This is a genomic window from Desertibaculum subflavum (genome assembly GCA_003576705.1).
Lineage (GTDB): Bacteria > Pseudomonadota > Alphaproteobacteria > Ferrovibrionales > Ferrovibrionaceae > Desertibaculum > Desertibaculum subflavum.
The window spans coordinates 1-110698 of sequence record QOZS01000002.1; the positions used below are offsets into that span (position 1 = coordinate 1).

The following is a 110698-nucleotide window of genomic DNA, read 5'->3' on the forward strand; positions in this document are numbered from 1 at the left end:
TGCCCACGATGTTTCGCCCGATCGAGAAGCCGTCCGGCACGAAGGTGCCGGTCCGGTTTTCATCGTTCAGCATGTCGAGACGCGTCGCATAGGTGACGAACTCGGCCGACAGAGCGCTCTCGCCTTCGACGTTGAACACATTCCAATACGCGGCCTTCGCGGCCGTGCCCGACATCAGGACCAGTGCCAAGGTCAGCGGCAAAGTTCGGCTGCTGCGACGCCGCAATCCCCCTCGGGCTCTGTGCGCCGGATCCCGGAGATGTCTCCGCATGCTCCCACTCCCCCGCAAACAGACACAGACGAATTCATACAAGCAAGCATTACGCCAGATTTTTCTAGCGGGCCGAAGCAACAGGTTACCGCAATGCACCAAACCAAATTGTCAGTGAGATTTACACAAACGGGAATATCGATCTTCCCCGATTGCAGCGGTCTAAGGTCGGAGAAACTGGCCGGCGCTACCCAATTACATCCGCACGCCGAGCATCGGACGGTGCAGGAAACTCGCCCCGCATTTGACGCGGGCGGCCACCGGCCGGCCAGGGCAAAGTTCCCCCTGCACTCTAGAGGCGGTATCTCCGCTTCATTTCCGCCGCGACCTGCTTCTCAGGCAGCGACCTGCCGCCGGCGAACTGGATCTCGGCGACCTTGCCGCCCTTGCGGATGCGACGCACCGCCTCGCCGTGATTGGCATAGCCATTGGCGAGCGTGATGAGGGCGCGGTCGCGGCCGGTCACCGTCAACTCGGTCGCGTCCATGAACGGGTTGAAGAAACCGGGCCCGGCGACCAGCACCTTGTCGCCCATCGGCACCAGATCGGCGGCGCCCCACAGGCTCCACCACCGCCCGGCCCAGCTCCGCACCTTCGCGCTCGGTGCGCCGTGGCGCTTGAAGGTGCGCAGGATGTTGACGATCCCGTCGCCCCATTGATGCGCGAGACCGTCGGCCGCATTGGTCAGCACCGAGATCGAGAGCCCCTGCGCCGGCAACATCGAGGTGCGGGTGATATAGCCCTGGAAGCCGCCGCCATGGCCGAACCATTCCCAGTCGCCGACCCGACCATGGGTGATGCCGAGGCCGTAATAGCGTTCGAGCTCGGAATGCGGCGTGCGCCACTGCTTGCGGATCATCTCGCGCCGGCTCGCCGCCGAGATGACGCTGCCCTTCGCCGCAGGATCGAGCTGCGCATAGAAGCTCGCGAGATCGTGCGCGGTGGAGATGAAGCCGGTCGCGGCGGCGAGCGCGTTGGTCGGATTCTCGCCCGGGATCACGGCGCGGCGCCCGAGCAGGATCTTGCCGGAATGCCCGCGCGCGAACGGCACACGCCGTGACACAGGCCAATCCGGCACCGTCTCCGTAAGGCCCGAAGGCACCACGATCTCACGCTGGATCCACTTCGCGTAAGCCTCGCCGGTCACCGCCTCGATGACGAAGCCGATCAGGCCGTAGCCGTGATTCGAGTACTTGAACCTTGTGTTGGCATCGAGCACCGGCCTCTGGGCCAGCTCGGCGCGCAGCTCCCTGGCGTTCAGGAAGCCGCGCCGGTCCACCCACTGCCCGCTGTCATGCCCGTCGCGGATGAGGCCGGCGGAATGCGAGAGCAGCTGTGACAAGGTCGCCTTGGCGACCGCCGGATGCAGCCCTTTCACATGGCGCCCGACCGCATCGTCGAGACCGAGCCTGCCGGCCTCGCGCAGCTTCATGATGCCGGCGGCGGTGAAGCTCTTGGAATGCGAGGCGACGCGGAAGCGGTGCCGCGGCGTCAACTTGATCCCCTTGCCGAGATCGGCGGCGCCATAGGCCGCCTCGAAGACGATCCGGCCGCGCTCGGCGATGGCGACCACGCAGCCCGGCTGCTCCATCGCCCGCATCTGAAATTCCAGCCATTGCGGCACGTAATCGAGCGCCGCTCCCAGCCACCTCTCCACGGCCACTACTCCCGCTTGAGAAACGCGGCCCGCAAGGTGTCACGCTCCGCGGCGAAATCAAAGTCACCTCTCCGCTCCCTTCAGGGAGGGGAGAGGTCGGCGCGAAGCGCCGGGTGAGGTGAGGGCCGCGCCGCCCGCGCCGCGCTCTCTTCGGAGAGCGCAACCTCCCCACCTCTCCTTCCCTCTCCCCCCGCTTCGCGGACGGAGAGGCGGTGATCTGATCGGTGGCGTTAGAGATGTGTCTGGAGCCTATCCGCGCAGCTCCGCCTTCACCGCGCCGAGAATCTCGTCGCTCGTCTTCTCGTCGCCGACCGCGCGGGCGAGGATCAGCCCGCCGACCATCGCGGCATAGGTGGCGATGGCGCGGCTCCGCGCCGCGCGCCCGCCGCGCTTCGGCACGAAGCGGGCGAGAAAATCCTCAAGGCCGGCCGCGAAGATCCGCTGCATCGCCCGGTCTTCCCGCGCGAGTTCGCCACCGAGCGCGGCGACCGGGCAGCCGGTCGCGCGGTCCTGCACATGCCGGCGGCTGAGATAGCGGTCGATATAGGTGCCGGCATCGCCGACCCGGTCGAAGGCCTCCGCCGCGCGCGCCAAAGTCGTCGCCAGCACTTCGGCGCAGAGCGCCTCCTTGGAGGCGAAATGCGTGTAGAAGGCACCGTGCGTCAGGCCGGCCTCGCGCGTGATTTCGGCCACGCCCGCGCCGGCGAAACCCTTGTCGCGGAACAGCCGCCCTGCCGCCTCCAGCAGCGCCGCGCGGTGCTGCGCCGCCACGTCCTTGGAAACCTTCATCGCTCAAGCCCCGAAGTGCGCTTGACTCTATTCATGATGGATATCATAAATTCAATCGTGACGATCATCATGAAAAATCGGAGCGCCGCATGGCCCGCACGATCGATTTCTATTTCTCCTTCGTCAGTCCCTATAGCTACCTCGCCAACAGCCAGCTCCCGGCCATCGCGGCCAAGGCCGGCGCGACCATCGCCTATCGCCCGTTCCGCATCCTGGAGCTGATGCAGATGGTCGGAAACCGGCCGACCACGATCGAGTGCAAGGCCAAGGGCCGTTACTCCGGCAATGATCTCGCCCGCTGGTCGCGCCGCTACGGCGTGCCGGTGGTGCGCAACCCGCAGACCGCGAAGATCGACTGGGCCGAACTCGCCCGCGGCGCCCTGCTCGCCGCCGACCAGGGCAAAGCGCGGACCTATGTCGACGCCGTCTTCGCCGGCATGTGGGTCAGGCAGACCGACTTCACCAACCGTGCCGCCTATGCGGCGTTGCTGGATGAGGCCGGCTTCGACGGTGCGCGCTTCGTCGCGCAGCTCGGCGAGGGCGACCTCGCCTCCCGCCTCGATAAGGCGACGCAGGACGCGGCCGAGCGCGGCGTGTTCGGCGCGCCGACCTTCTTCGCCGGCGACGAGATGTTCTTCGGCAACGACCGCCTCGATTTCCTCGCCGAAACCCTCAAGGCCGCAGCTTAAGGAGACAGCGCATGACCCAACCCGTCGCCCTGATCACCGGGGTCGGCCCCGGCACCGGCTCGGCCCTCACCCGCCGTTTCGCTGCCGGCGGCTACCGCGTCGCCATGCTGGCCCGCAACCGGGAGCGGCTGGCCGCCTTGGAGCAGGAACTGCCGAGCGCCAAGGCCTTCGCCTGCGACGTCGCCGATCCGGCGGCGCTCAACGCGACGATCGACGCGGTCGAGCGTGAGCTCGGCACACCCTCCGTGCTGGTCCACAACGCGGTCGGCGCCACCTTCGGCAATTTCCTCGAGATCGACCCGGAGGCGCTGAACCGCAACTTCCAGGTCAACACGATGAGCCTGCTGCATCTCGCCCGCCGCCTCACGCCCGCGATGCTGAAGGCGGGAAGGGGCGCGATAGTCGTCACCGGCAACACCTCGGCCCTGCGCGGCCGGCCCGGCTTCGCCCTGTTCGCGCCGACCAAGGCGGCGCAGCGCATCCTGGCCGAGGCGCTGGCCCGCCAGCTCGGGCCGCAGGGCGTCCACGTCGCCTATATCGTGATCGACGCGGTGATCGACGTGCCGTGGACGCGCGAGCGCTACAAGGACAAGCCGGACGACTTCTTCATCAAGCCCGCTTCCATCGCCGACGAGGCCTTCCACGTCGCCCATCAGGACCGCAGCGCCTGGTCCTTCAATGTGGAGATCCGGCCGTTCGGCGAGGTGTGGTAAGGTATGTCATTCTGCGGACTGGACGCAGCGACGCGATTCGGCACGGGGCGGATGTGCTCACGCATCGTCGGCGCGAGTGCCCTCCCGCTCGAACGTGCATGGAACGTCAAAGACGCCTGCCTCTCAGGGCCGCCATCCCTGGAACAAGTACGCAAACAATGCGCTTCCGGCTGCACTTGAAATAATAGCAGTATTCCAAGCCGCGATTAGCGACAAAATCGATCGGCGATCTCGGGCCAGCGCAGCCTCTCTATGTTTCTCCCCATATTTGGACATTACAATGAAGCTTGGCTTTCTTTTATTGGCTGCGCTCTCAGTCCAAGCAGCAATTGCAATAGAAGCGAATACAGACAATATGATAAATATTCCTGATTTGAATAGGAAATTTGCCCATCCACCGCGGGCACTGTTTTCGATTAGAAACCGAATAGCATCTCGTACATCAAACTCTCTGTCGTCAATATAATTTCCAGCAGCGAGCATATTTCGTTCAATGAAATCCTCGGTCACCCACAGCGCCCCGCCGATGGCAATAGCCACAAATAGTAGGGCAGCCAAAAAAGCAAACTTGCCACTTCCTCGTCTAATAAATGAGCGCAACTTATTTTCGGAGTTTAGCAAGGTACCGATCTGATCAGCGAGAAGATTTTCTACATCTACACCCCAGCTACGGGCGGTGTGTGCAATTCGCAGAGCGACTATCCCACTGCCCATCGTTGTCGGGAAGGGAAAACCATCCCCGTCTGAGACAAAAAAATCGCCGCGATCAGGCCCGGCAAAGAAGTTCACGTCAATAGTCTGCTTTTCGGGATGTTTCCTGTCCGGGAAACTTACCAAGTATGCCAAAGATATCGACACTCCAATTACCATTATTGGCTTGGTCTCGCTATAACTCGAGAATTCTTTTACACTATTCAAAGTTATAGAAGAACCGTTGTTATAAGAAATGGTGAACGCGGTCGACACGATAGATGCTGTATTTTGCTCACGAACTCGATGATCTACTAGGTAAAAGAAATTTTCAATATCTTCTCTCTTCAAATCGAATTGACCTGAAAATGTGCGGCCGATAGTTTGAGGCTTTCCAAGTACACTTGATATGAATTCGGCAAAGCTGTCACGTTCGACAGATAAAACTATGCTGTCACGTGGCTGAATCGTTGGCTGCCTATTTCCCGATCCTTGTCCAGCTGTTTCCATGTGGCGCCCCTCCCCTTTAGGACGCTCCCCAAGGCAGGCAACGTCCTTTTCGATTATCTACCACGATTTGCAACCGAGGGGGACCTGTGACCAACGGCGCCGGACCCACGTCTTCATGGGGGAATGGACGGGGTGATCGACATGCCGTGGACGCGCCAGCGCTACAAGGACAAGCCGGACGACTTCTTCATCAAGCCCGCTTCCATCGCCGATGAGGCCTTCCACGTTGCCCACCAGGATCGCAGCGCCTGGTCGTTCAACGTAGAGATCCGGCCGTTCGGCGAGGTGTGGTAGCCGACGGAGGGAGGCTACCGCAACGCAGGCCAAGGATGCGGAGGCGGGTTGCCCAGGCTTACCGTCAAGGGACCACGCCACTCTCCTCGCCCCCTCGATATCATATTTTCTCTTGACACAATATTGTGTTAAATATAAAATCTGATCCCGAAAGTTGGCGAGCGAGGTTCTCTTGCGGCTCGTCGGAGCGTCCACTCCTGCTTGGTCGATGCCGCGCTCAGTGCCGCGCCGCCATCGCCGCCGCGGCAGCCTCGGTCGTCTTCTGCCGCTCGGCCAGAAGCCGCGCCATCATCTCGCGCGCCTTGGCGACGCGCTCCGCCCCCGCCTTCTCCGGCGAGCCGCAATCGAACGGCGCCTGCGGGTCGTATTCGAGGAAGAGCTGGATCATCTTCGCCGCTTCCTCGCCGGCCAGCTCGGCCGCGACCACGAAGCCGAAATCGATGCCGGCGGTGACGCCGCCGCCGGTGATGCGGTTGCGGTCGCGCACCACGCGCTCGGCCACCGGCTCGGCGCCGAACGGCCGCAGCATCTCGCGCCAGGCCCAGTGGCAGCCTGCCTTGTAGCCCTTGAGCAGGCCGGCCGCGGCCAGCACCAGCGAGCCGGTGCAGACCGAGGTGACATAGCGCGCACCCGCCGCCTGCTGGCGCAGAAAGCCGAGCGTCTCCTCGTCGTTCATCAGCGCCGCCTGGCCGGCGCCGCCCGGCACGCAGATGACGTCGAGCTTCGGGCACTCGGCAAACGTCGTGGTCGGCAGGATCGCGAAGCCGGCATCGGTCGGGATTGGGTCCTTGGTCTTCCAGATCATGTGCACCTTGGCGCCGGGCACGCGCGAGAGCACCTGGGCCGGGCCGGTGGCGTCGAGCTGGGTGACGTTCGGATAGAGCAGGATGCCGATATGGATGGTCGCGTCGCTCATGGGGGACCTCGAGGGCAGCAGGAAAGGCAGCCGCATCCTGCCCTTGCGGCACCTTGGCAGGAATGACAAGCTATTGCTGATTTCTGCCAGTTGGCGGAACCGACCGGAGGAACAAATGCGCCGCTCCTTCGTCATGTGCGCCTTGTCCCGGGGGCGACGGGGGAAGCGGAACAGATGCGCCGCGGAACCGGTGCGCCGCCGAGCCGCCGGACGGGAGGAACAGATGCGCCGCCCCCACGTCATGCGTGGGCTTGTCCCGCGCATCCACGCCTCGCCGCTGGCGCGGGCGGGTGGGCGTGGGTCCCCGGGACAAGCCCGGGGACGACGGGTGTGAGGGAACAGATGCGCCGCCGTACGGCATGACGATGGAGGAACAGATGCGCCGCGTGGTCTTCCTCACCTTCGACGGGGTGCAGATGCTGGACCTGACCGGGCCGGCCCAGGTCTTCGCCTCGGCCAACGACCTTGAGCCCGGCCGCTACGACATCCGCCTCGTCTCCAAGGCGGGCGGGCTGATCCGGACCTCGGCCGGGGTGCGGATCGCGACCGAGCCGCTCGCCGCGATCGAGGGCCAGCCGGTGCACACGATCATCCTGCCGGGCGGCGACGAAGGCGTGGCCGAGGTGCTGAACGACCCGGCGCTGATCGACTGGATCCGCGAGGTGGCGGGCCGCGCCAGCCGCGCCTGCACGGTCTGCTCCGGCACCTTCCTGCTGGCGGCGACCGGCCTCGCCGACGGCAGGCGCGTCGCCACCCATTGGCGCGCGGCACGGCTGCTGCAGCGGTCCTACCCGGCGCTACAGGTCGATCCGGAGGCGATCTATGTGGAGGACGGCAAGGTCTGGTCCTCGGCCGGCGTCACCACCGGCATCGACCTCGCGCTGGCTCTGGTCGAGCGCGACCACGACCGCGACACCGCGATGCGCATCGCCCGCCGCCTCGTCGTCTATATGCGCCGGCCGGGCCACCAGTCGCAGTTCTCGGCGACCTTGAAGGCACAGAGCGTGGCGGACGAGCGGCTGTCGCGTCTCGTCGCCTGGATGCGCGAGAACCTGGCCACGGATCTCGGCGTCGAGACGCTGGCCGACCGGGTGGCGATGTGCCCGCGCAGCTTCCACCGCGCCTTCACATCCGGCCTGGGCGACACCCCCGCCCGCTTCGTCGAGACCTTGCGCCTGGACGCGGCGCGTGAGCATCTCGCCAACCCGGCGCTGTCGGTCGAGCAGGTGGCGCATCTCGCCGGCTTCGGCCGGTCGGAGCGGCTGATCAAGAGCTTCCGCCGCCGTCTCGGGCTGACCCCCGCCGCTTACCGGAAATTGCACGAGGCAGCAGCGTGAGATGGGACATCTGGCCCGTGGCGGCGGGCCGGCCGCTCCGGTATAGACGGGCGACGAATTTCAGAAGCTCCTCGGGAGGGAGAACGCCGTGTCCGACGTCGTCGCCTATGAACTGAAGGGCCGCATCGCGGTCATCACCATCAACAACCCGCCGGTGAACGCGCTCAGCCACGGCGTGCGCAAGGGCATGCAGGATGCCTTCGCCAGGCTGAACAGCGATGCCGGCGCCGATGCCGCCGTGCTGGTCGGCGGCGGCCGCACCTTCATCGCCGGCGCGGATATCCGCGAATTCGGCAAGCCGATGCAGCCGCCCGGCCTGCACGAAGTTCTGGATGCGATGGAGGCCTCGAAGAAGCCGATCGTCGCCGCGATCCACGGCACCGCGCTCGGCGGCGGCCTGGAAGTCGCGCTGACCTGCCATTGGCGCGTCGCGGTGGCGAGCGCGCAGGTGGGCCTCCCTGAGGTCAAGCTCGGCCTGCTGCCCGGCGCCGGCGGCACCCAGCGCCTGCCACGCCTGGTCGGCCCGAAGATGGCGGCCGACCTGATCACGACCGGCAACTTCGCCGGCGCCAAGCAGGCGCTGGCCGCCGGCGTGGTGGACGAGATCGTGGGCGACCTGGTCGGCGGCGCCGTCGCCTTCGCCGAGAAGGTGGTCAAGGAGAAGCGGCCGCTACGCAAGGTGTCGGAGCTGACCGACAAGGTCAGCAACATCGACCCGAAATTCTTCCCGGAATACCGCGCGACCTTGTCGAAGAAGGTGCGCGGCTTCCTGGCGCCGATGCACTGCCTGGCCGCGGTCGAGGCCGCCTGCACGCTCCCCTTCGCCGAGGGCATGAAGCGCGAGCGGGCACTGTTCCAGGAGCTGCACGACCATCCGCAGCGCATGGCGCAGATCCACATCTTCTTCGCCGAGCGCGAAGCCGGGAAGATCCCCGATGTCGGCTCGGACGTGAAGCCGAAGGAGATCAAGTCGGCGGCGGTGATCGGCGCCGGCACCATGGGCGGCGGCATCGCCATGAACTTCGCCAATGTCGGCATCCCGGTGAAGATCCTGGAGCTGGAGCAGGCCCCGCTCGACAAGGGCCTCGGCGTGGTCAGGAAGAACTACGAGACCTCGGTCGCGCGCGGCTCGACCACGCAGGCGACGATCGACAAGGCGCTGTCCTTGATCTCCGGCACCACCAGCTATGACGAGATCGGCCAGGCCGACATCGTCGTCGAGGCGGTGTTCGAGAACATGGACATCAAGAAGCAGGTCTTCGCCAAGCTCGACCAGGTGATGAAGCCCGGCGCGATCCTCGCTTCGAACACCTCGACCTTGGACATCGACGCCATCGCCTCGGCGACCAAGCGGCCGGAAGCGGTGATCGGCACGCATTTCTTCTCGCCGGCCAACGTGATGAAGCTGCTCGAGAACGTGCGCGGCAAGGACAGCTCGAAGGAGACCATCGCCACGGTGATGGAGCTGGGGAAGAAGATCCGCAAGGTGCCGGTGCTGGCCGGCAATTGCTTCGGCTTCATCGGCAACCGCATGCTGCACGGCTATACCCGCGAGGCGGCCGAGCTGCTGCTCGAAGGCGCGATGCCGTGGGATGTCGACCGCGTGATCTACAATTTCGGCCTGCCGATGGGGCCGTTCGCCATGGGCGACCTCGCCGGCATCGATGTCGGCTGGCGCGTCCGCCAGGGCCGCGGCGGCCCGCCGGAGAAGCATTACCGCATCGCCGACCGGCTCTACGAGCTCGGCCGCTACGGCCAGAAGACCGGCGCCGGCTACTACAAGTACGAAGGCCGCAACGCGACGCCCGATCCGGTGGTGCAGAAGCTGGTCGAGGACACCTCGGCCGAGTTCGGCATCACCCGGCGCAAGATCGACGACGAGGAAATCCTCTATCGCTGCATGCTGCCGCTGGTGAATGTCGGCGCCCAGATCCTGGACGAGGGCATCGCCATCCGCTCCTCCGACATCGACGTCACCTATGTCTACGGCTACGGCTTCCCGTCCTATCGCGGCGGGCCGATGTTCTGGGCCGAGCAGATGGGCCTCGACAAGGTGCTGGCGATGATCCGCAAATACGAGCAGGAGCACGGCTCGCGCTGGAAGCCGGCGCCGCTACTGCAGCGGCTGGTCGATCAGAAGAAGGGCTGGGCGGCGGCGTCGAAGGCCGCCTGACCTACTCGGCCCTGATCACTCCGCCCTGAGGCCGTAGAGACCTGCATCGGCGAGCCGGTGCAGGATCTCGGCGGCGCGCGCGCCGTCGGCATGGATGAGGCTGAGCCGCTCGGGCTCGAATCTGCCTTCCTCCAGCTCGGCGCGGATGCCGGACGCGATCGCCGCGCGCGCGGCATAGCGCTGGCCGATCACCACCTGCTCGGCGAGCAGGATCACGCCGATCGCCACTGCCGCGATGCCGGTGACGCCGGCGATGTTGGTGCGCCGGAGCCGCACTTGCCGTACCGCGGCGACGATCAGGCTGGCATAGGCGAGCGTCGTCACCAGGCCGAACCGGCCGGAGGTCGCCGCCTCCAGGCCGAGCGGCGCCCAGGTGATGGCGATCAGCAGCGCGGTCAGCAGCGCCAGCGCGGCCAGCGCGCCGGAGAAGGCGCCGGAGCCGTCGACATGCCGGGCGCACAGGCCGAAGCCGGCGACGGCGGCGCAGAGCGCGATGGTCCACCAGCCCGCCACCTCGCCCGGCAGCGGCAGCACCTTGATCCAGGGCGAGCCGAACATCCAGGCGACGAAGCGGAGCACCGCGAGCGGGTCGGCGGTGAACGGCCCGCGCGGCGGCGACAGGATGAAATAGGCGGCGATGGCGAGCAGGCCGAGCACCGCCAGCAGCATGGCCGGCCACTCCGCGTCGCAGCGCCGCCACAGCACCAGCGCGGCGAGCGGCAGGACCAGCAGCCCGGGCGCCAGGGTCGCCGCCGCACCGAGGCCGAACAGCGCGGCGAACAGCGTCCGCAGCACATAGGCCTCGCGATGGCCGATCGAGGCGGCGAGGCCGATGCAACCGACCGCGCCCGCCGTCAGGATCAAGTGATCGGCGCCCGGCGCGATGACATAGGGCTCGAGCGTCGCCGCCCGGAACCAGACCAGCGCCAGCATGCCGGTCGCGCCGGCGGTGATCTCCCGATAGGGGTGCGCGGTGCGGTCGATCGCGGCGGCAAGGCCGATGAAGGCGACGATGGAGGCCAGCACCGCCATGACGCTGTGCAGCGCCGTCGAGCCGCCGAACCAGCGCAGGTCGACCAGCACCAGCAGCTTGACCGCGAGGTCCGGGCCGGCGCCGCGCATGTCGAGCAGCCAGGCGCGGGCCGGCAGGTCGAGCGCGCGGTCGACCATGTCGAGCAGGCCGAAGGCCGGCAGCGGGTAGTGCCCGGCCACCAGGAAATACAGGAACAGCGCCGCCTGAACGGTGCCGAGGACGGGAAGGAGCCGCGCGGTCAGATGCGTCGCCCCGCGCTTTCCCAATACCGCTCGCGGATCCGGCGCTTGAAGATCTTGCCGGAATCCTCGCGCGGCAGGTCGGTCTGGAACTCGATCAGCTTCGGCACCTTGTAATGCGCGATGCGGTCGCGCAGGAAGCGGCGCACCTCGTCGGCGGAGAGATCGGCGCCGCCCTGCGGCTCCACGACCGCGGCGACGTTCTCGCCCATCTCGCCGTCCGGCACGCCGAACACGGCGCAGTCCCTGACGCCGGGCATGGTGACCAGCACGGCCTCGATCTCGGCCGGGTAGATGTTCACCCCGCCCGAGATCACCATGTCCTTCTTGCGATCGCAGAGGTGTAGATAGCCGTCCCGGTCGAAATAGCCGACATCGCCCACGGTCACGAGCCCGTCGCGCTCGATCTCGGCCCGCGCCTCGTCCCGGCCGTGATAGGTGAAGTCGGCCACGTGGTCGGCGCGCATGTAGAGCTCGCCGATCTCGCCGGGCGGCAGCAGCTCGCCCTGCTCGCCATAGACCCGCACGGTCGCGCCTTCGAGGGGCCGGCCGACCGTGCCGGGATGGGCCAGCCATTCCGCGCTGTCGCAGAACACCACCGCGCCGGTCTCGGTCGCGCCGTAGTACTCGTGGATCACCGGCCCCCACCAGTCGATCATCGCCCGCTTCACCTCGACCGGACAGGGCGCCGCGGCATGCACGACATGTCGGAGCGAGGCGATGTCGTGGCGCGCCCTCACCTCCTCCGGCAGCTTGAGCAGGCGCACGAACATGGTCGGCACCATGTGGAGATGGGTGACCTGCTCCTGCTCGATCAGGCGCAGCAGCTCTTCGGCATCGAAGCGCGGCTGCAGGATGACGTCGCCGCCCGAGCGCGCCGCGGTGAGGGCATAGCCGTTCGGCGCCGAGTGATAGAGCGGGCCGGTCACCACCGTGCGCATCGACGGCTCGATGCCGAACACGGTCCGGTAGGCCGCGAGGTTCGCCGCCTGCTGCCCCGGCGTCATCGGCTCTCGCCGGACACCCTTCGGCCGCCCCGTGGTGCCCGAGGTGTAGATCTGGCTCTGCGGCGCAACCTTCGGGGGCTCGCGCCATGCTGCCTGGCTGTCGACCCATTCGTCCCAGTCGATGCGCTCCGGCGGCACGCGCGCCGACGCCGCGTCGATGCCATAGGCGGCACGCACGCCGAACGGCGTCTCCACCACCAGCACCGGCAGCTCGAACGGCACGTCGCCGACGATCTGCGGCAGCAGATCGGCATGCACGACCAGCGCCTTGGCCTGGCAGTCGCGCACGATGTAGCCGGCTTCGTCGCCCTTGTAGTGCCAGTTGATCGGCGCCGCATAGGCGCCGAGCTGGCCGGCCGCCATGGCGGCTTCGAAGAAGGCGATGTCGTTCCTGAGCATCAGCGCGACGCCGTCGCCGGCCTGCACGCCGAGCGAGGCGAGACCCGTCGTCGCCTGCGCGACGCGCTGGGCGAGCTCCTCGCCGGTCAGGCCGCGCTCACCATTGGCATGACGCACGCCCATCCGTCAGGCCCCGATCTTCTTCGCGAGGAAGTCGCGCGAACCCGGCCGTTCGTGCAGCAAGCCAGACCACTTGCGCAGTACCTTCTCCATTCGCGCCGGCGCCACGCCGAGCTGCACCATGGCGACGCCACCGTTGACCGATTCGGCGTAATCCGCAATCAAACCGTGTTGCAGGCGGAACCGGCTCATGCCGTCGATCAGCACCGGCTTGCCCTGGAATTCCGGCACCGTGGAGGTGAAGGACGAGAGCGACCAGGCGTAGCCAGTATCGCCATTGCAGACCGGATCGAAGAAACGCCAGCGATAGTCCGTCGCGTCGCGATGGAACATGTACTTGAGCATATGGGCGATTTCCGCCCGGCCCTTGTGGTCGCCGTAGATATAATCGTGATAGACGCCGTCGGGCGTAAAGCAGGCGGCGAACGTCTCGCCGTCACCGGCCTCCGCGGCGGCGGTCAGGCGCGTGAGCAGCGCGGCGAACTCGGCTTGGGTCACGGCTCCCCCTCCCTGATTCCATCCGGCGCGGCGCTATGATATCGGCACTCTTGCAAGGGAGGAAAGCCAATGGCGTATCAAGAAGTTGCGTACAATGTTGAGGATCGTATCGCCACCGTCACCCTGAACCGGCCGGACAAACTGAACGCCTGGACCGGCGTGATGGAGAACGAGGTGCGCGATGCCATGGAAGCCGCGGCCAAGGACGACAAGGTCAGAGTCATCATCCTGACCGGTGCCGGCCGCGGCTTCTGCGCCGGGGCCGACATGAACGTCTTGAGCGGCATCACCGAGAAGGGCGCCGACGCGCGGCCGAACGCCAACAATGTGCGGCCCTACGACACCGCGGCCAGGCCGGACTTCCAGATGCGCTATTCCTACTTCCCGTCGATCGCGAAACCGATCATCGCCGCGGTGAATGGGCCTGCCGCCGGGCTGGGCCTCATCATGGCGCTCTATTGCGACATGCGCTTCGCCGCCGACGCCGCTGTCTTCACTACCGCCTTCTCGCGCCGCGGCCTGATCGCCGAGCACGGCATCAGCTGGCTGCTGCCCAAGCTGGTCGGCCATTCGGTTGCGCTCGATCTGATGCTCTCCGCCCGCAAGGTCGATTCCGCCGAGGCGCTGCGCATCGGCCTGGTCAACCGCGTGTCGCCGCTGCCCAGGCTGATGGACGATGTGCGGGCCTATGCGAAGGAGCTGGCCGAGGACGTCTCGCCGCGCTCGATGGCGGTGATGAAGCAGCAGCTCTGGAATGTGCCGTTCCAGTCGCTCGGCGAATCGATCGCCGTCGCCAATCACGAGATGAAAGGCAGCTTCGTGTCAGAGGACTTCAAGGAAGGCGTCGCCCATTTCGTCGAGAAGCGGAAGGCCCGCTTCACCGGCCGCTGAACACAGGTAGTACCTACATGTCCGATCCCCTGCAGGCCCTCCTGCGGGCGCTCGACCTCGCGCCCCTCGGTGACGATCGTTTCGAGGGGCGCAGTGTCGAGGCGACCCGCAAGCGCATGTTCGGCGGCGAGCTGATCGCGCAAGGCCTGGTCGCTGCAAGCCGCACCGCCGACGGCCGCGACTGCCACTCGCTGCATTGCAACTTCCTCCTACCGGGCGATCCGGCGGCACCCCTCGAATACCGGGTGCGGCGGCTCCGCGACGGCAAGCGCTTCGCCCAGCGCCAGGTGAGTGCCTGGCAGAACGGCCGCGAGATCTTCCTGCTCACGGCCTCGTTTACCAGCGACCACAAGCCCGCGCCGGGACACCAGACGGAAGTCATGCCGAAGGTGGCGCCGCCGGAAGCGCACAAGAACGAGATCGACTGGCGCCGCGAATTCACCGACCGGCTGCCGGTCGACGATCGCCCGTGGCTGCTGGCACCGCGGGCCATCGATTACCGCACCATCGATCCGGTGCCGTTGTTCGATCCACCGCCCGCGGCGCCAGCCGCGAATACCTGGCTGCGCGCCATCGACAGGCTGCCGGACGATCCGGCGCTGCACCGCGCCGTGCTCGCCTTCGCTTCCGACATGACATTGCTCGACATCGCCTTCCAGCCGCATGGGCGGAGCTGGCTCGATCCGCGCGTGGAGGAGGCGAGCCTCGACCACGCGATGTGGTTCCACAAGCCGTTCCGCGCCGACGAATGGCTGCTGTTCGCGCAGACCAGTCCGGTGCTGCATGAAGGCCGCGCGCTCTGTCGCGGCAGCTTCTTCACCGCCGACGGCGAGCTCGTCGTCTCGGCGGTGCAGGAGGGGCTGACGCGCGTGCTGGCCTAAGCCAGCGCGGCCTCGACGCCGGCCGCCACCGCGAACAACCGCCTGTCGGCCCCGTGCTCGCCGATCAGCATCAGGCCGATCCCGGCTTCGCCCGACGGTTGGATCGGCAGGCTGATGGCGCAGCGGTCGATGAAGTTGACCGGCGCGGTGTTGCGCAAGGTGAGCAGGTTGCAGCGGGCGAATTCCTCGTCGCTCGCCATCGCCGCGATCTTCGGCGCCAGGATCGGCACCGTCGGCAGCAGCACCGCGTCGAACGGCGCCGTCTCCTCCGCCGCCTCGGCGATCACCTTGCGCCGGAAGTCCAGCAGGTCGACATAGTCGGCAGCGGCCATCGCCGCCCCGCGCTCGATGCGGACGCGAACGCGCGGGTCATAGCGATTGCCGGCCCGCGCCAGCAACTGGCGGTGCCAGGCGAAGGATTCGGCCGCGGCGAAGCCGCCGGCGGACGAGGCCTCGGCGAAGCGGCGGAACAAGGCGAAGGGCTGCTCCGTGATGCGGGCGCCGGCCGCGGCCAGCCGCTTGATCGCATCGTCGAAGGCGCGCGCAACGGCCGGGTCCATCTGCTCGAGCGGGATGCCGGTCGCGACGGCAAGCCGCAACCCGGCGACCGGCAGCGGCGACGGCGCGATGGGCGTCTCGCCCGCGATCACCGCATCGGCAACGGCGCAGCAGGCGACCGAGGGACCCAAGGGACCGATCGAATCGAGCGAGAAGGAAAGCGGCACGCAGCCATCGAGTGGCACGCGCTTCGCCGTCGGCTTGTAGCCGACCGTGCCACAGAAGGCCGCCGGGATGCGGGTCGAGCCGCCGGTATCGGTGCCGATGCCGATCACCGCCATGCGGTCGCCGACCGAGACGCCGGCGCCGGAGGACGAGCCGCCGGGCACGCGCGAGCGGTCCGGCGGGCTGCCGGGCGTGCCGTAATGCGGGTTGTAACCGATGCCGGAATAGGCGAATTCCGTCATGTTGGTGCGGCCGACGATGATCGCGCCGGCGGCGCGGAGCCGGGCCACGACCGGCGCGTCCTGCCGCGCCGCCGGCGCATCCGCCAGCACGACGGAGCCGGCCGGCGTCGGCTCGCCGGCAATGTCGAGCAGGTCCTTGATCGATATCGGCAAGCCGGCGAGCGGCGAAGGCACATGGCCGCGGGCGCGCTGCCGGTCGGAAAGCCGCGCCGCGTCGAGCGCTGCCTCCTTGTGGAGCCGCGTGAACACCTTGGTGCCTTCGAGCTTCGGATCGGCGATCCGCTCGAACGCCTCCGTCACCAGCTTCTCGCTGGTCGTCTCGCCCGCGACCAGCGCCGCCTGCAGCTCCTTCACCGTCCAACGCATATCCACTCTCCGTCTCGCAGAACTCAGCGCGCCGGCGCGCTGCCGGCTCGGGGCAGAGGCCTGCCGCCATCGGCAATCGCCATCACCACCACGATCTCATCCGGCCGGGGCGCATCTGCCACCGCGACGGTGATCGTATCGAAGTGGTCGAACGACCAGGGATCATCCTTGTGGCCGAGCGGCAGGTCGAGGCTCGCGCCCATCGCAGCCACCTTCACGTTGGACGGAATCACCGACTTGCCGCCGCCCACCGCCGCGCGCATCGGCTTTCCCAGCATCGGGTGGATGCAGGCACCGCCATGCTCCATCTCGCCAGCGACGCCCACGATAGCGCCCTTGCCGTATGCGACGGCAGGACTGCCCAGTACCTCGACCAGATTCTCCATCACAAGCTTGCCGACGCGCGCTCCCGCTTCGAACAACGGCCGCAGATCATCCACCAGCTGGCCGGCAAATGGATTGGCGATCACCGCCATGCCGACGGCTCGGACAATCGGAGAGCGAAGCTCGACCCCCATTTCCGACAACACAATGTCGCGAACCGTCACGACCTTTCGGATATTCGGCTGCACAGGCGTCTCCCGAGGATGGCGTGCCAGTGTAGCGGAGATCAGAGCTGTTTCGTCATCAGCTTGCGCGGGCTCGCCTCGTAGCCGGCAGCCGCGTAGATACGCTGGGCGCGGGTATTGGCGATCTCCACCTCCAGGTGCAAGGCGCGGTAGCCGCGCGCCCGTGCCTCGGCCTCCACGAAGGCGAGCACGCGGCGGCCGATACCGCGGCCGCGTGCGGCCGGCACGAGGTAGAGGTCGTCGATGAAGCCGTCCGGACCGCCGGCCAGGATGGTATGGCCGAGCGACAGGGCGACATAGCCGATGACGGCGCCGCCTTGACGGATGATCCAGGTCGGCGCCACCGGATCGCCGGCGGCGAGCTTGCGGATGCCAGGCTCGACCGCCGGGTCGAGCGGATGGCCGTCCTCGCGATGGAAGTCGCGCGCCAACGAAATCAGAACCTCGGCATCCCCCGGCGTGACAGGACAGATCTCAAGCTCGCTCATCGGATCACCACCAGGTCGACGGGCTCGGCGACGCCGGCCACGGTGCGTGCCGGCCGCGTTTCCCCTGCCCTGCCGCCATCGTAGCCTTGAGCTGCGGCAAGGTCGCGCGTCGCCGCCGTGGTCAGCGCCACGACGCCTTCCGCCTTGGTCTGGTTCTGCAGCTTGGCGGCGCGGTTCACCGCGTCGCCGATGGTCGCGTATTCGAGCCGGCTCTCGTCGCCGATCGCGCCGCAGATCATCGGCCCATGCGCGACGCCGATGCCGATGCCGGGCGCCGCGAAGCCCTGGTCGCGGCGCGCCGCCGACCAGGCGCCGAGATCGTCGATCAGCGCCGCGGCGCAGCGCAGCGCGTCGGCGGCATAGGCTGTGCTCGGCCGCGTCGCGCCGAAGGTGATCATGATGCCGTCGCCGAGGAAGGTGTTGATGGTGCCGCGATGTGCCTGGACGATGGCGATGACGCGGCGCTGGTACTCGCCCAGCAGCTCGACCAGTGCCTTCGGCGCCATGGTGCCGGCGAGCCGGGTGAAGCCGCGCAGGTCGACGAACATCGCCGCCGCCTCGCGCTCCACGCCGTCGCCCGGACGGATCGCCATCGCGGCGCCGGCGATCTCGCGCGCCACTTCCGGCGCGAAGAAGCGCGACAGCTCCATCGCCGCGGTGGAATCAGCCACTGCGCGGGCCAGCAGGCGGCGCGAGCGCAGCATGGCAAGCGTGATCAGGCCGGTGACGATCAGGATCGACATCACCTTGTCGATCTCCGCCCCCGGCAGGATCTTGTAGGACGTCATGTACTCGAAATAGTCGGCGGTGATTACGTCGGGCGTCGCCTTGGCCAGCGCATAGCCGAGCAGGACGAGCCAGCCGGCCGCGCCGGCAATCCCCGCCAGCACGACGGGGCGCGGGTCGTAGCAGAGCGCCCGCAGCGCGATGAAGATGAAGACGTAGAGCAGCGCCGGCGCCTTCAGATAGAAGGACGGCACCGAGGCATATTGCAGGTGGAAGCTCCATATCGTCACCATCAACAGCGCCACATCGGCGAGCACCGACAGCGCGACGAACCAGAACGGCAGGCGGTCGCGATGCGCGGCGATGAGGCGGATGGCGGTGAAGGCGGCGTAGAGGCCGAGCGCCCAGGGCACCGGATCGAATGGCACGTCGACCAGCAGCGGCTCCGGCGAGACGTGGTAGAGCGCGGCGAACACCGCCAGCACGACCGCCTGCATCCAGCCGATCAGGATCTCGCCGCGCCGCTGCTGGTGGGCGATCTGGTCGAGCACGCGCGCCGGCAGCGCCCGCGCCGGCGCCGGGCCGAGCAGGAAAGAGGCCAGATTGTCGCGCCAGGGCGCTATCTGCATGGCCCGCAGCCTGACCGGCGACTGGGGCGCCGGCCAATGCCGAAGCGCGATGATGTCGATAGAGCCGGCCTATCGCCGGCCGAACAGGCGCTCGATGTCGCCGCGGCCGAGCTTGACCCAGGTCGGCCGGCCGTGATTGCACTGGCCGGAGCGCGGCGTGACCTCCATCTCGCGGAGCAGCGCGTTCATCTCCTCGACCGAGAGCTTGCGCCCGGCCCGGACCGAGCCATGGCAGGCCATGGTGGCGCAGACATGGTCGAGCCGGTCGGTCAGGGCCAGCGCCTGGTCGATCTCGGCGAGACTGTCGGCGAGGTCGCGCACCAGCGCCTTCACATCGGCATGGCCGAGCGGGGCCGGCGTCTCGCGCACCACCACCGCGCCGGGGCCGAAAGCCTCCAGCACCAGGCCGAGGCCGGCAAGCTCGTCGCGGCGCTGGTCGAGACGGGTCACCTCGTCCTCGGCCAGCTCCACCACTTCGGGCAGCAGCAGCGCTTGCGACGGCACCCCCTGCCCGGCCAGCGCCGCCTTCATGCGCTCCATCACCAGCCGCTCATGCGCGGCGTGCTGGTCGACCAGGATCAGGCCGTCGGCGGTTTCCGACAGGATGTAGGTCGCATGGATCTGGGCGCGGGCGAGGCCGAGCGGCGGCAGCTCGGCCGGCGGCGTTGTGTCCGGCGGGGGCGGCGCCTGCCACTCGGCGGCACGCTCCATCAGCACCGGCGAGGGCCGGGTCGGCGCGAAGTCGAAGCCGCGGTTCCATGCCGAAGGCGGCGCTTGCAGTCCCTCGGCCCGGAAGGCGCCGAGCGCGGCGGTCGAGATTGTGGTCGCCGTGCGATGCCCGGCCGCGGCCAGCACCTGCTTCAGCCCGCCGACGATCAGGCCGCGCACCAGGCCGGCATCGCGAAACCGCACTTCGGCCTTGGCCGGGTGCACGTTGACGTCGACCAGATCCGGCGGCAGGTCGAGAAACAGCGCGACCACCGGGTAGCGGTCATGCGCCAGCACATCGGCATAGGCGGCACGCACCGCGCCGATCAGCTGGCGATCGCGCACCGCGCGGCCGTTGACGAACAGGAACTGCGCCTGCGCGGTGCCGCGGTTGTAAGTCGGCACGCCGATATGGCCGGTGAGGCGCAAGGCTTCGCGCTCGGCATCGACAGCCAGCGCGTTCTCGGCGAAGTCGCGGCCGAGGATGGCGGCGAGCCGGTCGAGCCGGCTCGCGAACAGATCGCCGTTCGCGGCGGCGAGGCGGAGCGCCACGCGCTCCCCGTCGCTGAGCGAGAAGGCGATGCCGGGATGCGCCATGGCGAGGCGCTTCATGACGTCGAGCGCATGGCCGAACTCGACCCGCTCGTTCTTCAGGAATTTGAGCCGCGCCGGCGTGGCGTAGAAGAGATCGCGCACCTCGACCCGCGTGCCCAGCGGCGCGCCCGCCGGCTCGACCGGACCGACCTCGCCCGCCTCGACCGCGATACGCTGCGCGCTGTCAGCACCATGCGGCCGGCTGACGATGGAAAGGCGCGACACCGCGCCGATGGACGGCAGCGCCTCGCCGCGGAATCCGAGGAAGCGGATATCGACCAGGTCGTCCCCGGCGAGCTTGGAGGTCGCGTGGCGCTCGACCGCGAGGCGCAGATCCTCCGGCCCCATACCGGCGCCGTCATCGCTCACCGCGATCAGGCTGCGGCCGCCCTCGCGCAGCACCGCATCGATGCGGCGCGCGCCGGCGTCGATGGCGTTCTCGACCAGCTCCTTCAGCGCCGCCGCGGGCCGCTCCACCACCTCGCCGGCGGCGATACGGTTGACCAGTGTCTCCGGCAGCCGCCGGATGGCGGTCCGGTTGTCGGCCGTGCGAAGCGCAGGCGCCGATTGCATCACGAAAATCACCGATTCGGGATCCGGTAGGTCATTCTACCGCCAACGGCCGCGAAGCTCACGGCCGCCAGGGCAGCATCTCGCAGTTCTTCATCAGATGCCCGGCCAGGTGCTTGAAGAAGGTGGCGTGGCCAACGACGCAGATGCGATCCTCCGGCCGGCGGCGCAGCCAGTCGCGGAAGGTCTCCACGCGGCCGAGAAAGGTCTCGAAGGGCTCCTGGCAGATGCCGTTGGCGTCGCGGGTTCCCTCGTCGTGCCACCACACCTCCGGCAGGTGGTCGAACGCGAAGGTCGGAAATTCGGGGATCAGCGCGCTTTTCGGCCGCCCCATATCGCAGCTCGCCTCCAGCCATTCGCGGTGCCCGGCCTCGACCAGGAACGGCGTCGCGAGGCCACCGAACAGGCCGAGCGTGGTCTGGATCGCGCGGGTGAGCGGCGAGGTGACGATCAGGTCGTATTCGTTGCGCCGGACGACCTGCCTGAGCAGCTTGACCTGCTCGTGGCCGAGCGGCGTCAGGCGCGCATCGATATGGATAGGGTCCTCGCCCGTCTCGGCATAGACCAGGTTGAAGGTCGACTGGCCGTGGCGGATCAGGTGTACGGATTCGGGCATGACGCGCTCCGGACGGGGGCAGGCTCTTACGGCGCCCCTCGCCCCAGGTCAACCACGCGGCTGCCATCCTGGAATGCGCCGAAGGAATGCCGCCAGGGCGCCTCGCCCGGCCAATGCAGCTCGACCATGCCGGAGGCCGGGCGATAGACAGAGGTATAAAGCGAGCCGAGCGCGGCGGCGAAATCGGTGCGATAGAATGGCGGTTGCTGCAGCGCCTCGCGCAGCCCGTCGGCTGTCATGCCGGGCAGCTTGCAGAGCTCGGCGAGCCGCGTCGCGCGCTCGACGGTGCGGCTGAACCGTGCCGATTCCAACCATTCGACCGTGCGCTGGTGATTGGTGGTGAAGCCGAGGCCGACGAATTCCGGCGGCCGGTCGGGGCTGAGCCAGGCGGTGCTGTGGCGGCCGGCGCGATCGAGCAGCAGCACGTTCTGCACCATGGCACAGGGAAGGCGGCGCAGCGTTTCGACCGCCGCGGGCACGTCGGCGCAGGTTTCCAGCACATAGCGGAGGGTCAGCGGAATGCTGAACCCATGGCCGAGCGCCGGCCGGCCGCCAAAGGTGAGCGCGAGCGCTAGGCCGGCCTCGTTCATGCCGTCGAGCACGCCGAAGAAGCCTTCCGACATGGCGATCACGGCGCCCTGCCGCCCCAGCCATCGGCTCTTCAGCAAGGTGCCTTCGAAGAAGTCCGGGGTGAAATCGTAGTTGCGGACCAGCGCGGGCTCGCCGCTCGGCGCCACCACCACGCTGCAGCCGCCGAACAGCGGCGGCGGGCACCACATGCTGAGCAGCCGCCGCGCCGTCGCGTCCGGCCCGACCAGCTCGCAGAGCCGGTCGTAGAGGGGTGCGAGCTCCGGCATATGGCGTTCGATCGCCTCGCGGCATTCCTGCAGCGACGGCCGCCGCTCCGGCTTCTCCCGGGCGATCCAGCCGAGATAGGGCGCCGCGCAGCGCCCAAACCGGGCCTGCCATTTCGGACCGGGCCAGTCTTCCTCGACGGCGACGAATTCGACGGTGGTCATGCGTTGTCCACGTGTCAACGAGCCCTTCAATAGATCTCCAGGTCGCTCGCGACGTACCCCGCCAGTTGAAGAAACAGCAGGCCCAGGTCCCTGTAGGGACCAGCCTCCGGACTCCATCTATTCACGACGTGATACTCGTGGCCGCGCCGACCTTCTACGATCCATTGGGCGCCATCAAATACGCCCCGAGAGTCATTCGTCGGCTGCGTCCAGAAGGCGCTTACGGCCAACGCCGCATCGAGCTTTTGCCAGTCGGTCAAACTCAACAGCCCAGAACCGCGTTTCGAGATGGACCCTGGTTCATAGCCGCCTGCGCCCGACAGCTCGACGGCATCAACGGTCACGCCCGATGCAGTGCGACGGACATGAACAGAAATCGGATGGTGAAAGGTCCGCAGCCACAAAAATCGGTAAGTCTCCAACGCAACATCATCCCTCCCGCAAGACAGAGTCGGGGCCTCCATTGCCCTGAGGTGCTCCGAGAACCACTTACGCTCGAACTCGTCCAAATCGGGGCGGTCAGCATCGAAGGTGCCGGGCGCAAAATAGAAGACGTTCAGTTCAGCGGGACATACCGCGCGGACAGGTGTCGCAGCGCTTGGACTGCTATTACCTTGCGAGCCGCCACAACCGTGCGCAATTGCAGCGAGGGCCACCAGAGCAAACCAGCGCATCAGCTACATAGCCCCCGCCCTCTTTCTGACTAACTGAGATAGCGCTGCTGCAGGTGACGCTTGAACGCGGTGGTGCTGAGCGGCGCGCCGGTGGCATGGCGCAGCACTTCATCCGTAGTGAGGCGCGATCCATGACCGTGCACGTTGGCGCGCAGCCAGGCGAGCAACGGCGCGAACTCGCCGCGTTCGATCGCCGGCTCGATACCACTGTCGGCGGCGCGGGCGGCGGCATAGAGCTGCGCAGCGGACAATGCACCGAGCGTGTAGGTCGGGAAGTAGCCGAAGGCGCCGGAGGGCCAGTGGATATCCTGCAGACAGCCCAGCGCATCGTTCGGTGGCACCGCGCCGACCAGCTCGCGCATCATGTCGTTCCAGGCGACCGGCAATTCGTCCACGCCGAGGGCGCGGTCGAGCAGCGCGCGCTCGAGCCGGAAGCGCAGGATGATGTGCAGCGGATAGGTCGCCTCGTCGGCGTCGACGCGGATCAGGCCGCGCGACACGCGGCGCGCATGGCTCGCGAGGTTCGGCGCCGCGAAGGCCTCGCCGTCACGGCCGAAGCTCTTCGCGATCAGCGGGGCGGCGAAGCGCAGGAACGGATCGCTGCGGCAGACCTGCATCTCGACCAGCAGCGACTGCGATTCGTGCAGCACCATGCCGCGCGCCTGGCCGACCGGCTGGCTGGTCCAGGCCGCCGGCAGGCCGAGCTCGTAGAGCGCGTGGCCGGTCTCGTGCAGCACGCCCATCAGGGCGCGGAAGAAATCCTCCTCCGCGTAGCGCGTGGTGATGCGCACGTCCTGCGGCCCGCCGCCGGTGAAGGGATGCAGGCTGACATCGAGGCGGCCGCGATCGAAGGCGAAGCCGAGCGCCTGCATCATCTCCAGGCCGAGCGCGCGCTGCGACTCCACCGGGAACGGGCCGGGGAGCGGCAGCGGTGCCGGGCGGGCGGTCTGCTTTTCCAGCGCCTCGCCGATGAAACCGGGCAGGAAGCCCGCCAGATCCTCGAAGACCGGCGCGATCTGCGCCTCGCGCGCTTCCGGCTCGAACTCGTCGAGCAATGCGTCATAGGGGCCGAGGCCGAGCGCCGCGCTCTTCGCCGCCGCCGCTTCGCGGGTCAGGTCGAGCAGCTCGGCGAGCTTCGGCGCCAGCAGCTTGAAATCGCTCTTCGCGCGCGCCTCGCGCCAGACGATCTCGCAGGAGGAGGCGCAATGGGCCCGGCGCTCCACCAGGTCGGGCGGCAGCGCCATGGCATGGGCGCGGGCGCGGCGCATCTCGCGCAGATTGGCGCTCTGCCAGTCGTCGAGCGGCTCGGCTGCCGCCGCTTCGGCGAGGTCGCCGATCTCAGCCGCGGTCAGGAGCTCATGGCGCAGCACGCCCAGGGTCGCGATCTGCTCCGCCCGCGCGGCGGCGCCGCCCGGCGGCATCATCACCGCCTGATCCCAATCGAGGATGCCGAGCGCGCCCGAGATCGCCGCGATGCGGCGGAACCGCGTCTCCAATGCCGCATAGGCGGTCTGATTCATGCCTCACACCCTCGTGACGGACTGTGACTTTAACCCGAACCTATAGTGCGCCGCGGCGGCGGAAAGGAAGCACCAATGCGGCGCATGCTCCTCGCTCTCCTGATCGTGCTGGCCGGCGTGCCGGCGGCTTCGGCGGCCGAAGGCCCGGCCTGGGAGGCCTGGAGCGACAAGGTGTTCGAGCGGGCCCGCGCCGAGAACAAGTTCGTCCTGCTCAGCCTGCAATCCTGGTGGTGCCCGTGGTGCCACACCATGAACGAGGAGACCTTCGCCGACCCGGACGTGCGGGCCTATATCGCCGAGCATTTCATTCCCGTCCGCGTCGACCAGGACAGCCGGCCCGACATCTCGCAGCGCTACGAGCGCTGGGGCTGGCCGGCGACGGTGCTGTTCGGGCCGGACGGCACCGAGATCGTCAAGCTGCGCGGCTTCTATTCGGTCCGCTTCTTCCTGCCGATTCTGAAGGGCACGGTCGCCGACCCGACGCCGCTGAAATACGACATCCCCTCCGGCGACGAACGGCCGATCTCCCGGCAGGTCCGGCTGGACGATACGGCGCGCGCCGAGATCCTGGCCTTCATGGAGAAGAACTACGACCGCGAGAACGACGGCTGGGGCGGCCGGGCCAAGCTCGCCGATGGGCCGACCTGGACCTATGCGCTGGACCGCGCCAAGGCCGGCGATGCCGGGTTCGCCAACCGCATCCGCGCCACCTTGCTGAAGGCACGCGGCATGCTGGATGCCGAGCACGGCGCCATGGCCCAGGTCACCGGCGCCGCCGATTGGAGCAAGATCCACCGCGAATTCCCGATGTTCGCCCAGGAAGCGGGCCTGCGGGCCTTCTCCCTCGCCTATTCGCTCTGGGGCGATGACCGCTACCGGGCCGCGGCGCGCCGCATCGTCGACTACCTGAAGGATACGCTGCGCGCGCCGGAAGGCGGCTTCTATGCCAGCCTCGGCCGCGAACGCGGCGATCCCGGCATCGACAGGAATCTCTACGCCCGCGAGAACGGCATGGCGATCAGCGGACTGGTCGCCTATTTCGACGCGACCGGCGAGGCGGATGCGCGCGAGCTGGCCATCGCCGCGGCGGAATGGGCACTCAAGGCGCGGCGGCGGCCCGACGGCGGCTTCCATCACGGCGCGACCGACGAAGGCGGCCCCTTCCTCGCCGACAGCCTGACCATGAGCTGGGCGCTGCTCGGCCTGCATCGCTCCACAGGCGATCGGCGCTGGCTTGACGAGGCGCGCCGCACGGCCGATTTCATCGCCGCGACCTTCGTCGATCCGGAAACCGGCGGCTTCTTCGCCGGCGCCCGGCCCGAAGCCGGCTTCCTCGGCAAGCCGGTGAAGAGCCGCGAGGACAACGTGCTGGCGACGCGGATGTTCAACCTGCTCGCCGCCTATACCGGCGAGGCAGGCTATCGCACCATCGCGGAGAACGGCATGGGTTACCTGACCTCGCCCGCCGTGCTGGAGGCAGCCGCCTTCCTGCCCGACCTGCTGCAGGCCGAGGCCGAGATGACGCATGAGCCGGTGCACGTCACCGTCATCGGCCGGAAGGACGATCCGCGTGCGGCGGCGCTCTACCGTGCCGCGCTGGCCTATCCGGCGACGCACAAACGCGCGGAATGGTGGGACCGGCGCGAGGGCACGCTCGCCAATCCGGACGTGAAGTACCCGGATTATCCGGAGCCGGCCGCCTTCGCCTGCACGCGGACCTTCTGCTCGCTGCCGGTGACCGGCCCAGGCGAGATCGCGGGGCAGCTCGACCGTCTCGACCGCGCCCTGCCCTGAGAGCGGATCAGCCGAGCCGGCCTTCGCGGCGGTGAAAGACGAGGTAGATCACGGCCAGAACGACAGCGAAGCCGAACCAGGTCAGCGCATAGCCGAGATGGTCGTTCGGGATGTTGAGCCGGGTCTGGCCGCCGATCGGGAAGCCGCCGGGGTTTTCGGTCCCGTCGGCCTCGATGAAGAGCGGCGGCGCCTCGATTCCGGCATGACGCGCCATGCCGGGCGCGTCGCCATAGAACCAGATGTTCCTCTGCGGATTGTTGTCCGGCACGAACCAGCCCTGAGCCCAAGTCTTGCGCACCAGGCCGGTCACCGTCACCTCGCCCGCGACCTGGCCCTGGGGCCGCGTCGCCGGATCGACCTTCTCCTTCGGCACCCAGCCGCGATTGACCAGGATGGTGCCGCCATCGGCGCGGTCGAGCGGGGTGATCACCTGGTAGCCGGAATTGCCGCGCCGGCTGGCGGCGATCAGGTGCATTTCCTTGTCGTGGCGGAACCGGCCGCGCACCGTGACCGGGCGGTATTCGAGCGCCGCCGGATCGAGCGCCGCATTGGGCGGCAGCGGCAGCGGCGCGAGGCCGGTGCGGCTCTCGATATTGGCGATCAGGCCGAGCTTCCATTCGAGGCGCTGCAGCTGCCAAACGCCAAGGCCGATCAGCGTGACGATCGCCGGCACGGTGAACAGCGTCGGCCAGAGGAGTGGCCGGAAACGGATCATTTCAACCGAAGCCCTGCGTCACCTTGTGACGGTATTGCAGCGCGATCAGCACCGCCTTGAACGGGCGGAGCAGGCCGAGCGACAGCACCAGGATCAGCGGGAACCACAGCAGCACATGCACCCAGAGCGGCGGCTCGAAGCTGACCTCGGTCCAGAGCGCGAGGCCGACCACGATGAAGCCGGCGATCATGATGATGAAGACCGCCGGCCCGTCGCCTGAATCGACGCCCGCATAGTCGAGCCCGCAGCGCGGGCAGGCCGGGGCGACAGTGAGGAAGCCCTGGAACAGCTTCCCTTCGCCGCAGCGCGGACAGCGGCACCGCAAGCCCGCGACGAAGGGAGAGACCGGTGGAAAATACGGCTCGACCAATCAGTGCCCGGCCGGCGCGGCCCCGCCCGCGCCCCAGACATAGATGCAGAAGAACAGGAACAGCCAGACCACGTCGACGAAGTGCCAGTACCACGCCGCCGCCTCGAAGCCGAAATGGTGCGTCGTGGTGAAATGGCCCTTCAGGGCGCGGCCGAGCGTCACGATCAGGAAGATGGTGCCGATCAGCACATGCGCGCCGTGGAAGCCGGTCGCCATGAAGAAGGTGGAGGCGTAGATGCCGTCCTTGAAGCCGAAGGCGGCGTGGCTGTACTCGTAGGCCTGCACGCAGGTGAACAGGGCTCCGAGCAGGACGGTCAGGATCAAGCCCTGCACCAGCCCCTTGCGGTCGCCGTGCTGCAGCGCGTGATGCGCCCAGGTCACCGTGGTGCCGGAAGCGAGCAGGATCACGGTGTTGAGGAACGGCAGGTGCCAGGGGTCGAATGGCTGGATGCCCGGCGGCGGCCACTGATGCTCGATATTCGCATTCGGGAAAAGCGCGGCGCCGAAGAAGGCCCAGAACCAGGCGACGAAGAACATCACCTCGGAAGCGATGAACAGCACCATGCCGTAGCGCAGGTGCAGCTGCACCACCGGGGTGTGATGGCCCTCGTGCTCCGCCTCGCGGATGATGTCGCGCCACCACATGAACATCGTGTAGGCGACCAGCAGCAGGCCGATGAGCAGCACCGGGGTGCCATACGGCATCGAATGCATGTAGAGCACGCCGCCGACCGTGGTGACGAAGGCGGCGGTGGCGCCCACTGCCGGCCAGGGGCTGGGGTCCACCAGATGATAATCGTGCCCCTTCACATCGGCGGAGGCCATGCTGCTCACTCCCTGGTGCGATCGGTTGCCGGAGACGGTGCCTGGGACGGCGCCTGCGAGACCTTCCGCCCGGCCGCCTCGAAGAAAGTGTAGGAAAGCGTGATGGTGTTGACGCCCGCCATCTTCGGATCCTCGGCGAAGGCGGGATCGACGAAGAAGGAGACCGGCATGTCGACGGTCTGGCCGGGCCTCAGGGTCTGCTCGGTGAAGCAGAAGCAGGCGATCTTCTGGAAGTAGATGCCGGCTTGGTCGGGCTGGACGTTGAAGGTCGCGGTGCCGGTGATCTCGCGCGCCGTGCGATTGGTCGCCTGGTAGAAGGCAAGGTGCTCCTCGCCCACCTTGACCTTCATCTCGATCTGCTCGGGGCGGAAGTTCCACGGCATGCCGCGGGCGACGTCGCCGTTGAAGCGGATGGTCACCACGCGATCGACCACCTTGTCCGGCGCCTGCTTCGCCACCTGCGTGGTGCCGGCATAGCCGGTGGTGCGGCAGAACAGGTCGTAGAGCGGCGCCGAGGCGAAGGTGAGCCCGACCATGGCGGCGAAGACGCCGGCGGCGATCAGGCCCACTTTGCGGTTGCGGCGGCCGAGATCGTCCATCAGCCCGCCCCCTTCATCTTCACGATGGTGACGACGAAGAAGATGACGACCAGTGCCAGCAGGAAGGCGCCGAGCGCGTAGTTGCGGCCGCGCCGCTGCTGATGCATGTCCGATTGCGCCATGGCGCCCGCCCTCACAGCTGCGCCACCAGCGCCTCGCCGAGCAGCACGGCGAAGAGCAGGAAGAGATAGAGGATGGAGAAACCGAACAGGCGCATCGCGGCGCGGTCGGTGCTGGTCCGGTGCAGCGCATGCGCCAGCACCAGGAAGACCACGCCGAGCGCGCCGGCCGCCGCCAGGTACGCGGTCCCGCCCACGCCCGCGAGCAGCGGCGCGAAGGTGGCCGGCACCAGGATCCAGGAATAGAGCAGGATCTGCCGCCGCGTCTCTTCCGGCCCGGCGACCACCGGCAGCATGGGCACGCCAGCCCGCGCGTACTCGCCCGCCTTGACCAGCGACAGCGCCCAGAAATGCGGCGGCGTCCACAGGAAGATCACCGCGAACAGCGCGATCGCGCCCCAGCCGATATCGCCGGTCACCGCGGCCCAGCCGATCATCGGCGGAAACGCCCCGGCGGCGCCGCCGATCACGATGTTCTGCGGCGTGCGGCGCTTCAGCCAGATCGTGTAGATCACGGCGTAGAAGAAGATGGTGAAGGCGAGCAGCGCGGCCGCGGCCAGGTTCACCAGCAGGCCGAGGCAGGCAACGGCGCAGACGGCGAGCGCAAGGCCGAAGCCCAGCGCCTCGCGCGGCGCGATGCGGCCCTGCGGCACCGGGCGCGAGGCGGTCCGCGCCATCCGGGCATCGATATCGGCGTCCCACCACATATTCAACGCGCCGGAGGCGCCGGCGCCGAGCGCGATGAAGAACAGCGCGACGGCACCGATCAGCGGGTGGATCTGGCCCGGCGCCACGACGATGCCGACCAGCGCCGTGAACACGACGAGCGACATCACCCGCGGCTTGAGCAGGGCGATGTAGTCGCCCGCCGCAGGCTCGCCTGCGGCAACGGCGCCGAACGGCGCCGTCTCGCGCTGGAGGCCGATATCGGTCATCGCGGCGCCCGTTTCCCGCCCTCTACTTGATCACCGGCAGAGTCATGTACTGATGGAACGGCGGCGGCGACGACAGCGTCCATTCCAGGCTGGTCGCACCCTCGCCCCAGTAGTTGTCCGCAGCCCGGCGCTTGCGCAGGAACGCTTCGATCACGATCCAGATGAACAGCAAGGTCGCGGCATAGGAGATATAGGCGCCGATCGACGAGATGTAGTTCCAGCCCGCAAACGCGTCCGGATAGTCCGGAATGCGCCGCGGCATGCCGGCGAGCCCCAGGAAGTGCTGCGGGAAGAAGATCAGGTTGACGCCGATGAAGGTGGTCCAGAAATGGATCTTGCCCAGCGTCTCGTTCAGCTCGTAGCCCGACATCTTGCCGAACCAGTAGTAGAAGCCGGCGAAGATGGCGAACACGGCGCCGAGCGACAGCACGTAGTGGAAATGCGCCACCACGTAGTAGGTGTCGTGCATCACGGTGTCGACGCCGGCATTGGCCAGCACCACGCCGGTCACGCCGCCGACGGTGAACAGGAAGATGAAGCCGATCGCCCACAGCATCGGCGTCTTGAACTGGATGGAGCCGCCCCACATGGTGGCGATCCAGGAGAAGATCTTCACGCCGGTCGGCACCGCGATCACCATGGTGGCGGCGGTGAAATAGGCCTTGGTGTCGACGTCCATGCCGACCGTGTACATGTGGTGCGCCCACACGACGAAGCCGACGAAGCCGATCGCCACCATCGCGTAGGCCATGCCGAGATAGCCGAACACCGGCTTGCGCGAGAAGGTCGACACGATCTGGCTGATCATGCCGAAGCCCGGCAGGATCAGGATGTAGACCTCGGGGTGGCCGAAGAACCAGAACAGATGCTGGAACAGGATCGGGTCGCCGCCGCCCGCCGCATCGAAGAAATGCGTGCCGAAATTGCGGTCGGTCAGCAGCATGGTGATGGCGCCGGCCAGCACCGGCAGCGACAGCAGCAGCAGGAACACCGTCACCAGGATCGACCACACGAACAGCGGCATCTTGTGCAGCGTCATGCCGGGCGCGCGCATGTTGAAGATCGTGGTGATGAAGTTGATGGCGCCGAGGATCGACGAGGCGCCGGCGACATGCAGCGAGAAGATGGCGAAGTCGACCGCCGGGCCCGGATGGCCGAGGGCCGATGACAAGGGTGGATAGATGGTCCAGCCGCCGCCGACGCCCGCGCCGCCCGGCGGCCCCGGCACGAAGATCGAGATCAGCAGCAGCGCGAAGGCCGGGATCAGCAGCCAGAAGCTGATGTTGTTCATGCGCGGGAACGCCATGTCGGGCGCCCCGATCATTAGCGGCACGAACCAGTTGCCGAAGCCGCCGATCATCGCCGGCATGACCATGAAGAAGATCATGATCAGCGCATGGCCGGTGATCAGCACGTTGAACAGGTGATGGTCGCCGCCGAGCACCTGGTCGCCCGGCTGCATCAGCTCGGCCCGCATGATCACCGACATCAAGCCGCCGATCAGCCCCGCCACCACCGCGAAGATCAGGTACATCGTACCGATGTCTTTGTGGTTGGTGGAATAGACCCAGCGGCGCCAGCCGTACGGCGTGTGCGCGTGGTCGTCGTGACCATGTGCGCCGGGCGCAGCGTGACCGTGGGAATGGGCGTGGGACTCAGCCATGGTCGACCCCGTTCAAATCCTGATCTTGCTCAGTCGCGCACCGCCGCAAGCCGCTTCGGCTCCTCGGCATCCTCGCTGGCGAACTTCTTCTTCGCCTCGTCCATCCACTTGGCGAAATCCTCTGGCGACACCACCTTCACCATGATCGGCATGTAGCCGTGCAGGGTGCCGCAGAGCTCGGAGCACTGGCCGTAATACGTGCCGATGCGCTCCGCCTTGAACCAGAGCTGGTTGATGCGGCCCGGATAGGCGTCCTTCTTCACGCCGAAGGCCGGCACCGTCCAGGCATGCACGACATCGCTCGCCGTGGTCAGCACGCGAATGGTGGCGTTGACCGGCACCACCACCGGATTGTCGACGGTGAGGAGGCGCAGCTCGCCGGGTTTCAGGTCCTTCTCCTCGACCAGGCGCGACTCGAAGGCGACCTTCTGATCCTGATACTCGTAGCCCCAGTACCACTGGTAGCCGGTCGCCTTGATGGTCAGGTCGACCTTCTCGGGGATGCGCTCCTGGTCGTACAGGATCTTGAAGGACGGCACCGCGATCACGACCAGGATCATGATCGGCACCACGGTCCAGGCCACCTCGACCAGGGTGTTGTGCGAGGTCTTGGACGGGACCGGGTTGTTCTTGGCGCTGAACTTGAACATCACATAGACGAGCAGTGCCAGGACGAAGATGGTGATCAGCGTGATGATGATCAGCAGCAGGTTGTGGAAGTCGCCGATGCCTTCCTTCAGCGACGTCACCCCCGGCTGCAGGCCGAGCTGCCAAGGCCTCGGCTGGCCATAGACTTCCTCGGCCCAGGCCGGCGCCGAAGCGCCCAATGCCGTGATCGCCGATATTCCCCAACCCAGCAAGCGATCGACCCGCATTGCCCCGGCCTCTCCATGATCAACATATGGGGGAGATGCGCCGACCGGCGCCCGATCCCCCGCGGTCTCCAAAGCGCTTCCTAACTATAGATCGAGGGCTTGTCCAACCGCGTGACACGTGGTCGCGCTTTGGGCAATCGTTGACGCGGCGCAATGCAGGATCGGCCGACCGGGCCGGCAGGGCACCGGAAGGCGCCGTCCGGATTGCAATAAGTGCAACTACACGCTCGGGGCCTGCCCGTGCAATTTTGCAGTCCGGCGCTGTCGAAATCGGCCTCGGGCCGCGCTACCTTGGCCTGAACACAGCGGATCCGAGTGGCGACATGACGAGCGAGACTTCGGCCCAGCAATTGTTCTTCCAGCGCGCCGGCCTCGATCGGGGCCGGGTCGAGGGCATCGTCCAGGGCGCCCTTGGCGGCATGGATGACGGCGAGCTCTACCTCGAATACGTGCAGTCGGAATCCTTCGTGTTCGACGACGGCCGGCTGAAAAGCGCGAGCTTCGACACCAGTCATGGATTCGGGCTGCGCGCGGTGAACGGCGAATCGACCGGCTACGCGCATGCCTCCGAACTGGACGAGGAAGCGATCAAGCGGGCCGCCGCCTCGGTCCAGGCGGTCAAGGCAGGCCATGCCGGCAGCATGGCGGCGGCCCCCGCCCGCACCAACCGCGCGCTGTACGCCGCCGACAATCCGCTGAACGAGCAGGGCTTCGAGACCAAGACCAAGCTGCTGCAGGAGATCGACGCCTATGCCCGGGCGAAGGACGCCCGCGTGCGCCAGGTCTCGGCCTCGCTGCTCGGCTCCTGGCAGGCCGTCACCATCCTTCGCGCCGACGGGCACATGGTCGAGGATGTGCGTCCGCTGGTCCGGCTCAACGTCTCGGTCGTGGTCGGCGACGGCGACCGGCAGGAATCCGGCAGCCACGGTGCCGGCGGCCGGGTCGGCTATGCCGCCTATCTGGACCCGACGCGCTGGCAGGGAAGCGTGGACGAGGCGCTGCGCCAGGCGCTGGTCAACCTGGACGCGGTCCCCGCTCCGGCCGGCGAGATGCCGGTCGTGCTCGGCCCCGGCTGGCCCGGCATCCTGCTGCACGAGGCGATCGGCCATGGCCTGGAAGGCGACTTCAACCGCAAGAAGACTTCGGTCTTCTCCGGCCTGATGGGCCAGCAGGTGGCGGCGAAGGGCGTCACCGTGATCGACGACGGCACCATCGCCTCCCGGCGCGGCTCGCTCACCGTCGACGACGAGGGCACCCCGACCCAGCGCACCGTCCTGATCGAGGACGGCATCCTGAAGGGCTATCTGCAGGACCGGCTGAACGCCCGGCTGATGGGCATGGCGGCGACCGGCAACGGCCGGCGCCAGGGCTATGGCCACATGCCGATGCCGCGCATGACCAACACGATCATGCTGGGCGGCAGCCACGATCCGGCCGAGATTCTCCGTTCCGTCAAGAAGGGCGTCTATGCCGTGAACTTCGGCGGCGGCCAGGTCGACATCACCTCCGGCAAGTTCGTGTTCAGCTGCACCGAGGCCTACGAGATCGAGGACGGCAAGGTCGGCCGGCCGCTCAAGGGCGCGACCCTGATCGGCGCCGGCGCCGAGGTGTTGAAGAAGGTGACGATGATCGGCAACGACATGCAGCTCGACGACGGTGTCGGCACCTGCGGCAAGAACGGCCAGGGCGTGCCGGTCGGCGTCGGCCAGCCGACCTTGCTGATCGATGCCATCACCGTCGGCGGCACCGCCGCCAAAGCTGCCTAGTTATTTGGGGCTGCATATCCTTGGGAGCGTCAGGAGGGGCCTGATGAACGTGCAATCCGGCGTACAGATCGCGGCGCTCGACCCGGTCTGGGAACAGATCCGCGGCGAGACCGAGCGCATGGCGATGCAGGAGCCGGTGATGGCCGGCATGCTGCATGCGAGCGTGCTGAACCATCCGAGCCTGGAGCAGAGCCTCTCCTACGTGCTTGCCCACAAGCTCGGCAATGTCGACCTGCCGGCCATGCTGCTGCGCCAGGTGTTCGACGAGGGCCTCGCCTCGGTCAAGGATGCCGCCTCTGCCGTGCGCGCCGATATCGGCGCGGTGACCGACCGCGATCCCGCCTGCCACTACGCGGTGCAGCCGCTGCTGTTCTTCAAGGGCTTCCAGGCGCTGCAGACGCACCGCATCGCCCATTGGCTGTGGAACGAGGGCCGCACCACCATGGCCCTGTTCCTGCAGAGCCGGTCGTCGGAGGTGTTCGGCGTCGACATCAACCCGGCCGCGCGCATCGGCTGCGGCGTGTTCATGGACCACGCGACGGGCGTGGTGATCGGCGAGACCGCCGTGGTGGAGAACGACGTCTCCATGCTGCACGGGGTCAATCTCGGTGGTACCGGCAAGGAGCGCGGCGACCGCCACCCGAAGATCCGCCGCGGCGTGCTGCTCGGCGCCGGCTGCAAGATCTTGGGCAATATCGAGGTCGGCGCCTATGCCAAGGTGGCCGCCGGAAGCGTGGTGCTGCAGCCGGTGCGCGCCGGCTGCACGGTGGCCGGCGTGCCGGCCCGCTATGTCGGCGAATGCGGCTCGGAGCATCCCGCCCGCGACATGGACCAGCGCATTCCGTTCGAGAAGTGATGCGGCGGTGATCGTCCGCGCGCTCGGCGCGCTCGCCTGCCTCGTGGCGGCGAGCGCTGCCGCGCGGGACGGCGCGATCCGCCCGCTCTGGCTGACCGAGGAAGCCGAGATCGGCGCCTTGCCGGCGGACCGGCCGGTCGGGCCGCCGCCGGGCAACGATCCACGTCTGGCTCTTGGCGAGCTGGTCTTCCGGGCGCCGGCGATGCTCGGCGGCGAAGCCCGCCGCGCCGGACTGTCCTGCGACAGCTGCCACCCGAATGGCGGCGCCAACACAACGTTCTTCGTTCCCGGCCTATCCGCGGCGCCGGGCACGATCGATGTCACGCACACCGCCTGGAACCCGGCCAATGACGACGGCGTGGCGAACCCCTTGCGCATCCCGCCGCTCTGGAATCTGCCCCGCACGGCGCCGTATGGGCATCAGGGCAGGTTCGGCGATCTCACCGCTTTCGTGCGGCATGTGATCGTCGACGAGTTCGCCGGTGGCGAGCCGGCGCCCGCGCTGCTGGGGGCGCTGGTCGCCTATATCGAAGCCCTGCCCGCCCCGGCCAACCGCAACCTCACCCACGCGGGCCGGCTGAGCCGGGCTGCGCCGCCCGGATCGGGGCGTGGCGGCGAAGCTTTCAGCAAGGGTTGCGCCGGCTGCCATCGCCCTGCCGCGGATTACCAGGACGGCAAGGTGCATCCGATGCGCGGCGGCGGGACTTTCGCGACACCGTCGCTGCGCGGCATCGGCGCGCTCAGTCGCTTCTTTCACGACGGCCGCGCCGACGACCTGACGACGGCGATCGCCTCGCATGCGCGCGATTTCGGGATCCAGCACGGTGTCGAGACACGCCAGTGGATCACCGACTATGTCGCCGCCATTGGCGCCGTCGATCAGCCGGCGCGCGAGCCGGTGACGCTGAAGCAGGACCTGGATCGGATCGAGCGCATGGCGCGCCTGCTTCCGGCCGGGGCGGCGGGCCTTGAGGCAGAGATCGCGCGCATGCTGCAGGACGAGATCGGCCGCGTGCATGCCCGCTTCCCCGCGGAGGCGCCCGGTCCGGCGCGCGTGACGCTCGAAGGCTGGGCGGAGGCCTTGCGCGAGATCGCCCAGACCGTCGAAACAGGCCAACCGACAAGCTCGCATTGGCTGGCGCTGCAGCGGCAGATCAACGAGGAACGCACGCTCGTCGAAGCCGCCGCGCCGGCCTCGCTCTACGATCCGGATCTACTGGCGGCGTGGAAGGCTAGTAGGCGAGCTCGGTGAAGACCGGGTCGACGCTCCCCTCCCAGCGGGTGCGGTAGAGCTCGAGCAGTTCCTCGGCCGGCGTCTTGCCCTTGGCGAGCGTGGCGCGGAGCGAGTCCAGGAACAGGTCCTCGCTCTCGCCTGCATCGGAGAGCCTGGCGCGGCGGCGCAGGCCATCGCCGGCGATGCGGAGCGTCTCGCGCGCGATATCGGCGATGGTGCCCTTGCGGAACGGCGTGGCGAGGCCAAGCCGCGGCACCTCGGCGCGCAGCCGGTCGCGCTCGGCCTGCGTCCAGTCCTTGACCAGATCGGCCGCCTCGGCGAGCGCCGGCTTGTCGTACATCAGGCCGACCCACATGGCCGGCAGGGCGCAGAGCTTCCACCACGGGCCGGCATCGGCGCCGCGCATCTCGATATAGCGCTTGAGCCGCACTTCGGGAAACGCGGTGGTCAGGTGATCGGCGAAATCGATCAGCCGCGCCTCGTCGCCCACTTCGTTGTGGTGCTTGCCGGCCATGAAGTCGCGGAACGACTTGCCCGACATGTCGATGTAGCGGCCCTTGCGATAGACGAAGTACATCGGGATATCGAGCAGGTAGTCGACATAGCGCTCGAAGCCGAAGCCCGGCTCGAAGGCGAAGGGCAGCATGCCGGTGCGGTCGGGATCGGTATCGGTCCAGATATGGCTGCGGAAGGAGAGGAAGCCGTTCGGCTTGCCTTCGGTGAAGGGCGAGTTGGCGAAGAGCGCCGTACAGACCGGCTGCAGCGCCAGGCCGACGCGCATCTGGCGCACCATGTCGGCCTCGTCAATGAAATCGAGATTCACCTGCACCGTGCAGGTGCGGAACATCATGTCGAGGCCGAGATTGCCCTTCTTGGGCATGTAGGCGCGCATGATGTTGTAACGGCCCTTCGGCATCATCGGGATGTCGTCGCGGCGCCATTTCGGATTGAAGCCGAGGCCCATGAAGCCGACGCCGAGCTCATCGCCGACCTGCTTCACCTCGCTCAAATGCCGGTTCAGCTCCTTGCAGTTCTCGTGCAGAGTTTCCAGCGGTGCGCCGGACAGCTCCAGCTGGCCGCCCGGTTCGAGCGTCACCGATTCCTTGTTGCGCGACAGCGCAATGACATTGTCGCCCTCGCGCACCGGCTCCCAGCCGAATCGGGTCAGCCCCTCCAGCATCGCGCGGATGCCGGCCGGGCCGTCATAGGGCAAAGGTCGGAGCGTCTTCAGGTCGAAGCCGAATTTCTCGTGCTCCATGCCGATGCGCCAGTCAGCCGGATCAGGCTTGCCGCCGCCCGCGATATACTCGATCAGCTGCCGCTTCGAATCGATCGGCGTATCCGGCGCATTCGCGGGTCCCGACATCCACCCTCCAGTCCGCCCGCGACCCCGTCGCGCGCACCCCAACGTCCCTAGCCCTATCGAATCGCCCGCATAGGTGCAACCACACCCTTCCCCATGCCGAGCGCCCGCTCAGGCTGCCCCGAGGCACATCGCCAGAGCCGCCAGGCCTGCGGTTTCCGCCCGCAGGATGCGCGGCCCCAGCGACACCGGTTTGACGTCGACCCGCTCCAGCAGCGCGGCCACCTCCTCCGGGGCAAAGCCTCCCTCGGGCCCGATCAGGATCCCGAATGGCGGGGGCGGCACGGCTGCCCGGAGAAGTGGGGCGTCCGCGCGCTCAATGCAAGTCACAAGCGGCCGACCGGCCGGCCAGCCGACGAGGAACCTCTCCAGCGGGACGGCCGGGTCGATGTCGGGCACGGTAAGCCGCTCGCATTGCTCCGCCGCCTCGATCGCGATGGCGCGCAATCGGTCCCGGTTGATGCGCGGTACCTGGGTCCGCCGGGTGATCACGGGGACGAGACGGCCGGCACCGAGCTCGGTCGCCTTCTCGACCAGCCAGTCGAGGCGCGACTGCTTGATCGGGGCGAAGCAGAGCGATATCTCCGCCTCGACCGGCTGCGGTTGGAGGCGCTCCCCGGCCCTCGCGACCGCCGCCTTGCGCGTCAGGCTTTCGATCGTGGCCAGCCACTCGCCGTCCCGCCCGTTGAACAAGCGCAGCACGTCGCCCGGCGCCTGGCGCAGCACGGATGCGAGCTGGTGCGCCTGCGCCGGGCTCAATGCCACCTCGGCATCGACCGCGAGCTCCGCTTCGACGAAGAGCCGGCATGCGCGGTGCAACGTGGTTGCAGGCGAGCCCGGTGGTTTGGCATCTTGGCGCGACATGGCCCCATTCAAGCAGGTTCGGATCGGCGCGGCATGAGCGAGGTTATGCCCGGCGTTGCCGACGCGCCCAAAGGCAACTGGGTGGACCGCTTCGCCCCGGCGGCGGCCAAGCCCTACCTACAATTATCGCGCATGGACCGGCCGATCGGCACCTGGCTGCTGCTGCTGCCGGGGTGGTGGGCGATCGCCTTCGCCCTGCCGCCGACGGATTCGGGCTTCGGCTGGCTGGTGGTGCTGTTCGCCATCGGCGCGCTGGTGATGCGCGGCGCCGGCTGCACCTTCAACGACATCACCGACAGGGAGTTCGACGCCCAGGTCGCCCGCACGCGCGGCCGCCCCCTCCCCTCCGGCCGGGCCACGCCGCGCCAGGCCTGGATCTGGCTCATCGCCCAGAGCCTGGTCGGGCTCGTCGTTCTGCTGCAGCTCAACGCGCTGGCGATCGCACTCGGCGTCGCCTCGCTCGGCCTGATCGCGCTCTACCCCTATGCCAAGCGCTTCACCTGGTGGCCCCAGGCCTTCCTCGGCCTTGCCTTCAACTGGGGCGCCATCCTGGGTTGGGCAGCCGCGGCGGGCACCGTTCCACTGGCCGCCATCAGCCTCTATGCGGCCGGCATCGCCTGGACGCTCGGTTACGACACCATCTACGCGCTGCAGGATAAGGAGGACGACGCGCTGGCCGGGGTCAAGTCCACCGCGCGGCTGTTCGGCCGCGCGACCAAGGCCTGGCTCGTGCCGTTCTATCTGCTCACGGCGCTCGGGATTGCGGCGGCGGCCTATCTCGCCGGCGCCGGTTGGCCGTTTTGGCCATTCTTTGCGCTGGCCTGCGCACACCTCGTCTGGCAAATCCGTGCGCTCCGGATCGACGATCCGGCGGACTGCCTTTCCAAGTTCCGTTCCAATCGCGATTTCGGCTTGCTGGTCCTCGCCGGCGCGCTGGTGGGGTCTGTTGCATGAGCGTGAGTGAAGCCTCCATCGCGACCTTCCGCGACATCCATGCCCGCTTCAACGCGGCGATCTCGCGCTTCGACTGCGGCAAGTGGTGCGCGCCGCTGAACGACGGCGAGCCGGTCTGCTGCTCGACCAAGCAGGCGATCCCGATCGTGCAACGCAACGAGTACAAGGTTCTGCGCCAACGCACCGATATGTGGCACAAGTTCAAGCCCTTCGACGCGGCGAGCCGCGAGGTGGCGACCGACCTGCATGCGAGCTGCCTGGCGATCGAGTGCCGCGGCGCGCGCCATTGCGAGCGCGAGAACCGCACCCTGGCCTGCCGCGCCTTCCCGTTCTTCCCCTACTTCCCCCGCCAAGGCAACTTCGTCGGCCTCGCCTTCTACTGGACCTTCGCCGATCGCTGCTGGGTGATGTCGCATCTCGAAGTGGTGAAGCGCGATTTCGTGGCCGAGTTCTGCCAGGCTTACGAACTCCTATTCGCCGATGATGCGGATGAGCGCCAGGCCTTCCGCGAGCAATCCGCCGCCATGCGGCGCGTCTATACCCGCTGGAAGAAGCCGATCCCGGTGATCGGCCGCGAGGGCGGCTATCTCAGCGTGGTGCCGGGCACCGGCGAGCTGCGCGCCGCCAAGGTCAGCGAGTTCGAGCGGCACGGCCCCTATGTCTCCGCGGAGGCCTATCGCGAGGCCGTGGCCGCGCATCAGGCGGCGGCAGCGGAGGAGATGACGATCGAGCTCGTGCTCGACCCTTGACCGCGCCGGACCAGAAAGCGCGCGCCGCCGCGGGCGGCTTCGGCGCGTTCCGCAGCCGCGACTTTACCCTCTACTTCGGCAGCCGGTTGCTGGCGCTGGTCGCCGCCGAAATGCAGATCACCACCGTCGGCTGGCAGGTCTACCGACTGACCGGCGAGCCGCTCGATCTCGGCTTCGTCGGCCTGGCACAGTTCCTGCCGTTTGCCCTGCTGTTCCTCGTCTCCGGTCTCGCGGCCGACCGGTTTCCGCGCATCCGCATTCTGACGCTCTGCATCGCCCTGCAGACCGCGTGTGCCGTCGCTTTCTTCCTGCTCGACCGCAGCGGCACGGCCAGCTTCGCGGCGATGCTCGCCGTGCTGGTTCCGCTCGGCATTGCCCGCGCCTTCGCGATGCCGGCGCACCAGGCGATCATCCCCTCGCTGGTACCCGATCGCGACCTGCCGAATGCGATCGCCTGGAATTCGTCGGGCAACCAGGCCTGCCGTATCGGCGGCCCGACCGCCGCCGGGATCTTGATCGCGATCTGCGATGCGGCCGGCCTCGGCGAGGGGCCGGTCTACGCTACCGTCGCCGTCATATTCGCCGCCGCGACCGTGCTGACCCTGCTCATCCGCGCCCGCCCGCGGATCGGGCCGGTGGCGCCGGTCACCTTGTTCAACCTGCTGGCGGGACTCCGCTTCATCGGTACGCGCCAAGTGATCCTCGGCGCCATCGGCCTCGATCTTTTTGCCGTCCTGTTTGGCGGCGTCACGGCGCTGCTGCCGGTCTTCGCGCGCGACATCCTCGACGTCGGCGCGGAGGGATTCGGCCTGCTGCGCTCGTCGCTGACGGTGGGCGCCCTGCTCGGCGCCCTGCTGCTGACCCAGCGGCCGATCCAGCGCCATGCCGGGCGCAAGCTTCTGCTCGCGGTCGCCGTGTTCGGCGCCGGCAGCATCGTGTTCGGGCTCTCGACGAACTTCTGGCTCTCCATGGCGGCGCTGTTCGCGATGGGCGCCGCCGATTCGATCAGCGTCTTCGTCCGCCTAAACCTGGTGCAGATCATCACCCCCGATGACATGCGCGGCCGGGTCAGCGCGGTGAACGGCGTCTTCATCGGCGCCTCCAACGAGCTCGGCGAGTTCGAGAGCGGCGTGACGGCGCATTGGTGGGGCACGGTGCCGGCGGTGATCGTGGGCGGCGCCGCCACCTGCCTGGTCGCCATCCTGTTCGCCGCCATGTTCCGCGACCTTCGTCGCGTCGATGGCCTGGACGCCGAGGAGCTGATCCGCCGCTACCGAGATCCGCGGCCTGCCGTGTAGAGAAAGGTGCCGAGCACCACCCAGCGTGCGGCGCTTGCGGCGCGGCCGCGCTTTGCCACCAGCGGCGTGGTGTAGTGCCAGAACGGCAGGCGGTAGGCGGTGATGCCGCCGGCCTTGGCCACCGACACCATCTCGGTGAAATGCCCGGCCTTGGCATAGACGAGCCATTGATGCGCCACATCGGGCGTGGCGATGCCGAGATGCAGGTCGAAATACCCAGCCTTCGCAGCAGGCATCTCCGGATGGTGGTCGTTATGCGGGCCGGCATAGTCGCCGGCGCCGTAGCGCAGCACCTGGATGCCGTGCTCGGCCTTGAGCGGCCGGCCGGCGAGCGCCGCGGCGAAGGCGCGATAGCTCGCCGAATGCAGCATCGCGACCAGACCCAGCCCCCAAGCCACGGCGTAGGCGGGCTCGCGCCGGCTGTCGAGATAGGCGGTCGCCATGCGCGCCGTCTTCGGCAGCAGGTCGGTCTGGCTTTCCGTCATGTCGGCGATCGCCTCGGGCGGGATCGGGCGCGCCATCGCCTCCAGGTGCGGTCTGAGCTTGCGGTCGAGCAGCGCCGCGGCGGCGAGCGCCTTGTCCCGATCGACCAGCCCGTCGAGGGCGACGAACCGTCGGCGCGGATCGGCCAGCGCGCCGCAGGCCGCGTGCGTGCCGGCCAGGACACGGCGGCCCTCGGCGGTCAGCAGGCTCTCGAACTCGGCGGGGAAGCGGCGCATGGAGACGGACGTGTATAGAGTGCGGGCGGGAAACGACATAGCTCACTGATGCCCTACGCCTCGCTTCGCGACTTCATCGCCCGGCTGGAACGCGACGGCCGCCTGGTCCGCGTGATCGAGCCGGTCTCGACCGTGCTGGAGATGACCGAGATACAGACCCGGCTGCTCGCCGAAGCAGGCCCGGCGGTGCTGTTCGAGCGGCCGATCCGGGCCGACGGTCAGGCCTCCGACATGCCGGTTCTGGTCAACCTGTTCGGCACGGTGGAACGGGTCGCCTGGGGCATGGACCGCGAGCCGGGCCAGCTTCGCGAGGTGGGCGAGACGCTCGCCTTCCTGCGCCAGCCGGAGCCGCCGGGCGGCTGGCGCGAGGCGCTGGAGATGCTGCCGCTGCTCAAGACGGTGATGACCATGCGGCCGAAATCGGTCGGCTCGGCACCGTGCCAGGAAGTGGTGCTGCGCGGCGACGACATCGATCTCGGCCGCCTGCCGGTGCAGACCTGCTGGCCGGGCGAGCCGGCGCCGCTGATCACCTGGCCGCTGGTCGTCACCAAGGGCCCGGGCGGCGACCGGACCGATGGCTTCAACCTCGGCATCTACCGCATGCAGGTGACCGGCAGGAACACCACCTTGATGCGCTGGCTCAAGCACCGCGGCGGCGCCCAGCATCACCGCCGCTGGGCCGCCGAGAAGCGCGAGCCGCTGCCGGCCGCCGCAGTGATCGGCGCCGATCCCGGCACCATCCTGGCGGCGGTGACGCCGGTGCCGGACACGCTCTCCGAATACCAGTTCGCCGGTCTGCTGCGCGGGCGCAAGGTCGAGCTGGTCGATTGCGTCAGCGTGCCGCTGAAAGTGCCGGCGGAAGCCGAGATCGTGCTGGAAGGCCATGTCAGCCTCGACGATTACGGCGACGAAGGGCCCTATGGCGACCACACCGGCTACTACAACGCTGTCGAGCGCTTTCCGGTGTTCACCGTTTCCGCGATCACCATGCGGCGGCAGCCGATCTATCTCTCCACGTTCACCGGCCGGCCGCCGGACGAGCCGTCGATCCTGGGCGAAGCCCTGAACGAGGTCTTCGTGCCGCTGCTGATTCAGCAATTCCCGGAGATCGTCGATTTCTGGCTGCCGCCGGAAGGCTGCTCGTACCGCATCGCCGTGGTGTCGATGCGCAAGGCCTATCCGGGCCACGCCAAGCGCGTAATGATGGGCGTCTGGTCGTTCCTGCGTCAGTTCATGTACACCAAGTGGGTGATCGTGGTGGACGACGACATCAATGCGCGCGACTGGAAGGACGTGATGTGGGCGATCTCGACCCGCATGGACCCGGTGCGCGACATCACCCTGGTCGATCGCACGCCGATCGACTACCTCGACTTCGCCAGCCCGGAAAGCGGGCTCGGCGGGAAGATCGGGCTCGATGCCACCAACAAGCTGCCGCCGGAGACGACGCGCGAATGGGGCAGCAAGATCCGCATGGCCGACGAGGTGGTGCGCAGCGTCACCGAAAAGTGGTCAAAGCTCGGCCTGCCGGGCTCCGGGCGGCCGATCTGGCCAGAGAGCAAGTGACCGGCTGTCAGTTGACCGAAGCGGCCCGCTTGGCGACGTAGATGCCGTTCTTCATGCCGGCGAACATTTCCTCGATCTGCGGATGCGCGACCGGCTTGCCGGTTTCGTCGACCAGCAGGTTCTGCTCCGACACATAGGCGACATAGGTGGTCTGCGCGTTCTCGGCCAGCAGGTGGTAGAACGGCTGGTCCTTGCGCGGCCGCACTTCCTCGGGAATCGACTGCCACCATTCCTCGGTGTTGTTGAACACCGGATCGACGTCGAAAATCACGCCGCGGAACGGAAAGACCCGGTGCCGGACGATCTCGCCGATCCGGAACTTGGCCCGTCGCATATCCATCGCCGTCACGCTCCCAATCCGACCGGCATTGTTACCCGAGTCGATATTTACAATTCTACCAGGGCCGCCGCTGGAACGGTGTCGCGACCATCACGAATTCTTCATACGGGCGGAGATCGCCGGGCCACAAGTGCATCGGACGCTAGCCCCCCTTCCCGACGCTGCGCTATGCTTAAGCTAGGTAAATTTGGTCGGGCGGGTGGGAGAAGCTGATGTTCCTGTTGACCAAAGTGCTGAAGAAGATGATCCGGCGCGGCACCTTGACGGTGATCGGACCCCGCGGGCAGCGCGTCGAGATCGGCGACGGCGGCGAGCCTCGCGTCACCGTTCGCTTGCACGATACGGCAACCATCAATCGAATCGGCCTCAACCCGGGCGTCGCGGTGGGCGAGGCCTATATGGACGGCAGGCTGACGGTCGAGAACGCGACGATCTATCAGCTCATCGAGCTCGCGATGATGAATGCGAGTTGGGGCGACATCGATTTCTCGACCCGGCTCGGCGCGCTCTTCCGCCGCGTCGGCCGCCGCATTCAGCAATTCAACCCGGTCGGCCGCTCGAAGCAGAACGTGGCCCACCACTACGATCTTTCCGATCAGCTCTACGAGCTGTTCCTCGACGCCGATCGGCAATATTCCTGTGCCTATTTCGGCAGTCCGTCCGACACGATCGACGCGGCGCAGGAGCGCAAGAAGCGCCATATCGCCGCCAAGCTTCGGCTCGAGCCCGGCATGCGGGTGCTCGACATCGGCTCCGGCTGGGGCGGACTCGGTCTCTATCTCGCCAAGACGGCGGGAGTCGAGGTGCTCGGCTGCACGCTGTCGGAGGAGCAGCACAAGGTCTCGCAGGCGCGCGCCAAGGCCCAAGGCCTCGACGGCCAGGTGCAGTTCGTGCTGCAGGACTACCGGCAGCTCGCCTCGCAGTTCGATCGCATCGTCTCGGTCGGCATGTTCGAGCATGTCGGCGTGAATCACTACGACGCCTACTTCAACAAGTGCCGCGAGTTGCTGAAGCGTGACGGCGTGGCGCTGCTGCACACGATCGGCCGCTCCGACGGGCCGGGCACCACCAACGGATGGATTCGCAAATACATCTTCCCTGGCGGCTATTCGCCGGCATTGTCGGAAATTCTGCCGGTGATGGAGCGCCAGCGCCTGATGGTCACCGATGTCGAGGTGCTGCGATTGCACTACGCCGAGACGTTGAAAGCCTGGCAGGAGCGCTTCCAGACGAATCGCGACAAGGTGAGGGCGCTGTACGATGAACGGTTCTGCCGCATGTGGGAGTTCTACCTGGCGGCGAGCGAGGCGACCTTCCGCTATGGCGGGCATGCGGTCTTTCAGGTGCAGTTCGCCCGCGACGTCAACACGCTGCCGATCACGCGCGACTACATGTTCGAATGGGAGCGCGCCCACGCGCCCGCTGCGGCGCGCGACATAGCCGCCGATTGAGGTTGCCGCAACCGTCCCCGAAGTTCACAGGTTGTGGACAGGTTCGATCCCCAGGAATATTTCGATTCCGTGGCAACGTTTCGCGACCACGGGCGTAGAGTGCTTTCCGATGGAGCCATTCGCCAACGTAACGCCCTTCGCCAAGCCGGCACCCGAGCGCGGCGAAGCCCTGTACCGGGAAATGCCCGCCAACCTGGAGGCGGAGCAGGAATTGCTGGGCGCGCTGCTGATCAACAACGATGCCGGCTCGCGCGTCGCCGAGTTCCTGAAGGCGGAGGATTTCGCCGATCCCCGGCACGGCCGCATCTTCGCCGCCGCGATGCGGCTGATCGAGCGGGGCGAAATCGCCAACCCGGTGACGTTGAAGGGCTTCTTCGAGCGCGACGAGGGACTGAAGGAGATCGGCGGCTCCGCCTATCTCGCACGCTTGGCGGCCGCCGCCACCACCATCATCAATGTCGGCGATTATGCCCGGCTGGTCCGCGACCTCTCGATGCGGCGCCAGCTGATCGGCATCGGCGAGGAGCTGGTCAACACTTCCTACGAGGCCGAGATCGACGCGCCCGCGACCACCTTGCTGGAGCGCGCCGAGGAACATCTCTTTTCCCTCGCCGAGGACGGCAGTGCGGAGAAGAGCTTCCTCTCCTTCGACCAGGCGGTGCGCGCCTCGATCCAGATGGCCGAGGCGGCGATCAAGCATGACGGCCTCTCCGGCGTCGGTACGGGCCTGCGCGATGTCGACGACAAGCTCGGCGGGCTGCATCGCTCGGACCTGATCATCCTGGCCGGCCGGCCGTCGATGGGAAAGACGGCGCTCGCCACCGTGATGGCGTTCAACGCCGCCAAGGAATACGCGCTGAGCCACGGCCAGCGCGGTGCCCGGGTCGGCTTCTTCTCGCTGGAAATGTCGGCCGAGCAGCTCGCCACTCGTATTCTCTCGACCGAGTCGGAGATCCCCTCCTCCGATCTCCGCCGCGGCAAGATCACCGACGATCAGTTCCAGCGCCTGGTGCAGGCTTCGGGACAGCTCTCGCGGGTGCCCTTCCATATCGACGAGACCGGCTCGATCTCGATCTCGGCGCTGCGCACTCGGGCCCGCCGCCTGAAGCGCACCCACGGGCTAGACCTGATCGTGGTGGATTACCTGCAGCTGATGCGGGCCTCGGGCCATAACCGCAACGACAACCGGGTGCAGGAGATTTCCGAGATCACCCAGGGCCTCAAGGCGCTGGCCAAGGATCTGAACGTGCCGGTGCTGGCACTGTCCCAGCTTTCCCGCGCGGTCGAAAGCCGCGACGACAAGAAACCGCAGCTGTCCGATTTGCGCGAATCGGGCGCCATCGAGCAGGATGCCGACGTGGTGCTGTTCGTATACCGCGAAGAATATTACAAGGCGCGGCAGGAACCGCGGGAAGGCACGCCAGAGCACGCGGCATGGCAGGCGGAGATGGAAAAGATCCACAACGTTGCCGAGGTGATCATCGGCAAGCAGCGCCATGGCCCGATCGGCACGGTCAAGCTCGCGTTCACCGCCAACCTGACCCGCTTCTCCGATCTCGCCGACCCGGACCGCTTCGAGGATCCCGGCTACTGAACTCGCAGGTCCTGGATCGATGAACATGGCGGTTGCGAGCGGGATCGCCGGCGCCGCGCGGCTGGAAGTCGATCTCGGCGCCATTGCCCGCAACTGGCGGCAGCTGGCGGACCGGGCCGCGCCGGCCCGCTGCGGTGCGCCGGTCAAGGCCGATGCCTATGGTCTTGGCGCCGCGAAGGTCGTGCCGGCCCTCGCCCGCGCCGGCTGTCGCGACTTCTTCTTCGCCCATCCTGGCGAGGCGCTGGCGGTGCGGGACCTCGCACCCGGTGTCCGGCTTTATGCCCTGCACGGGCCGACCGCCGCCGTCGACGAGATGGCGGCTCGCGGCGTCGTCCCGACGCTCAACACGCTCGACCAGGTCGCCGTCTGGCGCGATGCGGCCGCGCGGGCTGGCCGGCGCCTGCCGGCGACATTGCAGGTCGATACCGGGATGAACCGGCTTGGCCTGGAGCCGGCCGATTTCGAGCGCCTGGCGCGCGAGCCGGCGCGGCTCGACGGCCTCGATCTCTTGCTGGTGTTCAGCCACCTCGCCTGCGCCGATATTCCGGGCCATCCGCTGAACGCGGCGCAGCTTGCTGCCTTCCGCCGCCTGCGCGCGCTGTTCCCCGCCGTGCCTGCGGCACTGGCCAATTCCTCCGGCATCTTTCTCGGGCCCGAATACAGCTTCGATCTGGTCCGGCCGGGTGCGGCCCTCTACGGCATCAATCCGCTGACCGGCGCGCCCAATCCGATGGAGCCGGTGGTGCGGCTGGTCGCCGAGGTGATCCAGGTCCGTCGCGTTGACGCTCCGGCGAGCGTTGGATACGGTGCCGAGCACGCGGTCACCGGACCGTCGCGCGTCGCCACCATTGCGGTCGGCTATGCCGATGGCTATCCCCGAAGCCTGGGGAACGGACGGGGGCAGGCCCTCGTGGACGGCGAGCGCGTGCCCGTCATTGGTCGCGTTTCCATGGATCTGATCACCCTCGACGTGAGCAGCTTGGCCGAACATCGCGTGCAGCCCGGAACCGAGGCGATCCTGCTCGGCCCGGAGATCGACCCCGACCTCGTCGGCACCGCCGCGGGCACGATCGGCTACGAGATCCTGACCCGCCTCGGCCCGCGCTATCGCCGCGTCTATGTCGAAGACACAGCAGGGGCCGCGCCGGCAAGATGAATCCCTTCGCCGCGGTCGGCCGCGCCTTCATCACCTTCCTGCGGACGGCGGGCAAGCTCGGCATCTTCGGCTTCCATGGCGTCCGCCACATCTTCGCGCCGCCCTTCTATATGCGGTTGATCGGCCAGCAGATCATGTCGATCGGCTACTACTCGCTGCCGGTCGTCGGGTTGACGGCGTTGTTCACCGGCATGGTTCTGGCTCTGCAGATCTATATCGGCGGCTCGCGCTTCAACGCCGAGAGCCTGGTGGCCAATATCGTGGTGCTCGGCATCACCCGCGAGCTCGGCCCGGTGATCGGAGCGCTCATGGTGGCGGGACGGGTCAGCGCCGCGATGGCGGCCGAGATCGGCACCATGCGCGTGACCGAGCAGATCGATGCCCTTACCACTCTGTCCACCAATCCTTTCAAGTATCTCGTCGCGCCCCGTCTTCTCGCCGCAACGCTGATGATGCCGCTCCTGGTGCTGATTGCGGACATCATCGGCGTAATGGGCGGCTATATCGTCGGGACCGGAAAGCTCGGTTTCAACGAGGCCACTTATCTGCAGACCACCTATGATTTCCTCGAAGCGAGCGACGTCGTCTCCGGTCTGGTGAAGGCCGCCGTGTTCGGATTCATCATCGCGCTGATGGGCTGCTATCACGGATTCCACAGCCAGGGCGGCGCTCAGGGCGTCGGCCGGGCCACCACCAACGCGGTGGTCTCGGCTTCCATCCTGATCTTGTTCGCGAATTACCTGGTCACCGAGCTCTTCTTCAGCAAATGAACGACGTTCCGAAAATTCGCCTGCAGGGCGTGCAGAAGCGGTTCGGGCCGAAAGTGGTTCTGGACGGCGTGGATCTCGAGATCCCGCGCGGCAAATCGCTGGTGGTGATCGGCGGCTCCGGCACCGGCAAGTCGGTGATGATCAAATGCGTGCTCGGCCTGATGCGGCCCGAGAAGGGCAGCATCCAGATCGATGGCGAGGAGACGGTCGGCCTGCGCGGCGATGCGCGCGATCGGCTGATGCGCAAGTTCGGCATGCTGTTCCAGGGCGCGGCGCTGTTCGATTCGCTGCGGGTCTGGGAGAACGTCGCCTTCGGCCTCATCCAGGGTCGCGGCATGGGCCGCGTGCAGGCGAAGAAGTTGGCGCAGGAGAAGCTCGGCCAGGTCGGGCTCGGCGCCGAAGTCGGGGAGCTGTTTCCCGCCGAGCTCTCGGGCGGCATGCAGAAGCGCGTTGCCCTCGCCCGCGCCATCGCGGCGGAGCCCGAGATCATCTTCTTCGACGAGCCGACCACCGGCCTCGACCCGATCATGGCCGATGTGATCAACGACCTGATCGTGCATTGCGTCGAGCAACTCGGTGCCACCACGCTGTCGATCACCCACGACATGGCCTCGGCCCGCAAGATCGCAGACCGCGTCGCCATGATCCACAAGGGCAAGATCATCTGGACCGGGCCGGTGGAGGAGGTCGACCGCTCCGGCAATCCGTTCGTCGACCAGTTCATCCACGGCCGCGCCGAAGGCCCGATCCACATGGAAGTACGGCGGCCGTGAACGGCGGGACGCGCTGAGCGTGGCCGCGGCAAAGGACCGCTATGTCTGCCGCGAATGCGGCGCGGTCTATTCCAAGTGGATGGGCAAGTGCGAGGCCTGCGGCGGATGGAACACCGTCGAGATCGAAGCCGCCGTCGCGGTCGCGGGCAAGCGCAGCAGTCGCGGCCGGCCGATCGCCTTCCAGACGCTGGCAACCACCGGCGAGGACGTGCCGCGCTTCGCCACCGGGCTCGCCGAGCTCGACCGCGTCACCGGCGGCGGCTTCGTGCCCGGCTCCACCATCCTGATCGGCGGCGATCCCGGCATCGGCAAGTCGACCCTGCTGCTGCAGGCGACGGCGGCGCTGGCGAAGAGCGGCGTCGATTGCGCCTATATCTCGGGCGAAGAAGCGGCACGGCAGATCGCGGCGCGCGCCCGTCGGCTGGGCCTCGGCGAGGCGCCTGTCCGCGTCGCTGCCGCCAACGAGCTGCGCGAAATTCTGGCCAGTCTCGAGGCGGAGCCGGCACCGCGCTTCATTGTCATCGACTCGATCCAGACGCTCTATGCCGACGCGATCGAGGCAGCCCCGGGCACGGTGACGCAGGTGCGCGCCTGCGCCGAGGCGCTGAACCGCTTCGCCAAGCGGCATGAGGCAACCGTCGTGCTGGTCGGCCATGTCACCAAGGAAGGCCAGCTGGCCGGCCCCCGCGTGGTCGAGCACATGGTCGACACCGTGCTCTATTTCGAAGGCGAGCGCGGCCACCAGTTCCGCATCCTGCGCGCGGTCAAGAACCGCTACGGCGCGACGGATGAGATCGGCGTGTTCAGCATGACCGATCGCGGCCTGACCGAGGTTGCCAATCCCTCCGCCCTGTTCCTCGGCTCGCGCGCGGGCAACGTTCCCGGCGCCGCCGTGCTGGCCGGTATCGAGGGAACACGCCCGCTCCTCGTCGAGGTGCAGGCGCTGGTGACGCCGGCGCCGCCGGGCAGCCCGCGCCGGGCCGTGGTCGGCTGGGATACCGGGCGGCTCGCCATGGTGCTGGCGGTGCTGGACGCGCGCTGCGGCCTCGGCCTCGCCGCCTATGACGTCTACTTGAATATCGCCGGCGGGCTTCGCATCTCAGAGCCGGCGGCGGATCTCGCCGTCGCCGCGGCTCTGCTGTCGTCCCTTGCCGACGAGCCGCTGCCCGACGAGACGGTGGTGTTCGGCGAGATCAGCCTGGCCGGCGAGGTGCGGCCGGTCTCGCAGGCCGACGCCCGCCTGAAGGAGGCCGCGAAGCTTGGATTCCGCCATGCCATCGTCCCCGCCGGACTCAGCGAGAGAAAGCAACCGCTGGCTGTCACCGAGTTCGGCCGCCTGGCCGACATCCTGCAATTCTTTCCCGGCATCCGGCGCCGCCGGCGCAACGAGCAGGTAGACTAGGCGGGATGGACTCGTTGCCGATCAACCTTATCGACCTTGCAGTCATTGCCATCCTGTTGATCTCCGGCTTTTTCGCCTTCGTCCGCGGTTTCGTGCGCGAAGTGCTGTCGGTGGCGGGCTGGGTCGGCGCCGGCATCATCACGCTCTACCTGTTCGACCCCGTCAGGCCGCATGTTCGTGGCCTGATCCCCTCGCCCCTGATCGCCGACATCGTGACCGGCGCCGGCATCTTCATCGTCGCGCTGGTGGTGCTGTCGATCCTCAGCCACTACGTCGCGGAGCGGGTGCGCGACAGCATGATCGGGCCGATTGACCGCTCCCTCGGCTTCGTGTTCGGCCTCGTCCGCGGCGCGGTGCTGTGCGCCGCGGCTTTCCTGCTGTTCTCCTGGCTGGTCGCCCGCGACGACCGGCCGCAGGTGATCGCCACCGCCCGCTCGCTGCCCCTGCTGGAGCAGGGCAGCAATCTCCTGCTCCGGATTCTGCCCGAAAGCGCCCGGCGCGAGACCGAGAAGGCCGTCGGCACCGGCAGCGCCCGGGTCAAGGATGCGGCCGAAGGCGCCGAAGCTCTGCGTCGGGCGGGGGAGGCCATTCGCCCACCGTCGGCTGACACGGCGGGGGAGAAGGGCTATAAGCCCGACGAACGCCGCGCCCTCGACAACCTGATTCGCGGCAGCCAATAGGTACCCGATGGACGGACGCGCCCCCGCCCGGCAGGCCCTGACGAGCAATCCTTTCGACGACGACAAGCTGCGCGAAGAATGCGGGTTGTTCGGCATTGTCGGGGTTGAGGAGGCCGCGGCCCACGTAGCCCTCGGGTTGCATGCCCTGCAGCATCGCGGCCAGGAAGGCGCCGGCATCGTCACTTACGACGGCGCGCGCTTCCACGGCCACCGCGTGCTCGGCCATGTCGGCAGCGGCTTCAGCCGGCCGGAGGTGATGGGCCAGCTCAAGGGCCGCAACGGCATGGGGCATGTGCGTTATGCCACGACGGGCGAGACGGTGCTGCGCAACGTGCAGCCGATTTTCGCCGAGCTGGATATCGGCGGATTCGCCATCGCCCATAACGGCAACCTGACCAATGCCCAGCTGCTGCGCCGCGAGCTGGTGAGCCGTGGCTGCATCTTCCAGTCCACCATGGACACCGAGGTGATCATCCACCTCGTCGCCACCAGCCCGTTCCGCACCTTGACCGAACGGCTGATCGACGCGCTGAAGCAGGTCCAGGGCGCCTACTCCCTCGTCATCCTGGCCAACGACATGATGATCGGCGTGCGCGATCCCTATGGCGTGCGGCCCCTGATTCTGGGCGAGCTCAAGGGCGCGCCGATCCTGACCTCGGAGACCTGCGCGCTCGATATCATCGGCGCCACCTATGTGCGCGATCTCGATCCCGGCGAGCTGGTCGTCGTGCGCGACGGCAAGGTGGAGAGCCACCGCCCGTTCCGCGTCACCCACAGCCGGTTCTGCATCTTCGAATACGTCTACTTCGCCCGGCCTGATTCCGACCTGGAAGGCCGCAGCGTCTACGAGGCACGCAAGCGCATCGGGGCCGAGCTTGCCCGCGAGAGCCATGTCGATGCCGACGTCGTGATCCCGGTGCCGGATTCCGGCGTGCCGGCGGCGATCGGCTATGCGGCGGAGAGCAAGATTCCCTTCGAGCTCGGCATCATCCGCAACCACTATGTCGGCCGCACCTTCATCGAGCCGACCGACCACATCCGCCATCTCGGCGTGAAGCTGAAGCACAACGCCAACCGGGCGATGATCGAGGGCAAGCGCATCATCCTGGTCGACGATTCGATCGTGCGCGGCACCACCTCGGTGAAGATCGTCAACATGATGCGCGAGGCCGGCGCGCGCGAAGTGCATATGCGCATCGCCTCGCCGCCGACCACGCATTCCTGCTTCTACGGCGTCGATACGCCGGAGCGCTCCAAGCTGCTCGCCGCGCAGCACGACGTCGCCGGCATGGCGGAGTTCATCGGCGTCGACAGCTTGGCCTTCGTCTCCATCGACGGCCTCTATCGCGCCATGGGCGAGCCGGGCCGCGAAAACAAGATGCCGCAATTCTGCGATGCCTGCTTCACCGGCGACTATCCGATCGAGCTGACCGACCAGCTCGGCGGCGAAGTGGCCCAGCTCTCGCTGCTCGCCGAGAGCGCCTGAACCCGCCCCCGTGATCCGGGACCTGATCTTCGGAACCTGGTGCTGTCTCCTCGCCGCGATCTTTTGCCAGGGCCCCGAGTTCATGCAGCAGTATCTGCAGCGCCTCGGCGGCCATCTGGACGAGGCCCGACTGATCGAGCGGCAGCTGCCGCAGAGGGCGGAACGCGTCGCTTCGCTGACCGCCGCTCACGATACCCTGGCGAAGGCCGATGCGCTGACCCGGCCCTTCGCCTTCTTTCGCCATCTGAAGACGGAGATCGCGTGGAACACCCTCGCCAGTTATCGGCCGGCCGTGCCGTTGACGCTGGAAGCCGTCGCCTACGCATTGGTGGGCGTATTGCTGGCCGTCCTGCTGGCGCGCCCCTTCCGGCGGCGGCGCGAGGCCTATGCCTGAGCTATCCGGGCCTGAACCGGGTGCAGCCGTGAGCAATCGCCTCGAAGGCAAGATCGCGGTCATCACCGGCGCCAGCCGCGGCATCGGCGCCGCGGTCGCCGTAAAGTTTGCCGCCGAAGGCGCGCATCCGATCCTGATTGCCCGCACGGTCGGCGGCCTGGAGGAGATCGACGACCAGATCCGCGCGACCGGCCATCCCGGCGCGACCCTGGTCCCGCTCGACCTGCTCAAGACCGCCGATATCGACGGCCTCGCCGCCCCGCTCTATCAGAAATATGGCCGCATCGATCTTCTGGTCGCCAACGCGGCCATGCTTGGCCGCATCACGCCGCTCGCCCACTATCCGCCGGACGAATGGGAACGCGTCTTCGCGCTCAACGTCCACGCCAACTGGCGGCTGATCCGGGCGCTGGATCCGCTGCTCAGGGCCGCCCCGGCCGGCCGCGCCATGTTCGTCACCTCGGGCATTACCCGGCACGACGCCGCCTATTGGGGCGCCTATGCCGCCAGCAAGGCAGCACTGGAAGCCATGGTGCGGATCTACGCCGCCGAGACGCGGCAGACCAATCTGCGCGTCAACCTGATCAATCCGGGCCCGACCCGCACCAAGATGCGCGCCGCCGCCTTTCCGGGCGAAGATCCAATGACATTGCCGCCGCCGGAAGCGGTCGCCGAGGCCTTCCTCGCGCTGGCGCTCGACCGGACCGGCATGCACGGCCAGTGGGTCGCGGCCGATGAGTGGCTGAAGGACCGCCCGGCAGCACACTGACGCGGCCGGCAACCTCGGCTAAGCTGTGCCGAGCGACACGGGAGGAAGCGCATCATGGCACGCAGCGCGGGCGTCGCGGCGAAGCGGCTGAAATGCAGCCCGGCGGAGTGGCAGGTCCGCGTCGACCTGGCCGCCTGCTACCGGCTGATCCACCGCTTCGGCTTCACCGACCTCGTTTACAACCATGCCACCGCCAAGGTGCCGGGGGAGGATCACCACTACCTGATCAATCCTTATGGCCATGCCTATGACGAGATTACCGCGTCGAACCTTGTGAAGATCGATCCTGAGGGGCGGATCGTCGACGACAGCCCCCATGAGATCAATCCGGCCGGCTTCGTCATCCACAGCGCCGTGCACGAGGCGCGCGCCGATGCCGTCTGCGTCATCCACACGCACAGCCGTGCCGTGGTCGCCGTGTCCTGCCTGAAGGATGGGCTGGTGCCGATGACTCAGGCCGGCTTCCAGTTCCACAACCGCATCGCCTATCACGACTATCAGGGCTTCGCCGTGGACGATGCCGAGAAGCGCGACCTGGTGCGCGATCTCGGCCCCCGCAAGGCGATGCTGCTGCGCAATCACGGCGTGCTGACCCTGGGACGCTCGGTCGCCGAGGCGTTCCGCCGGCTCTACTACATCGAGCAGGCCTGCCAGGTTCAGATGGACACCTTGCAGATGGGCCGGCCGATCACGCTGCCGGCAGCGGAGGTGATGGAGCACACCGCGCGGCAATGGGAGGACGGTGCCGCGGGCATCGGCACCGAGACCTTGCGCGAATGGCCGGCGCTGCTCCGCATGCTCGACCGTATCGATCCCTCCTATAAGAGCTGAGACGCGCCCATGACCGACATCAAGGTGATCGCCGAAGGCCTGCGCTTTCCGGAAGGGCCGGTGGTGGAGCGCGACGGCAGCATCCTGCTGGTCGAGATCGAGCGCCAGACCCTGAGCCGTGTGCGCCCCGACGGCCGCGTCGAGGTGGTGGCAAAGACCGGCGGCGGGCCGAACGGCCTCGCCATCGGCCCGGACGGTGCCGCCTATATCTGCAACAACGGCGGCTTCCGCTTCACCACCGAAGGCGGGCTCCGCCCGATCGCCCAGGCCGACGACTATTCCGGCGGCCGCATCGAGCGGGTGGATCTCAAGACCGGCAAGGTGGAGGCCCTCTACACTAAGGGCCCGAACGGGCCGCTGAAAGGCCCGAACGATATCGTGTTCGACGCACATGGCGGCCTCTGGTTCACCGATCTCGGCAAGGTGCGCTCCCGCGAGATGGACCGCGGCGGCGTCTACTACGCCAAGGCGGACGGTTCGCTGATCGAGGAGGCAATCTGGCCGCTGCTGACGCCGAATGGCATCGGCCTCTCACCCGACGGCAAGACGCTCTACGTGGCGGAGACCCAGGGCGGGCGGCTCTGGGCTTTCGATATCGTCGCGCCCGGCAGGATCTCGCGCCAGCCCTGGCCCTCGGCGACGGGCGGCCGCCTCGTCGTCGGCCTGCCCGGCTACCAGCTGTTCGACAGCATGGCCGTCGAGGCGAACGGCAATATCTGCGTCGCGACACTGTTCTCCGGCTGCGTGACCAGCGTCTCGCCGGACGGCAAGTCGGTCGAGCAGGTGCCGATGCCGGATCTCTACACCACCAATGTCTGCTTCGGCGGCGCCGACATGCAGACGGCCTATGTCACGCTGTCCACCACGGGCAAGCTCGTCTCGACCCGCTGGAAGCGGCCGGGCCTCAAGCTGAACTACCAGGACCTGGCTTAGCCGCTATCCGACCGGCAGGGGCCGCGCGGTGGCATAGACGCCATCCTGATAGACCAGCGGCGCCACTTCCGGATGCACGATCGCCCGCGTAACGCGCGCGATATAGATGCTGTGCGTGCCATAGGCCATCAGCATCTCGACATGGCCAAAGATATTGGCCTGCGCATCGGCGAGGTAGGGCACGCCGAAATCGCCCGCATCCCAGCGGCCATGCGCAAAGCGCGCCTCGCCTTCGAGCTTGCCGCTGAATACCTGGGAAAGCTCGGTATGCACCGCCTTCAGCAGATTGATGCAGATCTGCGAACCTACCTTGAGCGGCGCATGGATGCTGGCCGACTGGTTGACGCAGAACAGCAGCGAAGGCGGGTCGGCGCAGACCGAGGTGACGGCCGTCGCCGTCATGCCGTGCCGGATGCCGCCATCGCTGGTAGTGATGATGGTGACCGTCGCCGCCAAGCGCCGCATGGCGAGCCGGAAGGAGACCGCCAGCTCTTCTGTCGAAGCGTTCATTCTGTCATCAAAGGCCAAGGCGGCCGTGCCCGTCAATCGCCGCGCCGCTTGGCACGGGCGGTCGGCGGCGCAGCGAGAGGATCGTCCGGCCAATGGTGCTTGGGGTAACGGCCCTTCATCTCGCGCCTCACTTCCGCATAGGCGCCGCGCCAGAAGCCGGCAAGGTCACGCGTCACCTGCAGCGGCCGGTGCGCCGGCGACAAAAGATGCAGCAGGACTGGCACCCTTCCGCCGGCCACCGTCGGCGTCGCGCTGGCGCCGAACATCTCCTGCAGCCGGATCGCCAACACCGGCACTTCGCCGCCATAGTCGACCGGAATGTGCGAGCCGCTCGGCACGGTGAGATGGGTGGGCGCCGCCGTGTCGAGATGCTTGCGCGCCGCATAGCCGAGCTGCGCGTCGATCGCCGCCGCCAGGTCGATGCCGGCGAGATGCGACCGTCGGGTGACGCCAGCGAGGAAGGGCCCGAGCCAGGTCTCCAACGTCGCGGCCAGCGCGGCATCGCCGAGATCGGGCAGGTGCGTGGCCTCGCCCTCCACGCGCCGCAGAAAGGCGACCCGCGCGCGCAGGCGCTGCAGCTCGGGCGTCCATGGCAGCACGTCGAGGCCGGCCTGCCGGACGAAGCCGAGCACTGCCGCAGCCACCTCCTCCCCTGCCGCCGGCAATGGCTTCTGCGCGAGGACGAGCTGGCCGAACCGCCGTTCCATCCGCGCGATCACCGCTTCGGATTGGGCATCCCATGCGACGCGGCGCATTTCGGCGATGCCGCCCGCGTGCAGCTCCTCGATATCGTCCGCCGAGAGCGGTGCCGCCAGGAAGATACGCGCCTCGCGCCGATCGCCATCCGTCGCCGCGACCGCGAGCCAGCTTTCGCGCGACAGCGCGTCCTCGGCCGGCAGCACCGCCCCGCCCCCGCCGGCGAGGCGGAATCGGCCCGGCGCGCCGCGCGCCTGGGCGATGCGGTCGGGATAGGAAAGAGAGACCAATCGTCCCGCCACCGCCGCATCGCCACCTTTGTCGCGGATGCCGAGCCGGCGCGCGAGGTCGCGTGCGGTTTCCCTCACCCGAGCCGCGACGCCGCGATCCACCGAAGCGCGATCGCCGCGCAGCGCCAGCAGCCGATGCCGGAGATCGGCATCGCCCGAGCCGCGGGCGATGTCCCGCTCCTCCAGCAGGGCGGCGATCTGGCAGGCGATCCAGCCCTCCCCCCGCTCGCGCCCGCGCAGCAGCATATGGGCGAGCCTTGGGTGCAGCCCAAGTTCCAGCATGACGGTGCCGTGCGGCGTGATCTGCCCGGCCCGGTCGAGCGCGCCGAGCTCGCGCAGGAGCTCCCGTGCCACGGCGAGGGCCGGCGCCGGCGGCGGATCCAGCCAGGCAAGCGAGGCGGCCTCAGCCACGCCCCAGCGCGCCAGTTCCAGCGCCAAGGGCGCGAGATCCGCATTCAGGATCTCCGGCGTGTTGAAGGGCAGCAGGCCGCGGCTCTCCGCCTCCGGCCAGAGCCGGTAGCAGAGGCCGGGCGCCAGCCGGCCGGCTCGGCCGCGGCGCTGTTCCGCCGAGGCCAAGGTAACGCGCACGGTGTCGAGGCGACTCATGCCGCTCGCCGGGTCGTAGCGCGGCACGCGCGCGAGGCCGCTATCGACCACGATGCGTACGCCTTCGATGGTCAGGCTGGTCTCCGCGATGGCGCTGGACAGGATCACCCGCCGCTTTCCGTCAGGGCGATAGCCGATAGCGGCATCCTGTTCCGCGGCGGACAAGTCGCCATAGAGCGGGTAGAGTGCCACGTCGCGCGGCAGCCGCGCTTCCAGCAACCGCTGGGTCGCCCGAATCTCGCGCGCCCCGGGCAGGAAGACCAGAACATCGCCCTGTGCTTCGGCCACCGCACGCAGCACGGCATCGGCGACGGCACCTTCGATGCGCGGGCCCGGCAACCGGTCGAGATGGCGCACTTCCACCGGGTGGAGGCGCCCGTCGCTTCGCACGATCGGCGCCTCGCCGAGCAGGCCCGCCACCGCCTCCGCCGCCAAGGTGGCCGACATGACGGCCAGCCGCAGATCCTCGCGCAAGGCGCCGCGCGCCTCGAGCGTCAGGGCGAGCGCCAGGTCGCTGTCGACCGAGCGTTCGTGAAACTCGTCGAACAGGACGGCGCCGATCCCCGCCAAGTCCGGATCGGCCTGCAGCCGGCGCAGGAACAGGCCCTCGGTCACCACCTCGATTCGGGTGCGAGGCCCCACCTTGCTGTCGAGCCGGACGCGATAGCCGACCGTCTCGCCGACCGTCTCGCCGAGCAGAGCCGCCATGCGCCGCGCCGCCGCGCGGGCCGCGATCCGGCGAGGCTCCAGCACGACAACCTTGCGGCCGGCGAGCCAGGACTCGGCCAGCAGGGCAAGCGGCACCAGCGTGGTCTTGCCGGCGCCGGGCGGCGCGGTCAGCACTGCGACGCCGCGCGTCGCCAGTGCCCGCAACAGTTCAGGCAGCACGGCCTCAACCGGCAAACCGGTCCGCGGCCACGAATCTTGCGTCATGCGCCCCGAGTATCGGAGCCCGGGACGGCCGGCAACTCAGAGATAGACCGTGCCGCCGTCGACCATGATGGTCTGGCCGGTGACGAAGCGGCTTTCCTCGCTCGCCAGCCAGATCACGGTGCCGACCAGGTCGCCGGTTTCCAGATTGCGCTGCAGGGTCTGGCCGCTCGCAATCACCTGCTTGGCGCGTTCGAGCTTGTCGCCCATGAACTCGGTCGTCCCTTCGGTCAGCACGGCCGACGGCGCGATGGCGTTGACCCGGATCCAGTCGCGGCCGAGCTCGCGGGCAAGCCCGCGCGTCAGGCCGATCACCGCCCCCTTCGAGGTCGTGTAGTGCAGCGCAAAGGGCAGGCCGAACACCGCCGCCAGCGAGGAGATATTGACGATCGAGCCCTGTCCCCGCTTCTTCATCTCGGGCACCGCCGCCTTGCAGCAGTTCCAGATGCCTTTGACGTTGACCGCCATGGTGGAATCCCAGTCGGCTTCCGGAATCTGGTCGAACTTGCCGCCCTTCAGGTCGCCGTAGCGCGCCGCGTTGTTGATGAGGATGTCGACGGTGCCGAAGGCCTGCACCGCCTTGGCGACCACAGCGGCGCAGCTTTCCGCATTGGCGACATCGAGCTCGGCCGCGATCGCCTTGCCACCGGCCGCCTTCACCGCGGCGACCGTTTCCGCGCAATCGCGCAGATCGGCCGCCACCACCGCCGCACCCTCCTTGGCTAGCGCCTCGCAATAGGCGCGCCCCAGCCCGCGGGCACCGCCGGTGACGATCGCCACCTTATCCTTGAGACGCATGCACTCCTCCCTTGCCTGGTTGCCTCGATCCGCCGCGCCGGGAATGATCAAACCCGCGCCCGAAGTCGTCAATCGCCGAGAACCAGGATGCCAGATGCCGCCTATCGCCATATCCGCCTGGAACAGGAAGCCGGTGTGCATCGCCTCACCTTCCAGCGCCCGCAGGTCCGCAACGCACTGACCCATGAGATGATGGTCGAGATCGGCGATGCCGTCGCGAGAGTTGCCGCCGATGCCTCGGCACGCGTGCTGGTGCTGCGCGGCGCCGGCGGCCATTTCTGTGCCGGCGGCGATTTGAACGCCATGGCCGATCCGCCGCCGCCGGCGGCCTCCGGCGACGACCCGACCATGCGGGCCTATCGCCTGTTCGGCGACGTGATCGAGAGGTTGAACCGCCTGCCGCTCGCCGTCGTCGCCGTGGTCGAAGGCAGCTGCGTCGGCGGCGGCTTCGGGATGGCGGCGGCGTCGGACATCGTGCTGGCAGCCGAGAGCGCGCGCTTCGGCCTGCCGGAGCCCAGGCACGGCTTCATCCCGTCCCAGATCATCCCGGCGGTCCTGCGGCGGATCGGCCAAGGCGCGACACGCCGCATCGCCGTATCGGCGGAGGTCGTCAGCGCGGCGGAAGCCTGGCGCATCGGGCTCGCCGACCACCTGTCGCCCGATGCCGACATCGACGCTGCGCTCGGCCGCCTGCTCGACAACCTGCACCGCAACGCGCCGCGCGCCGTCGCCGCGGTCAAGGCGCTGGTCATCGCCGCGGCGGAACAGCCGGTGGAGCAGGCGCTCGATTTCGGCGCATGTTCGCTGATGGATCTGCTGCGGGGGCCGGAGGCGAAGGAAGGCATTGCCGCCTTCCTCGCCAAACGGCCACCCGACTGGGCGTCCTGAGCGCGCAGGCCCGTCAGCCCGGCGGCAGCGGCGTCAGTCGGCCCCAGGCCGAGGTGATCTCGCGGGTGTACAGGTACATGCGCCGGTCGGGAAACATTTCGCGCAGCGCCTCTTCCCAGCCCGGCCGGGCAAGCGCGTATACCACCGGCCCCTGGAGGTCGATGCCGTTCCGCGTCAGATCCTTCGGACCCATCGGATGCAGGACGCCCACCGGCGCGCTCAGCACCACGACGGCCTGGTCCAGCTTCGCGCTGTCGACCAGGTCGTAGACATGCATGCGCTCGGCGACGATCCGGCTGACGCCGTAACCGATCGGTGCGAATGCGGACAGCGCCACGAGGACATGCGCGACGAACAGCGCAACGCCGAACCGGCTCTCCCGCTCCGACCACCGCTCGCCCAGCCAATCGGCGATCGCCGTGCTGCAGGTCAATACCATCATCGGAAAGGCGGCGAAGTAATAGCGCGGCCCGTACTGGTTGCCGCCGAAGCCGGGGGCCAGCAGATAACCGGCGACGAAGACGGGGAATACCCAATCCGACGGCTGCAGCTTGCCGCGCCGCCAAAGATGCGCCCATGACGATACGAACAGGACCAGGAAGGGAAGCGAGGTCCATTCGCCGAGCAGGACCACGCGGCTGACGGCATGATGCGCCGTCTCGATCCAGGTGAAGTCGCGGCCGGCCTCGTCGGTCGGGTTGAAGCCCAGCCGATAGCTCGGATAGCCCCAGTTGGTGACCGGGAACAGCGGATCGCCGGTGATCGACCAGTTGTAGAAAAATGTCGCCACCAGGAACGGCGCGCCGGCGGCCGCCACGAACAGCACATATTTGAGATGCGCCACCTTCAGCTGCAGCAATGTCGCAATTGCGAGCGGCAGGGCAAACAGCACCGCATCGTAGGGGCGGATCAGGCCCACGACGCCAAGCGCGAGCCCCATCACCAGGGCCGGCCGCACCGCGGGTGCCTGGCGATAGCGTTCGGCCTGCCAGCAGAAGATCATCCCGAAAGTGGCACAGGCGAGGTGCGGGAAGTACGAGGCCGAGGTGAAGATGAAGAACGCGCTGAGGCCGAGCAGAACGACCGCCGCCGTGCCGGCGGCCTGTCCGGCGCGCTGCTTCGCCACGGCCCACGCGGCCCAGAGGCAGCCGACGGCGAGCAGAGGATTGATGATCCAGTACGGCAGCCCGATGGTCCCGCCCAGGGCGAGGATTGCGCCCCAGCCCGGCGCATACTGGCTCACCCACTTCCCGTCCTTCATGAAGATGTGGGAAAAGGCGAACAAGTCCTGGTGCTCGGGGACCGGCACCCAGAGGTGGCCGTGGCGGAATGTCTCCGCCTGGAAGATGTAATTGTATTCGTCGCCGGAGTTCGGGAAAGCGCGGAGCAGCCAGACGGCGGTCAGCACGAGCACCAGCGATACGCCGATCTGCCAATTGCGCCAGCCGGGCCGCACCAGCCAGGCACGCGCAATCTCGGCGATTCCGGCAAGCGACGAACCGCGCCGCGCCATCAGCGCGCAGAGCGGAAAGGTGAGCGCGAAGACCGCAAGGAAGTAGACGGCGCGGGACAGGCTGCGCACGGGGTCGACTTCACCGACCATCGGCGTGAGATAGGCGATCGAGCCGTAGATCGCATGCGCCGCCTGGACAACGGCGAAATAGCCGGCGAGCAGCGCCAGCGGCCAGAACAGCGCCGTGAGTGCCGGGCTGCCGGCACCTCGGTCGCTGTCGGTCCGCCCCAGATCGAATGGCGATCCCGTCATGGCCTCCTCGCGCGGCTGTATTGCGATCCAGTGCGGCCGAGAGTCCGGGGCCGCTGTCGCCGCGCATTGGGGCATCGAAGGGTAAATGTGGCGCTAACGCCGCGTAATCGATCGCTGGTCGGGATCGGCACCTTGCTCTGGTACAGTGACGCGAAAGGTGAAGAAGCCGCTGGTGAACCGCATGTCCCGACCGCTCGACGGTATTCGCGTCATCGACCTGACCATGATGATCGCCGGCCCCTATTGCGGCCGGCTGCTCGCCGATCTGGGTGCCGAGGTGGTCAAGATCGAGCCGCCGGAAGGCGATTTCACCCGCCTCCTGGCGCCGGTGCGCGACGGCTGCTCGACCTATTTCGGCCATCTCAATGCCGGCAAGAAGAGCCTGGTGCTCGATCTCAAGTCGCCGGCGGGACGGGAGGCGGCGCAGGCCCTGGTCGCCAAGGCCGACGTGCTGCTGGAGAATTTCCGCCCCGGCGTGGTCGACCGGCTGGGCCTCGGCTGGGCCACCACGTCGAAACTCAATCCGCGCCTGGTGCAGTGCTCGATCTCGGGCTACGGCCAGAGCGGCCCGGCGCGCGACCGGCCCGCCTATGCGCCGATCGTGCATGCTTCCAGCGGCTACGACCTCGCGGTCATGGCGCTGCAGCCGGACCAGAAGGAGCCGCAGAGCACGGCCGTGATGGTGGCCGACATCCTGTCCGGCACCTTCGCTTTCGGTGCGATCCAGGCGGCGCTGCTGGAGCGCACCCGCACCGGCAAGGGGCGCCTTGTCGACGTGCCGCTGATCGATGCGATGCTGCAGCTTCCGCTGATCGAGTTCCAGCGGGCCCAGTTCGGCGAGGACGACAGCCGCGTCGCCTATCGGCCGGTGCGCTCGGCCGACGGATTCGTCGTCATCGCGCCGATCACCCAGAAGAATTTCGAGGCCATGGCCGATGCGGCCGGCCGGCCGGACTGGAAAGAGCGACGGGAGTTCGCCGATCCGGTCGAGCGCCGGCGCAACTACACCAAGCTGATGCGGGAGCTCGAGGAATGGACCTCGAAGCGACCCGGCGCGGAGATCGAGCGGCTGATGATGGCGACCGGCACGCCCTGCGCCCGCCATCGCACCGTCGCCGAGGTGATGGACGACCGCGAGATCGTGCCGGCCGAACGCATCGCAACCGTGCACGACAAGGCGGGCGCGTTCCGGGTGCCGGAGCCGCCGTTCCGCGCCGACCCGCCGATGGCTTCGGTCGGCGCCACCGCCGACAGCCTGGGCCAGCACACCGACGAGGTTCTCGAAGGCTGGACCGGATTCGATGCCGCCCGCCGGGCCGAGCTGCGAGGCCGTGGCGCCTTCGGTCGCGCCTGACCTTCACCGATCTGACTCGCTTCCGTCACCCCAACGTCATGCGGCCAGCCTAACCGTCGCCGATCTTACGCAGCGAATCGGTAACGGCCGGCAATGGTGGTGAAGGCGCGGCTTTCGATCAGCGACAGGTTCGACCAGCGGCTGTTCGATGCAATCTATTCCCGCTCCCTGGTCTACAACGCCTGCTGGGAAGACCCGGCGGTCGACCGCCAGGCACTGAATTTCCAGCCGGACGACCGGGTGCTGGTGATCACCAGCGCCGGCTGCAATGCGCTCGACTATGCGCTTGCCGGCCCGGCCCGCATCCACGCCGTCGACGCCAATCCGCGCCAGACCGCCCTGATCGAGCTGAAGATCGCGGGCATCCGCCAGCTCGCATTCGACGATTTCTTCGCGCTGTTCGGCACCGGCCGCCATCCCGGCTTCGCCTATCTCTACCGCGACCGTCTGCGCGGCGAGCTCACGCCCTTCGCGCGTGCCTATTGGGACCGGCATGGCGCCTGGTTCGCCGAACGCGGCCGCCATGGTGGCCTCTACTACCGCGGCCTGTCGGGCCGGGTCGCGCGCGGCTTCGGCGCCTATGTCGCGCTCAGGCCCAAGCTGCGCGACGGCATCGAGGCGCTGCTCGAATGCCGCGACCTGGCGCAGCAGCGCGCCGTCTACGAGGCGAGCGTGGCGCCGCAGCTCTGGACCCGCCCGGTCGACTGGGCGCTGTCGCGCCAGCTCACCATGAGCCTGCTCGGCGTGCCGCATCCCCAGCGCAAGGAGGTGCAGCGCCAGCACGAGGGCGGCGTCGCCGGCTTCGTGCGCGAGGCGATCGGCTATGTCGCAAGCTGGCTGCCGATCTGGACCAACTACTTCTGGACCCTCTATCTGCGCGGCCACTACACGGCGGCGAACTGCCCGGAATATCTGCGCCCGACCAATTTCGCGGCGCTGAAGGCGGGCCTGGTCGACCGCATCAGCCTGCACACCACGACGGTGACCCGCTTCCTGCAGTCGACCGACGAGCGCATCACGAAGTTCGTGCTGCTCGATCACATGGATTGGATGTCGACCTACCGGCCGCAGGCGCTGGTCGAGGAATGGGAAGCCATCCTTGCCCGTGCGGGTGCCGGCGCCCGCGCCATCTTCCGCAGCGCCCATGCCGAGCCGGCCTATCTGCGGTCGATCCGGGTGCGCGAGGGCGGCCACGCCATACCGCTGATGGATCGGATCCGCTTCCATTCCGATCTCGCCGACCGGCTGCAGCGCCACGATCGCGTGCACACCTATGCCGGCTTCCACATCGCGGACCTGCCGGCATGAAGGCCGCCGCGATCGCCGGCGATCTGCGGGTGCTCGGCCAACTGCTGCGGGGCGCGGCGCGCACCGGCAGCGAAGCCGAACGGATGGCGCATTTCTACGCCGGCCAGGCCGGCGACTACGACCGCTTCCGCGAGCGCCTGCTGCACGGACGCGCCGAACTGGTGCGCCATCTCGCGCCACCGGCCGGCAGCCGGGTGGTCGAGCTCGGCGCCGGCACCGGCCGCAACCTGGACTTTTTCGGCGACCGGCTCGGCAGGTTGCGCAGCGTCACGCTGGTCGACCTGTGCCCCCCATTGCTGGCCGTGGCGCGCGAGCGAGCGGCCGGCCGTCCCAACGTGCAGGTGGTCGAAGCGGATGCCACGCGCTTCCGGCCCGAATTGCCGGCCGACTGCGTCTATTTCGCTTATGCGCTCAGCATGATCGGCGATTGGCGGGCCGCCATCGACAACGCCCATGCGATGCTGCGCCCCGGTGGCATGGTCGGCAGCGTCGACTTCTTCGTCTCCAGCCCGGCGCCGGGCGGCAACCGCGCGCGCCATGGCTGGCCGACCCGCGCCTTCTGGCCGCGCTGGTTCGCCCATGACGGCGTGCAGCTCTCGCCGGCACCGCTCGACTACCTGCTGTCGCGCTTCGAGATCGTGCGCTTGCGCGAGCGGCGCGGGCGCGTGCCCTACCTGCCGGGCCTGACCGTCCCCTACTACGTCTTCGCCGGCCGCAAGCGCGGCTGAGCGGCCACGGCCCTCCGTTGTCGGTCGGCGCAGTCACGTGTATATGCAGCTAATGAACGACACACGGCCGGGGGCCGTCCAGGCCGGTGCCAATGCGCGCACGCGTCTTCTCCTCGAAGGGCCGATCGTCCCCACTATCATCCGCCTCGCCGCGCCCACCGCAGCGGTCACGCTGGTCAATGCCGGCGTGACGCTCGCCGAGACGGCGTTCATCGGGCGCCTCGGCACCGAGCCGCTGGCCGGCTACGCGCTGGTCTTCCCCCTGATGATGCTGATGCAGATGATGTCGACCGGCGGCATCGGCGGCGGCGTCGCGGCGGCGGTGGCGCGGGCACTCGGCGGCGGCGATGCGGTGCGGGCGCGCGCCGTCGCCTGGCATGCGATCGCCATCGCGATCGCTGCCGGCATTCTGTTCACGCTGCTGGTCATCGGCCTCGGGCCGGTGCTCTACCGGGCGCTGGGCGGCGACGGGCCGGCCATCGGCTTCGCCCTGCTCTATTCCAACATCCTGTTCGCTGGCGCGGTGCTGACCTGGCTCGGCAACACCTTTGGCGTGATCCTGCGCGGCTCGGGCGACACGCGGACGCCGGGCCTTGCCATGCTGGCGGGATCGCTGCTCCAGCTCGGCCTCGGCTTCGTCCTGATCCTGCACACGCCGCTCGGCCTCGTCGGCGCGGCCATCGCCATTCTGACCGGCCAGGCCCTTGCGCTGGTTGCCATGGGCGCGGTGCTGGTGCGAGGCGGGGCCGGCTTCCGTCTCGGCGCGCCGATGCGGCTGCATTGGGCGCCGGCGCGCGACATTCTCGCGGTCGGCGGCGTGGCTGCCGTGATGACCGTGCTGGCCAACCTGACGACCGTGCTGGTCACCGCCCTGGTGGCCCCGTTCGGCACGGCGGCAATCGCCGGCTACGGCATCGGCGCCCGGCTGGAATTCCTGCAGATCCCGATCGCCTTCGGCGTCGGCGCGGCGCTCACCACCATGGTCGGCGTCGCCGTCGGCGCCGGCCGATGGGAGCGCGCCCGCCACGCCGCCTGGATCGGCGGCGCCATGGCCGCCGGTGTCTCAGGCCTGGTCGGCTTCACCCTGGCGCTGTGGCCGGCGCCGTTCATCGCCGTGTTCACGCGCGACCCGGCGGTCGCGCACGCGGCCACGCTCTACTTCCAATACGCCGCGCCCGCCTTCGTGTTCTTCGGCCTCGGCATGGCGCTCTATTTCGCCAGCCAGGGGGCCGGCCGGATGACCTGGCCCTTCGTCGCCGGGTTGTTCCGGCTCGGCCTCGGCGCCGGCGCCGGCCTGGTCGCGCTGACCCTGTTCGGCGCCGGGCTCGAGACCCTGTTCGGCCTCGTCGGTCTCGGGCTCTTCTGCTACGGCAGCATCATCGCCGGCTCGATCGCGCTCGGCTCCTGGCGGCCGCGCGGCGCCGGGATCGCCCCCGCCTAGTCAGTAGCCGAGCCAGCAGATCAGGCTGAGGCAGGGGCCGTCGCCTCCCCGGCCGGCCAGATAGACCAGCACATCCAGCACCGCGCATACCGCCAGTACCGGCACGGCAAAGCGGGTGGCGAAGAACCAGGCCGCCCACAGGGTCGGCCGCGGCCCCGGCGCGGCAATGCCGAGCACCGTCTCAGTTCTCAGTCGCGGCAGCAGCGACGCCAGGGGACGCATGGCTTAGGCTCGCGCACGAATCACGATTCGCCGGCCACTCTCGCCCGCCCCTTGTGCGCATGCAACGTCTCGTCGATCGACCGCAGCGCTGGGATGCCCTGGCCTGGAATGCCCTGGGCGCCGAGATGCCGTTCTTTCCACTCGAGCAGGCCTGGGCCTATGGCGAGGCGATGGCCGAGCTCGGCCAGAGCGTCAGCCGCATACGGGTCTCGGCCGGCGGCGGCACCGCGTCCGCGCAGCTCTTCGCCCGCCGCGTCTTCGGCCTGTGGAACGTGGTGCAGAGCGTGCGCGGCCCCGCCTTTGCCGGCGACAGCGCCGCGATCCCGGAGCTGCTGCGCGAGCTGCTGACGGCATGCCCCAGGGGCTTCCCGCGCGTTCGCCTCCTGATGCCGGAGCTCGGCGCCGACATGCACCGTGCCGTAACGGCGGCCGGCCTGCGCCGCGTGCTGACCGGCTATCACACCCAGCTGCTGGATCTGCGCCAGGGCACCGCAGCCCTCCGCGCCGGCATGGAAGGCCGTTGGCGCAACCGGCTGGTGGCTGCCGAGAGCGAGAAGCTTCGCCTCGACATCGCCAAGGGGGGCCGCCTTCTCGACTGGCTGGTCGAGCGCAATACCGTGCTCGGCCGGCAGCGCGGCATCGCCTTGCCCAAGCCGGGCCTGGTGCGCGCGCTGGTCCAGGCCGCCGGGCCGCCGCAAACCCTGATCGTCGCCGTGCTGGCAAAGAACCAGCCGCTCTGCGCCGGCCTGTTCCTGCGCCACGGGCCGGATGCGACCTACTATGTCAGCCACACGACCGAGGCGGGCCGGCAGCTCTCCGCCACCAACCTGATGCTGTGGACGGCAATCGCGCGCCTCGCCGATGCCGGCGTGCGCCAGCTCGATCTCGGCGGCATCGACACGCGCGCGGCGCCCGGCCTCGCCCGCTTCAAGCTCGGGCTCGGCGGGCGCACGCTGTCGCTCACCGGCACCTATGCCCGGTGAAGCTCAATCCTCCATCTTGAAGGACAGCTTCAGCTTGGCGCGATAGGCGCTGATCTTGCCCTTCTCGATGACGATGTCCTGCTGCACCACCTCGGCGACGCGCAGGTCACGCAGCGAGGAGCTCGCGCGTTTCACGGCAGCCGAAGCGGCCGCCTCCCAGGACGTGGGGCTCGATCCCACCACCTCGACGATCTTGTAGACGCTCTCGGGCATCAAAGCCTCCTCTCGCAGGGTTGCGTCGGGAGCGGCCGAGCGGGCTCGGGCGCCGGTTCGTAACGCAGTGCAAGCATGAGCGTGGCCCGGCAGGCGCATGACCAAAACTATCGCCTGCCGGCCGCCAATATAGCACGATGGCGGGCGCTGACGATGCGAGGCGGGACGATGAACGATACGGCGAGCCGGGCCGACCTGGCCGGATTGCAGGCGGCATTGAGGGCGCGCTATGGGGCCGACCTGCTGCCGCCAGAAGGGCCGTGGAATCCCACCGTCGCCAGCCTGCTCGATCACCGCTCGGTGCGCGGCTACCGCCCGACGCCGGTGCCCGAGGGAACGCTCGAAACATTGGTCGCCGCCGCGCAATCCGCCCCCACCAGCTCGAACCTGCAGACCTGGTCGGTGGTGGAAGTCTCCGACCCGGCGCACCGCCGCGAGCTCGCCGCCATCGCCGGCAACCAGAAGCATGTCGAGACTTGCCCGCTTTTCCTGGTCTGGCTCGCCGACCTCTCGCGCCTGGAGCGGCTCGGCCAGGAGAGCAAGGTCGAGCTGGCCGGCCTTGATTACCTGGAGGTCTTCACCGTCGCGGTGGTGGACGCGGCGATGGCGGCCCAGAACGCGGTGGTCGCCGCCGAATCCCTCGGCCTTGCCACCGTCTATATCGGCGCGCTCAGGAACGACGTGGAGCGCGTGGCCAGGCTGCTCGACCTGCCGCCGCGCGCCTTCGCCGTGTTCGGTCTGTGTGTCGGCTATGCGGAGGCCGCGGCGGCCGGCGAGGTAAAGCCGCGCCTGCCGCAGAGCATGGTCCTGCATCGCGGCCGATATCGAACCGAGGGCGAGGCAGAGGACCGCACGGCATACGACCGCCGGCTCTCCGCTTTCTCCGCCCGTCAGGAAATGAGCGACGACGATTGGACTGGCCGGGTGATCGCCCGCATCGGCACGATCCCGGCGCTGCGCGGCCGTGACCGGCTGAAAGCCGCGCTGGCCGCGCTCGGCTTCCCGTTGAAATAGCTGTTCTTGTGGAAAGTGGTGCCGCAGGAGGGATTTGAACCCCCGACCACTCGCTTACGAAGCGAATGCTCTACCGCTGAGCTACTGCGGCGCCGGTTTCGAACGGGCGCGGACCTTATGCTGCCCGGCAGCAATGCGCAAGCTGGTGGCCGCAACCCTATCGGCGCGGCGGCTTCTCGGCCAGCAACGCCTTGCGCGCCCTGGCCAATTCACGCTTCTGGCGCGGGCTGACCGGCGGCAGCTTGAGGTCGAGGTCGTCGAGCGCATCGTCCACGGCCGCGGCGACGACCAGGCGCGTAAACCACTTGTTGTCCGCCGGCACCACGTACCAGGGCGCTTCCCGCGTCGAGGTGGCGGCGATCATTTCCTCGTAGGCCGCCATGTATTCCTTCCAATGCGCGCGCTCCGCCACGTCGGCCATGGAAAACTTCCAGTTCTTCTCCGGCGTCTCGATCCGCTCCAGGAAGCGGCGCCGCTGCTCCTCCTTGGAGACATGCAGGAAGAACTTGCGCACCACCGTGCCGTTGCGGCCGAGATAGGCTTCGAAGGCGCGGATATCCTGGAAGCGCTGCAGCCAGATGTTCCTTGTCACCAGCTCCGGCGCCAGCTTCTGGGCTGCCAGAATCTCGCGATGCACGCGCACCACGAGAACCTCTTCATAGTAGGACCGGTTGAAGATGCCGATGCGCCCGCGCTCCGGCAGGCGACGCGTGGTCCGCCAGAGGAAGTCGTGGTCCAGCTCCTCGCCGGACGGCGCCTTGAACGAATGCACTTCACAACCCTGCGGGTTGATGCCCGACATCACGTGCTTGATCGTGCTGTCCTTGCCGGCCGCATCCATCGCCTGGAAGATCAGCAGAACCGACCAGCGGTCCCGGGCGTAGAGCCGCTCCTGCAGCCCTGCCATCCGCTCCACGCCGCCCTTGAGCAGCGCCTTGGCCGCGTCCTTCTCGATGTCGAGACCGGCGGTGTCGTTCGGCACGATGTCCTTCAGACGAAACTTGCGGCCGTCGTCGATGCGGTAGCGCTTCAGGAGATTCTTCATGTTCATGCGGCACCTCGTCCGTCTTCCCGCCGGCATCGAACCTCTGATAGCTTGCGGCGGCCGCCGCGAACAGAGCGCGGTTTGGGAGGAAACGAATGAGCAAGCTGAAGATCTACGGCGTTCCGCAATCGCGCGCCTCGCGGGCCCTGTGGGCGGCGCGGGAGCTGGGTCTCGATTTCGAGCACGTGGCGACCCATTTCGCCAAGGACACCAACACGCCGGAATTCAAGCAGGTCAACCCGAACGCGCGCGTGCCGGCGATCGACGACGGCGGCTTCAAGCTGTTCGAATCGATGGCGATCAACCTCTACCTGGCCAAGAAGTACGACAAGGGCCAGGGGCTGAAGCCGAACAGCGTGGAAGAGGATGCGCTCGCCACCCAGTGGAGCTTCTGGGTGATGACCGAGCTGGAGAAGCCGCTGGTCACCATGCTGCTGCACAACGTCAACATGCGGCCCTGCGAGCCGGCGACCTATGAGCAATGCGAGAAGGACGTGAGGCGGCCGCTGCAGGTGCTGGAAGAGCACCTGGCGGGCAGGCCCTATCTGCTCGGCGACCGTTTCACCATCGCCGACCTCAACGTCGCCTCGGTGATGATGTGGGCGCGCGGCGCCAAGGTCGACATGGCGCCCTACCCCAAGATCGCGGACTGGCTGAAGCGCTGCATCAGCCGGCCGGCGGCGAAGGGCTGATCGCGGGCGGCGCGGCGATCCGGCGGTCATAGTCATCGGCCAGTGCGTCGAGCGCGGCGGCACCGTCGCCGCGGTACGAGGGGCCGTGCATGAGGGCGAGCGTGCGCGGCGCCAGCGCCGCCAGCCGCCGGATCGTCGCGCCCATGCTCGGGCTCAGGCTCGACGACCGGAACATGTCCTCGGCCACGATGGCCGGACCGACGATGTCGCCTTCGGTCAACGCCGGGCCGTCGCCCAGCTGGGTGAACAGGTCGCCGCAGAGCAGGGTGCCGGTTCCTTCCTCATAGAGCAGGCCGGCCTCCCAGCCATGCGGCACATGCGGCGTGTCGAGGTAGCGGATCCGCTTTCCGTTGCCGAGATCGATCGTCTCGCCGTCCTGCAGGATGCGAGGCGGCCGATCCGCCACGTCGTTCAACGACACCATGCAGGCAGTCTGCCCGTGCGCCACCTCGGCATGCGGCGCGACCGCCAGCCATTCGTTCATCGCCCCGCATTCATCGGCCTCGTAATGGCCGAAGGTGATCCAGCGCAGCCGCTCTGGCGGCATCACCCTGGCAACCGCCGCGCTGACCAGCGGGAACATGCGCCGCGGGCCGGTATGAAACAGCAGCGGCTGGTCGCCCAGCACCAGGAACTGGTTGAAGGTGAACCCCTTCGGCCCCGCTTCCGCCACGAATGTCGACAGCCGGAAGATGCCACTCGCGATCTCGTCGATCCTGGTTTCCATGCTCACGACCCAGTCATACGCCTCAGCTGGCGCCCCCCTTTACCGCCCAAGCCCGCGCCTTGAGCGGAATCGAGCCGTCGGCGCTGCGCGGTAGTGCGTCGTGCAGTTTCTGCCTCAGTCGCTCGCGCGCCGCCGGCGCCAAGCTGGCGCAATAGCCCGGCGCCGGGCCGGCACCGAGGGTGAACGGCCGCCAAAAGTCGTCGAAATCCCGGAACACGGTCGGAATCTCGATCGGCGCCGAAACCACCGATCTCAGTCCAGCGCGCGTCGCCAGCCCGGTCAATGCCTCCTGCGTGCAATCGGGAAACCGCCGGTCCTCGGTCAGTTCCTGCGCCGCCGGATCGAGCGCCGCGGCGGCGACCCAGAAGGCGCGCATGAACTCGACACCGCCGCCGGGATAGTCCCAGACATAGAAGCCGATCGTGGCACTTTGCCGCGCCGCGCGCCGCATCTCGGCCAACGCCTTGTCCTTGTCCGGCACGAAGTTCAGCACCAGTGCGGAAACCACGATGTCCTTGCTGGCAGTCGCCACCGCCAGGGCCTGGGCATCGCCCACCTCGAACACCACCCGAGCATCCCGCACATTCGCACGCGCCCGGCTGACGAAGCCTTCCGATGCATCGATCGAGAGCAGGCTCCCCGGCTTGCAGCGCTCGACGATGGCGCCGGAAAGCGCGCCGGTGCCACAGCCGATTTCAAGCCAATCCGAACCCTCCCGCGGCGCCAGCCAGTCGAGGAACCGTGGCGCGATCTGCCGGCTCCAGCGGCCCATATAGGCGTCGTAGCTGTCGCCGGCCGCCCAGGCGTCGTGACGGGATGCTTCGGCCATCGGTCACCTCCCGGATTGTCAATACTGCACGCGCCGCGTGATGCCGCCGTCCACCACCAGGTTCGTGCCGGTGATGAAGCTGGCCGCCGGGCTGGCGAGAAACACGGCGGCATTCGCCACTTCCTGCGGCGTCCCCATGCGGCCCATCGGGTTGCGGGCGAGGCTCTGCTGGTACATCTGCGGCGCGCCCTGCTCAATGCGCTGCCAGACGCCGCCCTCGAAATAGATCGTGCCGGGCGACACGATGTTGGCACGCACGCCCTTCGCCGCCCATTCGACGGCAAGCGACTTGATGTAGGGCACCAGCGCCGCCTTGACCGAGCGATAGGGCTGCGGCGGGCCCGCCACCTCCATCGTGGAGACGGTGCCGATCACCACGATCGAGCCGTGCGATTTGGCGAGATGCGGCAGCGCCGCCCTGCAGAGCGCGACGGTGCCGAGGATGTCGATCTCGATGCTCTGCCGCCAGGCCTCGGGCGTGTCGGCGATCGCCATGGCGCTGACATTGGCGACCACCACGTCGAGGCCGCCCAGCACCTCGGCCGCCTGGTCGACGAAGCGCGCCACCGCCGCCTGGTCGCCCGCATCGACGGTGAAGCCATGCGCGGTGCCGCCGCGGGCGACGAGGTCGCTCTCGGCCGAGCGCACCCCGTCGGCGTTGCGGGCGCAGAAGGCGATGGTGGCGCCTTCATGCGCCAGCGTATCGACGATGGCCCGCCCGATGCCGCGCGTGCCGCCGGTGACGGCGGCACGCTTGCCCTTGAGGCCGAGATCCATTCAGCGTCCCTTCCAGTTCGGCTTGCGCTTCTCGGCGAAAGCCTTCGGGCCTTCGATCATGTCCTCGCTCTGGCGCAGCGCGATGACCTCGGGATACATCGTCTCGTAGGCGGTGCGCAGCTCGACCTGGTCGAGGCCCTTGTAGACCGCCTGCTTGGAGGCGCGGATCGACATCGGCGAGCATTCCAGGATCTGACCGGCCCAGCGCTTGGCGCCTTCCAAGGCCTTGCCGACCGGCACCACCTCGTTGACGAAGCCGAGCTCGAAGCCCTCCTTCGCCGGCACATGGCGGGCGGTCAGGATCATGCCCATGGCGCGCTTGGTGCCGATGGTGCGCGGCAGCCGCTGCAACCCGCCGGCCAGCGCGGCGAGGCCCACCTTCGGCTCCGGCAGCGCGAAGGTGGCGTTCTCGGCGGCGATGATCAGGTCGCAGGCCAGCGCGATCTCGAACCCGCCGCCCATGGCGACGCCGTTCACCGCCGCGATCACCGGCTTGGTCAGGTCCCAGCGCGTGGTCAGGCCGGCGAAGCCCGACTTCGTCACCCAGCGCTTGCCGCCGCCCGCCTGATACTTCAGGTCGTTGCCGGCCGAGAAGGCCTTGTCGCCGGCGCCGGTGATGATGGCGACCCAGAGCTCCGGATCGGCGGCGAAGCCGTCGAAGATCTTGTCGAACTCGTCATGCGCCGGCGAATGCAGCGCGTTGTAGACCTCGGGCCGGTTGATGGTGACGATCAGGAGCCGCCCTTCGCGCTCCACCTTGGCGAATTGATACTCGGCCATTCTTGGTTCCCTCCGGCATTTGGTTGCGTCCCGGAGGGTAGCACAGGAGGCCCGGATTGCCCTCTACCGGCCCGAGATATCCGCCGCGATATCAGGGTGGCGATGGCAAGTCACGATGTGGTCGTTGACCAGGCCGGTCGCCTGCATCACGGCGTAGATGATGGTCGGGCCGACAAAGGTGAAGCCCGCCTGCTTCAGCGTCTTGGAAAGCTTGCGGCTCTCCTCGGTCTCGGCCGGCACCTGCTTGGTCGACTTCCAGCGGTTGACTTTGGTCGCGCCGTCGACGGCGTCCCACATCAGCCGCGAGAAGGCGCCCTCGCCGCCCGCTTCCATGATCTTGAGCCAGGCCTTGGCGTTCTGCACCGTGCCTTCGATCTTCATCTTGTTGCGGACGATGCCGGCATCCAGCATCAGCTTGTCGAGCTTCGGCTGACGATAGCGCGCGATCTTCTCCGGCACGAAGCCGTCGAACGCCTTCCGGAAATTGTCGCGCTTCCTCAGGATGGTGATCCACGAGAGGCCGGCCTGAAAGCCGTCCAGGATCAGCTTCTCGAACAGCGCGCGGTCGTCGCGCTCCGGCACGCCCCATTCGGTGTCGTGGTAATGCGTGTAGAGCGGGTCGGCGCCGCACCAGGGGCAGCGGATCGTCTCGGTCGTCGGCATCGGATCAGAAGGCGGCGTAGTCGGGCTTCACAGGTGTCAGCTTAGCATCGCCCGCGGTCAATGCCTCGCCGGTCTCGACATCTTCGAGCCGCAGCAAAGCGAGCGCCGTGCCGTCGAGGCCGGAATAGACCACGCCCGCCTCGTGCTCGCCGCGCAGCACCGGGGTGCCCGGCGCCGGCAGCGGTCCCTCCACCGCCACCTTGAACAGGCGCTTGCGCACCAGCCCGCGATATTTGGTGCGCGCGGTCAGCTCCTGGCCGACATAGCATCCCTTCTTGAAGTCGATGGCGTTCAGCTCCTCGAAATTGTGTTCGAGCAGGAATCCCTTGTCGACCGGCACGTCGCGGCTGCCATCCGGCACGCCAAGCGAAAGGCGATGGCGATGCCAGGCCTCCGGCGGCACCGCCTGGCCCTTACCGACCAGCAGCCGGGCGACCTCCTCCTGCGGACCGGCGAGGCGCAGGCCGAGCGCCGGCAGGCGCGGATCGATATAGGCGGTCACGTCGTCGATCACGGTCGCCGCCCCGGCCTCGGCGGTCAGCCCGAACGCGGCCGCCGCGCCCTCGCCCCAGGCGACCGCGATGGTCTGGTGGCCGGTCAGGTTCTCCACCGCCACTTTCGACCTGAGCTTGTACATGGTGAGCTTCCTGGCGAGATCGGCCGCCCGGGCCGCCTCGCAATCGATCAGCAGGCCGCCATGGCGGGCGGCCACGAAGAAGTCGAACAGGAAGCGTCCCTGGGGCGACAGCAGGGTCGCGTAGATCGCCCGGGTCGGCCCGACCTTCTCGACATCGTTGGAGACCAGGCCTTGCAGGAACTTGACGGCTTCCTCGCCGGTCAGGGCGATGGCGCCCCGTTCGGGCAGCAGGGCATGGGTCAGTTCGGGCATCCCGGCACCTGGGCTCGATAGCGATTCCGTGATCCCGAGGAACTAGGGGAGCTTTGCCGCCAAGGCAAGCCGGCGAGGGCCCGCTATAAGTCGGCGCATGAAGGTTCTGTTCATCGCCGGCGACCGTACCAGCGACGCGGTGCTGGCGACCGGCATCCTCGGCTGGATGGTCGACAACCTGCCGCGCGCCCGCTTCACCGTGGTCTGCGGGCCGCCGGCCGCCGCCCTGTTCGCGGGCCTGCCGCGCCTCGAACGGGTAATCCCCCTGGCCAGGCGCCCCTGGGCCGCCCATTGGTGGGATCTGTGGAAGCAGGTCGCCGGCAACCGATGGTCCAGCCTGATCGACCTGCGCGGCTCGCTGATCGGCCAGGCGCTGGTGGCCCGGCGCCGGCTGGTGCTGCGCAGCCAAATGGGCGGGGCGCACCAGGCCGTGCATCTGGCCGGCCTGCTCAAGCTGCGCAGCCCGCCGCCACTCCGTTGCTTCCTGACATCGGAGGCCCGTGTCGCGGCCGCCGCGTTGCTTCCCGAAGGCCCGCCCGTGCTGGGCCTGGCGCCGGGCACCGGCTGGGCCCGCAAGCGCTGGCCGGCGGAACGTTTCGCCAGCCTGGCCGGCCAGCTGACGGCACCGGGCGCGGCCTTCGATGGCTGGCGCGTGGCCGCGCTCGGCCTTGCCGACGAGGCGATGCTCACAGCCGCCACGCTCGAGCGGATCCCGCCCGACCGCCGGCTCGACCTCGCCGGCCGCACCGATACGGCCGTGCTGCAGGCCTGCCTGGAGCGCTGCGCCTTCGTCGTCGGCAATGACAGCGCGCCGATGCATCTCGCCGCGGCGGCCGGCACCCCGGTCCTCGGCCTGTTCGGCCCGACCCGGGACGACAAGCTCGGCCCCTGGTCCGATCGGGCCGACACCGTCCGCACCACGGAGAGCACCGGCGATCTGGCCCGCCGCCCCGGCGGCGCCTCAGCGATGGACAGCCTGACCGTCGAGCACGCCGCCGAGGCGGCCACGCGTCTTTGGCGCGATCTGCAGCCATGAATGGTATGATCCACCCATGAGCGAGTCCTATGACCTGCTGGTCCGCGGCGGCACGCTGGTGACGCCGGCGGGCATCTCCCCGGGCGATGTCGGCATCCGGGCCGGCCGCATCGCCGCCATCGGCAGCCTCGGCCGGGCCAGCGCCGGGCGGACCATCGACGCCGCCGGACTGCACGTCCTGCCCGGCCTGATCGACACCCAGGTGCATTTCCGAGAGCCCGGCCTCGACCACAAGGAGGACCTCGCGACCGGCACGGCCGCGGCCGTCGCCGGGGGCATCTGCACCATCTTCGAGATGCCGAACACCAAGCCCAACACCGCCGACCGCGCTGCGCTGGAGGACAAGCTCGCCCGCGCCAAGGGCCGCGCCTTTGCCGACCATGCCTTCTTCGTCGGCGCCACCGGGTTCAATTCGACCGAGCTGCCGGCTCTGGAGCGGCTGCCGGGCTGCTGCGGCGTCAAGATCTTCATGGGCGCCTCCACCGGCGACCTGCTGGTCGACGACGACCTCAGGCTGACCGAGGCGCTGCGCCATGGCAGCCGTCGCGTCGCCGTGCATGCCGAGGACGAGCCCAGGCTGCGCGACCGGCGCTTCATCGCGGAATCCGGCGGCGGGCCGGAGCTGCACCCGGAATGGCGCGATGCCGAGAGCGCGCTGAAGGCGACCCGGCGCCTGATCGCCGCCGCCCGCGCCACCGGCCGGCGCGTCCATGTGCTGCACATCACCACGGCCGACGAGATGGCCTATCTCGCCGACCACAAGGACATCGCCACCGTGGAGGCGACGCCGCAGCACCTCACCCTGGCGGCGCCCGAGGCCTATCAGCGGCTCGGCACCTTCGCCCAGATGAACCCGCCGATCCGCGATGCTCACCACCGCGATGGCCTGTGGCGTGCCGTCGCCGCGGGCATCGTCGACGTGCTCGGCTCCGACCACGCGCCGCATACCCGCGAGGAGAAGGCGCAAGCCTATCCGGCCAGCCCCTCCGGCATGCCGGGCGTTCAGACCATGCTGCCGCTCATGCTGGATGCGGTGCACCAGGGCAAGCTCACCCTGCTCCGCCTCGTCGACCTGCTCGCGCATGGGCCGCAGCGCATCTTCGGCATCGCCGGCAAGGGCCGCCTCGTCGTCGGCTATGACGGCGACCTGACCCTGGTCGATCTCAAGCGGCGCGAGACCATCGCGGCGAACTGGCTGCGCTCGAAATGCGGCTGGTCGCCGTTCGAAGGCGTGGAGGTCACCGGCTGGCCGATCGCCACCATCCTGCGCGGCCATGTCGCCATGCAGGAGGGCGAGCTGTTCGAGCCGAAGGGCGCGCCCGTCCGCTTCACCGAGACGCTGGGTGCATGACGATAGCGGCCGTCGTCTTCGACATGGACGGCGTGCTCTGCCGCTACCGGATCGACAAGCGCCTCGCCCATCTGGCCACGCTCTGCGCCAAGAGCGCCGAGGAGATCCACGCCGCCATCTGGGGCTCGGGCTTCGAGCATCTCTCGGATAGCGGGCAGATCACGGCGGAGGCCTATCTGGCCGGCTTCGGCGAGCGCATGGGCGTTCCCCTGACCCGCGCGCAATGGCTCGAAGCACGCCGCCTTGCCATGGCGCCCGATCTGGCCATGCTCGACCTCGTGCGGGCGCTGGCACGCCGCGCCAGGGTCGCGCTGCTCACCAACAACGGCGCCCTGCTGGAACAGGTGATCGACGAGGCTTTTCCCGAAGTCAGGCCGCTGTTCGGCGCGCATTCCTACTTTGCCTGGCAGTTCCGCACCGCGAAGCCTGACCCGGCGATCTTCCGCGCGCTCTGCCAGCGCCTCGGCACCCCGCCGGAGGAGACCTTCTTCCTGGACGACGAGCCGGAAAATGCTGAGGGCGCTCGCGCCGCCGGTCTGATCGGTCATCACTTCACGGGCATCCAGGCGCTGCGCGGCGAACTGGCGCAGCACGGATTGCCGTGAAGCTGCGCGGTACCTGCTAGGCTCTTTCCATGCGCCGCCCCGTCCGCCCGTTTGCGACCTGGCTCGCCGTCTTCGCCCTGGCGGCGCAGACGGTCGCCTTTGCGCTGCACGGCCCGCTGCGCGTGCTCGCCGGCGCCGATGGCGGCCTCGTCATCTGCACGGCGGAGGGGCTGAAGCGGATCGGCCCCGGCCAATCGGAGAAGCCGGCGCGCGGCGCCGATCACGCCTGCACCGCCTGCGTTACCTTGGCCGCCACGGCGATCCCGCCGGCCATGCCGCCGGCTGCGGCCATCGCCTATGTGCCCTTGGACACCGGCACGGGGGCGTTCAGGCCAGCCGCTCCTCGACGCCCCGCCTCGGGCCCCGCGCAGCCGCGCGCCCCGCCGCTTCCGGTCTGATGCCACGCCACCACCCTGCATCCAGACCCGCGGGCGCCTGCCCGCCTTGCCATCAGGAACGACCATGCGACTGAAATCCCTCCTCATCGCCGCCGCGCTCGCCGGATTCGCCACGCTCGCCCACGCGCAGGGGCAGATCACCGTCAAGGAGCCCTATGCCCGTGCCACCATCGGTCAGGCCAAGGTCTCCGCCGCCTATATGACGATCGAAACCAGTACCGGGCCGGATCGGCTCATCGCCGCCGCCTCGCCGGTCGCCGGCACGGTCGAGCTGCACACCCATCTGCACGAGGGCGGCGTGATGAAGATGCGCCAGGTCGAGGCGATCGAGCTGGCGCCCGGCAAGCCCGCCGTGCTCGAAACCGGCGGCTACCACATCATGATGCTGGACCTGAAACAGCCCCTGAAAGCCGGCGAGACCATCCTGCTCACCCTCACCTTCGAGAAGGCCGGCAAGGTCGAGGTCCAGGTGCCGGTGCGCCCCCTCAGGGCGGGCCACCAGCGCCATTGAGCGCGCTATAAAGGAAGGACAGAGCCTGGAGGAGAGCCCCGCGTGAGCCTGACCGTCGCCATCCAGATGGACCCGATGGAAGCCGTCAATATCGACGGCGATTCCACCTTTGTCTTGGCCATGGAGGCGCAAGCGCGGGGCTACCGCCTGTACCACTACCTGCCGCGCGACATGTCGATGAAGGACGGCCGCGTCACGGCGCGGGCCCAGCCGCTGCAGGTCCGCCGCGAGCGCGGCAACCACCATACTTTCGGCGCGGCCGAGGTGATCGAGCCCGGCAGATGCGATGTCGTGCTGCTGCGCCAGGACCCGCCCTTCGACATGGCCTATATCACCACCACGCATCTGCTGGAGAAGGTGAACCAGACGGCGCTGGTGGTGAACGATCCGGTCAGCGTGCGGAACGCGCCGGAAAAGCTGTTCGTCACTCACTTCCCCGACCTGATGCCGCAGACCCTGATTTCCGCCGACCCGGCGGAGATCCGCGCCTTCCGCGCCGAGCACAAGGACATCATCCTGAAGCCGCTCTACGGCAATGGCGGCGCCGGCGTGTTCCATGTGAAGCCCGACGACGAGAACCTGAACTCGCTGCTGGAGATGTTCACCCAGCTTTACCGCGAGCCGATCATGGTGCAGCGCTACGAGCCCAAGGTGCGCGAGGGCGACAAGCGCGTCATCCTGATCGACGGCGTCGCCGCCGGCGCGGTTAACCGCGTGCCGGCCGCTGGTGAGGCGCGGTCCAACATGCATGTCGGCGGCAAGCCGGTGAAGTCGCCGATGAGCAAGCGCGACCTCGAGATCTGCGAGCGCATCGGGCCGGAGCTGAAGCGGCTCGGCCTCGTCTTCGTCGGCATCGACGTGATCGGCGACTACATCACCGAGATCAACGTCACCTCGCCCACCGGCCTGCAGGAGATCAACCGCTTCGACGGCGTGAAGCTGGAAGCGAAGATCTGGGACGCCATCGAACGGCGGTTGGGCGAACGCAAGAAATAGCTCCGTGATCCGCGCCCTGATGGTCGATGTCGACGGCGTCCTCGTGCGCGGGCGGCGCGGCGACGGGCGGCACTGGTCGACCGACCTCGCGGCCGATCTCAGCCTCGACCCCACCAGACTGCAGCGCGAATTCTTCGCCGTTCATTGGGAGGCAATCGTCCTGGGTCGGGCTGCGTTGCGCGAGAAGCTGGCGCCGGTGCTCGCGCGCATTGCACCGAAGATCTCCGCCGACCGGGTGATCGAATACTGGTTCGCGACCGATGCCCGGCTCAATGAGCGCCTGCTTGCCGACCTCGCCGCAGCACGCGCCGACGGCTTGCAGGTGCACCTCGTCACCAACCAGGAACACGAACGCGCCCGCTACCTCTTGCGGGAGCTCCGCTTGGGCGAGGCGATCGACGGCTGCCACTACTCGGCGGCGCTCGGCTGCCGCAAGCCCGAGGCGCGGTTCTTCGAGACGGTAGCGCGCCGGGTCGAATTCGCTCCGGCCGAGCTACTGTTGATCGACGACGTCGAGGAGAATGTCACGGCAGCGAAGACCGCAGGATGGCGGGCCGTGCGGTGGATGCCGGACAGCGTCCTCAGCGAGGCGCTGCGGATCGCCTGAGCTAGCCGACCCGCCGCACCGAGAGCGGCGGCGGCGACCTGAGCTGGGCGAGGTGCGCGACCAGGCGCATTTCCTTCTGCCCCTGGCTCGCAGCCAGCACCACGGCGACGGCCGAGACGGCACGGGCCAGCGCGTTGGGCGGCGCCGCGCCATGCGCGAGATGGCCGAGCAGCAAGCCGGCCAGAAGGTCACCCGAGCCTTGCGGCACCGGCTCGATCCGCGGCGTGGCGGCGAGCCAGGCCGCCTCCGCCGTCACCGCCAGAGTCTCGACCGCGTGGTGCTCGGGGTCCCCGCGTCTGAGCGAGGTCACGACCACGAGCTTCGGCCCACGCGCGATCAGGGCACGCGCGGCGGCAATCGCCTGGTCGAGCGTCGCCACCGCTGCGCCGGCAAGCCGCTCCAGCTCGAAATGGTTCGGCGTGATCGCATCGGCGAGCGGCAGCAGGCGGTCGCGCATCGCCGCTTCCACCCCGTCGCGGACATAGACACGGCCAGCATCGCCGAGCACGGGATCGCAAAGATAGATCGCGCCGGGATTGGCCGCCCGCACACGCCGCACCGCATCGACCACGGTATCTGCCGTGCCGGGATGACCGAGATAGCCGGACAGAACGCCGACCGCTGGCTTCAGCGCGCCGACCCCATCGAGCCCGGCCACCAAAGCCGTTGTCTCCGCCGGCTCCAGCGCCCGCCCCGCCGGCGGCCCGTGCCCCGGATGATGCGCGAGCAAGACCGTCGGCACTGCCAGCACCTCGAAGCCGAGCGCGTTCAGCGCTGGCACGATGGCTGCATTGCCGACATGACCGTAGGCAACTTGGCTCGAGATCGAGAGAATGACCGGATCGGGCATGCCGTAGATTAGCCTGAAGACGAAGCTCTTGGAGGGGCGCGCCAATGTACCGGGTCGTGATCGCGGAGATGAAGCACGAGACCAACACCTTCTCGCCGGTGCCGACGCCGCTCGCCCGCTTCGCCCGCGGCCGCGGCAACCCGCCGGAGGGCAAGAGTGCCTACCAGGCCTATAAGGGCACCGGCTCCGGCCTCGGCGCGCTGATCGACCTCTGCGAGGCGGAGGGCGCCGAGATCTCGCTCCCCATCGCCGCCTCGGCCTGGCCGAGCGGCCCGGTCGAGGATGCCGCCTTCGAGTACATGGCGGGCAAGATCTGCGACGCGGTGAAAAAAGGCTGCGACGCCATCCTGCTCGACCTGCACGGCGCCATGGTGACCGAGAGCCGCGAGGACGGCGAAGGCGAGTTGCTGCGCCGCGTCCGCGCCATCGCACCCGATGTGCCGATCGGCGTGGCGCTCGACATGCACACCAACCTCTATCCGGCCATGGTCGAGAACTGTAACGTCATCGCCGGCTACCAGACCTATCCGCATATCGACAATTACGAGACCGGCATGCGCGCCGGCAAGCCGATCTTCGCCATGCTGAAGGGCAAGGCGAAGCCGGTCATGGTCTGGGGCAACCGGCCGATGCTGCCGCATGTGATGCGGCAATCCTCGCTCGACGAGCCAAACAAGGCGCTGCAGCTCCGCTGCGCCGAGATGGAGCGCCAGGGCGCGCTCGCCGCCACACTCTTCGTCGGCTTCCCGCATGCCGATATCAAGCTGGCCGGGCTCTCCGTCGTCATGGTGACGAACGGTGACCTGGAGAAGGCGGAGAAGTGGCGCGACGAGCTGCTCGACCAGGCCTGGGCCAATCGCGAGGCCTTCGTCTACAAGATCGAACCGTTGGCTGAGAGCATGGCGCGGGCGAAGCAGATGGGCGGCGGCCCGGTCGCGCTGCTCGACCACTACGACAATTCCGCCTCCGGCGGCACCATGGACACGATGACGGTGCTGGGCGCCATCCTGGAATCCGGCCTGGAGAATGTCGCCGCCTTCGCGGTGCACGATCCGGCGGCGGTGCAGCAGATGATGCAGGCCGGCATCGGCGCCGAGGTGACGCTCCCGCTCGGCGGCAAGCTCGACATGCCCTCGATCAAGATGAAGGGCGAGCCGCTCACCGTCTCGGGCCGCGTGAAGCTGATCTCCGACGGCCAGTACAGAAATCGCGGCCCCGCCTCCAAGGGCGTGCTGATGGATATGGGGCCGACCGTCGTGCTGGATACCGGCAAGGTCGAAATCGTGGTGATCTCGCGCCACCAGGAGCCGAACGACCTCAACTGCTTCTACTCGCTCGGCATCGACCCGACGGCCAAGCGCTACCTGATGCTGAAGAGCCGCGTGCACTGGCGGGCCGGTTTCGCGCCGATCATCAAGGGCACCATCGAATGCGCCGGCACCGGCGTCTGCACCTCCGATTACAGCGTGCTGGACTTCCAGCAGGTGCGCCGCCCGATCTACCCGCTCGACCGCCTCAACACGCCCTAAGCACCAGATTCTCACCACGGAGGACACGGAGGCACACGGAGATTTTTCTTTTCCGCCGAAGGCGGATCGCCTTTCTCTCTGCGTGCCTCCGTGTCCTCCGCGTCCTCCGTGGTGAAATGTTTGGAACGGCATCAGGGGGAACCTTGGCCGTAGAAGCGCGTTTCGCCGTCATGGCGAAACCTCACCCGCCGGCTACGCAGCACGACGGAATCCAAACGGCCACCATCTGGCTCGGCAAGGCGATTTACATGGTGATCGCCTTCGCCTTGCTGGCGGTGGCGCTCGCCCTGATCGGCATCAGCCTGTGGGGCGCGCTCTCCAGCTTCGAAGCGGAGCGCGCCACCACCTTCATCCTGCTCGACGCCGTCGGCATGACGGTTCTCGGGCTCGCCATCGTCGACGTCTCGAAATACCTGCTGGAGGAGGAAGTGCTGCGCGAGCGCGAGTTGCGCTCGCCGGCCGAGGCGCGCGGCGCGCTGACCAAGTTCCTCACCATCATCACCATCGTGGTCAGCCTCGAAGCCGTGATCCTGATCTTCGAGACCTCGAAGGGCGAGACGCATCACGAGCTGGTCTACCCGGTGATGATGTTCGGCGCCGTCGTCGCCATCGTGGTGGCGCTCGGCCTGTACCAATATCTCTCCGCCAGGGCGCAGCAGGCCACCGGGACGCGCGACGCCATGCGGGCCGACGAGGCCGAGCGCCAGGCCGAGTAGGGCACCGCGGCGGCCGTTCGGGGTTCGACGGCGGCCCGATCAGCCTCTAGGCTGGACCGACGACTTGCCGGCGCCCAGGGGAGGAGCGGTCTTGGCGGTAAGGTCCCTGCAACGCCCTGACGTACAGCCCGGCGCGGCCGATCCGGTCGCGGCGGCCGAACGCCTGGCGCCGCGCATCGCCGAGCTGGCCGACCGCATCGAGGCCGAGCGGCGGCTGCCGCCGGAGCTCCTGGCGGAGCTGCACGCCGCGCGGCTGTTCCGCCTGCTGCTGCCCGCCAGCCTGGGCGGCCTGGAGACCGATCCGCTCACCTTCTTCCACGCGATCGAGGCCGTCGCCAAGGCCGATGCCTCGACCGCCTGGTGCCTCTCCCAGGCCGCCGGCTGCGCCATGGCCGCGCCCTATCTCGATCCCGCGATCGCGCGCGAGATGTTCGGACCGGCCGATGCAGTGCTGGCCTGGGGCCCACCCACCAGGCCGCCGCGCGCGGTCATGGTCGAGGGCGGCTTCCGCGTCACCGGCAGCTGGAGCTTCCTGTCCGGCGGCCGGCATGCCAGCTGGGTCGGCGCGCATTGCCTGCTCTACGCCGCCGACGGCACGGCCCTGGTCGAGCCGAACGGCAAGCCGACCGAGCGGACCCTGCTGATGCGGGCCGACAGCGTCGATTGGACCGATATCTGGTCGGTGATGGGCCTGCGCGGCACGGCGAGCGACGCCTATGCCGTGAGCGACCGCTTCGTGCCGGCGGGATATTCGGTCCGCCGCGATCATGCCCCGGACCGGCGCGAGACCGGCCCGCTCTACCGCATGACCACGCTCGCGCTCTTCCCGGTCGGCTTCGCCGGCGTCGCGCTTGGGCTGGCCCGCAGCGTGCTCGACAGCTTCCTCGGCCTCGGCCGCAAGGTGCCGCGCGGCGTGCGCCACGCCCTGCGCGACAATCACGCGGTGCAATCCGACCTCGCCCAGGCCGAGGCCGGCGTGCAGGCGGCAAGGCGACACCTGCTGTTCGAGCTGGAGCGGATCTGGCGCGAGGTCACCGCGAGCGGCGAATTCACCCTGGACCAGCGCATGACCATCCGGCTCGCCGCCACCCATGCGATCCACCAGGCCCGCCAAGCCGTCGACTTCGCCTATCACGCCGCCGGCGCCACCGCGATCTTCGCCACGCATCCGATGGAGCGCCGGTTCCGCGACATGCACACGGTGACCCAGCAGGTCCAGGCGCGCCGCGCCAATTTCGAGACCGTCGGCGCCTTCCTGCTCGGCGCCGAGCCCGACCTCACCTTCGTCTGACGAACCAGAGACTGCCCCGGGGAGACCACGATGCCGCTGCATCAGCTTCAGCACTACACGATCGAGCCGACCGATCTGGAGAAGACCAAGGATTTCTACTGCGACGTGCTCGGCCTCGAAGTCGGGGACCGGCCGCCGCTCGGCTTCCCCGGCTATTGGCTCTATTCCGGCGGGGTCGCCACCGTGCACCTGATCGGCCCGCGCCAGCCGCGGCCCGGCATCACCATCCGCCCGCCGGAGATGAAGTTCGAGAATACCGGCCGGTTCGACCACATCGCCTTCGCCGCGACGGATATCGAAGCGGTCCGCAGCCGCATCGACCGGCACGGCGTCAAGTATCGCGAGCAGGTGGTGCCGCGCACCGGGGCCGCCCAGATCTTCCTCTATGATCCCGACGGCGTCGGCGTGGAGCTGAACTTCCCGCCGAAGTAGCACCGCCCAGCCTCGCATCCGGCGGCAAATTCCCGGCCCGCCCGTCAATCGGGGATTAATGCCTGTGGCATAGCGTTCCGGATCGTCGGCGGCCGCGCCCGCTTGCGCCGCCGCCAGTCACGCGTATCGCCCGGACGATTGGATGACGCCGCCCAGTCCACAGTGGAACGAACTGCTCGAACGGCTCGGCGTCCGCAGCAGCACGTTCGACAAAGGGCAGGATGCCGCGGCGATGGCGGCAATGTTCCGCCGGGCCGCCTGGAACCGGGCGCGGCTGCCGCTGCGCATCGTCATGATCGCGGCGGCGGCGATGTTCGTGCTGTTCTGGTACTGGGATCGGAAGCTGGATCCGGTCGGCGCCGAGACCACCCTGCCGATCCGGCTGGCCGCTGGCGCGGCCTTCGCCGCCCTCGCCGTGCTGCCGAGCCTCATCCGGCTGGCCTGGCAATGCATCGCCTGCCTCTATGCCGCCGGCACCTTGCTCGCCGCCGCCCTGCTGGTCGCCATCGCCCTGCTGCTGCAGGACGGCTATCCGATGCTGAACGGGTCGATCGTTCTGGTCGTCATGTCGGTCGCGATCATCGGCCCCTACGACCGCTTCGCCGCGCCGCTGACGCTCGCGGTCGCCGCCATTCCCAACCTGACGGTGCTCGCGCTGCATCTCGCCGCCATACCCGCGCCGGGCCTGCCCGCGCCGGACCGCGCCATCAGCATCGCCATGCTGCACGGCGCCGCGGCGCTGCTGGCGCTGCTGCTGATGCGCCTGCACAGCGTGGACCGGGAGAACCTGTTCGCGGCCCAGCAGGAGCTGCACCGGCTCGCCACCACCGATCCCCTGACCGGCGCCAAGAACCGCCGCGTGCTGCAGGAGCGCTTCGCGCTCGAAGTGGCGCGGCAGAGCCGGCTGCGCGGCTCCACCGCGCTCCTGATGCTCGACATCGACCATTTCAAGCAGGTCAACGACACCTATGGCCACAGCATCGGCGACGAGGTGCTGCGCGACCTGGTGCAGCGCTGGACGATGATGCTCCGCGATATCGACCTGCTCTGCCGCATCGGCGGCGAGGAATTCGTCGCGCTCCTGCCCGACACGCTCGGGCTCGACGCGCTGGTGATCGCCGAGCGCCTGCGCCACGAGACGGCGGAGCTGCCCGTCGCCACCTCGGCCGGGCCGATCAAGGTCACGATCAGCCTCGGCGTGACGGTGGTGGGGCCCGGCATCGACGACCTCGACCTCGTGCTCGAACGCGCCGACGCGGCGCTGTTCGAGGCCAAGGCGGCCGGGCGCGACCGCGTGATGGTGTCGACTCCCCTCGCGCTCGCCGCCTGACGCCAGCTCAGGGGTGCGGGCCCCAGGGTGCTGCGAGCAACAGCTGCACGTTCTGGTTCTGCACCAGCGGACGGAAGTTCTTCGCGAATTCCTGGAACGCCTCGTCGGCGAACAGCCGCTTCCAGAACGCGCGGCGGTCGTTGTCGTCCTCGAACTTCCAGAGATGCACCAGCTGGTGCAGCGGGCCGGTATCGCTGACGAAGTAACCGACCAGGTGGCCCTTGGCGTGCTTCTCCAGAGCCGGCCAGCCGAGCTTCTGGTAGTGCCCGATCGCCTCCGGCATCTTGCCGACCTGCACGTTGTAGGTGCGCATCTCGTAGACGGCCATGCTGTCCTCCCTCGGTTGATCTCAGAGCATCGCGCAGCGCATGGCGGCGGTAAAGCGGCCGTCTTGTCCCCCGCCCCGCCGCTTGGCCTATGATGCGGCGACCACCGCCTTGACCGAGCTGGAACTGATGCCTTCCGAGAACCTGTTTGCCCTGATCCGCGCCGCCAATCCCGACCCGAGCAAGCCGTTCCTGGAGACGCCGGAGGGCCGCAAGTGGTCCTATGGCGACCTCTATGCCGAAACGGCGCGGCTTGCCCATGCGCTCAAGGGCTATGGCGTCAAGGTCGGCGATCGCGTCGCCGTGCAGGTGGAGAAGTCGCCGGACGCCATCGCGCTCTATCTCGCCTGCCTGCGCGCCGGCGCCGTGTTCCTGCCGCTCAACACCGCCTACACGCTGGCCGAGCTCGAATACTTCCTCGGCGACGCCGAGCCGCATCTCGTCGTGGTGCGCCCGGATGCGGAAGCGGCCATGCAGGCGCTCGCCGCCAAGGTCGGCGTGCCCAAGGTGGCGACGCTCGGCACAGCGGCCGACGGCTCGCTGCTCCAGGCCGCCAAGGGGAAGCCCGCCGAGTTCGAGGACGTCGCGCGGGCGAAGGACGACCTCGCCGCCATCCTCTACACCTCCGGCACCACCGGGCGCTCCAAGGGCGCCATGCTCTCCCACGACAACCTCTATTCCAACTCGCGCATGCTGGTGGATTACTGGCGCTTCACCGAGCACGACGTGCTGATCCACGCGCTGCCGATCTTCCACACCCACGGCCTGTTCGTGGCGACCAACGTCACGCTGCTCGCCGGCGGCCAGCTGATCTTCTTGAGCAAGCTCGATCCCGATCTGATCCTGAAGGTGATGCCGCGCGCCACCGCGATGATGGGGGTGCCGACCTTCTACACCCGCCTGCTGCAGCATCCCGGCCTGACGAGAGAAGCGACGGCGCATATGCGCCTCTTCATCTCCGGCTCGGCGCCGCTGCTCGCCGAGACGCACCGGGAATGGAGCGCCCGCACCGGTCACGCCATCCTCGAGCGCTACGGCATGACCGAGACCAACATGAACACCTCGAACCCCTATGACGGCGACCGCGTGCCGGGCACGGTGGGCTTCCCGCTGCCGGGCGTCGCGCTCCGCGTCACCGATCCGGAAACGGGGAAGATCCTCGGCACCGACCAGATCGGCATGATCGAGGTGAAGGGCCGCAACGTGTTCGGCGGCTATTGGCGCATGCCGGAAAAGACCAAGGCGGAGTTCCGCGCGGACGGCTTCTTCATCACCGGCGATCTCGGCAAGGTGGATGCGCGCGGCTATGTCCACATCGTCGGCCGCGGCAAGGACCTGATCATCACCGGCGGCTTCAACGTCTATCCGAAGGAAGTGGAGAGCGAGCTCGACGCGCTGCCCGGCGTGGTCGAGTCCGCCGTGATCGGCGTGGCGCACCGGGATTTCGGCGAAGGCGTCACCGCGGTGATCGTGCCGGAGAAGGGCGCCAGGCTCGACGAGGCCGAGATCCTGAAGACGCTGGAGGCTCGCCTCGCCAAGTTCAAGCTGCCGAAACGCGTCCTCTTCCTCGACGACCTGCCGCGCAACACCATGGGCAAGGTGCAGAAGAACCTGCTCAGGGACCAGTTCAAGGATCTGTACGGGTGAGCGATCCTCCCCCTCCCCGCCTACAGGCGGGGAGGGCCGGGGTGGGGTTTGCGGCCGCGCCGCGATCTCAAAAAAAGAAAACCCCCACCCAGCCTCCCCCGCCTTCGGCGAGGGAGGAGTCCAGCCCTCAATTCATCGTCAGCTCGTGCCGGCCGACGACCATCCAGTGCACCTCGTCCGGGCCGTCGGCGAAGCGCAAATGCCGCACGTCGGTATAGAGCTCGGCGAGCGGGGTCCAGTTGGAGATGCCGGTGGCGCCGTGCATCTGGATCGCCTGGTCGATGATCCGGGCCGCGCGCTCCGGCACCATCGCCTTCACCATGCTGACCCAGACGCGCGCTTCCTTGTTGCCGAGCACGTCCATCGCCTTGGCCGCCTTCAGCACCATCAGCCGCATCGCCTCGATCTCGCAGCGCGCCTGGGCGATGATCTGCAGGTTGCCGCCGAGATAGGCGATTTGCTTGCCGAAGGCCTGCCGGTTCAGGCCGCGCGCCACCATCATGTCGAGCGCCTTCTCCGCCTTGCCGATGGTGCGCATGCAGTGATGGATGCGCCCCGGCCCGAGCCGGACCTGTGAAATCTCGAAGCCGCGCCCCTCGCCCAGCAGCATGTTCTCCTTCGGCACCCGCACGTTGTCGAAGCGGATATGCATGTGGCCGCGCGGCGCGTGGTCGTGGCCGAAGACATGCATGGGCCCCAGGATCTGCACGCCCTTGGTATCGGTCGGCACCAGGATCTGCGATTGCTGCTTGCTCGGCGGCGCGTCGGGGTTGGTCTTGACCATGACGATCATGATCTTGCAGCGCGGATCGCCGGCGCCGGAGATGTAGTATTTCTCGCCGTTGATCACGTAGTCGTCGCCGACCAGCTTCGCGGTGGTCGAGATGTTCTTCGCGTCCGACGAGGCGACATCCGGCTCGGTCATCGCATAGGCCGAGCGGATCTCGCCGGCGAGCAGCGGCTTCAGCCACTTCTCCTTCTGCGCCTTGGTGCCGACGCGCTCCAGCACCTCCATGTTGCCGGTATCGGGCGCGGCGCAGTTCATCGTCTCGGAGGCCATCGGGCTCTTGCCGAGCTCGACCGCGATATAGGCATAGTCGAGGTTCTTCAGGCCCTCGCCGGTCTCGGCATCGGGCAGGAAGAAGTTCCAGAGCCCTTCGGCTTTCGCCTTGTCCTTGGCCTTCTGCAGCACCTCGAGCTGGCCCGGCGCGTAGCCCCAGCGATCCTTCTTGTCGGCGCCGAGGCGGACGAACTCCGCCGCCATCGGGTCGACCGTCTCCTTGATGAACTTGCGGACCCGGTCGTAGAGCGGCCGCGCCTGGTCCGACATGCGGAGATCGTTCAGCTCGTCGCCGGGATTGAGATTGTAGTTCGTCTGCCGGGCAATGGCGGGCACGCGCATTCGGTTTCCTCCTGATTTCTGCCGCCAGCTTAGCGGCGGGGCGCGCCGGAGCAACGCCAAGAAAGCCCTCTCCGCCCTCGAAGAGGGGGGAGAGGGTTGGGTGAGGTGGGGAGGATGCGTCTCCCGGATGTGCGCGAGCGCGGATGCGTTGCGCACAAACGGTTCTTGCCGAGAAGCGGCGCGCCCCACCTCTCCCAACCCTCTCCGCCCCTGTGGGGCAGAGAGGGCTTTCTGGCCGGCTCACCCGCTCGTCAATCGCCGCGCTCTCCCACTGCTGTATGCTCCCACGGACCGAAAGAGCGGAGCCCCCGATGATCGAGATCCACCACCTCAACAACTCGCGCTCCCAGCGCATCCTGTGGCTGCTGGAGGAGCTCGGCGTCGAGTACAGGATCGTGCCCTATCAGCGCGAGCCGACCCGCCTCGCGCCGGCCGCGCTCAAGGCGATCCATCCGCTCGGCAAGTCCCCGGTGATCCGCGACGACGGCCAGGTGGTGGCGGAGAGCGGCGCCATCGTCGAGTACCTGGTCCGGAAGTACGACAAGGCGGGCAAGCTCGCGCCACCGATCGACCCGAGCTCGGCCGAGTGGTGCGCCTGGAATCACTGGCTGCACTTCGCCGAGGGCTCGGCAATGCTACCCTTGATGCTCAAGCTCTATGTCGGCCGCCTCGGCGAGGCCGGCGCGCCGCTCGCGCCCCGCATCGACAGCGAGCTCAAGAACCATTTCGACTACATGGAAGGCGCGCTCGGCACCCAGGACTACTTCGTCGGCAACCGGTTCACCGCCGCCGACATCCAGCTCTCCTTCGTGCTCGACGCCGGCGCCCAGCGCGGCGGCCTGGCGGCGTACCCGCGCCTCACCGCCTTGCACGAACGGCTGAAGGCACGGCCGGCCTATCAGCGGGCGCTGGACAAGGGCGGGCCTTATGAGCTTGGGCGGTAGTGATTCTATGAGCGACGAAGACGACCGAACCACTGCGTTCGGTCTTTTCAATTTCGCCCACAGCTATTGGCAATCGGCCGTCGCTCTCAAGAAGGCCGACGTCAGTGCTACGCACTCCGATGAACCAGTAACATTTCTCTATTGCCACGCAGTCGAGCTGTACCTGAAAGCCTTCCTCCGCGCCGCTGGGCTATCGGTGAAGGAGCTGCGTGACAAGTACGGCCATAACGTCGTCAAGCTGGCTGACGCGGCGCGCGAGGACGGTCTCGAATTTCAGGACGAGGATTCGGCCGTCATTGAATTAATCGCACAGATGGGCCCCGTGACGCTCCGCTATCTCAGAACCGGCTATTTCCGACGTCCTGCTCTTGAGGCGTTGAACCGCACGTGTAGGAGCTTTCATGAATCCGTTGCGAGGCTCCTCGTGGAGCAAGGCCACAAGATCCGCCCTCTCACCCCTATTGGCCTTGCCCAATGAATCTCCGAATGATTGCCACCACTGCACCGGCAGACGGGGCTCCATGGTCAGGTCTTGCCTCTTGATTAGGTGCGCTCGGCGCCACCTCCGTGTGAACCATAGTTGACACACAAGCAGACGATAACCATAGTTCACACCATGCTCGAGCTCATCGCCAGCAACCTGTTCACCCGCTGGCTCGACGGGTTGCGCGATCGGCAAGGGCGCGCCGTCATCCTGGCCCGGCTAGCGCGCGTCGAGGCGGGGCAGTTCGGCGATGCGAAGCCGGTCGGCGGCGGCGTCTCCGAGCTGCGCATCGCCTTCGGCCCCGGCTACCGCGTCTATTTCGCCCGGCGCGGCGCGACAATCGTGCTGCTGCTGGCCGGCGGCGACAAGTCGAGCCAGGCGCGCGACATCGCCAGGGCGAAGCGGGTCGCGGCCGAATGGAAGGATTAGGTGCCATGCCAGTGAAGACCCGGGCAGGGAAGACCAGCGCAAAGCAGGCCGCGGCGAAGCAGCGCAAGGTGGGGAAGATCACGTTCCGCCGCTTCGACATCGCGGAGAAGCTGGAGAGCGAGGCGGACATCCTCGCCTTCATGCGGGCCGTCGTGGCGGAGGCGGGCGACGACCCCGCGGCGATCACCGGCGCGCTCGGCCATGTCGCGCGTGCGCGCAACATGGCGCAGCTCGCGCGCGATACCGGCCTGACCCGGGAGGGTCTCTACAAGGCGTTCGGGCCGGGCGGCAATCCGAGCCTCGCGACGGTTCTGAAGGTGGCGCGGGCGCTGGGCCTCAAGCTGACCTTTGCGGCGGCCTGACAATCGGCGACTTCCCTTTTAGAAAGAATTCTGCTAAAGTTCACGCCGGAAAGTGCGCCTGCCGTAAGCGGCGGCGTGCGGCTCTGCTCTTTGAACGTGTGAAGATCGGTCCAATCAGCTCGCGGCACAGGCCACGGGCGCGGCGTTCGCGTGGCCCAGGTGATCCCGGGGATCACTTCGGGAAGCCAAGGCCAGTCAAATCAAAGGCTTGAGTACCCAGCGCGATCCCCGAACCAGGCCAGAACTGGCTGAAACTGGCAAAAACTGGCTCAAACTGGGCAGCCACCGGCGCGAAACTGGCCAAAACTGGTTCGAACTGGCGCTGGCTGGCCGCCACAGGCTTGAGGCCGCCTCACCCCCGGCCGAAGCCGAGCGTCGGCTTGAGGCCATCGGCGATCAGCGTGTCGGCAGTGAAGCCGAAGGCGGCCTTGGCGGCGGCGGGGTCGCCCAGGCTCTCGCGGATGTCGCCCGCGCGGGCGGGCCCGTGCACGATTTTCGGGTCGTTGCGGCCGGCGATGCGGGCGATCGTCTGCGCCAGCTCCAGCACCGTGGTGGCGCGGCCGGTGCAGATGTTGAACACGCGCGCGCCCTGCTCCATCCCCGCCATCGCCGCCACCAGGTGGCGCACCACGTCGGCGACATAGACGAAGTCGCGATACTGGCCGCCATCGCCGTTGATGGTGATCGGCTCGCCCGCCTTCACCCGGTCGGCGAAGATGGCGATCACGCCGGAATAGGGCGATTTCGGGTCCTGCCGCGGCCCGTAGATGTTGAAGAAGCGGAAGCCCGTGGACGGCACCTTGTGCACCACCCAGGCGACGCGGGCATGCAGCTCGCAGCCGAGCTTGTCGGCGCCATAGGCCGAGAGCGGCTGCGTGGCGGAGGTCTCCTTCAGTGGCAGCGCCGGGTTGTCGCCATAGACCGCGGCGGAGGAGGCATAGACCACCGGCACCGGGCCTTGGCTGTTGCAGCTGCGCGCGAGGTCGAAGGCGGTGATCGCGCCGGTCAGGTTGGCGCGGTGGGTGCCGAGCCAGTCCTCGTTGCCGCGCTGGACGGAGGCGATGGCGGCGAGGTGGAAGCAGCCGTCGATGCCGGCCATCGCCCTGGCCATCAGGCTCGCATCGGCGATGTCGCCGACGATGATCTCGGCGCCCGCCGGCGCGTTCTCGCGCTTCCCCGTCGACAGGTCGTCGACGATGCGCACCTTGTGCCCGGCCGCCACCAGCGCGTCGGCCAGGTGCGAGCCGATGAAGCCACAGCCGCCGGTCACTAAGTACGTCGCCATTCAGAGCTCACTCCGCCTTCGCAACTGGAGCCCTCTCCCTCATTGAGGGAGAGGGTTGGGTGAGGGTGAGAGTGTCCGGACGCGCTGCTTCAGCAACGGGCCCTCACCCCGGCCCTCTCCCGCGGTGCGGGAGAGGGAGAAGATCAAGCCTGCGCCGCGGGCGTTATCACGCGGTGAACATCTTGCCGGGGTTCATCAGGCCTGCCGGGTCGATCGCCTGCTTGATCAGGCGCATCACGCTGACCGCGTCGCCATGCTCGGCCTGCAGGAACTTGGCCTTGCCGTAGCCGATGCCGTGCTCGCCGGTGCAGGTGCCGCCCATGGCGAGCGCGCGCAGGATCAGCTTCTCGTTGATCCGCTCGGCCTCGGCGAGCTCGGCGGGTTTATCTTTATCGAGCACGAAGGCCAGGTGGAAATTGCCGTCGCCGACATGGCCGACGATCGGCGCCACCAGGAAGCTGGCGTCGAGGTCCTGCTTGGTCTCCAGGATGCATTCGGCGAGGCGCGAGATCGGCACGCAGACATCGGTCGCCCAGAGGCCGAGGTTGTTGCATTCGTGCTTGCGCAGCGCCAGCGCCGCATAGGCCGCGTCGTGCCGCGCCTGCCAGAGCTTGGAGCGGTCCTCCGCCCGCGTGGTCCACTGGAACTCGCCGCCGCCGTTCTCCGCGGCAATAGCGCCGACCATCTCGGCCTGCTCCTTCACCCCGGCCTGGGTGCCGTGGAATTCGAGGAACAGGGTGTGCTGCACCGGATAATCGAGGCCGGAATATTTGTTGATGGCGTCGAGCTGCACGTCGTCGAGCAGCTCGATCCGGGCGACGGGGATGCCGGCCTGGATCGTCGCGATCACGGTGTTGACCGCGCCGGCGAGATCCTTGAAGCCGCAGACGGCGGACGACATCGCTTCCGGCACGCCATAGAGCCGGAGCGTGATCGCGGTGATGATGCCGAGCGTGCCTTCGGAGCCGACGAAGAGCCGCGTCAGGTCGTAGCCGGCGGCCGACTTGCGGGCGCGGCGCGAGGTCTTGATCACCCGACCGTCCGGCAGCACGACGGTCAAGGCCAGCACGTTCTCCCGCATGGTGCCGTAGCGGACGGCGTTGGTGCCGCTGGCGCGGGTCGCGGTCATGCCGCCGATCGAGGCATCGGCGCCCGGGTCGATCGGGAAGAACAGGCCGGTATCGCGCAAGTAGGCGTTGAGCGCCTTGCGGGTGACGCCGGGCTCCACCGTGCAGTCGAGATCCTCGGCGTTCACCTCCAGCACGCGGTTCATCCGCGTCATGTCGACCGAGACGCCGCCGTTCAGCGCCACGACATGGCCTTCCAGCGAGGTGCCGGTACCGAACGGGACGATCGGGGTGCGGTGGCGGGCGCAGATCCTGACGACCTCGGCGGTCTCCTCGGTGCTCTCGGGGAACACCACCGCGTCGGGCAGCCGGGCGGCGTGCCAGCTCTCGCCCTTGGAATGGTGCTCGCGCACCGCCTCGGCCGTGGTGCAGCGCTCGCCGAGCAGAGCTTTCAGCTCGGCGATGCAGGCATTGGTGGCTGCGGGAACGGCGCTCATCGGGCTCTCCGGGAATTGAGGTCCGAGCCTACCGGGACGCCGGCTTCCGTGCGAGCCCCCCGCTGTTATGATCCGCCCCCCGCCAAGCAGAAGAAAGCACGAGGAAATCGCCCTTGAACGACATGCCGAACAAGCCTCTGGACCCGGCCCTCGAACTGCCCCCGGCGCAGGTGCTGCCGGAATGGATCGACTACAACGGCCATATGAACGTGGCCTATTACGTGCTGGCCTTCGACAAGACGCTCGACCGGTTCTGCGACCGCATCGATGTCGGTGCCGATTACGTCAAGCGGACCAACCAGTCGATCTTCACCCTCGAGATGCACGTCCACTACCGCCAGGAGGTGCTGCAGGGCGACCCGCTCCGCTTCACCTTCCAGCTGCTCGATGCCGACGACAAGCGGATGCACTACTTCATGCGGATGTATCACGGGACGGAGGGCTACCTCGCCGCCACCTGCGAGCAGATCGCGCTGCATGTCGATCTCGGCAGCCGGCGGACCGCGCCCTGGCCGGCGGCCCAGCGCGAGCGGCTGATGGCGCTGAAGGCCGAGCACGCCGCCCTGCCCCGCCCGGCCGAGGCGGGCTCGGTCATCGCCATCCGGCGCAAGTCGGCGTGAATTCCGCACCGCGCCACGCTTTCGCCATCGGGATCGCCGCACTGCTCGCGAGCGCATGGCCGGCCTCGGCCCAGCTCAGCGACTGCGCCGCCCCGCCGGGGCCCGGGGTCAACTGGCAGCGCTGCCAGCTGAACGACCGCGACATGCCGGGCTTCGACCTGACCGGCGCCAACCTGCGCGAGGTCAACCTCTCGGCCACCGACCTGACCGGCGCCCGGCTGGTCGAGATCGATGGCCGGCGGGCCCGGCTGACCGCGGCACGGCTCCGGAACGCGGTGCTGGACAAGGCGGTGCTGCGCGAGGCCGACCTGACCCGCGCCGACCTGCGCGGCGCCTCGCTGAAGGGTGTCGATCTCCGCCGCGCCAAGCTGTTCCGGGCCAATCTGGAGAGGGCGGATCTCAGCGGCGCGCAGATCGACGGCGCCGACCTGCTGCATGCGGAATTGAGCGGCGCGCTGTGGATCGACGGTCGGACCCGCTGCAGCGAAGGGTCGAGCGGGCAATGTCGGGCCGCACGGCCAAACAAGGAGTGAAGTCTTCACTGGGGTGTATCTTTCGATTTCTCAGACACTTGCTTGGTAAATTGATGTTCTTTGATAAAACTTTAGCAAATATAACTGCAAATATTACTGGTTAAATTGCCGCGAGAATGATTTTGTACTTGCCTCTCCACAAATTAGGGGGTAGGCGTATTGCATCGAGAGAGGTGTAATCATGGCCACGTTGAGTGCAGCCGCGTCCGCGCCTGTATCGTCGAGGGTTTCCTCGGCGAACGTGGCGCCGCCACCCAAGCCCGAAGCCGAGCCGGCGCCGAAGCCCGCCAACTCGAACTCGTCGCAGGTGCGCTATCTGAGCCCGGTGATCGAGATCGATGCCGAGGCCGGCCTCGCCCTGCTGCAGGTGCGGGATGTCGAGAACGGCAACGTCCGCTTCCAGCTGCCGCCGGAACGGGTGGTGCGGGAATACAAATCGACCGAGGCGGCGACCAATCCGCCGCCGGCCGAGCCGCCACGCTCGGAGGCGCCCCGTACGGAGCCGAGTGTCGAAGCGCCGCCCGTCGCGACTGCTGCCGAGGCGGCCGCGACCTCGTCGATCACTCCGGCGGATCCGGCCGCCGCGAAACAAGCCTGAGCGCCGGCAGCGCGTCGTCGCCGCGCGCTGCCGCCAGCGCCTGTTCCGCCAGAGGATCCAAGCCTGCCGGCACCGGGCGGCCCTGCCGCAGCCGGTCGCTCAGCGCTTCTTCCAGGCTCCGCCGCCGCCGCAGAAGATATGGGCTCACCATCCTCGACCCTCATCCCCGTCAAGCCCGGCCTTGCGCGGCCGATGCAGCATTTACCTACAAAATGTAGATTCGCCGGTCAAATCAAACGCTACATATAGATACGACCCAGCTCTCCACAATCAACATCCAATAATAACACGCCGTATCGCCGAAGACACCATGTATTTACTTGGTTAATATTCTATTAATATCCACAGGCCTGTGGAAAACGCTGTCGTTCATTCCAATTATCAAGCCGATTCGCTCCGATTCGCGGCATAGTCGGACGGGTCGAAGTCAAGCTTGCAATGAGGGCGCAATACACTTGACCGCAAGAAATTTGGATTCACGGGTCGACGTCTTGATCTCTGGAAATTCATTGCCGCCGCCCGCGGACGCGCTCACGGCGATACGGCAAGATCGAACTGCGAAGCTGTGAACGGCGCGCCGGCGGCCCCGGCGGTCCGGCAGGTCACGCCGATGGTCCAACCGCGCGCCGCGCGGCCGATCTCGTACAGGTTCCAGCCACCCAGATCGCCGTGCCGGTCGTTGCCGGCGGAGGCGGACGGTGCCCCGATCACCGGGGTCGCGCCGGCAACCCCCTCGATCTTGCCGAGGTGCCGGCGATGCGTGTGACCGTGGATCACCAGCTCTGCCCCCGCCCGGCTCACCACGGCGCGGAACGCGGCTGCGTCGGCCAGGCCCTTGCGGCCCCGCCCGCCGCGGATGGCTAGCGGCGGGTGGTGGATCAGGACTATGCGGCAGAGCCCCTCCCGGCCGAGCACCGCCAGGCGGTCCTCCAGCGCCGCGAGCTGGTCGCCGCCGACCCGGCCTTGCGACGACCACCAGGGCATCGGCCAGCCGGTATTGACGCCGATCAGCGCCACCTCGCCGATCCGGCGCACCGCGGGCTGGGCCTCGCCGGCATCCCCGGTCACATACGGCGCCCAGGCCGGCATCGCCCCGCCCGGCCCAAGCGGGACATAGGCGTCATGATTGCCGGGCACCACCATGACCTGCCCGGGGGGGCCGAGCCCGGCGAGCCAGGCACGCGCCGCGGCGATCTCCGCCGGCAGGGAGATGTTGCCGATATCCCCGGTGACCGCGATGCGGTCGGGATGGTGGGCTTCCAGATCGCGCTGCACCGCCGCCAGCACTGCCGGCAGATGGGTGGTCCGACGGGAGCGGTGCCAGGATTGCCAGCCCAGCACCCGCTTGCCGAGCAGATCGCGCAGGCGCGCGGGCGGCAGCGGCAGATGCGGGTCGGTCAGGTGGGCCAGTCGGAACATTGCGGGCAGGCTCGGCAGAAGGTCGCGCAGGGAGTCGCGTCGGAGGCGCCGAGCGTGTATGAGGCGCCCGTCGCAGGCTGATTAGGGCGTCATCGGGGTATGAGCAACCGCGATTCGAAGGCAGCGCGGCCCGCCATCGCGGGGCGCGTGGTCGGCCGCGGTGCCGCCGAGATCTGGGGAATGTCTTCCGAGCAGCGCCTGCAGCGCCTCTTCGCCCGCCTTGGCATCGCGGTCGAGGCCGGCAGCGCCGACGGTCAGGTGCTTGTCCGCGCCGATTTCGTCACCGACGAGGCGCTGATTCGCGACCTGGCGGTCGCGCCGCGCACGGCGCTGACGACGGAAGACGGCGCCGCACTGGTCGCCGTGCACGCGCCGGCGGCCGAAGCCGGGGTCGCCGCGACGGCATTGATCGAAGGCAATGCCGCGGGCCTGCCGCAGACTTACCGGTTGCTGCCTCCGTCGGCGCTGAGCAGCAGCTACAACGCCAAGCTGCGCAAGCGCATGCAGCCACTGCTCGAGCCGTTGACGGCAGCGAAGGCGCCGATGATCGAGGCCCGCATGTTCACCGGCGCCTACAAGGGAGCCACCGACCTGGTCACCAAATACGTCTGGCCGCGGCCGGCGCTGACGGTGACGCGCTGGTGCGCCCGCGCCGGCATCTCGCCGAACGCCGTCACCTGGGTCAGCCTCGGCTGCGTCATCGCGGCGTTCTGGCTGTTCTGGCAAGGGGCCTTCATCGCCGGCCTCGCCTTCGCCTGGATGATGTGCTTCCTCGACACCGTCGACGGCAAGCTCGCCCGCGTCACCTTGACCTCGACCAAGCTCGGCGACGTGTTCGATCACGGCATCGACCTCGTGCATCCGCCGTTCTGGTACTACGCCTGGGGCGTCGGCCTGTCGGGCCCGACGCTGACCCCGGAGATCGCCGCGCTGGTCGCCGTCATCGTCGCCGGCTACGTGATCGGGCGCCTGCAGGAAGGCTTCTTCATCTGGCGCTTCGGCCTCGAGATCCATATCTGGCGCCCGGTCGACACCTGGTTCCGCCTGATCACGGCGCGGCGCAATCCGAACCTGATCCTGCTGATGGCCTTCGCCATGGTCGGACGGCCGGATCTCGGGCTGTGGTCGGTGGCGCTCTGGACCGCAGCCTCGCTCGGCTTCCACTTCCTGCGCATCGCCCAGGCCGCCGTCGCGAAGCGGCGCGGGCCGATCGCCTCCTGGCTGGCAGAGCCGGCATGATCCAGCAGGGGGCCGTGCGGATCGGCGTCATCACCAATCCCGATGCGCGGCGCAATCGCACCGACCATGCGGTGCTGCGCGCGCTGGAGCAGCGGCCGGAGATTCCGCGCATCTCCTATCGCGGCGAGGGCGACCTTGCCGCGAGCCTCGGTGAAATGGCGCGCGGCGGCATCACCGACCTTGTCGTGGATGGGGGCGACGGCACCGTGGTCGCTGCCGTATCCGCGGCGCTCCGGGTCCCTGAATTCGCGCGGCTGCCGCGCCTCGTGGTGGTGCCCTCCGGCATGACCAATCTGATTGCGGCCGAGATCGGCGCGACCGCACCGCGCGACGCCGTGATCGATCGCCTGCTCACGGCCAGCGCGGCGACCCTGGAAGCGGCCACGGTGACGCACGCCCCGATGCGGATCGAGCGCGGCGATGCACTGCCGCCACTGCACGGCTTCCTGCTCGGCGCGGCGGCGTTCCATCGCGGCACGCTGCTCTCCTGGGAGCGCGTACACCGGCTCGGCGCGACCCAGCACGCGGCGGCCGGCCTCGGCATCCTCGCCAATGTCTGGCGTGCGATATTCGGCGCCGACCGCCAGATCTTTCTGAACGGCGATGCCATGCAGGTCACGGTGAACGGCGCGCACCTTCCCGGCGAGCGACGCTTCCTCCTGCTGCTCAGCACGCTCGATCGCCTCGTCCTCGGCCTGCGGCCGTTCTGGGGCGATGGGGACGGCGGCATACGCTGGCTCGACGTCACGGCACCGCCGGTGCGTGTGTTCCGCGCGCTGCCGCGCGTCCTGTTCGGCCGACCGTCGCCCTGGATGGAGGCAGCCGGCTATCGCAGCGGCCGCGCCGACCGGATTCGTCTCGATACCGCCAGCCCCTTTATCGTCGATGGCGAGGTGGTGGAGCCAGGGCCGGGTGGTTTCGTCGACATCACGATCGAGCGCCCGTTCCGGTTTCTGCGCCTGAGCTGACGCCATGCGCGCCGGCGACGCCATGCAGCTCATCCGGACGGCGATCGACGCCGAGACGTCGAAGCCCGTCACGGCCGGCGTCCAGCGCATGGTGGCCGCCGTGCGCGAGCGCTTCGGCCCTGCGGTCGCCGGCATCATCTTCTACGGCTCGTGCCTGCGCGCGGGAACGACCGAAGGCGTGCTCGACTTCTACGCCATCGTCGACAGCTACGAAGCCGCGTTCGGCAGCGGCCTGCTGGCGCTCGGCAACCGGCTGGTCCCGCCGAACGTGTTTCACCTCAAGGCGATGCACGGCGACGGCGATCTCCGGGCCAAGGTGGCCGTCCTGTCGCTTGACGATCTCGACCGTCTGACCCGGCCCGACAGCCGCCAGACCTCGGTCTGGGCGCGGTTCTGCCAGCCGACCGGCATCGTCTATGCCCGCGACGAGGCCGTTCGCGGCGAACTGGTCGAAAGGCTGTCGCAAGCCGTGGTGACCGCCATCGGCAGCGTCGCGCCCCTACTCCCGGCCGATCTGTCGCCCGCAGAGCTCTGGACGCAGCTGTTCGCGCATACCTTCGGCGCCGAATTCCGCACCGAGCGAAGCGACCGGCCGGCGGTGATCTATCGATTCGATTCCGAGCGCTATGACCGGCTCGCAAGGCCGGCATTGGCCGCCGCCGGAATCGCTGTCGCGGAGGCGGGCGGCAAGCTTCGCCTCACCATCGCCGCGCCCGAACGCGAGGCGGCGCGGCGCGGCTGGCGCGCCAAGGTACGTCGCGGCAAGAGCCTGACGCTGCTGCGACTGGTCAAGGCGGTCTACACCTTCGATGGCGGCGTCGACTATCTCATCTGGAAGGCCGAGCGGCATTCCGGGCGCAAGGTCGATGTCTCAGCCTTCGCCCGCGCGCATCCGATTCTGTGCGCGCCAGTGGTGTTCTGGCGGGCGTGGCGCCAGGGCGTGTTCCGATGATGCGCCCATTCCGATGACGCGCGTGTACCGCTGAAACGACGACGCCCCGCCGAGGCGGGGCGTCGGTATCCGTGCGTCCCGCTGTGGCGCGCTACTGCGCGACGGCGAGGCGCGGCTCCTCGAGCAGGCCGAGCTCGGTGCCGATCGCCTGGAACACATCGAGGATGCGCTCCAGCTGTTCGCGGCTATGCGCGGCGCAGACGCTGCAGCGGAGCAGCGACACGCCGTTGGGCGTCGCGTGCGACGGCGCCAGGTTCACGTAGATCCCGCTCTCCAGCAGCATGTTCCAGAACCGCACGGCCACTTCCAGGTTCGGCAGGTGCACGGCGACCACCGGGCTGACCTCCGGCCCGACCTGATAGCCGAGGCGGCGCATGCCGTCGTAGAGCAGGGTCGAGTTGGCCTTGAGGCGCAGCCTGAGCTCCGGCTTCTTGCGCAGCACGCCGAGGGCGGCGCTGACCGAGGCCATCACCGAGGGCGGCAGCGAGGCGGTGAACTTGTAGGTCCGGCAGGCGACGCGCAGCACGTCGAATTCCGGATGGTTGGAGACGATGAAGCCGCCGACGGCGCCGAGGCTCTTGGAGAAGGTGCCGACGATGAAATCGACCTGGTCCTCGACCTCGGCCTCCTCGGCGAGGCCGCGGCCATGCCGGCCGAGCACGCCGAGCGAATGCGCCTCGTCGACCACCACATAGGCGCCGTGACGCTTGGCGACCTCGACGATCTCCTTCAGCGGCGCACGGTCGCCCAGCATCGAATAGATGCCTTCGACGACGACGATCTTCTCGCCGGGCTGGCGGGCCAGCCGCGCGAGGCGCTTGTCGAGATCTTCCGGATTGTTGTGGCGGAAGCGGGTGACCTGCGCGCTCGAGAGCTTGCAGCCGTCGTAGATGCTGGCATGGCTGTCGGCATCGATGACGAGATGATCGTGCGGGCCGGCAAGCGTCGACAGAATGCCGAGATTGGCGTGATGGCCGGTCGAGAACACCATGGCCGAGCGGCGGCCGAAGAAATCGGCGAGCTCCTGCTCCAGGCGACGATGCTCCTCGTACGAGCCGTTGGCGACGCGTGAGCCGGTGGTGCCAGTGCCTTCGCGGCGCAGCGCGTCGACGGCCGCGTCGATGCAGGTCGGATCGAAGGTGAGGCCGAGATAGTTGTTGGTGCCGGCCATGATGGTCGGGCGGCCGTTAACCACCGCCTCGGTCGGCGAGACGACCTTGCCGACATTCACCTTGAACGGGTTGTGGCCGGCCGCGGTGACCTGCTCGTATTCCTTCAAGAGCGGCGCAAACTTATCGAACAGGCCCATCTCTATCCTTCCTTCATCTTGGCGATCATCGCCGCCAGATCTCCAACGGTTTCGATCTCGGGCAGATGGTTGATCGAGATCGAAACGTCGAACTTGTCTTCCAACGCCATCAACAAATCCATCTCGGCGAGGGAGTCGAGATTGAGGTCCTGGCGCAACACGGTCGACGCAGTCACCGGTACCTTGTTCTGCGTCACTGCCCCCAACGTCTCGATGATCGCGGTTAAGATCTCCTGGTCGTCACCGGACATAACGCTGGATCCCAATCGCGTTCACCATCACCGTAATCCAAATCCCTGAATTGGCCGGTCCGGCCGGCGCACCTCCTGCGGCGCCCCTGCCGCAAAACTGCAACGAGAAGGTAAGTGGCCGCAATTCCAACAAGAAATCACAAACTGTAACCAACTATTGCGGCGCAAAAGCCGATTTTAACTCTCAGATCCAGCCATTTTCGCGGTACCAGGCGACAGTCTCCCGGAACCCCTGGGTCAGATCGATGCCGGGAACCCAGCCGCCGATCTGGGCCAGCGAGGGGCCCTGGCGGGCCCAGCTGGCATGGTAAATCTCGCGCACCTTGCCCGTCGAGAGAATCTGCGGCCGACCGGTCAGCCTCCCGGCGGCCTGCGTCAGCAGGGCGGTGGCCCAGAGGGCCGCACGCGGTACCGGCAAGACGATCGGGCGGCGCCCGACCGCTTGGGCGCCGGCCGCCAGCATATCGCCCCAGAGATGGCCCGCCGCTGCACCGTCGTCGACCTCGAAAATTCGCCCCTCGCCGCCCGGCGCGAGGGCGCGGCGGATGCCGCCCACCAGATCGGCGACATGGACCATGCCGACGCGCGCCTCGGAACGGTTGAGCCTGAGCGCAATGCCTCGCGCCAGGACACGGAAGAAGGGCAAGGTCTCGGGATCGCCCGGACCATAGACCGCCGTCGGCCGCAGCACGATCCAGGCGCCGGGAAAACGCGCCGGCAGCACGATCTCGGCGGCGCGCTTGCTCGCGGCATAGGGCGAGAGCCAGGGCTCGCGCGCCGCCAGCGTCGATACCAGCACGAAACGACCGACCCCGGCCGAAGCGGCCGCGGCGGCGAGCGCGCCGGTCCCGTCGCGATTGGCCAGCATGAACTCGGCGGCGCTCCGCGCCTTGATCGCACCGGCAAGATGCACCACCGCATCGGCGCCGCGCACCAGCCGGGCCAAAGCCGCGCTGTCGGCCAGGCTGCCGATTACCACTTCCTCGCCCCGCGCATCTTCGGGCAAGCGCCGGGCGAGCGAGCGCACATGCCAGCCTTCGGCCAGCAATGCGGGCACGAGATGCCGGCCGACAAATCCGGTGCCGCCGGTGATGGCGACGATGCGCGGCAAGGAGATCAGCGCGCCGCGGCGCGACTGGGACCGGCGGCGGGCGCGAAGGCGCCCTGTTCGAACATCCGCTTCGCCTGCGAGCGGCTGAGCTTGCCGGAGGAAGTCTGCGGCAGGGCATGCGGCGCGACCAGCACGACATCGCCCTCGACGCCGGCAACATCCTTCACCGCATTGGCGACCTTGCGGCGCAGGTCGTCGCGGTCGGCGGCCGCCGAGGCGCGGCACTGCACCAGCAGCACGACCCGCTCGCCGGAAGCGCCCGCATCCACCGCGAAGGCGGCGACATCGCCGCTGCGCAGGCCGACGGCGCGCTCGGCACCCCATTCCAGATCCTGCGGCCAGATATTGCGCCCGTTGACGATGATCAGGTCCTTGGCGCGGCCGGTGATGACAATCTGGTCGCCCAGCCAATAGCCGAGATCGCCGGTATCGAGCCAGCCTTCGCCGTCCAGCACCGCCGCGGTCTCCGCCGGCCGGTCGAGATAGCCCTGCATCAGGTTGGCGCCGCGCGTCAGCACGCGGCCGACCCGCCGCTCGCCCACCGCCGCGCCGGTCGCATCGATCAGCTTGACGTCATGTGCCGGCAGCGGCCGGCCGCAGGCGACGAAGCTGCGCGCGCGGCGGTTCGGCCCCTTCGGCGCGGCGGCAATGCCTTCATCCTCCAGACGATCGAGATCGACGGTGTCGGTCAGCATGCCGCGGTCGAGCGGTGCGAAGCTCACCGCGAGCGTCGTCTCGGCCAGGCCGTAGCTCGGCACCAGCGCCGTCGCCCTGAAGCCGATGCGGGCAAAGGTCTCGGCGAAGCGGTTCAGCACCTGCGGCCGGATCATGTCCGCGCCGATCCCGGCGGCGCGCCAGGACGACAGGTCGATATCGTCGATCGGCGCCGTCTCCGCCCGGCGGGCACAAAGCTCGTAGCCGAAGGTCGGGCTGTAGCTGAGCGTGCCGCGATTGCGCCCGATCAGGCGGAGCCAGAGCAATGGCCGCCGCGCGAAATCGCGCGTTGCCATCAAGTCGACCGAGATCTGGCAGGCCAACGCCGCGAGGAAGAATCCGACCAGCCCCATATCGTGATAGAGCGGCAGCCAGGACACAGCGCGATCCTGCTCGCGCACCTGCAGGCCATGCGCGGTGATCCCGATCACGTTCGCCATCAAGGCGCGCTGGGTCACCACGATGCCCATCGGAAAGCGCGTGCTGCCGGACGAGAACTGGATGTAGGCGACATCCGCCGGCTGGGCGGCGTGCTCGACCGGCACGGAGGGCCGGTTCGCCAACGTCGCGACGTTGCCAAGGAACAGGAGCTCGAGCCCGTCGGCCGCCGCTTCGACATAGCCGAGCAGGTCGGCATGGGCGATGGCGGCCTTGGGCCGGCAGGCCTGCATCAGACCGCGCAGCTGATCGATATAGGCCTGCTTGCCGCCGAAGCCCTGCGGCAGCGGCAGCGGCGCCGGCGCCAGGCCGGCATACTGACAGGCGAAGAAGGCGCGGGCGAAATCGGCCTCCGTCTCCGCCACCAGCGCGACATGGTCGCCGGGCTTCAATCCGAGACCGGCCAGACGGCCGGCCAGGTCCAGCGCCTCGTCGCGCAGCCGCGCATAGGTCAGCACCTCGGCAAGGTCGCCCCGGGCCGAGTGGAAGTTGAGCCCGGTTTCCCCACGCGCCGCGTAGTCGAGCGCGGCAACGATCGTCGGAAAGTCGCCAAGGCGCCGCGGCAGCGAGGTATTGTCTGTCGGAGTCGGATTCAACATCAACATAGAGTAGGCGACCCGGAGCAGGCGCCAAAGCGGGGCTCTGTAACAGATGGACCCGGATACAGCAAGAAAGCGGCGGCGCAAGGCAGAGATGTGGCGCCATCGCGGCGAGGGGCGGTGCCCGGCGCGCCGGACGCAGATCGTCGCGTGAGCCCCCTCTCCGAAGCCACAGATGCGCCGCGCGTCTGGGCGCTGCTCGGCGACAAGGCGGGCGACAACGCCCAGGTCCTGGCGCTGGCCCGCGCGCTCGGCTGGCCGTTCGAGGTCAAGCGCCTCGCCTATCGGGACTTGCGGAAACTGCCGAACCTGCTGTTCGGCGCCTCGCTGGCGACGCTCGACCGCCGGCGGTCCGCCCCCCTGGCGCCCCCCTGGCCGGACCTCGTGATCGCGGTCGGCCGGCGCAGCGTGCCGGTCGCCCGCTGGATCCGCCGCCGGGCCGGCGGTCACGCCCGGCTGGTGCAGATCGGCCGGCCGCGTGCCCCGGCAGCCTGGTTCGACCTGGTGGTGACGACGCCGCAATACGCGATCGCGCCGGGGCCGAACGTGATCGAGCTGCCGCTGCCGATCGCGACACCGGCCGCCGCGGATACGATCGGCGATTTCGAAGCGCTGCCGCGCCCGCGCATCGTTGCTCTCGTGGGCGGCCCGTCGGTCGCGTTTCCCCTCGATGCCGCCGCCGCGCGCCGGCTACGCGAGCATCTCGAGGCGATGGCGAAAACCTGGCAGGGCTCGCTGCTGGTGACCACCTCCCGGCGCACGCCGGAACCGGTGGCGGCCACGCTGCTCGCCTCCTATGCCGAGCCGAGCCGCACGCTCGGCTTCGGCGCGACGCCCGGGCCGAGTCCCTATCCCCGCCTGCTCGCCGCCGGCGACGTGTTCGTCGTCACCGCCGACAGCGCTTCGATGCTCGCCGATGCGGTGACCACGGGGCGGCCCGTCTTCGCGTTCGGCGAGCCTCGTTCCGTGCAACCGCTTCCCTTGTCCTGGCGCCTGCATCGGCGTTTCGGCACCGACAGGCCGGGCGCCGGCGGCCCGCTTCGACGGCTTTACCGATGGCTCCTGAATATCGGCCTGATCTACGGTCCGAGACGGCTCGACCTCCTGCTCGCGCGGCTTTACAGAGAAGGCCTCGTGCAGGAGCTGCCGGACCGTCCCATGCCCACGCCGCCCACCGCTGCGCCCCGCGGCACCGTCGCCGGGCTCGACCTGGTCGTCGAGCGCGTGCGCCGTTTGATGCAGGAGCGCTAGGGGATGGCAATGCGCGGCCTTTCGGTGCTGGCCGTGGTGCCGGCGCGCGGCGGCAGCAAAGGCGTGCCGCGCAAGAATCTGCAAGCCGTCGGCGGGCAGAGCCTGATCGCCCGCGCCGCCGCCGTGGTGCGGGCGCTGCCCTGGCTCGACGCGGCGCTGATTTCGACCGACGACCCCGACATAGCCGAGGAAGGCCGCCGGCACGGGCTGCAGGCGCCGTTCCTCCGTCCGGCCGAGCTTTCGGGCGACACGGCCGGCGCGGCCGAGACCTGGCGCCATGCCTGGCTGGAGGCGGAGCGGCAGCACGGCCGGCGCTTCGACCTCTCTGTCTGGCTGCAGCCGACCAGCCCGATGCGCGAGCCGGACGAAGTGACGCGGACGGTGACGGCGATGCTCGACGGCAACCATGCGGCGGCGGCCACGGTCAGCCGCGTGCCGGGCCATCACACGCCGGAAAAGACCTTCACGATCGATCCGAACGGTGTGATGCGGTTCTACCTGCCGGAAGGCGCGCGCCATACCAGCCGGCAGAGCATCCCGCCCTACTACACGCGGAACGGGCATTGCTATGCCACCCGTCGCGCCACGCTGGTCGACCGCCTGCACATCGTGGAGGAGGATTGCTGCGCCGTTGTGATCGACCGCTTCATTGTCAACATCGACGACCCGATCGAGATCGAACTCGCCGAATGGGCCATGGCGCGCGAAGCCCGGTTGCGAGGGACATGAAGCCCACCCTATCCTGGCCGCGCGCCCAACGGACATGACCAACATGAGCGACGCGCCCAACGCCACCATCGCCGCTTTCGGCTATCCCCGCACGCTGGTCGCGGAATATCCCCATTGGATGGTTCTGCTGCGCCCGCGCCAGGTGACACTCGGCTCGCTGGTGCTCGCCTGCCGCGGGGCCGCGACCAGCTTCGGCGCGATCGGCCCCGATGCCGCGGCCGGGCTCGGCCAGGCCATCACCGATATCGAGGCGACGCTGAAATCGCTGTTCGCCTACGACAAGATGAACTACCTGATGCTGATGATGGTCGACCCCCACGTGCATTTTCACGTGATCCCCCGCTATGCCGGCCCGCGGCAATTCGCCGGACAGGCACTCACGGACGCAAACTGGCCGAAGCCGCCGGACGTGACCCAGGCGCTCGCCTTGTCCGATGCGGCTTTCGCCGACCTGCTGGCGCTGGTGAGGTCGGGCTGGCGTCGCGCTTGAGACGCCGGCGCCGCGGAAGGCAAGCGATATGAACAAGCCGTTCGGCGCGCTGGATCGCTATCTGCTGGTCGAGACCATCCGCCCGCTCACGGTCGGGCTCGGCATCGTGCTGTCGGCGCTGCTGCTCGAGCGCATGCTCCGCCTGTTCGACCTGCTGGTGAACAAGGGCGGCCCGTTCGTGCTGGTGCTGAAGATGGTGGCGAACCTGGTGCCGCACTACATGGGGATGGCGCTGCCCGCGGCGTTCTTCCTGTCGGTGCTGGTGGTGATCTCGCGGCTCTCGGCCGAGAGCGAGCTCGACGCCATGCTCGGCTGCGGCATCTCGCTGAAGCGCCTGATCGCGCCGCTGATCGGCCTCGCCATCGTGCTGACCGTGGCGACCGCCTTCCTGTTTTCGTATCTGCAGCCGCACAGCCGCTATGCCTATCGCTCCATCGTCTATCTGGTGACCAACGCGGCCTGGGAGGCGATCCTGGAAGAGGGCGTGTTCGTCACCGCCCAGGGCCGCAACACCATCATGGTCGACCAGATCGAGAATGGCGGCCGCACCCTGCACGGCGTCTTCGTGCACCAGTTCCACAAGGACGGCAGCGCCGCCGCCATCACCGCGAAGCGCGGCTCGATGGTGCGCTCCGACGACGGCACCAACTTCCTGCTGCGGCTGGTCGACGGGCAGCAGATCGTGACCCGGCCGGAGGACCGCCAGCCCTCGGCCTCGACCTTCGACACCGTCGAGTTCCGCATCGACCTGACCAACAACGTGCCGCCGTTCCGCGCCCGCGGCGAGAACGAGCGCGAGATGACGCTGCTCGAACTCTGGGAGCGCCGCAACGACGAGGA

General features: G+C 68.3%; 115 protein-coding genes and 1 tRNA gene (1 of these 116 cut by a window edge). 62 read left to right on the top strand and 54 right to left on the bottom strand.

Annotated features, from left to right (window positions below):
* From DT074_RS01270 to DT074_RS01280, 3 genes are all read right to left on the bottom strand, one after another.
* Positions 1–226 (bottom strand): hypothetical protein (locus DT074_RS01270; protein WP_162914542.1); only part of this gene is annotated, 226 nt, incomplete at its 3' end.
* 337 nt (positions 227–563) lie between these two features.
* Positions 564–1928: a serine hydrolase domain-containing protein gene (locus DT074_RS01275; protein ID WP_119418145.1), complete on the bottom strand. Its 1365-nt coding sequence runs from the start codon at positions 1926–1928 to the stop codon at positions 564–566.
* 249 nt (positions 1929–2177) lie between these two features.
* Positions 2178–2717, bottom strand: coding sequence for a TetR family transcriptional regulator (locus DT074_RS01280; RefSeq protein WP_119417989.1), 540 nt, complete (start codon positions 2715–2717; stop codon positions 2178–2180).
* A gap of 89 nt (positions 2718–2806) precedes the next feature.
* Between DT074_RS01280 and DT074_RS01285 the strand changes: the two genes are divergently transcribed.
* Positions 2807–3406 carry a 2-hydroxychromene-2-carboxylate isomerase gene (locus DT074_RS01285; protein WP_119417990.1) on the top strand — a complete coding sequence of 200 codons (600 nt, stop codon included), beginning with the start codon at positions 2807–2809 and terminating at the stop codon, positions 3404–3406.
* A gap of 11 nt (positions 3407–3417) precedes the next feature.
* Positions 3418–4119 carry an SDR family NAD(P)-dependent oxidoreductase gene (locus DT074_RS01290; protein WP_119417991.1) on the top strand — a complete coding sequence of 234 codons (702 nt, stop codon included), beginning with the start codon at positions 3418–3420 and terminating at the stop codon, positions 4117–4119.
* Positions 4120–4242: 123 nt separating this feature from the next.
* Here the strand turns inward: DT074_RS01290 and DT074_RS27870 are convergent, their stop codons facing one another.
* On the bottom strand, positions 4243–5319 hold the full coding sequence (locus DT074_RS27870) for a hypothetical protein (protein WP_162914543.1): 1077 nt from the start codon (positions 5317–5319) through the stop codon (positions 4243–4245).
* A 123-nt stretch (positions 5320–5442) separates the two neighbouring features.
* Between DT074_RS27870 and DT074_RS01295 the strand changes: the two genes are divergently transcribed.
* Entirely contained in the window at positions 5443–5613 is a 171-nt protein-coding gene (locus DT074_RS01295) for a Rossmann-fold NAD(P)-binding domain-containing protein (protein WP_368744367.1), read from the top strand.
* Positions 5614–5830: 217 nt separating this feature from the next.
* Here DT074_RS01295 and DT074_RS01300 read toward each other — a convergent pair whose 3' ends face one another.
* A complete protein-coding gene (locus DT074_RS01300) occupies positions 5831–6529 on the bottom strand; it encodes a DJ-1/PfpI family protein (protein WP_119417992.1) in 699 nt (232 codons plus the stop codon).
* Positions 6530–6906: 377 nt separating this feature from the next.
* Between DT074_RS01300 and DT074_RS01305 the strand changes: the two genes are divergently transcribed.
* Together DT074_RS01305 and DT074_RS01310 are read left to right on the top strand one after the other, a co-directional pair.
* On the top strand, positions 6907–7866 hold the full coding sequence (locus tag DT074_RS01305; protein ID WP_162914544.1) for a GlxA family transcriptional regulator: 960 nt from the start codon (positions 6907–6909) through the stop codon (positions 7864–7866).
* An 88-nt stretch (positions 7867–7954) separates the two neighbouring features.
* Positions 7955–10039, top strand: a complete 2085-nt coding sequence (locus tag DT074_RS01310) for a 3-hydroxyacyl-CoA dehydrogenase NAD-binding domain-containing protein (protein WP_119417994.1) — start codon at positions 7955–7957, stop codon at positions 10037–10039.
* A gap of 15 nt (positions 10040–10054) precedes the next feature.
* On the opposite strand, the gene DT074_RS01315 is transcribed toward DT074_RS01310, so the two are convergent.
* From DT074_RS01315 to DT074_RS01325, 3 genes are read right to left on the bottom strand one after another with little or no spacing between them, the layout of a single operon-like run.
* Positions 10055–11338, bottom strand: coding sequence for a hypothetical protein (locus tag DT074_RS01315; protein WP_119417995.1), 1284 nt, complete (start codon positions 11336–11338; stop codon positions 10055–10057).
* Complete coding sequence (locus DT074_RS01320; RefSeq protein WP_119417996.1) at positions 11311–12840, bottom strand: acyl-CoA synthetase; 1530 nt, start codon at positions 12838–12840, stop codon at positions 11311–11313. Before DT074_RS01320 ends, DT074_RS01315 begins: the two co-directional genes overlap by 28 nt.
* A gap of 3 nt (positions 12841–12843) precedes the next feature.
* Complete coding sequence (locus tag DT074_RS01325) at positions 12844–13335, bottom strand: nuclear transport factor 2 family protein (RefSeq protein ID WP_119417997.1); 492 nt, start codon at positions 13333–13335, stop codon at positions 12844–12846.
* Positions 13336–13404: 69 nt separating this feature from the next.
* Between DT074_RS01325 and DT074_RS01330 the strand changes: the two genes are divergently transcribed.
* Together DT074_RS01330 and DT074_RS01335 are read left to right on the top strand one after the other, a co-directional pair.
* Positions 13405–14226 (top strand): enoyl-CoA hydratase, encoded by an 822-nt coding sequence (locus DT074_RS01330; protein WP_119417998.1) that lies wholly within the window; start codon positions 13405–13407, stop codon positions 14224–14226.
* A gap of 17 nt (positions 14227–14243) precedes the next feature.
* Positions 14244–15107 (top strand): acyl-CoA thioesterase, encoded by an 864-nt coding sequence (locus DT074_RS01335; RefSeq protein ID WP_119417999.1) that lies wholly within the window; start codon positions 14244–14246, stop codon positions 15105–15107.
* Here the strand turns inward: DT074_RS01335 and DT074_RS01340 are convergent.
* From DT074_RS01340 to DT074_RS01375, 9 genes are all read right to left on the bottom strand, one after another.
* Entirely contained in the window at positions 15104–16438 is a 1335-nt protein-coding gene (locus DT074_RS01340; protein WP_119418000.1) for an amidase, read from the bottom strand. The genes DT074_RS01335 and DT074_RS01340 overlap by 4 nt on opposite strands.
* A gap of 23 nt (positions 16439–16461) precedes the next feature.
* Positions 16462–17010: an amino acid synthesis family protein gene (locus tag DT074_RS01345; protein ID WP_119418001.1), complete on the bottom strand. Its 549-nt coding sequence runs from the start codon at positions 17008–17010 to the stop codon at positions 16462–16464.
* A gap of 38 nt (positions 17011–17048) precedes the next feature.
* Positions 17049–17495, bottom strand: coding sequence for a GNAT family N-acetyltransferase (locus DT074_RS01350; protein WP_119418002.1), 447 nt, complete (start codon positions 17493–17495; stop codon positions 17049–17051).
* Positions 17492–18850, bottom strand: coding sequence for an adenylate/guanylate cyclase domain-containing protein (locus DT074_RS01355; protein WP_119418003.1), 1359 nt, complete (start codon positions 18848–18850; stop codon positions 17492–17494). Before DT074_RS01355 ends, DT074_RS01350 begins: the two co-directional genes overlap by 4 nt.
* A 69-nt stretch (positions 18851–18919) precedes the next feature.
* Positions 18920–20725, bottom strand: coding sequence for a DNA mismatch repair endonuclease MutL (mutL, locus tag DT074_RS01360; protein ID WP_119418146.1), 1806 nt, complete (start codon positions 20723–20725; stop codon positions 18920–18922).
* Between the two features lie 58 nt (positions 20726–20783).
* Positions 20784–21338: a histidine phosphatase family protein gene (locus DT074_RS01365; RefSeq protein WP_119418004.1), complete on the bottom strand. Its 555-nt coding sequence runs from the start codon at positions 21336–21338 to the stop codon at positions 20784–20786.
* A gap of 26 nt (positions 21339–21364) precedes the next feature.
* Positions 21365–22357, bottom strand: a complete 993-nt coding sequence (locus tag DT074_RS01370; protein ID WP_162914545.1) for a C45 family autoproteolytic acyltransferase/hydrolase — start codon at positions 22355–22357, stop codon at positions 21365–21367.
* A 26-nt stretch (positions 22358–22383) separates the two neighbouring features.
* Positions 22384–23031: a hypothetical protein gene (locus DT074_RS27875; protein ID WP_162914546.1), complete on the bottom strand. Its 648-nt coding sequence runs from the start codon at positions 23029–23031 to the stop codon at positions 22384–22386.
* A 29-nt stretch (positions 23032–23060) separates the two neighbouring features.
* Positions 23061–24551 (bottom strand): carboxypeptidase M32, encoded by a 1491-nt coding sequence (locus DT074_RS01375; RefSeq protein ID WP_119418006.1) that lies wholly within the window; start codon positions 24549–24551, stop codon positions 23061–23063.
* A 75-nt stretch (positions 24552–24626) separates the two neighbouring features.
* Here DT074_RS01375 and DT074_RS01380 point away from each other — a divergent pair, with 75 nt between their 5' ends.
* Entirely contained in the window at positions 24627–26345 is a 1719-nt protein-coding gene (locus DT074_RS01380; protein ID WP_119418007.1) for a DUF255 domain-containing protein, read from the top strand.
* Between the two features lie 7 nt (positions 26346–26352).
* Here DT074_RS01380 and DT074_RS01385 read toward each other — a convergent pair whose 3' ends face one another.
* From DT074_RS01385 to coxB, 8 genes are read right to left on the bottom strand one after another with little or no spacing between them, the layout of a single operon-like run.
* Positions 26353–27060, bottom strand: coding sequence for an SURF1 family protein (locus DT074_RS01385; RefSeq protein WP_119418008.1), 708 nt, complete (start codon positions 27058–27060; stop codon positions 26353–26355).
* Between the two features lies 1 nt (position 27061).
* Positions 27062–27430, bottom strand: coding sequence for a DUF983 domain-containing protein (locus DT074_RS01390; protein ID WP_119418009.1), 369 nt, complete (start codon positions 27428–27430; stop codon positions 27062–27064).
* Complete coding sequence (locus DT074_RS01395; RefSeq protein WP_119418010.1) at positions 27431–28255, bottom strand: cytochrome c oxidase subunit 3; 825 nt, start codon at positions 28253–28255, stop codon at positions 27431–27433.
* Positions 28256–28260: 5 nt separating this feature from the next.
* A complete protein-coding gene (locus DT074_RS01400; protein WP_119418011.1) occupies positions 28261–28854 on the bottom strand; it encodes a cytochrome c oxidase assembly protein in 594 nt (197 codons plus the stop codon).
* Complete coding sequence (locus DT074_RS28400) at positions 28854–28976, bottom strand: cytochrome c oxidase system small membrane protein (RefSeq protein ID WP_368744368.1); 123 nt, start codon at positions 28974–28976, stop codon at positions 28854–28856. Before DT074_RS28400 ends, DT074_RS01400 begins: the two co-directional genes overlap by 1 nt.
* A gap of 11 nt (positions 28977–28987) precedes the next feature.
* Positions 28988–29908: a heme o synthase gene (locus tag DT074_RS01405; protein ID WP_119418012.1), complete on the bottom strand. Its 921-nt coding sequence runs from the start codon at positions 29906–29908 to the stop codon at positions 28988–28990.
* A 22-nt stretch (positions 29909–29930) separates the two neighbouring features.
* Positions 29931–31571, bottom strand: a complete 1641-nt coding sequence (gene ctaD, locus DT074_RS01410; protein ID WP_119418013.1) for a cytochrome c oxidase subunit I — start codon at positions 31569–31571, stop codon at positions 29931–29933.
* Positions 31572–31600: 29 nt separating this feature from the next.
* Positions 31601–32446, bottom strand: coding sequence for a cytochrome c oxidase subunit II (gene coxB, locus DT074_RS01415; RefSeq protein WP_119418014.1), 846 nt, complete (start codon positions 32444–32446; stop codon positions 31601–31603).
* A gap of 323 nt (positions 32447–32769) precedes the next feature.
* Here coxB and tldD point away from each other — a divergent pair, with 323 nt between their 5' ends.
* The 3 genes from tldD to DT074_RS01430 are packed head-to-tail and all read left to right on the top strand — an operon-like array spanning position 32770 to position 36320.
* Positions 32770–34212, top strand: a complete 1443-nt coding sequence (gene tldD, locus DT074_RS01420; protein WP_119418015.1) for a metalloprotease TldD — start codon at positions 32770–32772, stop codon at positions 34210–34212.
* A 43-nt stretch (positions 34213–34255) separates the two neighbouring features.
* Positions 34256–35068 carry a serine O-acetyltransferase gene (gene cysE, locus DT074_RS01425; RefSeq protein ID WP_119418016.1) on the top strand — a complete coding sequence of 271 codons (813 nt, stop codon included), beginning with the start codon at positions 34256–34258 and terminating at the stop codon, positions 35066–35068.
* A 7-nt stretch (positions 35069–35075) separates the two neighbouring features.
* Positions 35076–36320, top strand: a complete 1245-nt coding sequence (locus tag DT074_RS01430; RefSeq protein WP_119418017.1) for a hypothetical protein — start codon at positions 35076–35078, stop codon at positions 36318–36320.
* Here the strand turns inward: DT074_RS01430 and DT074_RS01435 are convergent.
* A complete protein-coding gene (locus DT074_RS01435) occupies positions 36301–37668 on the bottom strand; it encodes a glutamate--cysteine ligase (RefSeq protein ID WP_119418018.1) in 1368 nt (455 codons plus the stop codon). The two genes, DT074_RS01430 and DT074_RS01435, sit on opposite strands and share 20 nt — an antisense overlap.
* Before the next feature lie 108 nt (positions 37669–37776).
* Positions 37777–38529 (bottom strand): 16S rRNA (uracil(1498)-N(3))-methyltransferase, encoded by a 753-nt coding sequence (locus tag DT074_RS01440; protein ID WP_119418019.1) that lies wholly within the window; start codon positions 38527–38529, stop codon positions 37777–37779.
* Between the two features lie 33 nt (positions 38530–38562).
* On the opposite strand from DT074_RS01440, the gene ubiA reads away from it, so the two are divergent.
* The 3 genes from ubiA to DT074_RS01455 are packed head-to-tail and all read left to right on the top strand — an operon-like array spanning position 38563 to position 41530.
* Positions 38563–39483: a 4-hydroxybenzoate octaprenyltransferase gene (ubiA, locus tag DT074_RS01445; protein ID WP_119418020.1), complete on the top strand. Its 921-nt coding sequence runs from the start codon at positions 38563–38565 to the stop codon at positions 39481–39483.
* Positions 39480–40232 carry a hypothetical protein gene (locus tag DT074_RS01450; RefSeq protein WP_119418021.1) on the top strand — a complete coding sequence of 251 codons (753 nt, stop codon included), beginning with the start codon at positions 39480–39482 and terminating at the stop codon, positions 40230–40232. Before ubiA ends, DT074_RS01450 begins: the two co-directional genes overlap by 4 nt.
* Complete coding sequence (locus DT074_RS01455; protein ID WP_119418022.1) at positions 40229–41530, top strand: MFS transporter; 1302 nt, start codon at positions 40229–40231, stop codon at positions 41528–41530. Before DT074_RS01450 ends, DT074_RS01455 begins: the two co-directional genes overlap by 4 nt.
* Here the strand turns inward: DT074_RS01455 and DT074_RS01460 are convergent.
* Positions 41503–42249, bottom strand: a complete 747-nt coding sequence (locus DT074_RS01460) for a hypothetical protein (RefSeq protein ID WP_119418023.1) — start codon at positions 42247–42249, stop codon at positions 41503–41505. The two genes, DT074_RS01455 and DT074_RS01460, sit on opposite strands and share 28 nt — an antisense overlap.
* Positions 42250–42297: 48 nt before the next feature.
* On the opposite strand from DT074_RS01460, the gene DT074_RS01465 reads away from it, so the two are divergent.
* On the top strand, positions 42298–43815 hold the full coding sequence (locus DT074_RS01465; RefSeq protein ID WP_119418024.1) for a UbiD family decarboxylase: 1518 nt from the start codon (positions 42298–42300) through the stop codon (positions 43813–43815).
* A 7-nt stretch (positions 43816–43822) separates the two neighbouring features.
* Here DT074_RS01465 and hspQ read toward each other — a convergent pair whose 3' ends face one another.
* A complete protein-coding gene (hspQ, locus tag DT074_RS01470; RefSeq protein WP_119418025.1) occupies positions 43823–44155 on the bottom strand; it encodes a heat shock protein HspQ in 333 nt (110 codons plus the stop codon).
* 212 nt (positions 44156–44367) lie between these two features.
* Between hspQ and DT074_RS01475 the strand changes: the two genes are divergently transcribed.
* The 12 genes from DT074_RS01475 to DT074_RS01530 all read left to right on the top strand — a co-directional run bounded on the left by DT074_RS01475 (position 44368) and on the right by DT074_RS01530 (position 56394).
* Positions 44368–45606 (top strand): cyclopropane fatty acid synthase, encoded by a 1239-nt coding sequence (locus DT074_RS01475; protein ID WP_119418026.1) that lies wholly within the window; start codon positions 44368–44370, stop codon positions 45604–45606.
* Positions 45607–45715: 109 nt separating this feature from the next.
* Entirely contained in the window at positions 45716–47200 is a 1485-nt protein-coding gene (locus tag DT074_RS01480) for a replicative DNA helicase (protein ID WP_119418027.1), read from the top strand.
* A gap of 25 nt (positions 47201–47225) precedes the next feature.
* Complete coding sequence (gene alr / locus DT074_RS01485) at positions 47226–48356, top strand: alanine racemase (protein WP_119418147.1); 1131 nt, start codon at positions 47226–47228, stop codon at positions 48354–48356.
* Positions 48353–49126 (top strand): MlaE family ABC transporter permease, encoded by a 774-nt coding sequence (locus DT074_RS01490; protein WP_119418028.1) that lies wholly within the window; start codon positions 48353–48355, stop codon positions 49124–49126. Before alr ends, DT074_RS01490 begins: the two co-directional genes overlap by 4 nt.
* Positions 49123–49899: an ABC transporter ATP-binding protein gene (locus DT074_RS01495; protein WP_119418029.1), complete on the top strand. Its 777-nt coding sequence runs from the start codon at positions 49123–49125 to the stop codon at positions 49897–49899. Before DT074_RS01490 ends, DT074_RS01495 begins: the two co-directional genes overlap by 4 nt.
* 19 nt (positions 49900–49918) lie before the next feature.
* The gene (gene radA / locus DT074_RS01500) at positions 49919–51301 is read left to right on the top strand and encodes a DNA repair protein RadA (protein WP_119418030.1); all 1383 of its coding nucleotides are present in this window, start codon (positions 49919–49921) and stop codon (positions 51299–51301) included.
* A 5-nt stretch (positions 51302–51306) separates the two neighbouring features.
* Complete coding sequence (locus tag DT074_RS01505) at positions 51307–51981, top strand: CvpA family protein (protein ID WP_119418031.1); 675 nt, start codon at positions 51307–51309, stop codon at positions 51979–51981.
* A gap of 7 nt (positions 51982–51988) precedes the next feature.
* The gene (purF, locus tag DT074_RS01510; RefSeq protein WP_119418032.1) at positions 51989–53467 is read left to right on the top strand and encodes an amidophosphoribosyltransferase; all 1479 of its coding nucleotides are present in this window, start codon (positions 51989–51991) and stop codon (positions 53465–53467) included.
* A gap of 10 nt (positions 53468–53477) precedes the next feature.
* Positions 53478–53861, top strand: coding sequence for a DUF2937 family protein (locus DT074_RS01515; protein ID WP_119418033.1), 384 nt, complete (start codon positions 53478–53480; stop codon positions 53859–53861).
* Between the two features lie 28 nt (positions 53862–53889).
* Positions 53890–54630, top strand: coding sequence for an SDR family NAD(P)-dependent oxidoreductase (locus DT074_RS01520; RefSeq protein WP_368744369.1), 741 nt, complete (start codon positions 53890–53892; stop codon positions 54628–54630).
* Positions 54631–54684: 54 nt separating this feature from the next.
* Positions 54685–55461, top strand: a complete 777-nt coding sequence (locus DT074_RS01525) for a class II aldolase/adducin family protein (RefSeq protein ID WP_119418035.1) — start codon at positions 54685–54687, stop codon at positions 55459–55461.
* A gap of 9 nt (positions 55462–55470) precedes the next feature.
* Positions 55471–56394 (top strand): SMP-30/gluconolactonase/LRE family protein, encoded by a 924-nt coding sequence (locus tag DT074_RS01530; RefSeq protein ID WP_119418036.1) that lies wholly within the window; start codon positions 55471–55473, stop codon positions 56392–56394.
* A gap of 3 nt (positions 56395–56397) precedes the next feature.
* On the opposite strand, the gene DT074_RS01535 is transcribed toward DT074_RS01530, so the two are convergent.
* Genes DT074_RS01535 through DT074_RS01545 form a run of 3 tightly spaced genes read right to left on the bottom strand, consistent with a single transcriptional unit; the run spans position 56398 to position 60224 of the window.
* The gene (locus tag DT074_RS01535) at positions 56398–56904 is read right to left on the bottom strand and encodes a flavin reductase family protein (RefSeq protein ID WP_368744370.1); all 507 of its coding nucleotides are present in this window, start codon (positions 56902–56904) and stop codon (positions 56398–56400) included.
* Between the two features lie 32 nt (positions 56905–56936).
* Positions 56937–59429, bottom strand: a complete 2493-nt coding sequence (gene hrpB / locus DT074_RS01540) for an ATP-dependent helicase HrpB (protein ID WP_119418037.1) — start codon at positions 59427–59429, stop codon at positions 56937–56939.
* 36 nt (positions 59430–59465) lie between these two features.
* Positions 59466–60224 (bottom strand): SDR family NAD(P)-dependent oxidoreductase, encoded by a 759-nt coding sequence (locus tag DT074_RS01545; RefSeq protein WP_119418038.1) that lies wholly within the window; start codon positions 60222–60224, stop codon positions 59466–59468.
* 87 nt (positions 60225–60311) lie between these two features.
* Between DT074_RS01545 and DT074_RS01550 the strand changes: the two genes are divergently transcribed.
* Positions 60312–61112 (top strand): enoyl-CoA hydratase/isomerase family protein, encoded by an 801-nt coding sequence (locus DT074_RS01550; protein ID WP_119418039.1) that lies wholly within the window; start codon positions 60312–60314, stop codon positions 61110–61112.
* Positions 61113–61125: 13 nt separating this feature from the next.
* Here DT074_RS01550 and DT074_RS01555 read toward each other — a convergent pair whose 3' ends face one another.
* Positions 61126–62877: a DUF7846 domain-containing protein gene (locus DT074_RS01555; RefSeq protein ID WP_119418040.1), complete on the bottom strand. Its 1752-nt coding sequence runs from the start codon at positions 62875–62877 to the stop codon at positions 61126–61128.
* A gap of 157 nt (positions 62878–63034) precedes the next feature.
* Between DT074_RS01555 and DT074_RS01560 the strand changes: the two genes are divergently transcribed.
* From DT074_RS01560 to DT074_RS01575, 4 genes are all read left to right on the top strand, one after another.
* Entirely contained in the window at positions 63035–64231 is a 1197-nt protein-coding gene (locus DT074_RS01560) for a CaiB/BaiF CoA transferase family protein (protein ID WP_119418041.1), read from the top strand.
* A gap of 93 nt (positions 64232–64324) precedes the next feature.
* Positions 64325–65539 (top strand): BtaA family protein, encoded by a 1215-nt coding sequence (locus DT074_RS01565; protein ID WP_119418042.1) that lies wholly within the window; start codon positions 64325–64327, stop codon positions 65537–65539.
* On the top strand, positions 65536–66267 hold the full coding sequence (locus DT074_RS01570) for a class I SAM-dependent methyltransferase (RefSeq protein ID WP_119418043.1): 732 nt from the start codon (positions 65536–65538) through the stop codon (positions 66265–66267). Before DT074_RS01565 ends, DT074_RS01570 begins: the two co-directional genes overlap by 4 nt.
* A gap of 52 nt (positions 66268–66319) precedes the next feature.
* Complete coding sequence (locus DT074_RS01575; RefSeq protein ID WP_162914548.1) at positions 66320–67708, top strand: MATE family efflux transporter; 1389 nt, start codon at positions 66320–66322, stop codon at positions 67706–67708.
* Here the strand turns inward: DT074_RS01575 and DT074_RS01580 are convergent, their stop codons facing one another.
* A complete protein-coding gene (locus tag DT074_RS01580; protein ID WP_119418045.1) occupies positions 67709–67930 on the bottom strand; it encodes a hypothetical protein in 222 nt (73 codons plus the stop codon).
* A 59-nt stretch (positions 67931–67989) separates the two neighbouring features.
* Here DT074_RS01580 and DT074_RS01585 point away from each other — a divergent pair, with 59 nt between their 5' ends.
* On the top strand, positions 67990–68913 hold the full coding sequence (locus DT074_RS01585) for a GNAT family N-acetyltransferase (RefSeq protein WP_119418046.1): 924 nt from the start codon (positions 67990–67992) through the stop codon (positions 68911–68913).
* Between the two features lie 3 nt (positions 68914–68916).
* Here the strand turns inward: DT074_RS01585 and DT074_RS01590 are convergent, their stop codons facing one another.
* Positions 68917–69126 (bottom strand): dodecin family protein, encoded by a 210-nt coding sequence (locus DT074_RS01590; protein ID WP_119418047.1) that lies wholly within the window; start codon positions 69124–69126, stop codon positions 68917–68919.
* 168 nt (positions 69127–69294) lie between these two features.
* On the opposite strand from DT074_RS01590, the gene DT074_RS01595 reads away from it, so the two are divergent.
* Positions 69295–70140, top strand: a complete 846-nt coding sequence (locus DT074_RS01595) for an NADPH-dependent oxidoreductase (RefSeq protein ID WP_119418048.1) — start codon at positions 69295–69297, stop codon at positions 70138–70140.
* Between the two features lie 16 nt (positions 70141–70156).
* Here the strand turns inward: DT074_RS01595 and DT074_RS01600 are convergent.
* Positions 70157–70231 (bottom strand) — tRNA-Thr (locus DT074_RS01600).
* Between the two features lie 66 nt (positions 70232–70297).
* Positions 70298–71191, bottom strand: a complete 894-nt coding sequence (locus DT074_RS01605) for a polyphosphate kinase 2 family protein (protein WP_119418049.1) — start codon at positions 71189–71191, stop codon at positions 70298–70300.
* 89 nt (positions 71192–71280) lie between these two features.
* On the opposite strand from DT074_RS01605, the gene DT074_RS01610 reads away from it, so the two are divergent.
* Positions 71281–71877 (top strand): glutathione S-transferase family protein, encoded by a 597-nt coding sequence (locus DT074_RS01610; RefSeq protein WP_119418050.1) that lies wholly within the window; start codon positions 71281–71283, stop codon positions 71875–71877.
* On the opposite strand, the gene DT074_RS01615 is transcribed toward DT074_RS01610, so the two are convergent.
* From DT074_RS01615 to ygfZ, 6 genes are all read right to left on the bottom strand, one after another.
* Positions 71852–72604, bottom strand: a complete 753-nt coding sequence (locus tag DT074_RS01615; protein ID WP_119418051.1) for an oxygen-binding di-iron domain-containing protein — start codon at positions 72602–72604, stop codon at positions 71852–71854. The two genes, DT074_RS01610 and DT074_RS01615, sit on opposite strands and share 26 nt — an antisense overlap.
* A 22-nt stretch (positions 72605–72626) precedes the next feature.
* The gene (locus DT074_RS01620; protein WP_119418052.1) at positions 72627–73433 is read right to left on the bottom strand and encodes a class I SAM-dependent methyltransferase; all 807 of its coding nucleotides are present in this window, start codon (positions 73431–73433) and stop codon (positions 72627–72629) included.
* Positions 73434–73451: 18 nt separating this feature from the next.
* Positions 73452–74210, bottom strand: coding sequence for an SDR family NAD(P)-dependent oxidoreductase (locus DT074_RS01625; RefSeq protein WP_119418053.1), 759 nt, complete (start codon positions 74208–74210; stop codon positions 73452–73454).
* A complete protein-coding gene (locus tag DT074_RS01630; RefSeq protein ID WP_119418054.1) occupies positions 74211–74990 on the bottom strand; it encodes an enoyl-CoA hydratase-related protein in 780 nt (259 codons plus the stop codon).
* Between the two features lie 63 nt (positions 74991–75053).
* Complete coding sequence (locus DT074_RS01635) at positions 75054–75653, bottom strand: DNA-3-methyladenine glycosylase I (RefSeq protein WP_119418055.1); 600 nt, start codon at positions 75651–75653, stop codon at positions 75054–75056.
* Positions 75654–75657: 4 nt separating this feature from the next.
* Entirely contained in the window at positions 75658–76542 is an 885-nt protein-coding gene (gene ygfZ / locus DT074_RS01640) for a CAF17-like 4Fe-4S cluster assembly/insertion protein YgfZ (RefSeq protein WP_119418056.1), read from the bottom strand.
* A 97-nt stretch (positions 76543–76639) separates the two neighbouring features.
* On the opposite strand from ygfZ, the gene DT074_RS01645 reads away from it, so the two are divergent.
* The 7 genes from DT074_RS01645 (at position 76640) to DT074_RS01675 (ending at position 82046) form a co-directional block, all read left to right on the top strand.
* Positions 76640–77578, top strand: a complete 939-nt coding sequence (locus tag DT074_RS01645; RefSeq protein ID WP_119418057.1) for a glycosyltransferase family 9 protein — start codon at positions 76640–76642, stop codon at positions 77576–77578.
* 16 nt (positions 77579–77594) lie between these two features.
* On the top strand, positions 77595–78929 hold the full coding sequence (locus tag DT074_RS01650) for a dihydroorotase (RefSeq protein ID WP_119418058.1): 1335 nt from the start codon (positions 77595–77597) through the stop codon (positions 78927–78929).
* Positions 78926–79534, top strand: a complete 609-nt coding sequence (locus DT074_RS01655; RefSeq protein ID WP_119418059.1) for an HAD family hydrolase — start codon at positions 78926–78928, stop codon at positions 79532–79534. The genes DT074_RS01650 and DT074_RS01655 overlap by 4 nt, the downstream gene beginning before the upstream one ends.
* 29 nt (positions 79535–79563) lie before the next feature.
* Positions 79564–79932 carry a DUF2946 family protein gene (locus DT074_RS01660; protein ID WP_119418060.1) on the top strand — a complete coding sequence of 123 codons (369 nt, stop codon included), beginning with the start codon at positions 79564–79566 and terminating at the stop codon, positions 79930–79932.
* A gap of 64 nt (positions 79933–79996) precedes the next feature.
* Positions 79997–80443: a copper chaperone PCu(A)C gene (locus tag DT074_RS01665; RefSeq protein ID WP_119418061.1), complete on the top strand. Its 447-nt coding sequence runs from the start codon at positions 79997–79999 to the stop codon at positions 80441–80443.
* 42 nt (positions 80444–80485) lie between these two features.
* A complete protein-coding gene (gene gshB / locus DT074_RS01670) occupies positions 80486–81439 on the top strand; it encodes a glutathione synthase (protein ID WP_119418062.1) in 954 nt (317 codons plus the stop codon).
* Positions 81440–81443: 4 nt separating this feature from the next.
* Complete coding sequence (locus tag DT074_RS01675) at positions 81444–82046, top strand: HAD family hydrolase (RefSeq protein WP_368744371.1); 603 nt, start codon at positions 81444–81446, stop codon at positions 82044–82046.
* Between the two features lies 1 nt (position 82047).
* Here the strand turns inward: DT074_RS01675 and pdxY are convergent, their stop codons facing one another.
* Complete coding sequence (gene pdxY / locus DT074_RS01680; protein WP_162914549.1) at positions 82048–82896, bottom strand: pyridoxal kinase; 849 nt, start codon at positions 82894–82896, stop codon at positions 82048–82050.
* Positions 82897–82940: 44 nt separating this feature from the next.
* Here pdxY and DT074_RS01685 point away from each other — a divergent pair, with 44 nt between their 5' ends.
* The 5 genes from DT074_RS01685 (at position 82941) to DT074_RS01705 (ending at position 88194) form a co-directional block, all read left to right on the top strand.
* A complete protein-coding gene (locus DT074_RS01685; protein WP_119418064.1) occupies positions 82941–84425 on the top strand; it encodes a M81 family metallopeptidase in 1485 nt (494 codons plus the stop codon).
* Positions 84426–84595: 170 nt separating this feature from the next.
* Entirely contained in the window at positions 84596–85141 is a 546-nt protein-coding gene (locus DT074_RS01690) for a hypothetical protein (RefSeq protein WP_119418065.1), read from the top strand.
* Positions 85142–85232: 91 nt separating this feature from the next.
* On the top strand, positions 85233–86432 hold the full coding sequence (locus DT074_RS01695) for an acyl-CoA dehydrogenase family protein (protein WP_162914550.1): 1200 nt from the start codon (positions 85233–85235) through the stop codon (positions 86430–86432).
* 30 nt (positions 86433–86462) lie between these two features.
* On the top strand, positions 86463–86864 hold the full coding sequence (locus DT074_RS01700) for a VOC family protein (protein ID WP_119418067.1): 402 nt from the start codon (positions 86463–86465) through the stop codon (positions 86862–86864).
* Positions 86865–87006: 142 nt separating this feature from the next.
* On the top strand, positions 87007–88194 hold the full coding sequence (locus DT074_RS01705; RefSeq protein ID WP_119418068.1) for a GGDEF domain-containing protein: 1188 nt from the start codon (positions 87007–87009) through the stop codon (positions 88192–88194).
* 7 nt (positions 88195–88201) lie between these two features.
* On the opposite strand, the gene DT074_RS01710 is transcribed toward DT074_RS01705, so the two are convergent.
* Positions 88202–88522, bottom strand: coding sequence for an NIPSNAP family protein (locus DT074_RS01710; RefSeq protein WP_119418069.1), 321 nt, complete (start codon positions 88520–88522; stop codon positions 88202–88204).
* A 118-nt stretch (positions 88523–88640) separates the two neighbouring features.
* Between DT074_RS01710 and DT074_RS01715 the strand changes: the two genes are divergently transcribed.
* A complete protein-coding gene (locus DT074_RS01715; RefSeq protein WP_438503659.1) occupies positions 88641–90167 on the top strand; it encodes a malonate--CoA ligase in 1527 nt (508 codons plus the stop codon).
* 127 nt (positions 90168–90294) lie between these two features.
* Here the strand turns inward: DT074_RS01715 and DT074_RS01720 are convergent, their stop codons facing one another.
* On the bottom strand, positions 90295–91569 hold the full coding sequence (locus tag DT074_RS01720) for an acyl-CoA dehydrogenase family protein (protein ID WP_119418070.1): 1275 nt from the start codon (positions 91567–91569) through the stop codon (positions 90295–90297).
* 311 nt (positions 91570–91880) lie between these two features.
* Here DT074_RS01720 and DT074_RS01725 point away from each other — a divergent pair, with 311 nt between their 5' ends.
* The 4 genes from DT074_RS01725 to DT074_RS01740 all read left to right on the top strand — a co-directional run bounded on the left by DT074_RS01725 (position 91881) and on the right by DT074_RS01740 (position 93788).
* Positions 91881–92513, top strand: a complete 633-nt coding sequence (locus tag DT074_RS01725; RefSeq protein WP_119418071.1) for a glutathione S-transferase family protein — start codon at positions 91881–91883, stop codon at positions 92511–92513.
* Positions 92514–92520: 7 nt separating this feature from the next.
* Positions 92521–92991, top strand: coding sequence for a HEPN domain-containing protein (locus DT074_RS01730; protein WP_119418072.1), 471 nt, complete (start codon positions 92521–92523; stop codon positions 92989–92991).
* Between the two features lie 138 nt (positions 92992–93129).
* Positions 93130–93426: a type II toxin-antitoxin system RelE/ParE family toxin gene (locus tag DT074_RS01735; protein ID WP_119418073.1), complete on the top strand. Its 297-nt coding sequence runs from the start codon at positions 93130–93132 to the stop codon at positions 93424–93426.
* Positions 93427–93431: 5 nt separating this feature from the next.
* Positions 93432–93788: an addiction module antidote protein gene (locus DT074_RS01740; protein WP_119418074.1), complete on the top strand. Its 357-nt coding sequence runs from the start codon at positions 93432–93434 to the stop codon at positions 93786–93788.
* Between the two features lie 172 nt (positions 93789–93960).
* Here the strand turns inward: DT074_RS01740 and DT074_RS27880 are convergent, their stop codons facing one another.
* The 3 genes from DT074_RS27880 to DT074_RS01750 form a co-directional block, all read right to left on the bottom strand.
* Positions 93961–94125, bottom strand: coding sequence for a hypothetical protein (locus DT074_RS27880; protein ID WP_162914551.1), 165 nt, complete (start codon positions 94123–94125; stop codon positions 93961–93963).
* 15 nt (positions 94126–94140) lie between these two features.
* Positions 94141–95073 (bottom strand): NAD-dependent epimerase/dehydratase family protein, encoded by a 933-nt coding sequence (locus tag DT074_RS01745; RefSeq protein ID WP_119418075.1) that lies wholly within the window; start codon positions 95071–95073, stop codon positions 94141–94143.
* Positions 95074–95239: 166 nt separating this feature from the next.
* Positions 95240–96637, bottom strand: coding sequence for an FAD-binding oxidoreductase (locus DT074_RS01750; protein WP_119418076.1), 1398 nt, complete (start codon positions 96635–96637; stop codon positions 95240–95242).
* Positions 96638–96759: 122 nt separating this feature from the next.
* Between DT074_RS01750 and DT074_RS01755 the strand changes: the two genes are divergently transcribed.
* From DT074_RS01755 to DT074_RS01765, 3 genes are all read left to right on the top strand, one after another.
* The gene (locus DT074_RS01755) at positions 96760–97257 is read left to right on the top strand and encodes a thioesterase family protein (protein WP_119418151.1); all 498 of its coding nucleotides are present in this window, start codon (positions 96760–96762) and stop codon (positions 97255–97257) included.
* Positions 97254–97790, top strand: coding sequence for a pentapeptide repeat-containing protein (locus DT074_RS01760; RefSeq protein ID WP_119418077.1), 537 nt, complete (start codon positions 97254–97256; stop codon positions 97788–97790). The genes DT074_RS01755 and DT074_RS01760 overlap by 4 nt, the downstream gene beginning before the upstream one ends.
* Before the next feature lie 181 nt (positions 97791–97971).
* The gene (locus DT074_RS01765) at positions 97972–98388 is read left to right on the top strand and encodes a hypothetical protein (protein ID WP_162914552.1); all 417 of its coding nucleotides are present in this window, start codon (positions 97972–97974) and stop codon (positions 98386–98388) included.
* 531 nt (positions 98389–98919) lie between these two features.
* On the opposite strand, the gene DT074_RS01770 is transcribed toward DT074_RS01765, so the two are convergent.
* A complete protein-coding gene (locus DT074_RS01770) occupies positions 98920–99807 on the bottom strand; it encodes a metallophosphoesterase family protein (RefSeq protein WP_119418079.1) in 888 nt (295 codons plus the stop codon).
* 99 nt (positions 99808–99906) lie between these two features.
* Between DT074_RS01770 and DT074_RS01775 the strand changes: the two genes are divergently transcribed.
* From DT074_RS01775 to DT074_RS01785, 3 genes are read left to right on the top strand one after another with little or no spacing between them, the layout of a single operon-like run.
* Positions 99907–101046, top strand: coding sequence for a CDP-alcohol phosphatidyltransferase family protein (locus tag DT074_RS01775; RefSeq protein WP_119418080.1), 1140 nt, complete (start codon positions 99907–99909; stop codon positions 101044–101046).
* Positions 101043–102014: a diacylglycerol kinase family protein gene (locus tag DT074_RS01780; protein ID WP_119418081.1), complete on the top strand. Its 972-nt coding sequence runs from the start codon at positions 101043–101045 to the stop codon at positions 102012–102014. Before DT074_RS01775 ends, DT074_RS01780 begins: the two co-directional genes overlap by 4 nt.
* Before the next feature lie 4 nt (positions 102015–102018).
* On the top strand, positions 102019–102966 hold the full coding sequence (locus tag DT074_RS01785; protein WP_119418082.1) for a hypothetical protein: 948 nt from the start codon (positions 102019–102021) through the stop codon (positions 102964–102966).
* A gap of 91 nt (positions 102967–103057) precedes the next feature.
* Here DT074_RS01785 and spt read toward each other — a convergent pair whose 3' ends face one another.
* The 4 genes from spt to DT074_RS01805 form a co-directional block, all read right to left on the bottom strand.
* Positions 103058–104275 (bottom strand): serine palmitoyltransferase, encoded by a 1218-nt coding sequence (gene spt / locus DT074_RS01790; protein WP_119418083.1) that lies wholly within the window; start codon positions 104273–104275, stop codon positions 103058–103060.
* A 2-nt stretch (positions 104276–104277) separates the two neighbouring features.
* Positions 104278–104526 (bottom strand): acyl carrier protein, encoded by a 249-nt coding sequence (locus DT074_RS01795; protein ID WP_119418084.1) that lies wholly within the window; start codon positions 104524–104526, stop codon positions 104278–104280.
* 184 nt (positions 104527–104710) lie between these two features.
* Positions 104711–105637: an NAD-dependent epimerase/dehydratase family protein gene (locus DT074_RS01800; RefSeq protein WP_162914553.1), complete on the bottom strand. Its 927-nt coding sequence runs from the start codon at positions 105635–105637 to the stop codon at positions 104711–104713.
* A gap of 5 nt (positions 105638–105642) precedes the next feature.
* Positions 105643–107388 (bottom strand): fatty acyl-AMP ligase, encoded by a 1746-nt coding sequence (locus tag DT074_RS01805; RefSeq protein ID WP_119418086.1) that lies wholly within the window; start codon positions 107386–107388, stop codon positions 105643–105645.
* Between the two features lie 150 nt (positions 107389–107538).
* Between DT074_RS01805 and DT074_RS01810 the strand changes: the two genes are divergently transcribed.
* The 4 genes in view from DT074_RS01810 to lptF are tightly spaced (at most 43 nt apart) and all read left to right on the top strand, a layout consistent with a single transcriptional unit that may run on beyond the window.
* Positions 107539–108639 carry a mitochondrial fission ELM1 family protein gene (locus DT074_RS01810; protein WP_162914554.1) on the top strand — a complete coding sequence of 367 codons (1101 nt, stop codon included), beginning with the start codon at positions 107539–107541 and terminating at the stop codon, positions 108637–108639.
* A gap of 3 nt (positions 108640–108642) precedes the next feature.
* Entirely contained in the window at positions 108643–109368 is a 726-nt protein-coding gene (locus DT074_RS01815) for an acylneuraminate cytidylyltransferase family protein (protein ID WP_119418088.1), read from the top strand.
* Positions 109369–109411: 43 nt separating this feature from the next.
* Positions 109412–109858, top strand: coding sequence for an HIT family protein (locus tag DT074_RS01820; RefSeq protein ID WP_119418152.1), 447 nt, complete (start codon positions 109412–109414; stop codon positions 109856–109858).
* Between the two features lie 28 nt (positions 109859–109886).
* A protein-coding gene (lptF, locus tag DT074_RS01825) for an LPS export ABC transporter permease LptF (RefSeq protein ID WP_119418089.1) crosses the window boundary here: on the top strand, positions 109887–110698 show its 5' portion. Its footprint extends 388 nt past the window's final position; only the first 812 of its 1200 coding nucleotides appear in the window; the start codon lies at positions 109887–109889; its stop codon lies off the right edge, out of view.

What these genes read in the sequence shown, in the direction of transcription:
- DT074_RS01280 (WP_119417989.1), bottom strand. Translation starts at nt 2,717, where the DNA reads ATGAAGGTTTCCAAGGACGTGGCGGCGCAGCACCGCGCGGCGCTGCTG.
- DT074_RS01285 (WP_119417990.1), top strand. Translation starts at nt 2,807, where the DNA reads ATGGCCCGCACGATCGATTTCTATTTCTCCTTCGTCAGTCCCTATAGC.
- DT074_RS01290 (WP_119417991.1), top strand. Translation starts at nt 3,418, where the DNA reads ATGACCCAACCCGTCGCCCTGATCACCGGGGTCGGCCCCGGCACCGGC.
- DT074_RS27870 (WP_162914543.1), bottom strand. Translation starts at nt 5,319, where the DNA reads ATGGAAACAGCTGGACAAGGATCGGGAAATAGGCAGCCAACGATTCAG.
- DT074_RS01295 (WP_368744367.1), top strand. Translation starts at nt 5,443, where the DNA reads ATGGACGGGGTGATCGACATGCCGTGGACGCGCCAGCGCTACAAGGAC.
- DT074_RS01300 (WP_119417992.1), bottom strand. Translation starts at nt 6,529, where the DNA reads ATGAGCGACGCGACCATCCATATCGGCATCCTGCTCTATCCGAACGTC.
- DT074_RS01305 (WP_162914544.1), top strand. Translation starts at nt 6,907, where the DNA reads ATGCGCCGCGTGGTCTTCCTCACCTTCGACGGGGTGCAGATGCTGGAC.
- DT074_RS01320 (WP_119417996.1), bottom strand. Translation starts at nt 12,840, where the DNA reads ATGGGCGTGCGTCATGCCAATGGTGAGCGCGGCCTGACCGGCGAGGAG.
- DT074_RS01330 (WP_119417998.1), top strand. Translation starts at nt 13,405, where the DNA reads ATGGCGTATCAAGAAGTTGCGTACAATGTTGAGGATCGTATCGCCACC.
- DT074_RS01335 (WP_119417999.1), top strand. Translation starts at nt 14,244, where the DNA reads ATGTCCGATCCCCTGCAGGCCCTCCTGCGGGCGCTCGACCTCGCGCCC.
- DT074_RS01340 (WP_119418000.1), bottom strand. Translation starts at nt 16,438, where the DNA reads ATGCGTTGGACGGTGAAGGAGCTGCAGGCGGCGCTGGTCGCGGGCGAG.
- DT074_RS01350 (WP_119418002.1), bottom strand. Translation starts at nt 17,495, where the DNA reads ATGAGCGAGCTTGAGATCTGTCCTGTCACGCCGGGGGATGCCGAGGTT.
- DT074_RS01355 (WP_119418003.1), bottom strand. Translation starts at nt 18,850, where the DNA reads ATGCAGATAGCGCCCTGGCGCGACAATCTGGCCTCTTTCCTGCTCGGC.
- mutL (WP_119418146.1), bottom strand. Translation starts at nt 20,725, where the DNA reads ATGCAATCGGCGCCTGCGCTTCGCACGGCCGACAACCGGACCGCCATC.
- DT074_RS01365 (WP_119418004.1), bottom strand. Translation starts at nt 21,338, where the DNA reads ATGCCCGAATCCGTACACCTGATCCGCCACGGCCAGTCGACCTTCAAC.
- DT074_RS01370 (WP_162914545.1), bottom strand. Translation starts at nt 22,357, where the DNA reads ATGACCACCGTCGAATTCGTCGCCGTCGAGGAAGACTGGCCCGGTCCG.
- DT074_RS27875 (WP_162914546.1), bottom strand. Translation starts at nt 23,031, where the DNA reads ATGCGCTGGTTTGCTCTGGTGGCCCTCGCTGCAATTGCGCACGGTTGT.
- DT074_RS01375 (WP_119418006.1), bottom strand. Translation starts at nt 24,551, where the DNA reads ATGAATCAGACCGCCTATGCGGCATTGGAGACGCGGTTCCGCCGCATC.
- DT074_RS01380 (WP_119418007.1), top strand. Translation starts at nt 24,627, where the DNA reads ATGCGGCGCATGCTCCTCGCTCTCCTGATCGTGCTGGCCGGCGTGCCG.
- DT074_RS01385 (WP_119418008.1), bottom strand. Translation starts at nt 27,060, where the DNA reads ATGATCCGTTTCCGGCCACTCCTCTGGCCGACGCTGTTCACCGTGCCG.
- DT074_RS01395 (WP_119418010.1), bottom strand. Translation starts at nt 28,255, where the DNA reads ATGGCCTCCGCCGATGTGAAGGGGCACGATTATCATCTGGTGGACCCC.
- DT074_RS01400 (WP_119418011.1), bottom strand. Translation starts at nt 28,854, where the DNA reads ATGGACGATCTCGGCCGCCGCAACCGCAAAGTGGGCCTGATCGCCGCC.
- DT074_RS28400 (WP_368744368.1), bottom strand. Translation starts at nt 28,976, where the DNA reads ATGGCGCAATCGGACATGCATCAGCAGCGGCGCGGCCGCAACTACGCG.
- DT074_RS01405 (WP_119418012.1), bottom strand. Translation starts at nt 29,908, where the DNA reads ATGACCGATATCGGCCTCCAGCGCGAGACGGCGCCGTTCGGCGCCGTT.
- ctaD (WP_119418013.1), bottom strand. Translation starts at nt 31,571, where the DNA reads ATGGCTGAGTCCCACGCCCATTCCCACGGTCACGCTGCGCCCGGCGCA.
- coxB (WP_119418014.1), bottom strand. Translation starts at nt 32,446, where the DNA reads ATGCGGGTCGATCGCTTGCTGGGTTGGGGAATATCGGCGATCACGGCA.
- tldD (WP_119418015.1), top strand. Translation starts at nt 32,770, where the DNA reads ATGACGAGCGAGACTTCGGCCCAGCAATTGTTCTTCCAGCGCGCCGGC.
- cysE (WP_119418016.1), top strand. Translation starts at nt 34,256, where the DNA reads ATGAACGTGCAATCCGGCGTACAGATCGCGGCGCTCGACCCGGTCTGG.
- DT074_RS01435 (WP_119418018.1), bottom strand. Translation starts at nt 37,668, where the DNA reads ATGTCGGGACCCGCGAATGCGCCGGATACGCCGATCGATTCGAAGCGG.
- DT074_RS01440 (WP_119418019.1), bottom strand. Translation starts at nt 38,529, where the DNA reads ATGTCGCGCCAAGATGCCAAACCACCGGGCTCGCCTGCAACCACGTTG.
- ubiA (WP_119418020.1), top strand. Translation starts at nt 38,563, where the DNA reads ATGAGCGAGGTTATGCCCGGCGTTGCCGACGCGCCCAAAGGCAACTGG.
- DT074_RS01450 (WP_119418021.1), top strand. Translation starts at nt 39,480, where the DNA reads ATGAGCGTGAGTGAAGCCTCCATCGCGACCTTCCGCGACATCCATGCC.
- DT074_RS01460 (WP_119418023.1), bottom strand. Translation starts at nt 42,249, where the DNA reads ATGCGCCGCTTCCCCGCCGAGTTCGAGAGCCTGCTGACCGCCGAGGGC.
- DT074_RS01465 (WP_119418024.1), top strand. Translation starts at nt 42,298, where the DNA reads ATGCCCTACGCCTCGCTTCGCGACTTCATCGCCCGGCTGGAACGCGAC.
- hspQ (WP_119418025.1), bottom strand. Translation starts at nt 44,155, where the DNA reads ATGGATATGCGACGGGCCAAGTTCCGGATCGGCGAGATCGTCCGGCAC.
- DT074_RS01475 (WP_119418026.1), top strand. Translation starts at nt 44,368, where the DNA reads ATGTTCCTGTTGACCAAAGTGCTGAAGAAGATGATCCGGCGCGGCACC.
- DT074_RS01480 (WP_119418027.1), top strand. Translation starts at nt 45,716, where the DNA reads ATGGAGCCATTCGCCAACGTAACGCCCTTCGCCAAGCCGGCACCCGAG.
- alr (WP_119418147.1), top strand. Translation starts at nt 47,226, where the DNA reads ATGGCGGTTGCGAGCGGGATCGCCGGCGCCGCGCGGCTGGAAGTCGAT.
- DT074_RS01490 (WP_119418028.1), top strand. Translation starts at nt 48,353, where the DNA reads ATGAATCCCTTCGCCGCGGTCGGCCGCGCCTTCATCACCTTCCTGCGG.
- DT074_RS01495 (WP_119418029.1), top strand. Translation starts at nt 49,123, where the DNA reads ATGAACGACGTTCCGAAAATTCGCCTGCAGGGCGTGCAGAAGCGGTTC.
- DT074_RS01505 (WP_119418031.1), top strand. Translation starts at nt 51,307, where the DNA reads ATGGACTCGTTGCCGATCAACCTTATCGACCTTGCAGTCATTGCCATC.
- purF (WP_119418032.1), top strand. Translation starts at nt 51,989, where the DNA reads ATGGACGGACGCGCCCCCGCCCGGCAGGCCCTGACGAGCAATCCTTTC.
- DT074_RS01525 (WP_119418035.1), top strand. Translation starts at nt 54,685, where the DNA reads ATGGCACGCAGCGCGGGCGTCGCGGCGAAGCGGCTGAAATGCAGCCCG.
- DT074_RS01530 (WP_119418036.1), top strand. Translation starts at nt 55,471, where the DNA reads ATGACCGACATCAAGGTGATCGCCGAAGGCCTGCGCTTTCCGGAAGGG.
- DT074_RS01535 (WP_368744370.1), bottom strand. Translation starts at nt 56,904, where the DNA reads ATGAACGCTTCGACAGAAGAGCTGGCGGTCTCCTTCCGGCTCGCCATG.
- hrpB (WP_119418037.1), bottom strand. Translation starts at nt 59,429, where the DNA reads ATGACGCAAGATTCGTGGCCGCGGACCGGTTTGCCGGTTGAGGCCGTG.
- DT074_RS01545 (WP_119418038.1), bottom strand. Translation starts at nt 60,224, where the DNA reads ATGCGTCTCAAGGATAAGGTGGCGATCGTCACCGGCGGTGCCCGCGGG.
- DT074_RS01550 (WP_119418039.1), top strand. Translation starts at nt 60,312, where the DNA reads ATGCCAGATGCCGCCTATCGCCATATCCGCCTGGAACAGGAAGCCGGT.
- DT074_RS01555 (WP_119418040.1), bottom strand. Translation starts at nt 62,877, where the DNA reads ATGACGGGATCGCCATTCGATCTGGGGCGGACCGACAGCGACCGAGGT.
- DT074_RS01565 (WP_119418042.1), top strand. Translation starts at nt 64,325, where the DNA reads ATGGTGGTGAAGGCGCGGCTTTCGATCAGCGACAGGTTCGACCAGCGG.
- DT074_RS01570 (WP_119418043.1), top strand. Translation starts at nt 65,536, where the DNA reads ATGAAGGCCGCCGCGATCGCCGGCGATCTGCGGGTGCTCGGCCAACTG.
- DT074_RS01575 (WP_162914548.1), top strand. Translation starts at nt 66,320, where the DNA reads ATGAACGACACACGGCCGGGGGCCGTCCAGGCCGGTGCCAATGCGCGC.
- DT074_RS01580 (WP_119418045.1), bottom strand. Translation starts at nt 67,930, where the DNA reads ATGCGTCCCCTGGCGTCGCTGCTGCCGCGACTGAGAACTGAGACGGTG.
- DT074_RS01585 (WP_119418046.1), top strand. Translation starts at nt 67,990, where the DNA reads ATGCAACGTCTCGTCGATCGACCGCAGCGCTGGGATGCCCTGGCCTGG.
- DT074_RS01590 (WP_119418047.1), bottom strand. Translation starts at nt 69,126, where the DNA reads ATGCCCGAGAGCGTCTACAAGATCGTCGAGGTGGTGGGATCGAGCCCC.
- DT074_RS01595 (WP_119418048.1), top strand. Translation starts at nt 69,295, where the DNA reads ATGAACGATACGGCGAGCCGGGCCGACCTGGCCGGATTGCAGGCGGCA.
- DT074_RS01605 (WP_119418049.1), bottom strand. Translation starts at nt 71,191, where the DNA reads ATGAACATGAAGAATCTCCTGAAGCGCTACCGCATCGACGACGGCCGC.
- DT074_RS01610 (WP_119418050.1), top strand. Translation starts at nt 71,281, where the DNA reads ATGAGCAAGCTGAAGATCTACGGCGTTCCGCAATCGCGCGCCTCGCGG.
- DT074_RS01615 (WP_119418051.1), bottom strand. Translation starts at nt 72,604, where the DNA reads ATGGAAACCAGGATCGACGAGATCGCGAGTGGCATCTTCCGGCTGTCG.
- DT074_RS01620 (WP_119418052.1), bottom strand. Translation starts at nt 73,433, where the DNA reads ATGGCCGAAGCATCCCGTCACGACGCCTGGGCGGCCGGCGACAGCTAC.
- DT074_RS01625 (WP_119418053.1), bottom strand. Translation starts at nt 74,210, where the DNA reads ATGGATCTCGGCCTCAAGGGCAAGCGTGCCGCCGTCACCGGCGGCACG.
- DT074_RS01630 (WP_119418054.1), bottom strand. Translation starts at nt 74,990, where the DNA reads ATGGCCGAGTATCAATTCGCCAAGGTGGAGCGCGAAGGGCGGCTCCTG.
- DT074_RS01635 (WP_119418055.1), bottom strand. Translation starts at nt 75,653, where the DNA reads ATGCCGACGACCGAGACGATCCGCTGCCCCTGGTGCGGCGCCGACCCG.
- ygfZ (WP_119418056.1), bottom strand. Translation starts at nt 76,542, where the DNA reads ATGCCCGAACTGACCCATGCCCTGCTGCCCGAACGGGGCGCCATCGCC.
- DT074_RS01645 (WP_119418057.1), top strand. Translation starts at nt 76,640, where the DNA reads ATGAAGGTTCTGTTCATCGCCGGCGACCGTACCAGCGACGCGGTGCTG.
- DT074_RS01650 (WP_119418058.1), top strand. Translation starts at nt 77,595, where the DNA reads ATGAGCGAGTCCTATGACCTGCTGGTCCGCGGCGGCACGCTGGTGACG.
- DT074_RS01655 (WP_119418059.1), top strand. Translation starts at nt 78,926, where the DNA reads ATGACGATAGCGGCCGTCGTCTTCGACATGGACGGCGTGCTCTGCCGC.
- DT074_RS01660 (WP_119418060.1), top strand. Translation starts at nt 79,564, where the DNA reads ATGCGCCGCCCCGTCCGCCCGTTTGCGACCTGGCTCGCCGTCTTCGCC.
- DT074_RS01665 (WP_119418061.1), top strand. Translation starts at nt 79,997, where the DNA reads ATGCGACTGAAATCCCTCCTCATCGCCGCCGCGCTCGCCGGATTCGCC.
- pdxY (WP_162914549.1), bottom strand. Translation starts at nt 82,896, where the DNA reads ATGCCCGATCCGGTCATTCTCTCGATCTCGAGCCAAGTTGCCTACGGT.
- DT074_RS01685 (WP_119418064.1), top strand. Translation starts at nt 82,941, where the DNA reads ATGTACCGGGTCGTGATCGCGGAGATGAAGCACGAGACCAACACCTTC.
- DT074_RS01690 (WP_119418065.1), top strand. Translation starts at nt 84,596, where the DNA reads ATGGCGAAACCTCACCCGCCGGCTACGCAGCACGACGGAATCCAAACG.
- DT074_RS01700 (WP_119418067.1), top strand. Translation starts at nt 86,463, where the DNA reads ATGCCGCTGCATCAGCTTCAGCACTACACGATCGAGCCGACCGATCTG.
- DT074_RS01705 (WP_119418068.1), top strand. Translation starts at nt 87,007, where the DNA reads ATGACGCCGCCCAGTCCACAGTGGAACGAACTGCTCGAACGGCTCGGC.
- DT074_RS01710 (WP_119418069.1), bottom strand. Translation starts at nt 88,522, where the DNA reads ATGGCCGTCTACGAGATGCGCACCTACAACGTGCAGGTCGGCAAGATG.
- DT074_RS01720 (WP_119418070.1), bottom strand. Translation starts at nt 91,569, where the DNA reads ATGCGCGTGCCCGCCATTGCCCGGCAGACGAACTACAATCTCAATCCC.
- DT074_RS01725 (WP_119418071.1), top strand. Translation starts at nt 91,881, where the DNA reads ATGATCGAGATCCACCACCTCAACAACTCGCGCTCCCAGCGCATCCTG.
- DT074_RS01730 (WP_119418072.1), top strand. Translation starts at nt 92,521, where the DNA reads ATGAGCGACGAAGACGACCGAACCACTGCGTTCGGTCTTTTCAATTTC.
- DT074_RS01735 (WP_119418073.1), top strand. Translation starts at nt 93,130, where the DNA reads ATGCTCGAGCTCATCGCCAGCAACCTGTTCACCCGCTGGCTCGACGGG.
- DT074_RS01740 (WP_119418074.1), top strand. Translation starts at nt 93,432, where the DNA reads ATGCCAGTGAAGACCCGGGCAGGGAAGACCAGCGCAAAGCAGGCCGCG.
- DT074_RS01745 (WP_119418075.1), bottom strand. Translation starts at nt 95,073, where the DNA reads ATGGCGACGTACTTAGTGACCGGCGGCTGTGGCTTCATCGGCTCGCAC.
- DT074_RS01750 (WP_119418076.1), bottom strand. Translation starts at nt 96,637, where the DNA reads ATGAGCGCCGTTCCCGCAGCCACCAATGCCTGCATCGCCGAGCTGAAA.
- DT074_RS01755 (WP_119418151.1), top strand. Translation starts at nt 96,760, where the DNA reads ATGCCGAACAAGCCTCTGGACCCGGCCCTCGAACTGCCCCCGGCGCAG.
- DT074_RS01765 (WP_162914552.1), top strand. Translation starts at nt 97,972, where the DNA reads ATGGCCACGTTGAGTGCAGCCGCGTCCGCGCCTGTATCGTCGAGGGTT.
- DT074_RS01770 (WP_119418079.1), bottom strand. Translation starts at nt 99,807, where the DNA reads ATGTTCCGACTGGCCCACCTGACCGACCCGCATCTGCCGCTGCCGCCC.
- DT074_RS01775 (WP_119418080.1), top strand. Translation starts at nt 99,907, where the DNA reads ATGAGCAACCGCGATTCGAAGGCAGCGCGGCCCGCCATCGCGGGGCGC.
- DT074_RS01780 (WP_119418081.1), top strand. Translation starts at nt 101,043, where the DNA reads ATGATCCAGCAGGGGGCCGTGCGGATCGGCGTCATCACCAATCCCGAT.
- DT074_RS01785 (WP_119418082.1), top strand. Translation starts at nt 102,019, where the DNA reads ATGCGCGCCGGCGACGCCATGCAGCTCATCCGGACGGCGATCGACGCC.
- spt (WP_119418083.1), bottom strand. Translation starts at nt 104,275, where the DNA reads ATGGGCCTGTTCGATAAGTTTGCGCCGCTCTTGAAGGAATACGAGCAG.
- DT074_RS01795 (WP_119418084.1), bottom strand. Translation starts at nt 104,526, where the DNA reads ATGTCCGGTGACGACCAGGAGATCTTAACCGCGATCATCGAGACGTTG.
- DT074_RS01805 (WP_119418086.1), bottom strand. Translation starts at nt 107,388, where the DNA reads ATGTTGAATCCGACTCCGACAGACAATACCTCGCTGCCGCGGCGCCTT.
- DT074_RS01815 (WP_119418088.1), top strand. Translation starts at nt 108,643, where the DNA reads ATGGCAATGCGCGGCCTTTCGGTGCTGGCCGTGGTGCCGGCGCGCGGC.
- DT074_RS01820 (WP_119418152.1), top strand. Translation starts at nt 109,412, where the DNA reads ATGAGCGACGCGCCCAACGCCACCATCGCCGCTTTCGGCTATCCCCGC.